The sequence below is a fragment of the Falseniella ignava genome (assembly GCF_002847645.1).
In the GTDB taxonomy this organism is placed as follows: domain Bacteria; phylum Bacillota; class Bacilli; order Lactobacillales; family Aerococcaceae; genus Falseniella; species Falseniella ignava.
The window spans coordinates 1-82,252 of record NZ_PKHE01000006.1; the positions used below are offsets into that span (position 1 = coordinate 1).

At 37.5% G+C, this 82,252-nt stretch carries 87 protein-coding genes, 1 tRNA gene and 1 rRNA gene; 71 read left to right on the forward strand and 18 right to left on the reverse strand.

The genetic code is table 11. From position 1 onward, the window contains the following. Window positions 1-189: 189 nt before the first annotated feature. The 20 genes from CYJ57_RS03235 to ald all read left to right on the forward strand — a co-directional run bounded on the left by CYJ57_RS03235 (window position 190) and on the right by ald (window position 17,361). A complete protein-coding gene (locus tag CYJ57_RS03235) occupies window positions 190-1,386 on the forward strand; it encodes a glycosyltransferase family 4 protein (protein WP_101954055.1) in 1,197 nt (398 codons plus the stop codon). Between the two features lie 99 nt (window positions 1,387-1,485). Continuing rightward, on the forward strand, window positions 1,486-1,716 hold the full coding sequence (locus CYJ57_RS03240) for a YkuJ family protein (protein ID WP_006702141.1): 231 nt from the start codon (window positions 1,486-1,488) through the stop codon (window positions 1,714-1,716). 122 nt (window positions 1,717-1,838) lie between these two features. Next, window positions 1,839-2,363 (forward strand): YqeG family HAD IIIA-type phosphatase, encoded by a 525-nt coding sequence (locus CYJ57_RS03245; RefSeq protein WP_101954056.1) that lies wholly within the window; start codon window positions 1,839-1,841, stop codon window positions 2,361-2,363. Then, window positions 2,356-3,465 carry a ribosome biogenesis GTPase YqeH gene (gene yqeH / locus CYJ57_RS03250; RefSeq protein ID WP_101954057.1) on the forward strand — a complete coding sequence of 370 codons (1,110 nt, stop codon included), beginning with the start codon at window positions 2,356-2,358 and terminating at the stop codon, window positions 3,463-3,465. Before CYJ57_RS03245 ends, yqeH begins: the two co-directional genes overlap by 8 nt. 10 nt (window positions 3,466-3,475) lie before the next feature. Beyond that, window positions 3,476-3,784, forward strand: a complete 309-nt coding sequence (gene yhbY / locus CYJ57_RS03255; protein WP_006702144.1) for a ribosome assembly RNA-binding protein YhbY — start codon at window positions 3,476-3,478, stop codon at window positions 3,782-3,784. A 13-nt stretch (window positions 3,785-3,797) separates the two neighbouring features. Beyond that, entirely contained in the window at window positions 3,798-4,478 is a 681-nt protein-coding gene (locus CYJ57_RS03260) for a nicotinate-nucleotide adenylyltransferase (RefSeq protein WP_006702145.1), read from the forward strand. 9 nt (window positions 4,479-4,487) lie between these two features. Next, complete coding sequence (gene yqeK, locus CYJ57_RS03265) at window positions 4,488-5,084, forward strand: bis(5'-nucleosyl)-tetraphosphatase (symmetrical) YqeK (protein WP_006702146.1); 597 nt, start codon at window positions 4,488-4,490, stop codon at window positions 5,082-5,084. Window positions 5,085-5,116: 32 nt separating this feature from the next. Further along, a complete protein-coding gene (gene rsfS, locus CYJ57_RS03270) occupies window positions 5,117-5,443 on the forward strand; it encodes a ribosome silencing factor (protein ID WP_269556271.1) in 327 nt (108 codons plus the stop codon). Between the two features lie 2 nt (window positions 5,444-5,445). Beyond that, window positions 5,446-6,210, forward strand: a complete 765-nt coding sequence (locus tag CYJ57_RS03275; protein ID WP_101954058.1) for a class I SAM-dependent DNA methyltransferase — start codon at window positions 5,446-5,448, stop codon at window positions 6,208-6,210. Between the two features lie 11 nt (window positions 6,211-6,221). Then, entirely contained in the window at window positions 6,222-7,370 is a 1,149-nt protein-coding gene (locus CYJ57_RS03280) for a nucleotidyltransferase family protein (protein WP_180764371.1), read from the forward strand. Between the two features lie 90 nt (window positions 7,371-7,460). Further along, the gene (locus CYJ57_RS03285) at window positions 7,461-8,015 is read left to right on the forward strand and encodes a YceD family protein (RefSeq protein WP_101954060.1); all 555 of its coding nucleotides are present in this window, start codon (window positions 7,461-7,463) and stop codon (window positions 8,013-8,015) included. 19 nt (window positions 8,016-8,034) lie between these two features. Continuing rightward, a complete protein-coding gene (rpmF, locus tag CYJ57_RS03290; RefSeq protein ID WP_006702151.1) occupies window positions 8,035-8,202 on the forward strand; it encodes a 50S ribosomal protein L32 in 168 nt (55 codons plus the stop codon). A 117-nt stretch (window positions 8,203-8,319) separates the two neighbouring features. Then, window positions 8,320-8,925, forward strand: coding sequence for an ATP-dependent Clp endopeptidase proteolytic subunit ClpP (gene clpP / locus CYJ57_RS03295; protein ID WP_006702152.1), 606 nt, complete (start codon window positions 8,320-8,322; stop codon window positions 8,923-8,925). 237 nt (window positions 8,926-9,162) lie between these two features. After that, complete coding sequence (locus CYJ57_RS03300) at window positions 9,163-10,203, forward strand: sugar-binding transcriptional regulator (RefSeq protein ID WP_101954061.1); 1,041 nt, start codon at window positions 9,163-9,165, stop codon at window positions 10,201-10,203. 27 nt (window positions 10,204-10,230) lie between these two features. Continuing rightward, the gene (gap, locus tag CYJ57_RS03305) at window positions 10,231-11,238 is read left to right on the forward strand and encodes a type I glyceraldehyde-3-phosphate dehydrogenase (protein ID WP_006702154.1); all 1,008 of its coding nucleotides are present in this window, start codon (window positions 10,231-10,233) and stop codon (window positions 11,236-11,238) included. Window positions 11,239-11,336: 98 nt separating this feature from the next. After that, window positions 11,337-12,527: a phosphoglycerate kinase gene (locus CYJ57_RS03310; protein ID WP_006702155.1), complete on the forward strand. Its 1,191-nt coding sequence runs from the start codon at window positions 11,337-11,339 to the stop codon at window positions 12,525-12,527. 15 nt (window positions 12,528-12,542) lie between these two features. After that, window positions 12,543-13,301 (forward strand): triose-phosphate isomerase, encoded by a 759-nt coding sequence (tpiA, locus tag CYJ57_RS03315; protein ID WP_101954062.1) that lies wholly within the window; start codon window positions 12,543-12,545, stop codon window positions 13,299-13,301. Further along, a complete protein-coding gene (gene gpmI, locus CYJ57_RS03320) occupies window positions 13,301-14,836 on the forward strand; it encodes a 2,3-bisphosphoglycerate-independent phosphoglycerate mutase (RefSeq protein ID WP_101954063.1) in 1,536 nt (511 codons plus the stop codon). The genes tpiA and gpmI overlap by 1 nt, the downstream gene beginning before the upstream one ends. 30 nt (window positions 14,837-14,866) lie before the next feature. Next, the gene (gene eno, locus CYJ57_RS03325; RefSeq protein ID WP_101954064.1) at window positions 14,867-16,162 is read left to right on the forward strand and encodes a phosphopyruvate hydratase; all 1,296 of its coding nucleotides are present in this window, start codon (window positions 14,867-14,869) and stop codon (window positions 16,160-16,162) included. Between the two features lie 77 nt (window positions 16,163-16,239). Further along, entirely contained in the window at window positions 16,240-17,361 is a 1,122-nt protein-coding gene (gene ald, locus CYJ57_RS03330; RefSeq protein WP_101954065.1) for an alanine dehydrogenase, read from the forward strand. A 44-nt stretch (window positions 17,362-17,405) separates the two neighbouring features. Here ald and CYJ57_RS03335 read toward each other — a convergent pair whose 3' ends face one another. From CYJ57_RS03335 to CYJ57_RS03345, 3 genes are read right to left on the reverse strand one after another with little or no spacing between them, the layout of a single operon-like run. Beyond that, the gene (locus CYJ57_RS03335) at window positions 17,406-18,401 is read right to left on the reverse strand and encodes a hypothetical protein (RefSeq protein ID WP_101954066.1); all 996 of its coding nucleotides are present in this window, start codon (window positions 18,399-18,401) and stop codon (window positions 17,406-17,408) included. A gap of 18 nt (window positions 18,402-18,419) precedes the next feature. Continuing rightward, window positions 18,420-19,889 (reverse strand): DUF1538 domain-containing protein, encoded by a 1,470-nt coding sequence (locus CYJ57_RS03340; protein WP_101954067.1) that lies wholly within the window; start codon window positions 19,887-19,889, stop codon window positions 18,420-18,422. Between the two features lie 33 nt (window positions 19,890-19,922). Beyond that, the gene (locus CYJ57_RS03345) at window positions 19,923-20,708 is read right to left on the reverse strand and encodes a M15 family metallopeptidase (protein WP_101954068.1); all 786 of its coding nucleotides are present in this window, start codon (window positions 20,706-20,708) and stop codon (window positions 19,923-19,925) included. 199 nt (window positions 20,709-20,907) lie between these two features. Here CYJ57_RS03345 and secG point away from each other — a divergent pair, with 199 nt between their 5' ends. From secG to smpB, 3 genes are all read left to right on the forward strand, one after another. Then, a complete protein-coding gene (gene secG, locus CYJ57_RS03350) occupies window positions 20,908-21,138 on the forward strand; it encodes a preprotein translocase subunit SecG (protein ID WP_101954069.1) in 231 nt (76 codons plus the stop codon). A 110-nt stretch (window positions 21,139-21,248) separates the two neighbouring features. Next, a complete protein-coding gene (rnr, locus tag CYJ57_RS03355) occupies window positions 21,249-23,561 on the forward strand; it encodes a ribonuclease R (protein ID WP_101954070.1) in 2,313 nt (770 codons plus the stop codon). A 29-nt stretch (window positions 23,562-23,590) separates the two neighbouring features. After that, on the forward strand, window positions 23,591-24,052 hold the full coding sequence (gene smpB, locus CYJ57_RS03360; RefSeq protein WP_006702165.1) for an SsrA-binding protein SmpB: 462 nt from the start codon (window positions 23,591-23,593) through the stop codon (window positions 24,050-24,052). A gap of 84 nt (window positions 24,053-24,136) precedes the next feature. On the opposite strand, the gene CYJ57_RS03365 is transcribed toward smpB, so the two are convergent. The 5 genes from CYJ57_RS03365 to CYJ57_RS03385 all read right to left on the reverse strand — a co-directional run bounded on the left by CYJ57_RS03365 (window position 24,137) and on the right by CYJ57_RS03385 (window position 29,124). Continuing rightward, complete coding sequence (locus CYJ57_RS03365) at window positions 24,137-24,790, reverse strand: PH domain-containing protein (RefSeq protein ID WP_101954071.1); 654 nt, start codon at window positions 24,788-24,790, stop codon at window positions 24,137-24,139. A 138-nt stretch (window positions 24,791-24,928) separates the two neighbouring features. Beyond that, a complete protein-coding gene (locus tag CYJ57_RS03370) occupies window positions 24,929-26,425 on the reverse strand; it encodes an amidase family protein (RefSeq protein WP_101954072.1) in 1,497 nt (498 codons plus the stop codon). Next, window positions 26,415-27,059, reverse strand: a complete 645-nt coding sequence (locus CYJ57_RS03375; protein ID WP_101954073.1) for a queuosine precursor transporter — start codon at window positions 27,057-27,059, stop codon at window positions 26,415-26,417. The genes CYJ57_RS03370 and CYJ57_RS03375 overlap by 11 nt, the downstream gene beginning before the upstream one ends. Before the next feature lie 134 nt (window positions 27,060-27,193). Further along, window positions 27,194-28,909, reverse strand: a complete 1,716-nt coding sequence (gene rnjA, locus CYJ57_RS03380) for a ribonuclease J1 (protein WP_101954074.1) — start codon at window positions 28,907-28,909, stop codon at window positions 27,194-27,196. Beyond that, window positions 28,909-29,124 (reverse strand): RNA polymerase epsilon subunit, encoded by a 216-nt coding sequence (locus CYJ57_RS03385; RefSeq protein WP_101954075.1) that lies wholly within the window; start codon window positions 29,122-29,124, stop codon window positions 28,909-28,911. The genes rnjA and CYJ57_RS03385 overlap by 1 nt, the downstream gene beginning before the upstream one ends. 180 nt (window positions 29,125-29,304) lie before the next feature. On the opposite strand from CYJ57_RS03385, the gene comGA reads away from it, so the two are divergent. The 22 genes from comGA (at window position 29,305) to CYJ57_RS03495 (ending at window position 47,585) form a co-directional block, all read left to right on the forward strand. Next, window positions 29,305-30,351 carry a competence type IV pilus ATPase ComGA gene (gene comGA / locus CYJ57_RS03390; RefSeq protein WP_483400879.1) on the forward strand — a complete coding sequence of 349 codons (1,047 nt, stop codon included), beginning with the start codon at window positions 29,305-29,307 and terminating at the stop codon, window positions 30,349-30,351. Further along, window positions 30,317-31,387: a competence type IV pilus assembly protein ComGB gene (gene comGB, locus CYJ57_RS03395; protein WP_101954077.1), complete on the forward strand. Its 1,071-nt coding sequence runs from the start codon at window positions 30,317-30,319 to the stop codon at window positions 31,385-31,387. Before comGA ends, comGB begins: the two co-directional genes overlap by 35 nt. 14 nt (window positions 31,388-31,401) lie before the next feature. Further along, window positions 31,402-31,755: a competence type IV pilus major pilin ComGC gene (gene comGC, locus CYJ57_RS03400; protein WP_101954078.1), complete on the forward strand. Its 354-nt coding sequence runs from the start codon at window positions 31,402-31,404 to the stop codon at window positions 31,753-31,755. Next, window positions 31,755-32,174: a competence type IV pilus minor pilin ComGD gene (gene comGD, locus CYJ57_RS03405; protein WP_101954079.1), complete on the forward strand. Its 420-nt coding sequence runs from the start codon at window positions 31,755-31,757 to the stop codon at window positions 32,172-32,174. Before comGC ends, comGD begins: the two co-directional genes overlap by 1 nt. Continuing rightward, a complete protein-coding gene (locus CYJ57_RS03410; RefSeq protein ID WP_101954080.1) occupies window positions 32,152-32,493 on the forward strand; it encodes a type II secretion system protein in 342 nt (113 codons plus the stop codon). The genes comGD and CYJ57_RS03410 overlap by 23 nt, the downstream gene beginning before the upstream one ends. Continuing rightward, window positions 32,477-32,908 (forward strand): competence type IV pilus minor pilin ComGF, encoded by a 432-nt coding sequence (gene comGF, locus CYJ57_RS03415; RefSeq protein WP_180764374.1) that lies wholly within the window; start codon window positions 32,477-32,479, stop codon window positions 32,906-32,908. Before CYJ57_RS03410 ends, comGF begins: the two co-directional genes overlap by 17 nt. Continuing rightward, on the forward strand, window positions 32,877-33,737 hold the full coding sequence (locus CYJ57_RS03420; protein ID WP_143826736.1) for a hypothetical protein: 861 nt from the start codon (window positions 32,877-32,879) through the stop codon (window positions 33,735-33,737). The genes comGF and CYJ57_RS03420 overlap by 32 nt, the downstream gene beginning before the upstream one ends. Before the next feature lie 95 nt (window positions 33,738-33,832). Beyond that, the gene (locus CYJ57_RS03425; protein WP_006702178.1) at window positions 33,833-34,894 is read left to right on the forward strand and encodes a M24 family metallopeptidase; all 1,062 of its coding nucleotides are present in this window, start codon (window positions 33,833-33,835) and stop codon (window positions 34,892-34,894) included. Window positions 34,895-34,938: 44 nt separating this feature from the next. Continuing rightward, window positions 34,939-35,361, forward strand: a complete 423-nt coding sequence (locus CYJ57_RS03430) for an Asp23/Gls24 family envelope stress response protein (protein ID WP_006702179.1) — start codon at window positions 34,939-34,941, stop codon at window positions 35,359-35,361. Between the two features lie 3 nt (window positions 35,362-35,364). Further along, a complete protein-coding gene (gene nusB / locus CYJ57_RS03435; protein ID WP_101954082.1) occupies window positions 35,365-35,823 on the forward strand; it encodes a transcription antitermination factor NusB in 459 nt (152 codons plus the stop codon). A gap of 120 nt (window positions 35,824-35,943) precedes the next feature. Next, entirely contained in the window at window positions 35,944-37,629 is a 1,686-nt protein-coding gene (locus tag CYJ57_RS03440; RefSeq protein WP_101954083.1) for a DUF1002 domain-containing protein, read from the forward strand. 125 nt (window positions 37,630-37,754) lie between these two features. Beyond that, complete coding sequence (locus tag CYJ57_RS03445; RefSeq protein ID WP_006702182.1) at window positions 37,755-38,636, forward strand: bifunctional 5,10-methylenetetrahydrofolate dehydrogenase/5,10-methenyltetrahydrofolate cyclohydrolase; 882 nt, start codon at window positions 37,755-37,757, stop codon at window positions 38,634-38,636. After that, on the forward strand, window positions 38,623-39,990 hold the full coding sequence (gene xseA, locus CYJ57_RS03450; RefSeq protein WP_101954084.1) for an exodeoxyribonuclease VII large subunit: 1,368 nt from the start codon (window positions 38,623-38,625) through the stop codon (window positions 39,988-39,990). Before CYJ57_RS03445 ends, xseA begins: the two co-directional genes overlap by 14 nt. A gap of 12 nt (window positions 39,991-40,002) precedes the next feature. Beyond that, complete coding sequence (xseB, locus tag CYJ57_RS03455; protein ID WP_006702184.1) at window positions 40,003-40,221, forward strand: exodeoxyribonuclease VII small subunit; 219 nt, start codon at window positions 40,003-40,005, stop codon at window positions 40,219-40,221. 13 nt (window positions 40,222-40,234) lie between these two features. Further along, window positions 40,235-41,122: a polyprenyl synthetase family protein gene (locus CYJ57_RS03460; RefSeq protein WP_101954085.1), complete on the forward strand. Its 888-nt coding sequence runs from the start codon at window positions 40,235-40,237 to the stop codon at window positions 41,120-41,122. Between the two features lie 8 nt (window positions 41,123-41,130). Further along, window positions 41,131-41,952: a TlyA family RNA methyltransferase gene (locus CYJ57_RS03465; protein WP_101954086.1), complete on the forward strand. Its 822-nt coding sequence runs from the start codon at window positions 41,131-41,133 to the stop codon at window positions 41,950-41,952. Window positions 41,953-41,969: 17 nt separating this feature from the next. Then, window positions 41,970-43,712: a DNA repair protein RecN gene (gene recN, locus CYJ57_RS03470; RefSeq protein ID WP_180764375.1), complete on the forward strand. Its 1,743-nt coding sequence runs from the start codon at window positions 41,970-41,972 to the stop codon at window positions 43,710-43,712. Beyond that, on the forward strand, window positions 43,709-44,653 hold the full coding sequence (gene miaA / locus CYJ57_RS03475) for a tRNA (adenosine(37)-N6)-dimethylallyltransferase MiaA (protein WP_101954088.1): 945 nt from the start codon (window positions 43,709-43,711) through the stop codon (window positions 44,651-44,653). Before recN ends, miaA begins: the two co-directional genes overlap by 4 nt. Before the next feature lie 10 nt (window positions 44,654-44,663). Beyond that, window positions 44,664-45,902: a GTPase HflX gene (gene hflX / locus CYJ57_RS03480; protein WP_180764376.1), complete on the forward strand. Its 1,239-nt coding sequence runs from the start codon at window positions 44,664-44,666 to the stop codon at window positions 45,900-45,902. Further along, complete coding sequence (gene def / locus CYJ57_RS03485; protein ID WP_101954090.1) at window positions 45,902-46,468, forward strand: peptide deformylase; 567 nt, start codon at window positions 45,902-45,904, stop codon at window positions 46,466-46,468. Before hflX ends, def begins: the two co-directional genes overlap by 1 nt. 13 nt (window positions 46,469-46,481) lie before the next feature. Beyond that, complete coding sequence (locus CYJ57_RS03490) at window positions 46,482-47,435, forward strand: thymidylate synthase (RefSeq protein WP_101954091.1); 954 nt, start codon at window positions 46,482-46,484, stop codon at window positions 47,433-47,435. Between the two features lie 76 nt (window positions 47,436-47,511). Beyond that, window positions 47,512-47,585, forward strand: a tRNA-Arg gene (locus CYJ57_RS03495). An 85-nt stretch (window positions 47,586-47,670) separates the two neighbouring features. Here CYJ57_RS03495 and CYJ57_RS03500 read toward each other — a convergent pair. The 5 genes from CYJ57_RS03500 to CYJ57_RS03520 are packed head-to-tail and all read right to left on the reverse strand — an operon-like array spanning window position 47,671 to window position 51,758. Next, window positions 47,671-48,684 carry an LLM class flavin-dependent oxidoreductase gene (locus tag CYJ57_RS03500; RefSeq protein WP_101954092.1) on the reverse strand — a complete coding sequence of 338 codons (1,014 nt, stop codon included), beginning with the start codon at window positions 48,682-48,684 and terminating at the stop codon, window positions 47,671-47,673. Further along, window positions 48,677-49,732, reverse strand: a complete 1,056-nt coding sequence (gene lplA / locus CYJ57_RS03505; RefSeq protein WP_101954093.1) for a lipoate--protein ligase — start codon at window positions 49,730-49,732, stop codon at window positions 48,677-48,679. Before lplA ends, CYJ57_RS03500 begins: the two co-directional genes overlap by 8 nt. Further along, complete coding sequence (locus tag CYJ57_RS03510) at window positions 49,732-50,616, reverse strand: SIR2 family NAD-dependent protein deacylase (RefSeq protein WP_101954094.1); 885 nt, start codon at window positions 50,614-50,616, stop codon at window positions 49,732-49,734. The genes lplA and CYJ57_RS03510 overlap by 1 nt, the downstream gene beginning before the upstream one ends. A gap of 15 nt (window positions 50,617-50,631) precedes the next feature. Next, window positions 50,632-51,426, reverse strand: a complete 795-nt coding sequence (locus CYJ57_RS03515; protein ID WP_101954095.1) for a protein-ADP-ribose hydrolase — start codon at window positions 51,424-51,426, stop codon at window positions 50,632-50,634. Beyond that, a complete protein-coding gene (locus CYJ57_RS03520; protein WP_006702196.1) occupies window positions 51,426-51,758 on the reverse strand; it encodes a glycine cleavage system H family protein in 333 nt (110 codons plus the stop codon). The genes CYJ57_RS03515 and CYJ57_RS03520 overlap by 1 nt, the downstream gene beginning before the upstream one ends. 143 nt (window positions 51,759-51,901) lie before the next feature. On the opposite strand from CYJ57_RS03520, the gene CYJ57_RS03525 reads away from it, so the two are divergent. Both CYJ57_RS03525 and CYJ57_RS03530 read left to right on the forward strand, forming a co-directional pair. Beyond that, on the forward strand, window positions 51,902-53,119 hold the full coding sequence (locus tag CYJ57_RS03525; RefSeq protein WP_101954096.1) for an NADH-dependent flavin oxidoreductase: 1,218 nt from the start codon (window positions 51,902-51,904) through the stop codon (window positions 53,117-53,119). Window positions 53,120-53,230: 111 nt separating this feature from the next. After that, a complete protein-coding gene (locus CYJ57_RS03530; RefSeq protein ID WP_101954097.1) occupies window positions 53,231-53,860 on the forward strand; it encodes a cyclodeaminase/cyclohydrolase family protein in 630 nt (209 codons plus the stop codon). A gap of 99 nt (window positions 53,861-53,959) precedes the next feature. On the opposite strand, the gene CYJ57_RS03535 is transcribed toward CYJ57_RS03530, so the two are convergent. Beyond that, complete coding sequence (locus tag CYJ57_RS03535) at window positions 53,960-55,309, reverse strand: MATE family efflux transporter (protein WP_101954098.1); 1,350 nt, start codon at window positions 55,307-55,309, stop codon at window positions 53,960-53,962. Window positions 55,310-55,451: 142 nt separating this feature from the next. On the opposite strand from CYJ57_RS03535, the gene nagA reads away from it, so the two are divergent. The 17 genes from nagA to CYJ57_RS03620 all read left to right on the forward strand — a co-directional run bounded on the left by nagA (window position 55,452) and on the right by CYJ57_RS03620 (window position 73,902). After that, window positions 55,452-56,615, forward strand: a complete 1,164-nt coding sequence (nagA, locus tag CYJ57_RS03540; protein WP_101954099.1) for an N-acetylglucosamine-6-phosphate deacetylase — start codon at window positions 55,452-55,454, stop codon at window positions 56,613-56,615. 274 nt (window positions 56,616-56,889) lie between these two features. Continuing rightward, the gene (gene pdhA / locus CYJ57_RS03545) at window positions 56,890-57,996 is read left to right on the forward strand and encodes a pyruvate dehydrogenase (acetyl-transferring) E1 component subunit alpha (RefSeq protein ID WP_101954100.1); all 1,107 of its coding nucleotides are present in this window, start codon (window positions 56,890-56,892) and stop codon (window positions 57,994-57,996) included. A 2-nt stretch (window positions 57,997-57,998) separates the two neighbouring features. Continuing rightward, window positions 57,999-58,976: an alpha-ketoacid dehydrogenase subunit beta gene (locus tag CYJ57_RS03550; protein WP_006702202.1), complete on the forward strand. Its 978-nt coding sequence runs from the start codon at window positions 57,999-58,001 to the stop codon at window positions 58,974-58,976. A gap of 50 nt (window positions 58,977-59,026) precedes the next feature. Next, the gene (locus CYJ57_RS03555; RefSeq protein ID WP_006702203.1) at window positions 59,027-60,679 is read left to right on the forward strand and encodes a dihydrolipoyllysine-residue acetyltransferase; all 1,653 of its coding nucleotides are present in this window, start codon (window positions 59,027-59,029) and stop codon (window positions 60,677-60,679) included. Window positions 60,680-60,687: 8 nt separating this feature from the next. Next, window positions 60,688-62,097, forward strand: a complete 1,410-nt coding sequence (gene lpdA / locus CYJ57_RS03560) for a dihydrolipoyl dehydrogenase (RefSeq protein ID WP_101954101.1) — start codon at window positions 60,688-60,690, stop codon at window positions 62,095-62,097. Window positions 62,098-62,213: 116 nt separating this feature from the next. Further along, entirely contained in the window at window positions 62,214-62,507 is a 294-nt protein-coding gene (locus CYJ57_RS03565) for a UPF0223 family protein (protein WP_006702205.1), read from the forward strand. A gap of 2 nt (window positions 62,508-62,509) precedes the next feature. After that, the gene (locus CYJ57_RS03570) at window positions 62,510-63,310 is read left to right on the forward strand and encodes an inositol monophosphatase family protein (RefSeq protein ID WP_219525557.1); all 801 of its coding nucleotides are present in this window, start codon (window positions 62,510-62,512) and stop codon (window positions 63,308-63,310) included. Next, the gene (typA, locus tag CYJ57_RS03575) at window positions 63,300-65,147 is read left to right on the forward strand and encodes a translational GTPase TypA (RefSeq protein ID WP_101954103.1); all 1,848 of its coding nucleotides are present in this window, start codon (window positions 63,300-63,302) and stop codon (window positions 65,145-65,147) included. The genes CYJ57_RS03570 and typA overlap by 11 nt, the downstream gene beginning before the upstream one ends. 76 nt (window positions 65,148-65,223) lie before the next feature. After that, window positions 65,224-65,829, forward strand: a complete 606-nt coding sequence (locus CYJ57_RS03580; protein WP_101954104.1) for a superoxide dismutase — start codon at window positions 65,224-65,226, stop codon at window positions 65,827-65,829. Between the two features lie 138 nt (window positions 65,830-65,967). After that, window positions 65,968-67,224, forward strand: coding sequence for an FtsW/RodA/SpoVE family cell cycle protein (locus tag CYJ57_RS03585; RefSeq protein ID WP_101954105.1), 1,257 nt, complete (start codon window positions 65,968-65,970; stop codon window positions 67,222-67,224). 5 nt (window positions 67,225-67,229) lie between these two features. Beyond that, complete coding sequence (locus CYJ57_RS03590) at window positions 67,230-67,619, forward strand: YlbG family protein (protein ID WP_101954106.1); 390 nt, start codon at window positions 67,230-67,232, stop codon at window positions 67,617-67,619. Then, a complete protein-coding gene (gene rsmD / locus CYJ57_RS03595; RefSeq protein WP_101954107.1) occupies window positions 67,610-68,173 on the forward strand; it encodes a 16S rRNA (guanine(966)-N(2))-methyltransferase RsmD in 564 nt (187 codons plus the stop codon). The genes CYJ57_RS03590 and rsmD overlap by 10 nt, the downstream gene beginning before the upstream one ends. Window positions 68,174-68,176: 3 nt before the next feature. Continuing rightward, the gene (coaD, locus tag CYJ57_RS03600) at window positions 68,177-68,668 is read left to right on the forward strand and encodes a pantetheine-phosphate adenylyltransferase (RefSeq protein ID WP_101954108.1); all 492 of its coding nucleotides are present in this window, start codon (window positions 68,177-68,179) and stop codon (window positions 68,666-68,668) included. A gap of 83 nt (window positions 68,669-68,751) precedes the next feature. Next, window positions 68,752-69,393 carry a helix-hairpin-helix domain-containing protein gene (locus tag CYJ57_RS03605; RefSeq protein WP_101954109.1) on the forward strand — a complete coding sequence of 214 codons (642 nt, stop codon included), beginning with the start codon at window positions 68,752-68,754 and terminating at the stop codon, window positions 69,391-69,393. A gap of 191 nt (window positions 69,394-69,584) precedes the next feature. Next, on the forward strand, window positions 69,585-71,714 hold the full coding sequence (locus tag CYJ57_RS03610) for a DNA internalization-related competence protein ComEC/Rec2 (RefSeq protein ID WP_219525559.1): 2,130 nt from the start codon (window positions 69,585-69,587) through the stop codon (window positions 71,712-71,714). Between the two features lie 127 nt (window positions 71,715-71,841). After that, window positions 71,842-72,750, forward strand: a complete 909-nt coding sequence (locus tag CYJ57_RS03615) for a polysaccharide deacetylase family protein (protein ID WP_244896576.1) — start codon at window positions 71,842-71,844, stop codon at window positions 72,748-72,750. Window positions 72,751-72,762: 12 nt separating this feature from the next. Further along, on the forward strand, window positions 72,763-73,902 hold the full coding sequence (locus CYJ57_RS03620; RefSeq protein WP_101954112.1) for an alpha/beta fold hydrolase: 1,140 nt from the start codon (window positions 72,763-72,765) through the stop codon (window positions 73,900-73,902). A gap of 123 nt (window positions 73,903-74,025) precedes the next feature. Here CYJ57_RS03620 and CYJ57_RS03625 read toward each other — a convergent pair whose 3' ends face one another. Beyond that, window positions 74,026-74,877 carry a DegV family protein gene (locus tag CYJ57_RS03625; protein WP_101954113.1) on the reverse strand — a complete coding sequence of 284 codons (852 nt, stop codon included), beginning with the start codon at window positions 74,875-74,877 and terminating at the stop codon, window positions 74,026-74,028. Between the two features lie 206 nt (window positions 74,878-75,083). Between CYJ57_RS03625 and CYJ57_RS03630 the strand changes: the two genes are divergently transcribed. The 3 genes from CYJ57_RS03630 (at window position 75,084) to CYJ57_RS03640 (ending at window position 77,123) form a co-directional block, all read left to right on the forward strand. Further along, complete coding sequence (locus CYJ57_RS03630; RefSeq protein WP_101954114.1) at window positions 75,084-75,701, forward strand: hypothetical protein; 618 nt, start codon at window positions 75,084-75,086, stop codon at window positions 75,699-75,701. Between the two features lie 122 nt (window positions 75,702-75,823). Next, window positions 75,824-76,477: a YutD family protein gene (locus CYJ57_RS03635; protein ID WP_180764378.1), complete on the forward strand. Its 654-nt coding sequence runs from the start codon at window positions 75,824-75,826 to the stop codon at window positions 76,475-76,477. A 16-nt stretch (window positions 76,478-76,493) separates the two neighbouring features. Continuing rightward, window positions 76,494-77,123 (forward strand): TIGR01906 family membrane protein, encoded by a 630-nt coding sequence (locus CYJ57_RS03640; protein ID WP_101954116.1) that lies wholly within the window; start codon window positions 76,494-76,496, stop codon window positions 77,121-77,123. Between the two features lie 91 nt (window positions 77,124-77,214). On the opposite strand, the gene CYJ57_RS03645 is transcribed toward CYJ57_RS03640, so the two are convergent. The 3 genes from CYJ57_RS03645 to CYJ57_RS03655 are packed head-to-tail and all read right to left on the reverse strand — an operon-like array spanning window position 77,215 to window position 79,320. Then, window positions 77,215-77,760, reverse strand: a complete 546-nt coding sequence (locus CYJ57_RS03645) for a phosphatidylglycerophosphatase A family protein (protein WP_101954117.1) — start codon at window positions 77,758-77,760, stop codon at window positions 77,215-77,217. Window positions 77,761-77,777: 17 nt separating this feature from the next. Further along, a complete protein-coding gene (locus CYJ57_RS03650) occupies window positions 77,778-78,764 on the reverse strand; it encodes an NAD(P)/FAD-dependent oxidoreductase (RefSeq protein ID WP_101954118.1) in 987 nt (328 codons plus the stop codon). A 25-nt stretch (window positions 78,765-78,789) separates the two neighbouring features. Further along, window positions 78,790-79,320, reverse strand: a complete 531-nt coding sequence (locus CYJ57_RS03655) for a divergent PAP2 family protein (protein ID WP_006702223.1) — start codon at window positions 79,318-79,320, stop codon at window positions 78,790-78,792. Window positions 79,321-79,462: 142 nt separating this feature from the next. Between CYJ57_RS03655 and CYJ57_RS03660 the strand changes: the two genes are divergently transcribed. The 4 genes from CYJ57_RS03660 to CYJ57_RS03675 all read left to right on the forward strand — a co-directional run. Continuing rightward, window positions 79,463-80,050 (forward strand): peptidylprolyl isomerase, encoded by a 588-nt coding sequence (locus CYJ57_RS03660; RefSeq protein WP_006702224.1) that lies wholly within the window; start codon window positions 79,463-79,465, stop codon window positions 80,048-80,050. Window positions 80,051-80,062: 12 nt separating this feature from the next. Next, window positions 80,063-80,440 (forward strand): CvfD/Ygs/GSP13 family RNA-binding post-transcriptional regulator, encoded by a 378-nt coding sequence (locus CYJ57_RS03665; RefSeq protein ID WP_101954119.1) that lies wholly within the window; start codon window positions 80,063-80,065, stop codon window positions 80,438-80,440. A 15-nt stretch (window positions 80,441-80,455) separates the two neighbouring features. After that, window positions 80,456-81,781, forward strand: coding sequence for a glucose-6-phosphate isomerase (locus CYJ57_RS03670; RefSeq protein WP_101954120.1), 1,326 nt, complete (start codon window positions 80,456-80,458; stop codon window positions 81,779-81,781). A 409-nt stretch (window positions 81,782-82,190) separates the two neighbouring features. Beyond that, window positions 82,191-82,252 (forward strand): 16S ribosomal RNA (locus CYJ57_RS03675); the annotation flags it as partial.

The window sequence follows — 82,252 nt, forward strand, 5'->3', positions numbered from 1 at the left end:
CCCAGTTGGCAGAGCAAGTGTACTTACATTATTGAACCGCCGTATACGAGAACCGTACGTACGGTGGTGTGAGAGGACGACTAATCAACTAATGATTAGTCTCCTACTCGATTATTGGAAAGCTGTTTTTATTGTGCTGCTTGCTGTGTTATAATAAAGCATATTATACGATGAGTCTGGAGGGATTATGTGCGAATTGGGATGTTTACAGATACATATTTTCCGCAAGTTAGCGGTGTATCGACTTCCATTGAGTTACTGAAGGATCAGTTGATTCAATTAGGGCATGAAGTTGTTATTTTTACAACAACCGATCCGAATGCACAAGAAACTCCTGGAATTGTTCGTTTACCGAGTATTCCATTTGCAAGTTTTGAAGATCGACGAATTGCGTATCGAGGATTTGATGATTGTCTAGCGATTGCGAAAGAATATAACTTAGATATTATCCATACTCATACGGAGTTTAGTTTAGGTTTGGCAGGTAAGTATGTTGCAAGTAAAATGAATATTCCTACGGTGCATACTTACCATACGATGTATGAGAATTATACGCATTATATATGGAATGGCATGTTGATCAAAAGACAACATGTAAAATGGTATTCAAAGCTATTTTGTAGTCAAACGCAAGGCGTCATTGCGCCAAGTCGGATGACTTATCAAACTTTGCTCGATTATGGCGTCAAAGTTCCGATTCAAATAATTCCAACGGGAGTTAAACTACCAAAATTTGATCCGAATATTCGTCATGAACTTCGACAACAAATGGGCTTGAGAGAGGATGACTTAGTGCTCCTCTCGTTGAGCCGTATTTCCAAGGAGAAGTCGATTGATGAAATTATTGAGGCATTTCCTAAAATTAAACAATCCTATTCAAATGCCCATTTGCTCATTGTCGGAGATGGTCCACAGCGGGCTTCGCTTGAAGCACTTGTACGTGGTTACGGATTAGAAGATGTGTATTTTATTGGTGAAATTGATCACAAAGAGGTATTTCGCTATTATCAGATGGCTGACATTTATGTTAATGCGAGTGAATCTGAATCACAAGGGTTAACTTATTTAGAAGCTTTAGCGAATCGATTGCCAATGATAGCGAAGCACAACGAGTATCTCGACATGTTAGTTAGCAAACCTAGCTATGGGCGACTCTATACTGCATCAGATCAACTAGCTAATACCGTGATTGCTTTCCTCAATCATCGAGGGCGTGGTATGATTCAAGAAATCAATCAAGAGGATTTAAAACAAATTTCGGTTGAGGTGTTTGCGGATCGTATATTAGCTTGCTATGAAGAGGCGCTACAAGGAAATTCAAAAGGGACGACAACGTTTTTTAAATATATTGCAGGCGCAGCTCGCAATCTCTTTAGCATTCGATAAATAGAATAAACGTTACTATTGCATTTATTTCTAACTTTGTTAACATAATTTAGATGTTGTACATAACAGAAGTTTTGAAGTGATGAAAGGAATAAAAATATGAAACCATCAGTACTCACAGGAATTATCCAACGACTAGAAGCTATGATCAAATCGCAACACGAAGAGAATGAAGTGCGTCGATTTGAAGTGGATGGAATCGAAAAGTGCCAAGTAACTTATCATAATGATAACGATACTTTTACGCTTTACGATAGCTTGAATAAAACTGAATATCAATTCGACAACCTAGATTTAGTAGCGATTGAAATTTATGAGCTTCTAAACTAATTTAGACTCCCGGAAAATGGTAAATAAGTGGTCGTGCTTATTTACTATCATCTGGGAATTTTTTATTTGTGTTAAAAATGGTACAATAGGAGTAATTTATAAGATAGTAGGAGTAGACATTGATGAGAAGATTAATTACGCCAACGTGGCATGTGAATTCGCTATATTCTTTAACAGCCAGTGATTTATCAAATCACCAGATTGAGGGAGTGATTTGTGATTTGGACAATACATTAATTGATTGGAACGAAGTTGATGCCACTGAGCGAATGATAAATTGGATTCATCAATTAGAAGGAGCTGGAATCCAGGTCTACTTGTTGAGTAATAATACGAATGAACGGCTTGAACAGGCAATTGGAGGCCATCCGTTCAGCTATCATGCAAATGCGATTAAACCACTCCCGCATGGGTATCACCGAGTTCTAAAAGAGATGAAAATTGATAAAGAAAAAGTCGTCGCAATAGGCGACCAAGTAATGACGGATATTATTGGTGCAAACCTTCAAGGAATACGCAGTATTTTAGTGAAGCCAACGGCGCCCAATGACAATATTTATACTTGGTTGAATCGACGGATTGAACGATTGGCTTTAAAATGGGTTGGAATTGAGCGAAATACAGATTGGGGGGATCAACTTGACTAATGAAGTATACCAATGCATTGGTTGTGGCGCGACAATACAAACTGAAGACCCTGAAGGGTTAGGTTATTTACCTGCCTCAGCATTAGCCAAAGGATTGGTCCAAGAATCTTTCTACTGCCAACGTTGTTATCGCTTGAGACACTATAATGAGCTAATTGATTTAGCATTAGATGAAGATCTATTTCTTCAACGATTATCAAGTATTGCTTCAGACGATGCTTTTGTGATATTAGTAGTTGATGTTTTTGACGTTGAAGGAAGTATTATAAGTGGGATTCAACGCATGATTGGCGAGCAACCATTTGCGGTTGCTGTAAATAAGTTTGATTTATTGCCTAAAGTAACGCGCCAGAGCAAAGTTAAAGAATGGGTTCGCCAAATTATGAATTCAAACCATCTGTATCCTGAGTCTGTTATTATTACAAATGGTATGAAGCGTTCTGGCATTGAAGCATTAGTTGAACTGATTGAACAATATATCCATTCTAAAAATATTTATATTGTAGGAATTACAAATGTTGGTAAATCAACACTAATTAATCAACTAATACAGCACTACGGCGGTGAACGTGAGATTATTACCACCTCAAATCATCCTGGAACAACACTTGATATGATTCAGATTCCTTTGACTGATGAGCATAGCCTCATTGATACACCGGGTATTATTAAGAAGTCACAATATGCGCATTATCTATCCCGTGATGAATTGAAGGAAGTTTTGCCAAGCAAACCGCTTAAACCTAAAACATATCAGCTGAAAAGTGAACAGACTTTATTTTTAGGGGGATTAGCTAGAATCGATGTTAAAACACAAGCAGACAAAGCGGCAGTTACTTTGTATGTAAATTCATCCCTATACATTCACCGTACAAAAACAGAAAAAGCTAGCGATTTTTACGAAAAGCATCTCGGAGAGTTGTTAAATCCTCCACATCAAAAAGAGGATTTTCCAGAGCTGAAAGCTCAGTCCTATCGTTTATCAGGGAAGGAAGACTTAAATATATCAGGTTTAGGATGGATAACATCTAATGCTCCGATTAATTTAACAGTTTGGGTACCAAGAGGTATTGCTGTCACTAAGCGACCATCAATTATTTAAGGAGGTAACAATGAATAAAAAACAATTGAAGTTTTTAAGAAGTGAATCACACCAAATTAAACCGCTTTTTCAATTAGGGAAGAACGGTCTGACGGAAGAATTCATTCATCAAATTGATTTAGCATTAGAAAAACGTGAGTTGATAAAGTTTCATATTTTACAAAATTCAGATGAGGAATTAAAGGATGTTACTTCGGAGATTGCGAATCAATTGGGAGCAGAAATTATTCAAGTTATCGGAAGTACAGCGATTCTCTATCGTCCTGCCAGACAAACAAAAAATCAAAAGTTGAGTTTGCGTGTTAACGCACTAAGATAACGAGGAGACGAGTATGAAAAAGGAGTCAACGCTTTACGAAGTAAATGTTGATATCGAAGATTTTTTGCGACCGGTCTACTTATCGAATACTCAGCTTGAAACTTCTGAATTTCGTCCTAAACGAATTGGTATTTTAGGTGGAACCTTTAACCCTCCGCACTTGGGGCACTTAATGATGGCAGAGCAAGCAGGAACTCAACTTGAGTTAGATCAAGTATGGCTGATGCCAACAGCGAAGCCACCACATGCTCCAGGAAAGCAAACGATTGCGGCATCACACCGTTTAGAGATGGTACGATTGGCGATTCAATCTAATCCTTTATTAGAGGTACAGCCATATGAGGTTCATCGTGGAGGTAAAAATTACACGGTGGATACGATGGAATATTTTAAAGAGGCCTACCCAGATTATGAGTTTTATTTTATTATGGGAAGCGATAGTGCTAACGACTTACCATTATGGCGTAATGTGGATCGGTTAGTTGAATTGGTTCAATTTGTTGGCATCCGCCGGCCAGGACAGCCCGCTTATACGGGGAAATATCCCATTATATGGATCGATTCTCCAATGATTGATTTGAGCTCAACCGAAGTGCGTTTGAGAGTGTTTCTTGAACAGTCGATACGTTATCAAGTGCCAAATGAAGTGATGGACTATATATATAAACATCAATTATATTGTGATCAAGCATAGGAGGGTATAATGAGAGCGTGGGATACCTTTATTTCTATTTCACGAGATGAATTGATTGATTTGTTAAAAGACCAATTGTCAGCTCAACGCTTTGAACATGTATTAAGTGTCGAAAGCACAGCGCTCAACTTAGCTAAACAAATCGGTTTCGAAGAATATAATCAGGTGAGTATCTGTGCTTTATTACATGATCTATGTAAAGAAATGCCAGAACAGGAAATGTATCAATTAGCAATTCAATACCAACCGGCGCTAGCAGATTACGATGGAAATGGTGCCATTTGGCATGGAGCGGCTGCTGCTCAATATGCTAAAAACCATCTTGGCGTTAAAGATCAAGAGATTTTGCAGGCCGTCTCGGACCATACAATTGGGTCTGTTGAAATGTCATGTTTAAGTCAGCTGCTATTTGTAGCAGATTATATTGAACCGGGAAGAACATTTGAAGAGGCAAAAAAGGCTAGGGAAGTAGCGAATCATTCATTAAAAATGGCTACCCGTCAAATTATGCAACAGACGCTACTTCATCTTGTTAAGTTAGAAAAAAATGTTTATCCTCCAAGTGTTGTAATCTACAATCATTGGATGGAAGAAAGGAATGACTAAAAATCGAAGAAACAATAAACAAAATTAAATTAATCGTACAACATGCACATGACCGCTTGGCGCAAGAAATTACGGTACTTGATGTGCGTGAGTTAACACCTGTAACAGATTACTTTATTATTATGCACGGTCGGAACGGACGACAAGTTAAAGCGATTGTTGATGAGATTGTCGAATGTGTTCATCAAGCGGGTTATGAATTGTTGAGTGTTGAAGGGAAACAAGATGGGCAATGGACGTTGATTGACTTAAATGACGTCGTCGTGCATGTTTTCTTAAATACCGAGCGAGAATTATATGGTTTAGAACGAATTTGGATAGATGCTCCTGAACTAAATATTGAAGAATGGATTGATTAACCATGGGCTTTTCAAAATTAGCCCAAGTATACTCACGTTTTAATGATGAATCAGCTTACTTTGACTGGATTACTTTTGTCGAGCAGTCTTTGGATAAACGTCCATATACACTTCTTGATTTAGCTTGTGGCACAGGCGTTTTAACGGAAATGATGGGGGCATTAGCGGATGAAATTATTGGGATTGATTTGAGTCCCGAAATGATCTTCCAAGCTCAGGAGACATTGGTTCACCCCTACTCTAATGTGTCCTTTAGAGTAGCGGATATGACGCAATCGAGTGCTTATCAATGGGTAGAGGGATACGATGTCATTACTTGTTTCTTAGATTCCCTTTGTTTTTTAGAGGATGAGACACAGTTAAGTCAGACGTTTCATCAAGTCTATCAACATTTAAGTGAGAGAGGACAATTTTTGTTTGATGTTTGGACACCGTATCATATCCGCTATGGTTTCAATGGCTTTGAATATTTTGACTATGATGAATCTACCGCACTACTTTGGGAGAGTTATCCAACAGAAGCCCTAGAAGAAATTGTAGTGGAACATGATTTAACACTTTTTATCCAAAAGAACGGTAATCTATATGAACGAACGAATATCACGCTCGTCGAGCGTAGTTACCCGTTAGAAGTATATATGCATCATCTTACAGAAGCAGGTTTTGCGCAGGATGATATTCAAGTCTATGTAAATCATGGACGAGAAATATATGATCCAAGTCGACATCACGAGACACCCCGTTGGTTTTTCCGTTGTTATAAATAATGAGGTATGCCATGAAAAAAGTGGGAATTCTTGCAGAGTATAATCCATTTCACCGAGGTCATCAGTATCAATTACAAGTCATTCGTCAACAATTCCCGGAAGCGACAATCATTGTTGCAATGTCAGGAAATCAATCGCAGCGTGGAGAATTTACATTGATGGATAAATGGACTCGAAGTCGATATGCGATTGAAGCTGGAGCTGATATCGTCGTGGAGTTGCCAGTCATTGCTTCGCTCCAATCGGCGGATTATTTTGCGGATTGGGGAATGCGAATTTTATCAGGCATGGGAATCGATACTTTAGCATTTGGGGTAGAAACCTTGGATCTTAATTCTTTAATTAAGATTGTTGAAGAGATTGAGACCAATCAATCGATGATTGATTTGACGCTACAGAAAGAAATGAGCTCAGGCGTCAGCTATCCGGAAGCTTATTCGAGAAGTATTGAAGCTCATCTTGGAGAAGTGGCGGCTGAACATTTTAATGCACCTAACCATATGTTAGCAGTAAGATATATCCAATCGATGAAACGATGGAACAAAGAGGTAAACTTTATGGCAATCCCTCGAAGTCAAACAACATTTGACGGGGAGACAATACTGTCTGGAACGCAAATTCGTGAGCACTATTTAACAACAGGTGAAATAATCGCAGTTCCCTATCCAATTCAAGTTGATCAAGGGGTGGTGCTAGAGGATTATTATCCTTATTTGAAATATCGGATTATGAGTGATCAACCAGGTGGTTTGGAACAAATATTTGATGTTAAGAACGGTTTAGGTCAGTATATATATGAAACAAATCAAAAAGCGAATTCTTACGATAAATTAGTAGAATTGTTAACAAGTCGGCGATTTACACGATCGTCAATCCAGCGTAAATTGTTACGGATTATGTTGAATTTTACTGATGAGAAATGGCAGCAATCGATTGATCTCCAACAAGAGATGCCAACAGTGCGTCTATTAGGAATTTCATCACGAGGTAGGGTACATCTTCGAATGGAATCATTGAAAACAACCATTTTTACGCGGTTAAATCGTGAGGTCAGCCCTTATTATCAACTTAATTTGACGCTAGACCAAATCTATCAAAATAATCTGAAGCGCATGATTAATGAACAAAATATCGAAAAAATTCCGTTTTTAGGTAAATAGGCTGGAATTATGCCGAAAAAACTTGTTCTGTATCTTGACTTTAAGGCTTGAATTCCATATAATAAAGCTTGTTGCTTTAGAGGTGATATTATGAAGTACACAATTCGTGAAATAAGAAATAGTTCCGAAGCGATTGTTGAAGTGGATCAAATTATTTCGATTCAAGATGAGTTAATCGACCGTCAAATTAATCTCGAAATTCAAAAAGAGCCACGTTTAAAAGGATATTTTACCTATGACAATCACGAAGTTACCTTGCATGGGCAAATTGATGTCACATTAATTCTCCCATCAAGTCTATCTTTGAAACCTGTCGTGTATGACTTAACGATTCCAGTGAGTGAACGGTATGTTGAAGCTCAGTATGATGGGAATATTGAAGACTATGCAGAAACAACGGTTGTGATTACAGATGATACAATTGATTTAGTTGATTTAGTTACGGATTTAATATTGATTAATATACCTACCAAAGTCTATGGTCCAGACGAAGATGAAGCACATCTTCCCCATGGAAAAGATTGGGAAGTTATAACAGAGGCCAACTATATTGAGCAGCAAAGTGAACGTCGCCTACAATCTGAGGATTCGCCGTTTGCCGCTTTGCAACAATTATTAAATGACCAAGAAAGAAGCGATTCTTAAATTGTAGGAGGTGGATAAAATGGCAGTACCTAAGCGTAAAACTTCAAAAGCTAGCAAGAGAAAACGTCGTACACACTTTAAACTTCAAGTTCCAGGGATGAACGTTTGTCCTGAATGTGGTGAATTAAAAATGAGTCACCGTGTATGCGCGAATTGTGGCTACTATGACGGTAAAGAAGTAATTTAATGTAATTTCACGGCTAAGTCGAAAGATTTAGTCGTTTTATTTTTAAAACAAAAAATTTGTCTTTCTTTGACCATTAAGGTAAAATAATAATTGTTGACAAAGATAGGAGGTTTTTATATGAATTTAATTCCAACAGTAATCGAACAAACTTCACGGGGAGAACGTGCGTATGATATTTATTCACGCTTATTAAAAGACCGTATTATTATGTTAAGCGGAGGAATTGATGATCAATTAGCAAACTCCGTTATCGCTCAATTATTATTTTTAGATGCCCAAGATCCTGAGAAAGATATCTATTTATATATAAATTCACCTGGGGGTAGTGTAACAGCTGGTATGGCTATTTATGACACAATGCGCTTTATTAATGCCGATGTACAAACGATTGTGATTGGGATGGCGGCATCCATGGCCTCAGTATTGCTGGCAGCAGGGGAGAAAGGGAAGCGTTGGGCTTTACCAAACTCCGAAGTAATGATTCATCAACCGCTGGGCGGCGCTCAAGGTCAAGCAACAGAAATTGAAATTGCAGCACGCCATATTTTAAAAACGAAAGAACGTTTAAATCAAATTTTAAGTGACTTAACAGGTCAACCTTTAGAAGTTATTGAACAAGATACTGATCGTGATAATTTTAAAGATGCGGATGAGGCTCTTGAGTACGGTCTGATCGATGGTATTATGAAAAATAGTAAAGAATTGAATAAATCAAAGAAATAAACAATAGACTCCTTTGATTCCAAAATTGGATGAAAGGAGTCTTTTTTTGTACACATTCCCTCATTGGACAGTTAATGTCCAGTATATTATAAAACGATTCACCTTTTCACTTGTCTTTAATCAGAATCAATGGTACTATGTTACTGTAACCGTGAGAAATGAATGTTTGTGGCTATGTTAATTTGTGATTACGCATTGGACTTAATTTGACCAACTGCTTATAGGGAGTGAAGGTCGATGAATGATTATAAAGAAATTCAAGCACTTGCTCCAGAGATTGCCTCATTAGTTGATATGCGTTTAAGTATATTGCAAGTGATTGATCGAGAACAGCTTATCGGACGTAAATCTTTAGCTCAAAAAATTAATTTGAGCGAGCGTGTGACGCGTTCTCAAGTCGAAGTTTTACGAAATCAACACCTAGTTAATGTTAGCCCGTCGGGTATTGAACTTACCGATGAAGGACGAAGGATTTACCAAATACTAAATCCTTTACTAAGTATTACATACAATTCTCAATGTTATCAGCTACAAGAACAACTTAAAGCTAAACTCGGAATTGCTCATTGTGTCGTTGTTCCGGGAGATGCTGGAGAAAATCCGGCGATATTTGATGAGCTGGGGAAGGCTGTTGTCCAAGTACTTGGAGATTATTTGCCAGTAGGTGATAATACAATTGCTGTAACAGGTGGCACAACTTTGTCGAAAGTAGCTCATCAGTTTGATCTATCTTTAGCTAAAAATCGTCAGTTAACATTTGTTCCTTCACGAGGAGGGTTAGGTCAAGAAATTGACATTCAATCGAACTCAGTTGGAAATGTGATGGCACAGCGGACTTCGGGAAGTTATATTCCACTATTTATTCCTGAAAATATCACGCTTGAAACATCAAAGATATTAATGAACGATGAAGAAGTTGCTTCAATTGTCGCTAAAAGTAAAAATGCAGATTGTTTGATTCTCAGTGTCGGAACAGCTAAAGTTATGGCTGAGAGAAGAAAAATTAATTCCGATAAGCTAAATCAAATTAATGATTATCATGCGGTTGGTGAAGCGTTTGGTGCCTTCTACAATCGCCAAGGAGAAATTGTCGCTAGTTACCCTCGAATAGGCCTAAAGTTTAAAGATTTAGAGCAAATTCCTTTAGTGATTACCGTCGTAGCTGGTGAAGAAAAAGCTGACGCAGTGGAGGGATTCTTCCATTTGGCACCACGTCACAGTTGGTTAATTTGTGACGAAGCGATTGCATTAAAGATTTTAAACGGGGAAACCCTTTGAAATAAATATCCTTAAGGAGGAAATGGAATGACAGTAAAATTAGCAATTAATGGTTTTGGACGTATTGGACGTTTAGCATTAAGACGTATTTATGAGGTAGGTGCAGATGTTGAGATTGTTGCAATCAACGACTTAACTGATAACGATAACTTAGCTTATCTTTTAAAATATGATACAGCACTTGGACGTTTACCTTACGACGTTGAAGTAAAAGGTGATTCAATTGTTGTTGACGGTCATGAAATTAAAGCATTTGAAGAAAAAGATGCAAGTAAATTACCTTGGGGTGAATTAGGAGTAGATATTGTCCTTGAATGTACAGGTCACTACAACTCAAAAGAAAAAGCACAAGCACATATTGATGCTGGGGCAAAACGTGTATTAATTTCAGCACCCGCAAAAGATAAAGAAACAAAAATGGTTGTATTCGGTGTTAACGAAGACATTCTTGAACCAACGGATACAATTATCTCAGCTGCGTCATGTACAACAAACTCACTTGCACCTGTCGTTAAAGTATTAAACGATAAATTCGGATTGAAAACAGGTAACATGGTGACAGTTCACGCTTATACAGCAACTCAAGCATTACAAGACTCACCAAACGCTAAGAGCGCTCGTTCTGGACGTGCAGGAGCTCAAAACATTATCCCTGCATCAACCGGTGCTGCGAAAGCGATTGGTCGCGTAATTCCAGAAGTTAATGGATTACTTGATGGATCTGCATTACGTGTCCCAACGATTACAGGTTCACACACAATCCTTTACTCATTATTAGGTAAAAATACAACGGTAGAAGAAATTAACGCAGCGATGAAAGAAGCAGAAACAGACTCATTCGCATACAACGAAGATGAAATTGTTTCAGCCGATACCATTGGATACCCAGCAGGAGCAATTTTTGATGCTACTTTAACTTCTATTCAAGAAGCTGAAGATGGATCTCAATTAGTTAAAACAGTATCTTGGTACGATAACGAATCTGGATTTACAGGTAATATGATTCGCTTACTTGAATATTTCGCTAAATTGTAGTCCTTAGAATTTTACAATTCTAGACGTCAAACCAAACGGCGGGGAGGCGTAATGCTTTCCTGCCCTTTTTAGATATTCGCTATATTAGGAGGAATAGAATGGCTAAAAAAACGATTAAAGATTTACAACTCGATGGCAAAACGGTCTTAGTCCGGGTTGATTATAATGTTCCGATGAAAGACGGTCAGATTACAGATGATAACCGAATCGTTGCCTCACTTGAAACATTAAACTACTTATTGAAACATGATTGTAAAATTGTACTATTTTCTCACTTAGGTAAAGTAAAAGAAGAGGCAGATAAAGCCAAAAATAATTTAGCTCCCGTTGCGAAACGCTTAGGCGAGTTATTAAACCAAGAAGTACAGTTTGTTCCAGTTACTCGCGGTGAAGAGCTTGAACAAGCAGTTGCTAATTTACAATCTGGTCAAGTTCTATTGGTTCAAAACACACGTTATGAAGATTTAGATGGTAAGAAAGAATCTAAAAATGATCCAGAACTTGGAAAATATTGGGCATCATTAGGAGATGTATTTATTAATGATGCGTTTGGTACAGCACACCGTGCTCATGCCTCAAACGTTGGTATTGCTTCACATTTACCAAATGGTATTGGCTATTTAGTAGCGAAAGAGGTTAAATATTTAGGTGAAGCCGTTGACCATCCGGTGCGCCCATTTGTAGCCATTTTAGGCGGTGCCAAAGTTGAGGACAAGATTAAAGTCATCGAGTCTTTACTGACTAAAGCAGATAAAGTGATTATTGGTGGAGGGATGGCTTACACTTTCTTGAAAGCTCAAGGAAAAGAAATCGGAAAATCTTTATTAGATGAAACCAGCTTGGATTTTGCTAAAGATATGTTAGCAAAAGCGGGTGATAAGTTAGTCTTACCGGTTGATATTGTGGTAGCAGATGAGTTTTCTAACGATGCTAACCATCAAGTCGTTAGTGCTGACGAAATTCCAGCAGACTGGGAAGGGTTAGATATTGGACCGAAATCGGTTGAATTATTCAAAGATATCCTTTCAGAAGCGAAAACCGTTGTTTGGAATGGACCGATGGGCGTCTTTGAATTTGAACAATTTGCGCATGGTACCAAAGCGATTGCTGAAACATTAGCAAACTTAGATGGAGCTAATACGATTATCGGTGGCGGAGATTCTGCTGCAGCGGTAATTCAAATGGGATTTGAAGATAAATTATCACACATCTCAACGGGTGGCGGAGCTTCATTAACTTATTTAGAAGGTTCTGAATTACCTGGAATTGCTTCGATCGACGACAAATAATAAAGGAGAGATGATATGTCACGCAAACCGATTATTGCCGGAAATTGGAAGATGAATAAATCATTGGAGGAAGCCGTTGAATTTGTTAAAGAAGTTCAAGACAAATTACCGGATGCTTCAGTAGTAGAATCTGTTATCGGAGCCCCTGCATTATTTCTGCCAACAATGATTCAAACACGTACGAATGATCAACTAGTGATTGCAGCCCAAAATTGCTATACTGAAGATGCTGGTGCTTTTACGGGTGAAATAAGCCCTAAATCATTAGCGGAAGTGGGTGTTCAATATGTAATCATTGGACATTCTGAACGCCGGGAATATTTTAATGAAAGCAACCAATTTATTAATGAAAAAGCGAAAGCCATTTTCCGAAATGGAATGCTTCCGATTATCTGCTGTGGTGAATCACTTGAACAACGTGAATCGGGTGAGACAGAACCATGGATTAAAGAGCAGATTACTGAAGCGTTGGCTGGACTTAATGCAGATCAGGTCAAACAATTAGTGATTGCGTACGAACCTATTTGGGCAATTGGTACAGGGAAATCTTCTTCTGCGGAACTTGCGAATGAAACTTGTGGTTTTATCCGTTCAGTGGTTGAAGAGTTGTATTCTCAAGACGTTGCCAATGCAGTTCGTATTCAATATGGCGGTTCTGTTAAGCTCGATAATATTGCACAATATTTATCCGAAGAACATATTGATGGCGCATTAGTGGGTGGAGCAAGTCTAGAACCAACTTCATTCATTCAATTATTGGAGGCGACTTGTTAATGGAACATAAGCCAGTTGCTTTAATTATCTTGGATGGATTTGGATTACGGGATGAAGTTATTGGGAACGCCGTAAAAGCGGCAAATAAGCCGAATTTCGACCGATACTGGAATCAATATCCACATAATCAACTCAAAGCTTGTGGCAATGATGTTGGTTTACCCGAGGGTCAAATGGGGAACTCTGAAGTAGGGCACTTAAATATCGGAGCTGGGCGCATTGTTTATCAATCATTAACGCGGATTGATCGTTCGATTGAAGAAGGAGATTTTTTTGAGCGTGAAGCGCTAGTTGAGGCGATGACCCATGCAAAAGAGAATGATAAAGCATTGCATTTGCTCGGATTATTATCCGATGGGGGCGTGCATTCGCATATCAATCATCTTTATGCATTGCTTAAAATGGCTAAACAATTTGGTCTGGAACGTGTCTACGTTCATGGTTTTTTAGATGGTCGTGACGTGGCACCTGACACTGGATTGAAATTTGTCCAAGAGACTGAAGAGAAGTTCAAAGAGATTGGTGTGGGACAATTTGCTTCAATTTCAGGTCGTTATTATGCAATGGACCGTGATAAGCGTTGGGAACGAGAAGAACTTGCATATCGCGCCATGGTAGATGGCGTTGGCCCATCTTACCCAAGTGCAGCAGCGGGAATCGAAGCTTCTTATCAAAGTGAAGTCTTTGATGAATTTGTCGTTCCGTTTTATATTTCATCAAAAGATCACCCGGTAGCAACAATTAATGATGAAGACTCAGTCGTATTCTTTAACTTTAGACCGGATCGTGCGATTCAAATGTCTACAATCTTAACCAATCCTGGATTTGATAAATTCGACCTAGGAGAACATGCACCTAAAAATATTCAGTTTGTTTCATTTACAGAATATAGTGCAGAGGTGTTAGGTTCAATTGTTTTTGAACCGTTAGATTTAAAAAATACGATTGGTGAAGTATTACAAGATGCTGGTAAAACACAGCTTCGTATCGCAGAAACCGAAAAATACCCTCACGTAACTTTCTTTATGAGCGGCGGTCGCCATAAAGAATTTACTGGAGAGAAACGCATTTTAATTCCGTCACCAAAAGTGGCAACGTATGACTTAAAACCAGAAATGTCTGCATATGAAGTGAAAGATGCTTTAATTAATGCGATTAATCAAGATAATCTTGATGCAATTATATTAAACTTTGCTAATCCAGATATGGTAGGACACAGTGGAATGTTAGAACCAACGGTTAAAGCGATTGAAGCCGTCGATGAGTGTCTAGGTGAGATTGTTGATCTAATCTTATCAAAAGGTGGTTATGCGATTATTACTGCAGACCATGGTAATTCGGATGAAGTTGTGACCCTTGAGGGCGAGCCAATGACGGCACATACGACCAATCCCGTTCCGGTGATTGTCACAAAAGAGGGAATTGAACTTCGATCTGGAGGACGCTTGGCCGATTTAGCGCCAACCCTACTTGATCTACTTGATGTTGAAAAACCTGCCGAAATGACAGGTGAATCATTAATTGTTAATAAATAATTTTAAGAAATTTAAAAGGAGAAAATAACTATGTCATATATTACAGATGTCTATGCTCGTGAAGTTCTAGATTCTCGTGGTAATCCAACAATTGAAGTTGAGGTTTATACTGAAAGTGGTGCTTTTGGTCGTGGAATGGTTCCTTCGGGAGCTTCTACAGGTGAGCATGAAGCCGTTGAGTTACGTGATGGTGATAAGAGCCGTTATTTAGGTAAAGGTGTTACAAAAGCTGTGGATAATGTGCATGAAATTATTGCACCAGCTTTGTTAGGTTTTGATGTTCTTGAACAACAAGCGATTGACCAATTCATGATTGAATTAGATGGTACGCCAAATAAAGGTAAATTAGGCGCTAACGCAATTCTTGGTGTTTCAATTGCCGTAGCACGTGCTGCTGCAGACTACTTAGGAATTCCGTTATATCATTATCTAGGTGGATTTAATACGAAATTATTACCAACACCGATGATGAATATCGTCAATGGTGGTTCTCACTCTGATGCACCGATTGCTTTCCAAGAGTTTATGATTATTCCAACAGGTGCACCTACTTTCTCAGAAGCATTACGTTGGGGTACTGAAGTTTTCCATGCATTAAAAGATATCCTTAAATCTCGTGGATTAGAAACTTCTGTAGGTGATGAAGGTGGATTTGCACCACGCTTTGAAAATACTGAAGATGGTGTTGAAACAATTATCGAAGCTATTAAAAAAGCAGGTCTTAAACCAGGTGAAGATGTCTTCTTAGGTTTCGACTGTGCTGCTTCAGAATTCTTTGAGAATGGTGTTTATGATTATGCTAAATTCGAAGGAGAAGGTGGCGCAAAACGTTTGATTGAAGAACAAGTTGACTACCTTGAAGAATTAGTTAATAAATACCCAATCATTTCCATTGAAGATGGTATGGATGAAAATGACTGGGAAGGTTGGAAGCTATTAACAGATCGCATTGGAGATCGTGTTCAATTAGTAGGTGATGATTTATTTGTAACAAACACTGAAATTCTTGAACGTGGTATTCGTGAAGGAGTAAGTAATTCAATCCTAATTAAAGTTAACCAAATCGGTACATTAACGGAAACATTTGATGCTATCGAAATGGCTAAAAAAGCAGGATTTACGGCTGTAGTATCTCACCGTTCAGGTGAAACTGAAGATTCAACAATCGCTGATATTGCAGTAGCAACGAATGCAGGTCAAATTAAAACAGGTTCATTATCTCGTACTGACCGTATTGCAAAATACAATCAATTATTACGCATCGAAGACCAACTGGGTGATGTTGCGCGTTACGATGGTGAGAAAGTATTTTACAATATTAAGTAATTAAAGAGTGAATAAAAGTTGGAGTTTGGCTTCAGACTCCAACTTTTTGTATCAAAAGGCATATAAGGAGTGATTTTATGATTATTGGAGTTCCTAAAGAACGAAAAACGAGAGAAAATCGAGTTGGATTGACCCCTGATAATGTTCGAGAAATTATAGATTCAGGCCATGAAGTTTGGATAGAGACGAAAGCAGGAGCACAATCGCGCTTTGAAGATCAAGATTATGTAAACGCAGGTGCGAAAGTAGTACCAACTGCAGAAGAGGTTTGGCAAGCTGATATGGTGGTTAAAGTTAAAGAGCCTCAGCCATCTGAATACCAATATTTTAGAGAAGGACAAATTCTTTTCTGCTATCTACATTTAGCAAGTGAAAAAGAGCTTGCGGAAGCGTTGGTAGAGAAAAAGGTGACGGGGATTGCTTATGAAACTATGACACGTAATGGTCGTAAAACCCCATTATTGATGCCGATGAGTGAAGTAGCAGGTCGGATGGCTGTTCAAACAGCAGCACATCTTCTCGAGCAATCACAAGGTGGACGTGGTATTCTACTTGGAGGTATTCCAGGTGTAGGTAAGGCGAATGTTACCATTATTGGTGGCGGTGTCGTTGGAGAGAATGCGGCTAAAATTGCGCAAGGTATGGGAGCATCCGTAACGATTATTGATATTAACCCGAATCGATTAGCAGAGCTTGAAAATACGTTGGGCCAAGGATTGCATACACTAATGAGTAATGAACAAAATATTCATGATGCAGTGATTCAATCGGATGTTGTCATTGGATCGGTTCTAATTCCAGGTCGAGAAGCGCCAGTCCTTGTTAAAGAAGAGACTGTGAAGCAAATGAAACCAGGGGCTGTCATGATTGATATCGCAGTCGATCAAGGCGGAAACTTTGAGACTACAACGCATTCAACAACTTTTGAAGATCCAACTTACATTGTTCATGATGTCGTTCATTATGCGGTTGCGAACGTCCCTGGAGCCGTTCCAAGAACGTCTACTATCGGATTAACAAACGTTAGTTTACCATACGTAAAATGGATTGCAAGCGCAGGACTCATTGAAGCAGTCAAACAAGACATTATGGTTGAAACAGGAATTAATACTTATCAAGGTCATATTACGCATTATGAAGTTGCAACGTCACTGGATATGCATCATGAACCTTTAAGCAACTTAATTCCAGCTAAATAATATTCACGCAAAAAGCCAGACGGAGTCTGGCTTTTTTAGATGGTTTAATTACTTTTGTAAAGACCTTTTGCGCCTAAGATTGGCATGGTGAAGTACACACCTTGGTGAGGAGCCATCATAACAGGATGATCTAGTAAGTGACGGTATGCTTCATTGATTTTATTCGTCTTATCGATTGTAAAGATGATTTCTTTGCGAGGTGACATTGGAATTGAGAAATATTGTTCAATAATTTCGGAACTCAACGTACCAAAAGCACTAATACTAGTTCCGCCATTCATATTCAATTCTCTCATGATATCAACATAAGTTTCTTTCAAATCATCATTGACAATTGAGAATAAAGCAGAAAACTCTGCTTTTGAAGGCTCAATTTTTAGTGGATCCGCAGCTTGACTAAAGGCGTCGACTGCCATGGATAATAATTTTAGCCCTTTGGTTTTCTCAATTTGATATCGATTTTCTAAGTGATCGAAGACATCTTTTATACGTTCTTTTGATACAACACTTAGCATCGTCTCTCTTTGAGGAGCAACCTTGAGGCCTAAGAAAGATTTCTTTTCGCTAATAAATTCACCACGACCTGTGAAAAAAGTAGCGCCAGTTAGGCCAGACTCACGAATATTATTCATCATTTCTTTGTGCATTCCGTGTTTAAATGACAACCAAATTAATTGTTGTAAATGGTCTAATTTACTGAAATCATTTTCTGAGTAGTCATAAAAACGAGAAATTGCATTCTTAACTTCCATGTAGAACATAATTCCATGATTTGGCAAATGCATTTGATAGCATTGAGCAAGTTTCTCAATAGCAGGCAGCATAATACTTTCACGGTCAAACAATACTACGACATCTTTCTTTTGTGAGCGAATGGATAATAAATTTAAAATTTCTGAATTGATTAACCCACTTCCAGGACTGATGAATCCACCTCTTAAATCATATTCAATCGCATGATTTACAAAAGGTAAACCTTTCCCATCTTCTAAGATAGCGATCGCTAATATTAGTGGGTCATGTTTCATTGGATTAGGCATGTTAAAAAATGCTCCTTTCTAATCTTCTAGGCGCTTCGTCGCCATGTGGTAGATAAATCCTAAAATTTCGATAAATAGAATGGGTGTCATTGCAACGACAGCAATCATTCCAAAGCCATCCACGATAACATCGGCATGGGGGTTGCTAAGCGCGATTCCTTGTACAAAGGCAAAGATAAAGGTTCCCGTCATCGGACCACTTGCGACACCACCGGAGTCAAAAGCTAAGCCGACAAATAATTTTGGAATCACCCATGATAATGCAATCGAAATTAAAAATCCAGGCAGTAAAATATGCCATAATCGTAGACCCGGAATCATAATCCGAACGATGGTTAAGGCAATTGCTAATCCCACGCCGAGACAGATAGTAATCAGCACCATTTTTTTACTGATTGTCCCACCTGTAATTTCTTCGACTTGATCAATTAGAACATAAATAGCAGGTTCTGCTAAGATAGCTAAAATACCAAGAATAAACCCAATAGCAATAGGCCAAAATGCGGAATAGTTCTCGTAAAGGTTTGCGCCTAAAGTTTGAGTTACGGGCATAAATCCAGAAGAAACACCAGTTAGAAACATGGTGAGACCGATTAGAATGTAAACTAAACCAACATTAATATCTTGGATTGTTTGTCTAGATTGTCGTTCAATAAAAAAGTTAAATAATATGAAAATTATTAATACAGGTAAAATACCTAGGATAACTTCGAAAAAACTGCGCGAAGCGTCTTGAAGGATAATTTGGGAAATTCCGCCTGACACTACTTCTTGCACAACTTCAAATTCACCTTGAGTCAAATCTGCATCAAAAAATAATCCCATCACCATCATTGCAACGATTGGACCGACTGAAGCAATCCCAACCATCCCGAAGTTAAATTGATCGTCATCACCTGAACCGAGCGCTGCCATACCGGCACTCATTGCAAGAATAAAAGGAACCGTGATGGCACCTGTTGTTGCACCACTCGAATCGAAAGCAAATGTAAAGAATGCTTCTTCAGCAATAAAACTTAGTAAAAAGACGATGCCGTAACATATCGTCATTACGAGGGCTATATCCCAACGAAATGCAATCCGTAACATCCCAATACTTAGGAAAAATCCGACCCCCAATGATACTACGATAACAACGAGTGTTCCGTTGAGTAGACCATTTGACATTTGATCAATTTGACTTCCTAGGATGGTTAAAGCAGGTTCAGCTACTGAAACGGTAAAACCAATAATGGCTCCACCTGCTAAAAGCAAGGCTAGGTTATTTTTCTTTGTAATCCCTTGGCCTAATATTTGTCCCATTTTATTAATTGAGACATCGACACCTAATAGGAAAACAGCGAGTCCTACAAGAACTAGAACAGCTCCTGTAAAGAATAATACTAATTCATGATTTGAGAGTGGGACAAAAAAGAAATGCAAAATTAAAACAATGATAGACAGCGGGATGACTGCTGTGGATACTTCTTTAAGTTTACTTAATAACATTCGCTTCCTCCCTTTAAAAAATAGATTTTTATTTTACGGTTCAGTGGTTGTTGTAGTCATTGCAGTGTTTACTTCATCACGATAAGCAATCCATGCTAAATACTCTTCTAAAACCAAATTATACTTTTCCATATATGTGGCGTGTTCTAAGCCTACATAACGAAAATGCCAAGGTTCAAATTCGATTTGAGTGATTTCTTGCTTGGAGTCAGGGTATCGTAGTACAAAGCCAAACTCCGAGGCATTATCAGCCATCCATATTGCAGAAGCATCATATTGATAATTTTGATGGAGTCCTTGCCCGGTATTTAACCAATCTGTTGATAATAAATCAACTGCAAGACCGGTCAAATGTTCTGAAGCCTCTGGTAATGCATAGAACAAGTTCACTAAATATAAAGCATCGGCTTCGCTATATCCTTCTGCTAAATATTCATTCAGCGCGTTTGCTCGGTTATTTTGTTGGTATTCAATGGTACGGAAACCTGATATTACTTTGAGATAATAACCTTGATTTGCGGCTGCAGCAATAAAGTCACTTAAAGGTTGATAGATATCAACACTAAAGTATTTATCACCATCGAATGTTGTCAGTTCAGGTTGGGGTTGTTGTTCGACTTGATTATCGATATTAACGAGTTGCAACAAAGGATTGTCTAAGTTAGCAGACGGCGGCATTGAATTCAACCGTTCTTCAATCTCAGTTGGATTAAGTGCGTCAATCATCGGTTGAATATCCGGTAATTGATAGGTAGCAGCTTGTGCTGTAATGGGTAGTATATGAAGGATAATCAAAAAACTTAATAATATTTTTCGCATCAGGTTGCTCCTTTGCTAAATCTATTGTCTGTAAAAATTCTAATAACTCCATTGTAACGAATTTAAAAAATAAAAGACAGTAAAGGAAGTAAAAAATATCGAAGGAATGTAGTACATTTGAGTTGAAGATTGAATTTATCTATTTATTCCATTATAATAGAGAGCGTTGATAACATTTAGATTTAAAGGAGGTAAATGAATGTATAATTTTTTATTAACAGCATTCATTGTTGTATGTGTGCTTTTAATTATTATGGTCGTAATGCAACCCTCTAAAAGCAATGCGGCAAGTATGTTAAGTGGAAGTGACGATGGTCAACCGAAAGCAAAAGCAAGAGGTTTCGAAGCGTTTCTAATTAAAGCTACAACCGTTTTAGGAATTCTATTCTTTGTATTAGCGCTAGCGTTAGCGTATTTATCAGCAAGATAATAGTGATTACGACAATGTCTCTTCGGTGTACATTGTCTTTTTCTTTATTATCGTGGCACACTACGGTATACTTTGACAGTGTAAGGATGGTAGAGTAAAGGAGGGATAGTATGAGTTTAACTAAAAAAGAACAGCGGATTTTAAAATTTTTACAAGATCATAAAGAACATAGTTATTCAGTTCAAGAACTCGCGGGAATTTTTAATTATCAAGGGAATAAAACCTATAAAAAACTTGTTAAAGCTCTCGCATATTTAGAGCGAATTGGGGAGATTGAATTTCTTGCCAATGGCCGTGTCCGTGCCTTTGGTCAACTTCAAACAACACTGACAGGTACTTATCGAGCGAATGATAAAGGGTATGGCTTTGTTGATTACGAAGGAGACAGTGATTTATTTATACCACCTGGCTATGCATTGAATGCAATGGATCAAGATAAGGTTGAGGTCACGGTTTTAAAACAAGTCAATCCAATGACTGGAAAGGGTTCGGAAGCCCGGGTAGAGCGAATCATTGAACGGCACTATCAGCAACTGGTAGGTGAGTTTTATGCTTATTCGAATGAAGAACAAGTTGAGACAGGCTATCTGGGTTATGTGATTCCCCAAGGGACAAGTGGCCAAGCATATACAGTATTTATCTTGCCCGAAGGAATTGAACCAGTTGACCATTCCATTGTGATTGTAAAAATCCGTGATTATCCAACAAACGAAAATCCAAGTACATTAACCGGCTATGTGGCCAAGGAAATTGGGCATCGTGATGAGCCTGGTGTGGATATCTTAGCGATTCTTTACCAGTTGAATATTCCCCATGAATTTCCACAAAATGTATTGGAAGAAGCTGAGAAGTTTGGGTTAGAGATTAATCCGGAGAATGTCAACGGCCGAGTTGATCATCGAAACCAATTGGTGATGACTATCGATGGTGCTGATGCAAAAGATTTAGACGATGCGATTGCCTTAGACCAATTAGCCAATGGAAATTACCGGTTATACGTTCATATTGCAGATGTATCGCATTATGTGAGAGAAGGCTCACCAATTGATCGTGAGGCATTTGAACGCGGGACATCGGTCTATCTTACAGATCGAGTGGTTCCGATGTTACCTCAGCGACTATCGAATGGGATTTGTTCGTTACATCCAGGAGTGGATCGGTTAACCTTAACTTGCGCGATGGAAATTGATGCGCAAGGCAGTGTTGTGGATTATCAAATCTATCCCGCGGTCATTAATTCATCTTATCGTATGACTTATGAAGCGATAAACGCGATCTATAACGGAGACAAAGCATTGATTGAAGAATATGATCCAATTATATCGACACTCTATTCAATGCGAGATTTACATCACATTTTAGAAGCAAAACGTCATCGTCGAGGAGCAATCAATTTTGATACTACAGAGGCTATCATAGAAGTAGACGATCAAGGTCATCCAATTTCGATTAAGGCCCGTGAACGGGGCGTAGGCGAGCGTTTAATTGAAAGTTTTATGTTAGTAGCGAATGAGACGGTAGCCCAATCGTATCATGAGAAAGAGTTACCGATGATTTATCGTGTGCATGAACAACCGGATGCAGATCGAATGTTAAAATTTGCTGAATTATTAACCGGATTTGGAATTATATTACAAGGGCATGTTGAAAGTATTCAACCGAAACAACTGCAACGCGTGATGCAAAAGTTAAAAGATTCCCCATACGAAGAAGTCGTCTCAATGATGCTACTTCGGAGCATGCAACAAGCGCATTATAGCGAAGAATCATTAGGACACTATGGGCTTGCTGCTAAATATTATACTCATTTTACTTCGCCGATTCGACGTTATCCAGATTTGATCGTTCATCGATTAGTACACCAATATTTAATTAAACGGCCAAATCAAGCAGAAATAGATCGTTTAGAACAGCGTCTGCCAGAAATCGCAGTGCAATCCTCGAAAAGAGAGCGACGCTCTGTTGAAGCTGAACGTGAGACGGATGCTTTGAAAAAAGCAGAGTATATGCAAGACAAAATTGGTGAAGAATTTGAAGGGATGATTAGTTCGATTACTTCTTTTGGTATCTTTGTCCAATTGCCTAATACCGTTGAAGGACTTGTTCATTTGAACAAGTTAAATGATGATTATTATCAATATTACCCAGAGCAATGGGTACTGATCGGTAAAGAACGAGGTAAAGTCTATCGAATTGGACAATCCGTACGCATAGTGGTCGATCAAGTTAATATTGAAGAGCGAGAGATTGATTTTAATATTATCGATGCAGAAAATGCGGAGACAGATGATTTGTCGCACTTGATTAAACGAGAGTCATCTTCAAAAAAGAAACGTAAATCACGTAACCAATCCCATCCCGTTCGACAACGCAAGAATACGAAAGCAAAAAAACATTCACCTAAGAGAAGACGCCGTAAGTAAGGTGATTGTGAAATAGATTGAGGTGCATTATGGCCAAACAACATGATAAACCACTGGCTCAAAATCGCAAGGCAAGACATGATTATGATATTTTAGAGACGCTGGAAGCTGGACTTGTTTTAAAAGGAACGGAAATAAAATCCATTCGTGCAGGCAAAATAAGTCTAGTGGACAGTTATGTTTCATTTCGTAATGGAGAAGCCTGGTTAAAAAATTGTCATATTAGTCATTATGAACAAGGAAATATCTTTAATCATGATCCCCTAAGAGATCGAAAATTACTCTTACATCGAAGAGAAATTTTTCAATGGGAAACTCGTGTCAAACAAGAGCAATTAACGGTCATCCCATTAAAAGTTTATTTAGTACGTGGAAGAGCGAAAGTATTGATTGGCTTAGCACGTGGTAAGCGTAATTATGATAAACGTCATGCCTTAAAAGAGCAACAAATGAAACGTGAAATTGATCGTGTTATGAAAGAAAGATATTAGTTAGTGGATTAATTATTATGGAATAAGCTAAAGCGCCCCCTAAATATAAAATTGGGGGGCGCTTTATATTGTATAAATATATTTTTAATTATCTAACTTAGTATGATAGCCAGTATTATTATCAGGACGATAAGCGTTAGGATATTGCTGGTCAGTTGTAACATCTAGCGCATTTTTCTTAATCATATTATATATTTCATAAGGATTTTCAATACCAATTAATTTAATACCACTTATGGTATAGCTGCCATCACCATCTGAATAACTGCGATCAGGAGTTAAAGATACAGTTCCTCTATGGAGTAATTTACCTAACAAGTTGACATTAACATTTAATTTACTGATTTCTTTATATTCTAAACTTTGAATATCCGTTCCAATAATTCCTGACTCGATATAAACGCGTAAATCTGTTACATAATATTTGACCTTAAAAGATTCAATGATACGTTTAATCGGAAAAATAACGAAAATGGTGAAAATTATAAAAAAGAAAATTAAGGGAACCAGCGAAAAGATAGAGAATGGTGTTTTAAAGAAATTATCGACAGGAAAAACCAACTTTCTAAATTCATTCGAGATTGAAAAAAAATGACCTCCGATGGTGATTACAATGGAAGACCAAACAATTAAGAATAAAAAAACAAAGAGATTAAAACCATTAAATAAATACATTAATTTACTTGGTTTACTTTGCCAAAGGATCTTTTCATGTTCATCTAAAAAATATGGTTTCATAATGCCTCCTCAGTTTGTTTATTTGTGTTGCTTATCTTTATCATACACCAATTTAATAAAAGCTAATAATTTATTGCTTTTAGATTTGTTCAAAATAAAAACGCTAGGACTTGAAGTCCTAGCGTTTTTTGTGAAAAATTAAATGGTAACGGAACAGATATCGGTATGAAGAAGGCCTACTTTTTCAAGCGAGTTTGCTATTTGTAAGAGACGATACTCCTCTCCAATCGCAGCGGCAAAATGAACGCCCATTGCTAGACCTTTATCTGTTTCATGGACAGGCAAGGAGATTCCTGGTTGTCCTGTAATATTTAGCAGTGGACAATAAGACGTGCGTAAATAGGTAAAATCAAAAGCTTTCTTCGTAACATCCCACTGTGCCTCATAGTTTAGCTGATCCATTTGATGAATTTCGCTTAAAAGTTCCTCAGGATAGACTAAGTCTGTATTATTAACTGCTGGACTTGAGCAAGTTGGGGTCAAATATAGATCATATGTTTGATGCAAAGTTTGCATTGTTTCAACCCAAAGATCTTGTTGGGCTGAAAACTTTATATAAGCACTAGCAGGGGCATTCGGTGCAAATTGGTACGTTACCCAAGTGAGAGGATCGAGTTGATCAAATTCAATGGTTGTTTGATTTTGTTCAATTTGCCGAACGAGTTGGCCCGTTTCCGTAGCCATTATCGTATAATAAGCTTCCATCACCGCTTCGTAATCCACTGGCAAGTCAATTTCGATGACTTCATGACCGAGATTCTTAAGTGTATTCAGTGTCTTCTTCATGGCAATAATTGCTTCTGGATCCGTATCTAAGCCACGAGGGTGTTGATAAGAATAGGCAATCTTTAATGGCTTTTCAAGCGATTCAAGGGTGGGAGCCTCAATTAAAGGTAGATGATGAATGGCTGTTTTTTGATTTGCTTGGAAAGTTTTCAAAGAATGAAATACATCACGTACTGAACGAGATACGACGAGGCTTGTAGCTAAACCATTGACTGGACGGTAACGATTTGGTCCTTGGGCAATTCGTCCACGACTCGGTTTTAATCCAATCAATCCAGTGTCAGAAGCAGGGACCCGAATCGATCCTCCAGCATCAGATGCTGCAGCAATTGGAGCAATCCCTGCTTTGACAGCAGCAGCTGCTCCTCCTGAGGATCCACCGGGATTATAAGATAAGTTCATCGGATTATTTACTTTGCCAAAGTATTTTGAGTCCGATACGGTTTTTAGACCAAATTCAGGGACATTGGATCTCCCCCAGTAGATTAACCCCGCATCCAGTCCTTGTTGCAATGAACGGTCGGTATGTTGTGAGATAGACTTAAGTAATAAGCTAGAGCCTGCGGTAGTAGGATGGCCTTGATAAAATTGGCCTAAATCTTTTAAAAGATAAGGAACCCCATAAAAAGGGGAGAGTGTTTGACGGGTTTTTGCGTCCATTTGAGCTAAGCATTGATCCATTTTTTTTGCTTGTTGAAGTGCTGAGTCAGGATAAGTTTCCGTAATGGCATTTAGCTTAGAGTTAAAATGTTTGGTATTCTCTAAAACGGCCTCGACTAAATCCGTGCAACGATAATCGCCATTTTTAATGGCTTGGCCATAGTAACTAGCATCTTGGTTAAAAATCATAAAGTTCATCTCCTAAATAGTTTTGTCCAGTATGAATAAGAAAGCGCGTTAACGGATACAAGATAATTTCATAACATGTCTCAAAGAGTGTGCCGCCGATTACCATTGAAAGCAATGCGCTATTAGGTAACACACCCCAAAATGCTAATGTTGCAAACACAAGGTTATCAAGTAACTGACCAAAAATCGTCGATGTAATCGCTCTGAAAAAGAGAGAGTCAGGATATTTGGCTTTAAGCTGCGCCATCACTTTGGCATTCACGAGTGAACCTACTAAATAGGCAGTTAATGAAGCTACTGTAATCCGGAAGGTTGTTTTAAGGATGGTGACAAATGCTTCTTGATGGGGCCAAAAAGTCGATGGTGTAATCATCATTGCGAGCTGATAGATCAATGTGGCAACCGCTAAAATAGTAAAGCCAGTGTAGATCATTCGCTTCGATTCTCGGTAACCAAATAATTCAGTTGTGACATCTTGAATAATAAACGCAATCGGGGAAATTAAAATTCCTGTAGTAACGGTAATAATCCATAAATCAAATTGTTTTGTGGCTAGTAGATTCATTGCCAGTAGTGAACTAGCATACGCTGCATAGAGAATAGGTAATAAGTTCAATGTTTTATTTTTTTTCATCGCTAATATGTCCTTTATAGGTTTATTTCACCATATAAAAAAGCCTCTAAAGACTAGAGGCTTTCCCTAGTTTTGTTTATAGACAGGATGGTGCTAATGAACTGTCTGTTGTTCTATTTGTGAGTAAATATTGATTAGTTATTCACTTTTTGTCGTGGACGAACGCCTTTGTTGATATCTAAAAGTACTGGAAGAATCATCGGTGAACGTTGCGTCCGGTCGTATAGTAAAGGCTTAATGGTTTCAAAAATAATATCTCGAATTAATTTTTCATTAATATGATTTCCATTCTCATTCAGCCCTCGATTGATCGCGGCTTTCAATTCAACTTGCATCTCGTGGATTAGATCACCTGATTCTTTCATATAAATGAAACCACGAGACATAATATCAGGTCCACTGACGAGTTGTTTACGTTCATAATCAATGGTTGCAGTAATGATAACTAAACCATCTTCAGATAGCATTTTTCGGTCACGCAATACAATATTTCCGACGTCCCCGATTCCGCTACCATCGACGTAAACATCATCTGCTTCGAATTGTCCAGCTCGGCGGGCACTATTACGTGTTAATGCAAGCATTTCGCCGTTACGCATGATGAAACAATTTTCCTTAGCAATGCCAACTTCTTGGGCTAATTGACTTTGGATACTTAACATTCGATACTCGCCGTGTACTGGCATAAAGAATTTTGGTTTTAATAAGCGCATCATTAACAGTTGTTCAATTTGTGATCCGTGCCCTGAAGTATGGATATTATTAACTTTACCGTGGATAACATGAGCGCCTGTCTCGAGTAGTTGATTAATTACTCGGTTAACACTGGTTGTATTTCCCGGAATGGGGCTACTTGAAAAGATTACCGTATCGTGCGGTTGAATTGAGATTTGATTATGGGTTCCATTAGCAATTCGACTCAAAGCGGCCATCGGTTCACCTTGCGAACCGGTACATAAAATAATGAGCGATTCAGGATTGTATTGGGCTAAGTTGCGATTATCAACAAATATATCCAATCCGTAGTCTTCAATATAGCCTAGCTCCAATCCATTCGTAATGGAATTTTCCATACTGCGACCAAACACTGCAATCTTTCGATTTGTTTGGATGGCAGCTTCCACAACTTGTTGAAGTCGTGAAACGTTGGAAGCGAATGTTGCAAAGATAACCCGACCTTTAACACTTTGAATAATATTGTGAATCGATTGACCGACAATTTTTTCTGACATCGTAAAGACAGGGACCTCTGCATTGGTACTCTCGCCCATCATCAGCAATACTCCATCGTGGCCAAGCTTTGCCATTCGGTAGAGGTCAGCAGGTTCACCAACTGGGGTGAAGTCAAATTTATAGTCTCCAGTAAAAATAATATTCCCTTCAGGGGAGTGAACTACAATTCCGTGAGCTTCAGGAATAGAGTGGGTGACTCTAAAGAAGCTAACTGATAATTTTCGGAAGTTAATCACCGTGTCATCATTATATTCATGGATTACAGCGTCACGTAATAAACCACGTTCTTGTAGTTTATTCCGGATTAATGACGCTGCTAATGGATCGGCATAGATTGGGAGATTAATTTGTTGAAGTAAGTAAGGTAACCCACCAATATGGTCTTCATGTCCATGGCTAATAACAACGGCCTTGACTTTATCTCGGTTTTGTAAAATATAACTGTAATCGTTAATAACGTAGTCGATTCCAAGTAGCTCATCTTCTGGGAAGAGGACGCCACAGTCTAAAATAATAATCTCATCTTGAAATTGGACGCCATACATATTTTTGCCAATTTCATTCAGTCCTCCAATGGCGAAGACACCAACTTCATTATTTTTTAAATTTACTGACATTATATTTTCTCAATCTTGAACTCAGGATGGTGTTCTTTTTCATATTCTAAGTGCTCCTGAGAAATTTCAATAACACTTTCAATCATGTATGGCGTATTTTCGGCTAAATAATGAATCACTTCACGACGTGAAGACGCATCAATAAATAATGACTGTGTCGTTTCACGACGCGGTGCTTTGACCGCATTATCTTGGTATAAAACTTTATATATCATTTAAATTCTCCTTTTTTTATTTACTGAAATATAACTACCTTATTTTAACATAGATATGCTCGGCTGTCATGCAGCCGCCTTTTAATTATTAAGAAATTATTAAGATTGATGCTTCATGCAAGATTTTCTCAATTTTTTCGTATCTATTATTAGGCTAGGACAAAAGGAGGTGAGGGAATAATTGAAACAATTGCTCAGACCGTTTTAAATCAAGCGGTTCGCTTTGGGACATCAGATATTCATTTTTTACCCAATAAAGATGACTATCATATCTTTTTTCGGATGAATGGTCAGCTTGAATTTATTCAAAGTCTGTCCATTGATGAGGGGAAGCGTTTAATTAGTTATTTCAAATACTTAGCCAATATGGATACAGGGGAGAAGCGTAAGCCTCAATCTGGAGCTAGTGATTATATATTAAGAGATGGTCAACGGATTGAGTTGAGGTTTTCAACCTTACCGAGCGTATTATTATTAGAATCGCTCGTAATTCGTATTCTTAAACAACAGTTTAAAGAAAATCAAACACTCGCTACTTATTTTCCGAATATGGTGGCCGTGTTACGCCATCTTGTGGGGAGAAAAAGCGGTTTATTATTATTTTCGGGTCCGGTTGGCTCAGGCAAGACGACAACGATATATCAATTGTTGCGAGAAAGATTGCACGATGAATCGCTCCAAATTATTACAATGGAAGATCCGGTTGAAATGTATGAGTCGAAATTTCTACAAGTTGAAGTGAATGAACGTGCGGGTATTGGATATGACACGATCATTCGCGCTTCACTCCGACATCATCCCGATGTATTGATGATTGGAGAGATTCGCGATGAAGATACAGCACGAATGGCAATTCGGGGTGCGCTAACGGGGCATTTAATGATTGCGACCATTCACGCAAAAAATACACTCGGAGTTGTTGGGCGATTGCAAGAATTACAAATTACTGACGAACAACTTAGACAAACGTTAATTGGAATTAGCACCCAAAGGTTAATTCCACGTTATTGTCCACGTTGTAATGGGGCATGTCATTTTGATTGTCAATATTATGCAGGACATCAGAAGCGAATGGCCCTGTTTGAAATTTTGACAGGAAAGGAGTTAAAAGCAGTACTGGATGGCAATATGTTGACGAATATGAAGACGCTCAATCATCACCTTAGAAAGGCTTATGCTTTAGGATATATTGATGAAAAAACATACGATAAATTTGAAATGGTTTAAAGGGAAGACTATCCCTCAATCTGTAGCAAAAAAAGATCAGAGTTATCTAATGAAAGTGTTGGGGGAACTTCTACAGGAAGGCTTTTCCATGAATCAGTCGATTCAATTTACAGTAATTTTATTACCTAAGTATCAAAGCATTTTCAACCAATTTGATCAACTACTTGAGCGTGGTGAATCCATTGAACGCGGCTTAAGAATGCTAGGTTTTTCTTTACCAATTTGTGCCCAACTCTTTTATGCTCAGCGGCAAGGGCGGTTTATTGAATCATTGATGGAAGTGAGTGAACAACTCGCCCAAGAAGCAACGTATCGGGAAAAATTAATTAAAATCCTTGTCTATCCATGTTTTTTAATGATTTTCCTAGGCGGGATGTTATTTGGAATGCGGAATTCTGTACTACCTCATATTTTAAGTTTTATTTCAATGGAAACCTATGAAAATCAGTATCTTATTAAAATATTAGTCAATTTCTTTGGTTATCTGCCTCAAATTACATTGACCTTGTTAGGGGTTATCATATTAATTTATGGGTTAGTCGATTATTTTTTCTTAAAAAAGAATGCTATTGAACGATATCTTTTCTTGAATCGTTGGCCGCTAATTGGGCGATGGTCAAGGCAATATGCAACTTACAAACTTACGCATCAATTAGGCCATTTTATGAGAGGGGGTTACTCAATTCAACAAATTATCCAATTGATTCAAGATTACCCGATTGATCCATTTTTAACTGAAGTAGCTATGATGATACGTCAAGGAATGTATGAAGGGCGAGAGTTAACAGAGATACTCGATCGGATGAATTTGTTTACCGAAGAATTAGGTTTAGTCATTTATCAGGGCGAACTAACGAGTCAAACAGCTCAAAAGTGCAAATTATATTCACAAAAAGTTTATCAAGATTTATTGAATGATATTGAGAAAAAGATGGCATTTGTACAACCCATCTTGTTTATTTTTGTTGCGTTATTAGTCTTAAGTATGTATTTAATGATGATGCTACCAATGCTTATGATGAATGAATTTAATTAGAAGGAGTGGAAAATATGAAGAAAATTATCAGAAAACTATATTCAAAGAAACATAAAAAAGGTTTTACATTAATTGAAATGTTGATTGTATTAGTCGTAGTTGGATTATTAATGGCAATTATTATTCCGAATGTATCTGGTCAGCGTAAACGAATTAACCAACAAGCTGCTGAAAATATCGCGGAAATTTTGACAACGCAATATAATACTTATGTCATAGCGGAAAGTCCACAGGGTTCAGTTACACTAGCGGAATTAGAAACTAAAGGTTATATTACTTCAAAACAAAAAGATCAAGCTGTGAAGTTATTAAATATTGAAGAGACCTCAGAAATAAAACCTCCGATTGTGGTACCTGAAGTAGATTAATGAATCGAGGCGGTTACACTTTAGTTGAAAGTCTACTTGTCTTGGCTATATTGAGTCTATTGCTCATTTTATGGCCCCGATCGGATCAAAGTGTTGCTAATCAAATAGAAGAAAGATTATTCTTTTCAACCTTAAGTAGTTCAATACAATATTGTCAGCAACTTGCTTTGACGAGTCAATATCAAACAAAAGTAAGGTTTGATGCTCAAGAACAACAAATTTTATTCTATTTATATGGGAATTACTGTTATGAAATATTAACTTTGCCGGAGGATTTGTTTTTATTAAATCAACTGCAAATTCAATTTAATCAATACGGTCATGTGTCTTATTTTGGGACGGTCCGTTTCCAAAATAATCAAAATCGACGTTATAATTTATTTTTTCAATTAGGGAATGGTCAATTTGAAATACGATAAATTACATCAAAATGGGTTTACAATTGTAGAATCTATTGCAGCATTACTGTTATTTAGCGTGATGTTAATGTTATACTTGCCTGCCTTTATGACCGAAATGCATCGTCAACAAGCCCTGTCACATCAGACAGCAAATTACCGAATCTTTTATGAATTAGCAGCGATGTACTATGCGCAACCAATTTCGCATATAGAAACTGGAGTTGAATATCATAACTTTTCGATGCATTCAAGGTCAATTGCAACTTTTAGAGCTTCAAAAGAAGGATGTCAAATTGAATTTATGGATGGAGAGTATATTGATGTCTCACAACAATAAATATCTACGGGGCTTCACTTTTATTGAGTTAATCGTCTCAATGTTTGTGATGAGTCTCATACTTTATAGTTTGTCAGCTGTCTATCAAAATTATCAACGAATTGATCATAAAATTGATGGAGACAGTCAAATTCATTTTTTACATTTTATCACCATGCTTGAGAATGAATTGGTCTATTATCGATATCAGTCGATTCAACAAAATCAGTTATGGTTGCAGCGACGAGATGATGCTTCTCAAAAACAAATTATCGCAATAGATCGCCTACGAATCGTAAAACGACCGGGAACTCAAATTATGCTTTATAACGTAAGGGCATGGCAAATTGAAGAAATAGGTCAAAAAATTTTCATCAAGGTGACATTTAATAATGGGCAAGTTTATGAAGCGATTATTCCAATTTTTAAGCTCTAGGTATCGTAACCATCAGTCGGGCTTTGCATTAAATATTGTGATAATATTTATGTTACTATCACAATTGTTATATTGGTCTTTAATCGTAAAAAATCAATATGCAACTCGGCAATATAAGCAATATCAACGACACTATTTGAATCAAATTCAACTTTTAGTCAGTGAGAAGTTATTTGAAGGCGTGATTTTAGATCAACTTGGTGACTTTCAATCGGAGGTGGAGCGAAAACTTTCAGAACGCATCCGTAATTTTTTAACGGAACCCATTGACGAGTGGCTCATCCAAACCCCTCAAATGGGTTTAGCAAAACTAAAGATGAATATCGAGGATACGTTACTATGTCTCTATTATTTTGAAATTGATTGTGATGAATTGTTACGCGAATATATGCTGTCTCATCCACCACAATCTTGGCAGGTGAACCAGTGGCTTGTAGTAGAGCGAAATCAAAATATTGAATCTCGACTACAAGAAGACATGCGAGGGGTTGAGGAAGTAACACAAAATTCTTCTGAGATAGAATATCAAGCAATGATTCAAACGCTCACTCAAATGGGATATACACCGGCCAAATTACCCGTACAACGAGAATATTTGTATCAATATCAATTCAGCTCTTTACCGAATCAGTGGAATTATGATGATGGTCTAGTTCAATTAAAGACGGATACATCAACAGGTCAGACTTTGTATTATTTAGTTTCTCAACGCATTCAAGATGAAAGTGGTCGAATATCTCAATTGATCTTTCGTGATCCGTATTATCGCATTAAAATGGAGCTACAGTGGTTTATTAAAACGTCATCTGTTGATTTCGAAAATACCTAATTATATGATTAAACCAGCGTCCGCTAAATACATATTTAAGCGGACGTTGAATTTTGTTATAATAAAATAAAAGAATTCAAGAAAGAAGGGGCAGCATGTCTAGAGTTGAAAAGCTAAGAAATTGTATGAAAGAATTGGAAGTTGATGGTTATTTTGTCACGACCCTTCAAAATGTCCGATATTTAACAGGATTTACAGGAACAACGGGAGTAGCATTTGTTACGGCAAACGAGCAATTTTTCATTACAGATTTTCGCTATCGTGAGCAAGCGACAGAACAATGTAAAAATTTTGATGTGATTATTCATCAAGCAGGCGTCTTCCAAGAATTAGCTTGTATTATTGATGATCTCGGCTTGCAACGTATAGCTATAGAAGCGGATGAAATGAATGTTGCAACTTATCAACAATTGCAATCGATTCTAAATATCGAAATAGTTCCAACTTCAGGAGTGATTGAAAAGATTCGAGAAGTTAAAGATGCATCAGAAATTAAGATCATCCGCCAAGCAATTGAGATTGCTGATCAAGCTTTTGAGCATATTTTAACATTTATAAAGCCAGGTATAACTGAAATCCAAGTTGCGAATGAACTAGATTTCTATATGCGCAGTTTAGGAGCAAGTGGTGTTTCATTTGATACGATTGTTGCCAGTGGGGTTCGTTCTTCGATGCCACATGGTGTCGCTAGCCAAAAAGTGATTGAATCGGGCGATTTGATTACACTCGATTTTGGTTGTTATTACGAAGGCTATGTATCCGATATGACTCGCACTATTGCTTTAGGCACCATTGATCCAAAGTTAAAAGAAATCTATGAAATAGTACTTCGAGCCAATGAAATTGTTAATGAAAATACAAAAGCTGGGATAACCGGTAAACAAATGGATGCCCTAGCTCGAGATTACATTACACAAAAAGGATACGGAGATGATTTTGGTCATTCTACAGGACATGGTATTGGTTTAGATATTCATGAAGGACCATCGATTTCGTTTCGTAATGAAGAACCACTCGTAGTTAACAATATTGTAACGAATGAACCGGGTATTTATCTTGCTGGGTTAGGTGGTGTCCGAATTGAAGATGATCTGTTAATTCAAGAGGGCGGCGTAGAAATTTTAAATCACAGTCCAAAAGAATTAATTATTTTATAAATATGGTATACTAATGGAGACAAAGATGTATAGGAGGAATTAGCATGTCGAAACCAACCGAAGTACCCTTCCAATCTGAACCTAATCATTTAGGAGAAATTAAAGTTACGACGGCAGCGTTAGAATCAATCGCAGTCAAAGCAGCGAGTGAAGTGCCAGGTGTTGTCGTCTATCAAGAAAGTACTCAACGTCAAATTGGCAATTTATTAGGAATCTACAATGACGTTCTAGAAGCGAAAGTTAAATATGAAGCACCGCATATTAATATTGCTGTGAAAATTGGTGTTCAATTTGGGTATTCTGTACCCGAAGTAGCTTTCCAAGTGCAAGAACGAGTTAAAGAGCAAATTTTATTTATGACGGATATCTCAATTTATCAAGTGGATGTTCACGTAGTTTCAGTTGAAACAGAGCCTGCTTATGATGAAGCGCCGTATGAATATGAATACGAAGACGGTGAGGCTTAGCCAGTGAAAGGGATTAAGCGACGTCAAGCAGCAAGAAGAGTAGCGGTTCAAGCATTATATCTTCTTAACGAAACAGATCAAGTCACAGTCGATCAAGCGATTGAGTTTGCGCTAGAGTCAGGAAATTTTCCTGAAGAAGGATATGGTCAGCTAGAAGAACCTTATTTGCATGAATTGGTTCAAGGTGTTCAAAATCATACGGAGGATCTCGATTCAAAAATTACGCCGTATTTAATTAATTGGACGCTCGATCGGATTGCTAAAATCGATTTAATTATTTTACGTATAGCTTTTTATGAGATATTCTACCAAAGCGATGAGATAGTTCCTCCAGCAGTCGCAGTGAATGAGGCCATTGAGTTAACGAAAGTATTTAGCGATGATCGTTCACGACAGTTTGTAAGTGGGGTACTGGCTCAAGCAATGGATGCTTTAAAAGACGAAAAAAACAATGACGAATGATTTTTTAAATCATTCGTTTTTTTGTGAAAAATGTATGAAGAAAATATGTAAAAGTAGCTATTAGACCATCAATAATTTTCATTATGGTATAATTAACTTAATGAATGGAGGTAGTTATCAATGAAAAAAAGAATGATATTTACAGCATTAGCAGCTGCCATTGTGATAAATCCAATCGCTTTAAATCCAATGCCACTTAATCAGGTGATGGCGGTTCAACAAAATGAACAACAAGAACTGGTTGCTTTAGGAGCATCTCTTGACCCAGCCAGTGCTCAACAAACCTTAGCCTTATTAGGCGCACAACAAGTTCCTCAAAGTAATATTTTATATGTGAATGGCGATATGATTAACCGTTATTTACAAGATGGATCGAATGAATCGACACAAGTATTATCAAGTGCATATATCCAACAAATGCCAGAAGGTTATGGAGTTCAAGTTCAAATTGTTACCCCGCAAAATATCACAGTCGTTCGACCTTTAACCTATCAAAATGCGGCAATTACAGCAGGAGCTCGTAACGTAAATATTCGTATTGCTACGGTAGCTCCAGTAACGGGTGAAGGCGCATTAACAGGTGTCTATGCGTTACTTGAGCAACAAGGTCAAGCGGTCAATACGCATGACGTTCAGGTTGCTCAAAGTGAAATTAATTTAGTTAATCAAATCGAACAAGAAGCGACGGTAAGTAATGAAGTAGCTAATAACGCGGTTGCAGATATTAAAACGCAAATTGTTCAAGCGACACAAGAACAACAAATGTCTGGGAACCAAATTAATGCGGAAGGTGACGTGACACTTACGCAAGAACAAATTACAAACATTGTTAATAATATTATTAATGAATATCAAATTACGAACCAAGTGGTTATCGAACAACTAAATGTCTATGCACAAGATTTTTCTAAGACAGAAGCAGCTCAAAATGCTGACACCATCCAACAACTTGAAATGAGTATGACCGAAGATTGGAAGGATATTTTGCCAAATCTAAACAAAGGATTGACTGCGGATGAAATTTTATCTGAGGAACGTTTAGACTTTAACGATGAAACGCAATATCATCCAATACTTCAAAAATTTGCCGAAGCATTTTACGATAGAGTGGGTCAAGGTGAATTGATTAATGATATTTATAGTGACACCTTTATCTACGAGTTGATTGTTGATGCAGTTCCTACACAAGAGAAAGAAGCGCTTAACCAATTGAGAACCAAGATGTATCAATATCAAGCGGGACAACTCGATGAAGTTATGGCAGAAAATGAAATGACTACCGGATATGGTTCGGTAAAAGAAGCTTGGGAAGCACAACTGCAAACGGTTGAAGATTTAAATATGATGGATCCAGTGCAATCTGAAATTATCCGCCGTTTAGCGATTGCAACAGGTAGAGCACCACAAGTCTATGATTTTATGAATCCAACACAGTCTGATTCCGTTATTACTTATGAAAGTAGCCAGTCCGTAACGGGTGAATTCAACGCTGATTTTACGATGCTTACTTATGATTTGATGAGCGGTGAGATTACACAACTCAATGCTGTTTCAGGTGTATTTGAAGCTGTGACACCGAATTATTTAGCTGAAAAATATCAAGTAGCAATGAATGAAACTTATCAACCACACATTGATATTCCGCAAGATTATTTAATTCCAGGATATATGCCAGTGACGGAAGAATCTAATGAAATGACTGAACAAGAAATTGTGGACGAAAAACCAGATGCAGCTACTGAATCGGCAGAACAGAGCGAAGCAGAAATGTCAGAAGAATCACAAGCTGATGAAGATATTGAATAAGCCAATTACGCCCAGTAAAATATACTGGGCTTTTTTGAATACGTTTTTTATTGAGACATTACGCGCTTTCATGTATACTTATTATGTAACAAAAAAATATGTTGATTAGGAAAGGATGTTTTTGATTGGTAGCACAAATTATCGATGGAAGATCTTATTCTAAGGAGCTTACGGCACAGTATGCAGATGCCGTTGAGAAATTAAAGGCAAAAGGGATTACCCCTAAGTTGGTTGTCGTTACGGTAGGGAACGATGAAGCCAGCATTATTTATGACGAGCAAAAGAGAAAACGTTGTAACAAGATCGGGATGGATTTTGAAGCGTTCTACTTAGATAAAGATATTACCCAAGAAGAGCTAAACGCAAAAATTCGTGAGTTAAACGAGGATGACTCTGTATCAGGTATTTTCGTTTCTGCTCCACTTCCTGGCGACTTAAGCCACCAAGAAGTAAGTCGTGTTATCGATCCTGATAAAGATGTGGATGGATTCTCACCTGTTAACCTAGGTAAAATCGTAGCAGGATCAGGACAATTATTCCCATGTACTCCACGTGGTGTAATGAAGTTATTGAAACACTATAATGTTGAACTCAAAGGTAAAGATATTGCGGTAATCGGTAAGAGTCCAGTAGTTGGATTACCTTTATCTATCTTATTGATGAACGAAGATGCAACCGTGACACCATGTCATTTATCAACAAAAGACACCAATTCATATGTTCGTAATGCAGATATTGTAATTTCTGCTGCGGGTGTGCCAGACTTAGTTCATGGCGACAACCTTAAAGAAGGTGTTGTGGTAGTTGACGTAGGTATTAATCGTCTTGAAGATGGTTCAATTGTTGGAGACGTTAACTATGATTCTGCTGCAGAGAAAGCATCATTAATTACACCGGTTCCTGGTGGAGTAGGCCCAATGACGGTTGCAATGTTATTAGAGCAAACGATCGAGTGTGCATGTATTCATAATGGTCTTAAATTAGAGGACGTTCTTGAAGACGCATAATCCAAATGCTCACGCGCAACCTTATTTAACACCAGGTGCGCTAACTGAATATATCAAACGCAAGTTTGACAATGATCCCCATCTACAGCAAGTGCATGTAGTTGGGGAAATTTCAAATTATAGACCTCGAGCTACCCATCAATACTTTTCTTTAAAAGATGAACGAGCTGTTATTAATGTTGTAATGTTTAAGTCGGCGTTTTCTAAAGTTAAGTTTAAGCTTGAAGATGGCATGAAAGTGCGAGCCATTGGTCGCGTGAGTGTTTTTGAAAAAAGTGGACAATATCAACTGTATATCGATCATTTAGAACCAGATGGCATTGGCTCTTTATACCTAGCTTTTGAGCAAATTAAAGAAAAATTTCTTAAAGCAGGTTTATTTGATTTACCTAAAAAGCCCATTCCTAAATATCCTCAAAATATTGCCGTAATTACGAGTGAAAGTGGTTCAGTAATTCATGATATTCGAACGACTCTATATCGGCGCAATCCATTGGTTCAGTATCATTTATTCCCTACAAAAGTTCAAGGCGATGATGCGCCAGATCTAATTATTGAACAATTTAAGAATATTGAAAAGCAAACCGAACGTTATGACTTAGTCATCTTAGCGAGAGGAGGCGGCTCAATTGAAGATTTGTGGGCTTTTAATAATGAGGCCTTGGCCATGGAAATTATCAATTGTTCCTTGCCAGTCATTACTTCGATTGGACATGAAACCGATACGACGCTAGCGGACTTAGTTTCGGATTGTCGTGCAGCGACACCGACTGCTGCGGCTGAAATAGCGACAACGCCTTTAAACGATATCCTGCTACAATTAAGCAATGCAGCGTATCATTTAACATCAACTTTAAATCATCAAATTAGTCAGTATAATCAAAAACTTCAACATATCCAGCAACACCCATTATTTACTCAACGCGATCAGCTGCTTGCACCCTATTTACAGCGTCTTGATATGGCGAATGAGCGGTTATCCATTTCAAGCCAACTGCGGTATCAAAATGAAGTCGCTAAATTAGAGCAATATCGTTATCGTCTCCAAAGTCAAAGTGTGCAACAAATGATGCAACAGAGTGGAATACGACTCAAACAATATTGCCAGTTGATGGATACGACCTTCAATAATATTATCAAGTTAAAGACTCAGAAAATGACTGGTTTAAAACAAATTATTACAGCGTATGATCCAAATCAATATTTGCAAAGAGGCTATGCGATGGTGTTATCTGAAGGACAGGTTGTTACCAGCATTCAGCAAGTAGCTCAAGAACAACGTCTAAATATCCAACTAAAAGATGGTTATTTAGATGTAGAAGTAAAATCGATTTTAAGTCAAGATGAAAAATAAAAGGAGAATCGTATGAGTGAATTAGAAAAAACTCCCGCATCATTTGAGGAAGCAATGCAAGAATTAGAACAAATTGTACAAGCCATGCAAAGTGGGAATTTACCGCTCGAAGCAGCCATTGATTATTATGAACGCGGTATGAAATTACAAAAATATTGTGAAAATCAGTTAGAAGAAGTCAAAAAACGGATGGATAAATTACAAGAAGAACAGACACAGGTAGAAGAATAAGGGATAATGTAGTATGACGGAGTTAACTTTAGTTAAATATAAATCAATTTTCGAACAAGCATTAAGCCAGTGGTTTACTCAACAGACCACTCCTAATTTAATATTTGAGCCAATGCGCTATTCGTTAAATAACGGTGGTAAAAGATTACGACCGGTCATGCTTCTCGCAGCGTTAGAACTCGGTGGACATGATGAATTGGAAGATGGGTTTAAAACGGCTATTGCGTTGGAATATATTCATACTTACTCTTTGATTCACGATGATCTTCCAGCGATGGATAATGATGTATTGCGACGAGGCCAACCAACGAATCATGTTAAATTTGGAGAGGCTCCTGCTATTTTAGCTGGAGATGGGTTATTAACCGATGCCTTTGGCTTAATTGCGGATGATATATGTTTAACAGCGTCTCAAAAAGTAGCTTTAATTGCCTCCTTAAGCAAATCAGCAGGAGCTTCAGGAATGGTCTATGGTCAAATGCTTGATATGCAAGCAGAGGATTATCCCGTAACCATTGAACAACTTAAGACAATTCATGAACATAAAACAGGTCGACTCTTTTTGTTTGCGTTGGAAGCAGCGGGAATTATTGGAGATTTTAGTCCGAAACTAAAACAACTGTTGAAACAATTCGGGACCCATTTTGGCATTGCCTACCAGATCCACAATGATTTGATTGATACGCAAAATGATGCGTTGAATCCAGATGCTGGGCAAGCAAGTGATGCTAAAAATCATAAAATGACCTATCCGGTTTTGTTAGGATATAACGAAGCGATTGATGCGTTAAATCTTGAAAAACAATTAGCTAAAGAAACACTCCAAACCATCACAGAATATACAAAGCGGGATACCCAGCCATTTAATGAGCTAATCGATGTGATACATTTTGAAAAATAGGGGGACGTATGGCCAAAGAAAGAATTGATAAATTAGTCGTACAGCAAGGTTTGACAGAAAGTCGTGAACAAGCGAAACGCTTAATTATGGCGGGACAGGTATATGATGAGAATAATCAACGTTATGATAAACCTGGAGAAAAAGTAAGTACTACTAAGTCGTTACATATCAAAGGGAAAACCATGCCATATGTGAGTCGCGGTGGTTTGAAACTTGAGAAAGCTATTGAATCATTTGGTATTGATTTAACTGACCAATGTCTGCTTGATATTGGTGCATCAACCGGCGGCTTTACAGACTGCGCCCTACAAAATGGCGCGAAGCAATCGTATGCATTAGATGTTGGATATAATCAGTTGGATTATCGACTCCGCCAAGATCCACGAGTTGTGGTGATGGAGCGTCAAAACTTTAGATACTCTAAGCCAGAAGATTTCAAAGACGGGCAACCTACTATAGCAAGTATCGATGTCTCATTTATATCTTTGCAATTAATATTGCCGCCATTAGTTCCGATTTTAGAAATCAATGGATCTGTCCTTGCCTTGATAAAACCCCAATTTGAAGCAGGAAAAGAACGAGTAGGTAAAAAAGGAATTGTAAAAGATCCACAAGTACACCGAGATGTGTTAAAAGAAACACTTACTTTTGCACAACAACTGGGGTATCAAGTGAAAGGATTAACCTTTTCGCCCATTACGGGCGGTGAAGGTAATATTGAGTTTTTAGTGCACCTAATCAATGTCAATGCACCATCGCAACCGATAAAAGACTGGGATGACATGATTGATGAAGTGGTACAGCAGGCTCATTCTCAATTTAATTCGTAGCCAAGGAGTGAAAGATTGTGTTAACAAATCTATCCATTAAAAATTTTGCGATTATTGACCAAATTGAGTTAGATTTCTCATCCGGGATGACTGTTTTGTCTGGTGAGACGGGTGCTGGAAAATCCATTATTATTGATGCGCTCGGCATTTTATGTGGTGGTAGGGGCTCAACGGATTATATTCGCCAAGGCACAGAACGACTTGCGATTGAAGGGCAATTTATCATTCAACCTGAGCATCATACATTGTTAACCGTGCTTCATGAATATGGGATTGAACTTGATTCGGAAGATTTATCACTCATTATCCGACGTGAGATTTCTCAAAGCGGAAATAATACCATCCGATTGAATGGTCAACTAGCCAATGTTTCAACTTTAAAGAAAATTGGGACTTACTTAGTTGATATTCATGGACAGTATGAGCATCAGACATTATTAGACCAAAATCGTCATGGCGATTTGCTAGATGTCTATGGTCAACATGAACTTCAACAATGTTTAGATGATTATAACCACGCATATTCAACTTATCGAAGTCATTATCAACAGTGGGTTGAAGTCTATAATCAGACAGCGCAGCAAGATCAGCGTATTGAATTTCTACAGTTTCAATTGGAAGAAATTGAGCGTTATCATTTAGTGCCTGGAGAATATGAAGAATTAGAGCAAATGAGTCAGCAACTTCAAAATAGTCAACGATTTTATGAAGTGCATCAATTACTCATTCATTATTTGAGTGAAGGTGAACACAATATGATCGATTTAATGAATAAAGTCGAAGTCTCGCTGCAAGAAATTACCGAAGTCTATCCTAAAAATCGAGAGTTACTCTCATTAGCTTCTGGAATTACTTATGACTTAGAAGAGTTAATCCACCGAATTAATCAGCTACAATTTGATCAAGCGGATAATCAATCGATCGACGATATCGAGAATCGTTTGGGTGAGTTGAGTGCTTTGAAAAGAAAATATAAGATGGATATTCCAGATTTGATTAATTATTATCAACAAATTAGTGAAGAAGTCTATCAATTGACGCATCGCGAACGATTTTTAGAAGAATTGGCTCAAAAAGTTCAAGACGCCTATGAACATGCGCTACAACTGGCAGAAGACATACACTTTATTCGTCAACAAATCGCTGAAAGATTGGAGCAAGCGATACATCATGAATTAGCCGATCTCCATATGAAATCAACGCGTTTTAAAGTTCGGCTACAAGGCGTTGAACGGATTCAACCTCCAAGTCAATTATTTGACCAATCGATCTATCGACTAAATTCACGAGGAATGGATCAAATATCTTTTGATGTCTCAACGAATATTGGAGAAGATTTTAAACCTTTGATTGTGATCGCAAGTGGAGGGGAGTTATCGAGATTAATGCTAGCGCTCAAGAGTGTGTTAGCAAAGACACAACCTGCAATGACCATGATATTTGATGAGATAGATACTGGTGTTTCTGGGGAAGTAACCTATGCAATCGCACAGAAAATGTACCAAATAGCACAGGCGCATCAAGTCATATGCATTACACATCACCCACAAGTCGCTGCGATCGCTGATCATCAAGTCTTTATTCGGAAAGTCATCCAGCAGGAACGTACTTCGACAGTCGTTCAAACCTTAACAATGGAAGAACGGATTGATCATATTGCGTCGATGATATCTGGCGAAAATATTACCAAAGCTTCACTCACGATGGCTAAAGAGTTGATGAAGCAATTGAGTGAATATAAAGGAGAGTTACATTCATGACAAAACTTCATCCAACCCTTCCAGTTGTAGTCATCGGAGGTCCCACTGGCGTGGGGAAGACGGCGTTAAGTATCGAAATCGCACATTTATTTAATGGAGAAGTAGTTAATGCGGATAGTATGCAAATGTATGAACACCTTGATATTGGAACGGGTAAAATTACTTCAAAAGAAAAGGAAGGTATTCCGCACCACTTACTGAGCGTATTAACGGTGGATCGTCCCTATTCGGTGGATCAATTTAAGCAAGATGCAACGCAAGCTATCTTAGATATTGCAGACCGTGGGAAGCTTCCAATTATTGTTGGCGGCTCTGGGCTATATTTAGAGGGGTTGTTATATAATTTAGAATTTGGGTATGCTAATAGTCATGATGCTTCTCTTCGTCTGTCACTCCAAGAAAAAGCGGATGCGATTGGAAATTATGCGCTTTGGTGTGAATTAAAACAACTAGATCCCGTCGCCGCCGAAAAGATTCCTTATCAAAATGTTCGCCGAACCATTCGCGCTTTAGAAATGATTCAATTGACGGGAGAATTATTCTCTAATCAAATGAATCATCAATCCAAACCTTCTGTATTTAATGAACGACTTTTTATTTTGAATCGCGAACGTTCAAAATTATACGACCGTATTAATCAACGTGTACATATGATGGATGAAATGGGACTAGAAGCAGAAGCAAGTTGGCTCTATGAACAAGCAAAAGGTCAGGATTGGCAGAGTCTTAAGGGTATTGGTTATAAAGAATGGATTCCTTATTTTGAAGATCAAATAACAAAGGCTGAAGTGATTGAACAAATTCAACAAAATTCTAGACGCTACGCGAAACGACAACTCACGTGGTTTAGAAATCGGATGAAAGCACCTTATTGGATTGATCTTGATAAACCGGATGCCACAGAATATGTTATATCGGAAATTAGACAACTCCGATCATAGAAAGGGTATTATGATTGAAAATCAAATTCGCCCAGAGCGAGTCTTAATTGTGGGGATTCAGACAGAAGAGATGTCTGACCAAAAGTTTCAAATGAACTTCGATGAAATGTTAGATTTAACAAGAACAGCCCAAGGTAATCCAGTTGCACAAATTACGCAAAAATTAGATCGATTGCATCCTAAATCAGCGGTCGGGCAAGGAAAACTTGAAGAAATTAAGGCGTTAATTGAAGTCGAAGAGATTGATTTAGTGATTTTCTTAAATCGATTGAGTCCTTCAATCAATCAATATTTAGAAAAAGAATTACAAATCAAAGTCATAGATCGGGTTCAATTAATTTTAGATATCTTTGCGCAACGCGCTCGTACCCAAGCTGGGCAACTGCAAGTAAAGTTAGCCCAATACGAATATTTACTCCCTCGTATTGTTGGACAAGGATTGAGCCTCTCGAGATTAGGGGCTGGCATTGGAACGCGAGGACCGGGGGAAACGAAATTAGAAACTGACCGGCGTGTTATTCGTAAACAAATTAGCCAAATCAAAGCGCAATTAAAGGACTTAGCGAATCATCGAGAACGAGCACGGGAGCGCAGGCTCAATAGTCACGCCTTTAATATTGGTTTAGTAGGGTATACTAATGCTGGGAAATCAACGCTATTGAATCAATTAACAAAAAGCGGTGCTTATGTACAAGATCAATTGTTTGCCACACTCGACCCGCTCACTCGTCAATTTAGTATCAATAGTCATGATTTATTTACAATTACCGATACGGTTGGATTTATTGATGAGTTACCTACCGAACTAATTTATGCATTTAGATCTACCCTAGAAGAAATTCGTGATGTTGATTTGTTGATTCATGTGGTGGACAGTTCGAGTGAATCGCGATTAATGCATGAAGATACCGTAGATTCGTTACTAAAGACTTTAGATATGAGAAATATCCCCATGTTAACTGTCTATAATAAAGGGGATTTATTAAAAACACCTGATCAGCTTGTTTCATATCGCCAACCGAGCCTTATCATGTCAGCTTACCGGAGTCAAGATATTGAGAAGTTAAAGCAAATGATTTGGCAAGAAGCGATTGAACAATTTGAGCGATATGAAGAAATTGTTGAAAGCAGCGATGGCCAAAAACTTGCTAAACTAAGACGGACAACGCTCGTTGAATCCATCGATTTCGATGAAAAAAGACAACACTATATTGTCACAGGTTATGAAAGACAAGGAGATAATGAATAATGATTACGATGAAAGACTTTGTCCCAGAAAAGGATCCTATCTTACGAGAACACGCTCAAGAAGTTAGCTTTCCTTTATCAAAAGAGGACTATGAACTTGCAACCAAGATGCGTGAATTTTTAATCAATAGTCAAGACGAAGCAATGGCAGAAAAGTACCAACTCCGACCCGGAGTGGGTGTTGCTGCACCGCAAATTGGTCAAAGTAAACAAATTTTTGCAATTTATATTATGGACTATGACGAAGAAGGAAATCCAACCGAACCTAAGGTTGACCAAATTGTTATTAATCCCAAATTAATTAGTCATTCCATCGAAGAAGTAGCTTTAAAAGATGGTGAGGGATGTTTATCTGTCCGTCGCGCCGTTCCAGGCTATGTACCTAGACCGAAACGCGCGAAAATTAAATTTTACGATTTAGAAGGCAAGGAGCATGTTGTTAAATTACGTAATTATGAAGCGATTGTCTTCCAACATGAACTTGACCATCTGAAAGGGATTATGTTTTATGATCATATTAACCTAGATGCTCCATGGACGCATGCAGAAAATGTTACGATTATATAGGAGTTGATACGAGATGAAACAATATCAACAATGTCTACAACATATTATCGACCACGGTCAAATTGTCGACGACCGAACTGGCGTTGGGACGTTAAGCACCTTTGGTTATCAAATGCGTTATGACTTAACTGAAGGTTTCCCTATTGTTACAACGAAACGTGTTCCGATGCGGTTGGTCGTTTCAGAATTGTTATGGTTTTTAAAAGGCGATACGAATATTCGCTATTTGCTGGAACACGATAATCATATTTGGGATGAATGGGCATTTGAGCGATATGTCAACTCAAGTGAATACGAAGGACCGGATATGAAAGATTTTGGATTAAGAGCTTTAGAAGATGGCGCGTTTCACGAAGTGTACCAAGCTGAAATGAATAAGTTCCAACAATTAATCTTAAATGAAGATGCATTTGCTCAAAAATGGGGAGGTCTTGGGCCGGTTTATGGAAAGCAGTGGCGAGCATTTGAAGGAATTGATGCGCAAGGGCATCGCAGTGTAGTTGATCAAATCGAACAATTATTGATTCGACTTAGAAAGCAACCTCATTCCAGACGACATATTATTAGCGCATGGAATCCAAATCAAGTTGATTCAATGGCTTTACCTCCATGTCATACACTCTTTCAGTTTTATGTTTGCGACAACACATTAAGTTGTCAATTGTACCAGCGAAGTGTGGACTCTTTCCTTGGTTTACCATTTAATATTGCGAGTTATGCTTTACTGACTCACTTGATTGCGCGTGAAGTGGGGTTAGAAGTAGGTGAATTTATACATACATCAGGAGATTTGCACTTATATCGTAATCATTTAGAACAAGCTCAACAATTATTAGAACGAGAGCCGCGTTCACTTCCAACATTAGAAATCAAGGGTAACCGAACAATATTTGAGCTGGAACCTGAAGATATCCAATTGATAGGGTATGACCCGCATCCAACGATTAAAGCACCGATTGCTGTTTGATAGATATTTGTTAAACATAAAGATATTGGTCTTGACAATTTCTGAATTCATAGTATGATAAAGTAGTTGTCAGATTGGTCCAGTAGCTCAGCTGGATAGAGCACTCGCCTTCTAAGCGAGCGGTCGCAGGTTCGAATCCTGCCTGGATCGTAAAAGATTAGATGAGTATATTAATTAATCTAACATGCAAAAAGACGCCATGAACAGTTAGTCGTTCATGGCGTCTTTTGATGTATTAAATGTTATCAAATGCTTGAGCTAAAGATTTTAATCCGGCTTTTCGGTTTTCAATGCCTGGCATTAGTGGAATAACTAAAACTTCATCAGCATGCACCTGTTGCGCTTGCTCAAGTAACTGATCGCGTACTTGTTCAGCTGTGCCTACCACCATTCTTGATCGATTATTTTCGATACGCTGTTTTTCTTCATCGGAATAGGGGTACTGATTAGCCGTATCAATACTTGGATACGTTAGATGCTCGCTAAAATTATTCGTCCCTAATAACCATAAATCTAGTGCACGGCCAAACGCTTCTGCTTCTTCAGGAGTGTCGCCAATACAGGCAAAGACAGCAATGCTTATTTGAGCTTGCTCCATAAAACCAGATGGCTTGAAATTTGAGCGGTATACCTGACTGGCTTCTTGTGCTGTTTTAAGAGCATCTCGGTTTGCATAAGGGAAAAAACCATAACAATAGCCGATACCTAATTCTGCTGCCATGTTAGCAGAATCCACCGAGGTTGATAAAACCCACATGGTAGGAAGTTGATCAATTGCAGGATTGGCTTTAACTTCATGATGTCGGTGTTCTTCTGGAAAGTCATCAGCAATAAATCCTTGTAAATCTTGAATAGCCTCCTTATAATCTAAAAATCGTTTTTTAGTTTCATTAAGAGCATGATTTACAATACGTGTCCCTTTAGTATTGCCAATCCCTAGATCAACGCGTCCTGGGAATAAGCGCGAGAGAATTTTAAAATTCTCAGCAACTTTTAAAGGGGCATAATGGGGGAGCATGACACCCCCTGAACCAATGGAGATTGTTGAAGTGTGATTTAATAAATGCATCATAAGGACCTCAGGTGAGGAAGATAAAAAAGCTGGAACATTATGATGCTCTGCAACCCAAAAACGATGATAGCCTAGTTGTTCTGCGCATTGCGCCAAGGATACGGTATTATTGAGTGCTTGGGTTGGCGTTTCGTGTTCATCGATTTGAGCATAATCAAGTACACTTAATTTAATCACAGTTTTCCTCCTTTGGAATGTTGAGCAATAGATTGATAAAAGTCTCATTATCTATGCGGCTAATATAACTTGATAAGTCGATGTTCTCTAACACAGCTAGAAGATCTGATTGCTTCAGGCGCGTATCTCTAAGCAGTTCTTCAAGCTCTTGAATCGATTTGATTGAGAAGAAATCTCCGCTTATCTGAATATCATAGATTTTTGCATTTTGAATAGAAAGACCAATATGTAGTGTACCGACACCTTCAATTCTTTCATTAACTTGATAGTCAAAGTTTTTAAATCGGCCATAATTCCAGTCCCAATTATTATAGGTTTTTGCTGCAATTTCATCGATGGCTTTCCAGTCTTTTTCACTTAGAACATAGCGTTTAGCTTGTTCTAAATTATCTACTTGCAATAATTCCCTTAACAAGTAGTCCGTAAGCTCCCAAACGTCGATATTTTGATCTTCCTCGCGTAAGGCTTGTCGAAGTGACCCAACCCGAGCTCGAACGGACTTTATACCGTGAGATGATATTTTTTTGTAATTTGGTGTGAGCACGGCTTCCATTGTCTCAAAGTCAGGGTCTAGTAGTAAAGAGTATCCAGCGTAAATTCGACCGTGGACAATGGTCATCGCTGCACCTGAAATCTTTTGACCATTTAAAGTTAGGTCATTTCGGCCTTTTTGTTCAATATTTTTGACACCGAGTTTCTCTAGCGCTCGAATAACTGGCTCATAGAGTTTGGCATAATTACCAAAAACATCGGAGTGGTTTTCACTATCAAGTAAAAAACAAAAACTCATATTTTTATCATCGAGGTAGATCGCGCCACCACCCGTCTCACGTCTTACTAAATCCATTTTATGTTCTTCTAGATAAGGAAGGTTAACTTCTTCATAAGCGTTTTGAAACAGTCCAATTTGGACAGAGGGTTTAGGCATATATGGAAATACAATATCGTCATCTAAAAATAAATGATCACGTGCGTATGATTGGATCGCCATCAATAAACCTTGATTATAGATCCATTCGCCGTTTCGAATAGGTTCAATTAAATACATTACGCTCTCCGTTCTTTAGCTATTTGATTAAATAAAGTGTAAATATCTTCGGTAATGCGGACAGATTGAGGTAGAACCTCAGGTGGGATACGATAACGTTTTTGATTCATGGTAACATATAGCGCATTTGGATTATTCGCGGTCATCTCTTGGAACGGTTCGCGAATAAACTGAGGTGTGGTATGCCCGACCCCTATTTCTAAAAATAGAATCTTTTTACCATCGTGTTGTTGCAAGAAATCTGTATAAGCTGCTTCTTGCTCATGCCAATAATCGTCTTCTACCATTCCTCGAATCGCATCACGTTTATTAACTTCTAACGGTGCGTGACAGTGAGGGCAATAAGGAATTAATTCTGTCGGTATTTTCATATTTTGTTGTTCTTCAACCATCCTGCGAATAAGCGCTTCATCTTGATAGGTGATTTGTTGACAAAAATCGGAGCATTGCCACAAACCATACTCTCCTTGAATATAAAAAACTTTATCTCGATCATAATTTGCAGCATAGAAGGCATTGTCTGCATTGGTCGTAATAATATGATACGTTTTTCCTTCGAGAATATCTTTTAAATCAACGTATGATTGGCCGACAGGTTGATCAAAATAATTGAGCAGGGCGAAACGAGATTGAAAGGCCCAATATTCTTCCCAATCTTCAAAATCTGCTAAAAAAGCTTGTAACATATCAAAGAAATTATACTTTTCAATGAAGTCAGGGAACGCTTCTTCAAAGCGAGGTCCAACGTAGGTAAAGCCTGTAGCAGCAGACATTCCAGCACCAATTCCCGGTACAACAACTTCCGCTTCTTCAATCAATCCTTTAAGTAAATCTTTTTGTGATAAATCTTTATTAAGGTGTTTCCAAGTTGAGGGGTGTGTCATAATCTCTCCTCCCTTTTATGACTCTGTGAGTATTGTTTGATATAAATTATGATCGATATCTAAATAAGTATTAAAAATAACTTTAATTGCCGATTGGCTTTCTTTTAAATAATCCTTAACAGTCTGATAAGCAATCCGAGCTGCAGGTTCATTAGGGAAATTAAATTCTCCAGTCGAAATACAGCAAAATGCGATTGATTGTAAATGATATGCATCTGCAAGTTTTAAACAATTGAGATAACTTGATTTTAATAACTCTTCCTTCATTGGAGTCAGCGCTTGGCCTGGAACAATAAAAGGGCCAACGGTATGAATCACGTATTGGCTTGGCAGATTATAAGCTGACGTGATTTTTGCTTTTCCAATGGGCTCGCGTCTCCCTTGTTCATCCATAATTTGTTGACAAGCGAATCGCAATTGAACACCTGATCGAGTGTGAATGGTATTATCAATACAATTATGATTTGCTTGAGTACATCCTAAAAGATCCGAGTTCGCGGCATTGACAATGGCATCCACTTCAAGCGTAGTAATATCACCTTGCCATTCGTAAAGCTGAGGTTGGATTGGGGTTAAATCATCTATCGAGGTAATACCATCTTGGACAATCAAAGCTTTAAGTACTTCATCTTGCAATTGAAGAAATTCCTCAGAAGCTTTCATAGCAGGGCGTAGATTAACATATCCACGATAAATTTCATATTTATCGTGGATAGTTTCGTTTGGATAATCTTTGAAAAGCTCGCTTAAATAAGGCTGTTCCTCAGATAAATAAGCAATCAAAGTGTCTAATTTATCGATTAAATTCATTAGGCATCAGCTAAACTATCAAAATCTTCTGAAGATACGTCCGTTAATTTAACTAACCAATTTTCTGCTGTGTCAGCAGAGTTTAGCATTTTCGGATTATCAATCGCAGCCTCGTTGATTTCAACGACAGTCCCAGTGACAGGGCTAATAATTTCTAAAACTGTTTTTGAAGCTTCGATATGCGCTATAGCATCTTCTTTTTTAAGTTGTTTCTCTTCTGTAAATTCAACAAAGCCAACAGTTCCAATGTCATCTTGAAGTTCTGGTGTCATCGAAATTGTTACGATGTTGTCACCTTTTTCTAAAAATAAATAATTTCCAGTTTTAAGCATAAAATCGCCTCTTTCAAAATATTCTAAGCCAATTTTATCATAGGGGTGTGGAAATTTAAAGCATATTATGAGATTATATGATTATACTTACGTTTTAGGTAAAAGTAGGTAATTGTTCAAAAAAATATACGAGGTGATAATAGGTGACTCAGTCTGAATTATACGCACCACTATTTACTCCCATTACATTACCAAATGGTATTGTATTGGCGAATCGATTTTCATTAAATCCAATTACGACTAACGCGTCGAGTTTGGAAGGATTTGTAACGGAGGAAGAAGTAGCTTATGCAATCCGCCGTGCTTCGTCAGCACCACTCCAAGTGACCACTGCAGCTTACATTGAAGACTATGCTCAGTTATTTGAGTATGGTCCATCCATCCGAGATGATCGCTTTATTTATGGCTTAAGCAAATTAGCGGCAGCGATGAAGTCTCAAGGAGCTAAAGCGATTATTCAATTAACACATGCAGGGAGATTTGCTAAAGTTAGTTTGAAAGATTATGGGGTGGTTTATGGACCATCGCCAATGCATTTGATGACACCGATTGAACACGATGTAATTGAGATGTCTCCTCGAAAAATTCAACATGTCATCGAACAATATGCGCAAGCTACACGTCGTGCCATTCAAGCTGGTTTTGATGGTGTTGAAATTTCGAACGCTCAAAGGTTGTTACCCCAACAGTTTTTTTCGCCTTTTTCAAACCAACGAACGGATCAATACGGACCTCAATCTGTAGAAAATCGTTCACGATTTGGTGTGGAGATTATGGCCGCAGTGCAGAAAGTTATTGATGAAGAAGGGCCGGATGATTTTATTTTAGGTTTTCGTGGAACGCCTGAAGAAACGCGCGGAGAGCAAGTAGGTTATACCGTCGACGAATTCAATGAATATTTTGACCGAATGATGGAGGTATCGAATATTCATTATTATGCTATCGCATCTTGGGGACATGATATCTATTTAGATCGTGCTCGAGCAGGTTCTCGTCCTGGAGATTATGTGAATGAGATTGTTCGGGATCACTTAAAAGGACGTGTCCCAATTATTGCAACAGGGGGTATTAATTCGCCAGAAAAAGCACTTGAAGCACTGAGATATGCAGATATGGTAGGAATGTCTTCTGTATTTGTAACAGAACCAGATTTTGTAGCTAAGTTAGAAACAGGTAGACAGGATGAGATTGATTTAAGTATTCGTCCAGAAGAGATCGAAGATTTAGCCATTCCTCACCGAGCTTTTAAAGATTTGGTTGAATTTATGGATTTTGGTGGTTCTCTACCTGAGGAAACGCGTGAAGCATTTAGACAGATGAGTGAACAAAGTGCAGTTTCTTATTTCAAAGAGTATAAATAAGAGAAGGATAGTGTAGGGGGAGATTGGATATTAGATAATTAAAGCGTTTTATTCATTTCTTGCCTTAAACATGTTATACTTGAGAAAGAGTACATTATAGGAGGTTATACAATGACGTATTACGATTTATCGGTTAAAGAATTCGTTGAGAAATTAGGATCTGGAGACCCAACACCTGGTGGCGGAGGTTCTTCGGCATTAAATGCAGCTTTAGGGATCGCTTTAACTAAAATGGTTACGGAATTTACCGTTGGTAAAAAACGTTATGCGGAACATAATGAGTTAAACGAACGTGTTCTAAAAGAAGCTGAGGATTTAATGAATAAATTCTTGCAAGGGATTGAAGATGACCGACAAGCCTTTGATGAGGTTGGGAAAGTCTATGCAATGCCACGCGGTACTGAAGAAGAAAAAGAAGCACGCCGTGTTGCAATGCAAGAAGCGACGCTCGTGGCTTTAAAACCTCCATTTGATTTAATGGAACTATGTGTAGAAGCTTTAAAAGTCACTGAAGAAATCGTTGGGAAATCCAATCCGAATGTTGCTAGTGACGTAGGTGTTGCGGCTGTTCAACTTAAAGGAGCTCTTCAAAGTAGCTGGGTAAGTGTCGTTGTTAACCTAGGTATTTTAAAAGATGAAGACTTGAAAGCTCAATACCAAGAACGTGGAGAAGCACTATTAGCTGAAGGTTCAGAAATTGCTGAACGTGTCTACGAAGCGATTATTGAACAAGTAAAATAATAAAAATAATAACCCCAAGCCATTTTGAGGCAGTCTACTATGTCCTATATTCAGGATTATAGCAGTTTCTGTCATTTCGAAATGACTGGGGTTATTTTATTAATCCATAGTTAAGTTACGAACCCATTTTCCGGATTGGATTCGAATAATCCCAAGTAGTACTTTACAGATGTTTTCAGCACAGGCTAGACCTACAACTAAATGTATAGGCAATTTAAGAATGGCGGCACCAAAGAATGATAAGGGAACTCCAACAACCCATAGTGAAAATAATTCAGCTTTCATGGAGAAGCCGGTATCTCCACCTCCACGCAATATTCCAACGATTATAATATTGGATAGAGCAATAAATACAATCATAATTCCGATCATATTGAGTGACTTATGTGCTAAGATGTAAACATTTTGAGAGATGGACTTGAATAGCATTAGGGTATACGGTGCTGAAATAATAATTAAAGCTCCCATTAAAACACCTGTGATAATTGAAATTAACAAGAAGCGTTTGGCGTAGAGTTGCGCTTCTTCAAATTTATCTTGTCCAACTTTTTCACCCACCATCACAGAGCAACTGCTAGATAACCCGCGCACGATAACGAGTGCTAAGTTTTGAACCGCAATCACAATCTGAACAGCAGCAGTGGCTTCAGTTCCAATCAATGCGTATGCCACGCTATACATAATTTGACCTAAAGACCAAAAAGTTTCATTAATCATCACCGGTAAAATGGTTGGCGAGTAACGTTTAATTTTATGCCATTGTGGATGGATCAATTCTTTGAGTGAATAATTTAAAGGCCCATTATAACTACGAGAAATAAAGTAGAGAGTAGATAATTCGGCAAAGCGCGCGATGATTGTCCCAATCGCGGCCCCTGCAATACCTAGACGCGGGAAACCCCACACTCCAAAGATAAATACATAGTTAAAGAATACGTTGAAAAAGACACTGACAATGGTTGCAAATAGTGGTGTCTTAGGGTTTCCCGTTGTACGGAATGTCATAGAGTAAACAAAGCTAATCGCGCTTGGAATGTATGATAGTGATACGACCCGTAAGTAGATCGCACCTTCTTCAATGACATTAGGGTCTTGAATAATTAATCCAATAATTTGTTTTGGGAAAATGAGTGCAATGATTGTAAAGAGGATTCCAATTATCGTCGCAATGACAACTGTTAGTTGTGTAATCGTTCGAACCTCTTCCCAATTTCGTCGTCCCCAATATTGAGCAATAAGAATGGCTGCTCCCGTAACTAAACCGAAACAAATCATAAAATAAAAAAAGAAGAACTGGTTAGCAATACCAACACCCGCAACCGCTACATCCCCTAAGGAAGAAATCATCAGCGTATCAATTGTATTAATTGAAGATGTAATCAGATTTTGTAGCGCAACGGGAATCGCAATGGCTAACATTGTTTTATAAAAAAGTTTTTTATTTTCCATTATTATCACCTCATTCATTATCATTGCTATTGTATCTTAAAGGGTTAGTGAAGTCATCATTAAAATAGTAAGTTATTAATGATTGTTAAATAATAAAGAAAGAGTATGATAGAATCAAGCAAATCATTGAGGAGATGATAAAATGAAAACCATTTATAAGGCGGATTATATTCTATACGAAGATGAGATGAAAGAGGGAGGTTATTTAATTTGTGAAGATCAACGTGTTGTTGATTATGTTGATCATCTCCCAGTAACAAATGAAGTAACGATGATTGATTACAGCGGTTATATCATTGCACCTGGGTTGGTCGATACGCATATTCATGGTTATGGTGGATATGATGTGATGGATTGCAGCCCTGAGGGAATGGAACAAATTTCTAAAGGGTTGTTAGAGTGTGGCGTGACCAGCTGGCTAGCAACGACCTTAACAGATTCACCAGAGCATTTGATGGAAGCTTGCCAAGTTGTTGGAGAGAGTGCAAGCCAAGTAACAGGGGCACGAATTCAAGGGATTTTTCTAGAGGGCCCATTTTTTACCGAAAAGTATAAAGGGGCTCAAAATGCAAAATATATGCATGATCCATCGATTGATTTACTTAATCAATGGAATCATGCTTCGGATGGAATGGTTCGAAAAATTGCGATTGCACCAGAACGAAAAGGTGTACAAGATTTTATTAAAAAAGCAGTTGAACAGGGGATTTATGTTGCTTTAGGACACTCTGATGCAACTTATGATCAAGCCTATGAAGCGGTTGAAGCGGGTGCGAATATTTTTGTCCATCTTTACAATGGAATGCGCGGATTGCATCATCGTGAGCCAGGGATGGTTGGAGCAGGATTAGCGCTTGATGAAGCTTATGCAGAGATTATTGCTGACGGGCATCACGTTCATCCAAAAGCGATTCAAGTTGTAACCCAAGCAAAACCACAGGATAAAGTCATCTTAATATCTGATTGTATGCGCGCGGGGGGGTTAGATGAAGGTGAGTCTAGACTAGGAGAGTTTGAAGTAATTGTTAAAGATGGTCAAGCGCGTCTGAAAGATAGTGGTAATTTGGCCGGATCAGTTCTAAAACTAATTCAGGCTGTACATAACTTGGTGGATTGGGATATCGTCAATTTGACGACAGCTTTAAAAATGGGTTCACTTTATCCAGCTCAATCGGTTGGTCTTGATAAGCATTGTGGAAGACTGAGTGCAAATTATCCAGCGGATTTTATTGTAATCGAACCGCAAGGAAAACTTTATGCAACCTATTTAGCAAATCAACGTGTATATTGTCGCCAAGACGCATAAACTAATATAAAATTAACAATAAGAATGCCAATTATTTTATCCTTGTTATACAACAGTATAACCTTGATGTAACACATAATAAATTAAAAATATAACAGAAAGGAGTACGAGATTTACATAAGTAGTGCATTAATTCACAAAGTAAAACGTTGCTATTAAAGGGAAAATAGCGACTAAATGCTTGCTAAAAGTCGTTTTGAATGATAAATTATTAATAACGTACTGGTACAGTTTGTACCTGGTGTTAAAAATATTGGAGAGGAATGTAAAATACATGGCTACAAAGAAAAAACAAACTTTTGAACAATTGTTAGACCCTCAAAATTTTGACTTTAGTACAGTTCAAATTTTGGATGAGAAAGGCAAAATCGTTAATGAAGATTTAATGCCAGAATTATCAGATGAAGAACTTGTTAAATTTATGGAGGATATGGTCTTCTACCGTGAATGGTATGCAAGAACTAAAGCGTTTAGTCGTCAAGGACGTCTAGGTTTCGTGGCACCCACTACAGGTCAAGAAGCTTCACAGTTGGGTACAATAGCTGCGACAACTGCAGATGATATTATCTTCCCAGGATATCGTGATATTCCACAATTAATTCAACATGGTTTGCCACATTACAAAGCTTACCTATGGTCTAAAGGTCATGTTTTAGGAAATGAATACCCAGAAGATTTCCGTGCATATCCACCGCAAATTATTATCGGTGCACAATACGTTCAAGCAGCAGGTGCAGCTTTAGGTATTAAGAAAAATGGTCGTAAAGCAATCGCTATGACTTGGACAGGAGACGGTGGTTCTTCTCAAGGTGATATGTATGAAGGAATCAACTTTGCTGGAGCATATAAAGCCCCTGCAGTTTTTGTAATTCAAAATAACGGCTGGGCAATTTCCACACCGCGCGAACTACAAACTGCAGCACCTACTTTAGCTCAAAAAGCTGTTGCAGCAGGAATTCCGGGAATTCAAGTAGATGGAATGGATATTTTAGCGGTGTATGCTGTAACAAAAGCAGCTCGTGAATATGCGATTGCAGGTAATGGTCCAGTTCTAATTGAAACATTATGCTACCGTTACGAACCTCACTCATTATCAGGAGATGATCCTAAACGTTACCAACCTGAAGGTGTTCAAGAACACTGGCAAGGTCTAGACCCATTAAACCGTTACCGTACATTCTTAACTGAAAAAGGACTTTGGTCTGAAGAGAAAGAACAAGAAGTTATCGAACGTACAAAAGAAGTAGCTCGTGAAGCAATTAAACAAGCAGAAGAAGTTCCACAACAAAAAATTTCTGATTTCTTGAAGAATATGTTCGAAACACCAGATCAAATTACGCAAGAGCAAATTGCATATTACGAAGCAAAGGAGACTAAATAATCATGGCGAATTTAACACTCATTGAAGCAATTAGAGATGCATTAGATATTGCCCTTACTCAAGACAAGAAAACGTTAATCTTTGGTGAGGACGTTGGTAAAAACGGTGGTGTTTTCCGTGCGACAGAAGGATTATTTGATAAGCATGGTGAAGAACGCATCTTCAACACACCACTTGCTGAATCCGGTATTGGTGGTTTAGCTATTGGTCTTGCACTTGAAGGATTCCGTCCAATTATGGAAATTCAATTCTTCGGATTTGTTTTCGAAGTCATGGACTCTGTTGTAGGCCAAGCAGCGCGTACACGTTACCGTTTAGGAAATACACGTAATCTACCCATTACAATTCGTTCACCATTTGGTGGTGGTGTAGCAACCCCTGAACTTCACGCAGACTCACTTGAAGGATTAATGGCACAATCACCAGGTGTTAAAGTGGTTATCCCATCAAATCCATATGATGCAAAAGGTCTATTATTAGCTTCAATTGAAGATAATGACCCAGTTGTATTTTTAGAACATATGAAACTTTACCGTTCATTCCGTGAAGAAGTTCCTGAAGGTCACTATACTGTGCCATTAGGTGAAGCTAATGTTGTTCAAGAAGGAACGGATGCAACGATTATTGCCTATGGTGCGATGGTTCGTGAAGCTATTGCTGCAGCAGAAGAATTGAAAAAAGAAAATATTTCTGTTGAAATTGTAGACTTAAGAACTGTCTATCCACTTGATATTAAGACTATTACAGCATCAGTGGAAAAAACTGGAAAAGTCGTTATGGTTCAAGAAGCACAACGTCAAGCAGGTGTAGGTGAGAAAGTTATTTCTGAAATTTCTCAACGTTCAATTCTATCACTTGAAGCGCCAATTAAATTTGTGGCTGCGCCAAACACAGTTTATACTTTTGGTATGGCTGAAAAAGATTGGCTTCCAAATGCTGCTGATATCGTTGCCGCAGTGAAAGAATTACAAGAATTCTAATTGATTCCACGTCTATAAGTTAGCAAAACATAAAAAAGGAGTGTCACTGAATGGCAGTATTTAAATTTAAATTACCTGAACTAGGTGAAGGTATTCATGAAGGTGAAGTTGTTAATTGGCTCGTTCAAGAAGGCGACACCATTGAAGAAGATCAAATTATCGTTGAAATTCAAAATGATAAAGCAGTTGAAGAACTTCCAACACCATACGCTGGAACGGTTAAATCAATCAATGCGACAGTAGGTACAGTCGCAAAAGTTGGCGACGTACTCGTTGAAATCGATGCCCCGGACTATGAAGGTGGAGAAGAAGCTGCTGAGGAACCTGCAGCAGAGGCAGCGCCTGTTGAAGCTGCACCCACAGCTCAAAGTGGATCTAACAGTTTTATTTTCCGTCTTCCAGAGCTAGGTGAAGGAATTCATGAAGGTGAGATTGTTGCATGGGACGTAAAAGAAGGCGACCAAGTCACTGAAGACCAAATTTTAGTAGAAATTCAAAATGATAAAGCGGTTGAAGAGTTACCAAGCCCATATGCAGGTAAGATTATTAAAATCCATGCAGAAGTTGGAACGGTAGCAACTGTTGGTCAAGCATTAGTTGAAATTGATGCGCCTGACTATGATGGTCCAGCGGATGAAGTGGTATCAACCCCTGCATCTCCAACAGGAGCCGTTGGCGAAGACCCAGCGCAAGCAGAAGTTCCGGCAGAAACAGCTGCCCCAGCACAACCTGCAGCGGTAAGTACCGCAAACCCAGCGCAACGCGTACTAGCAATGCCATCGGTTCGTAAATTAGCTCGTGAATTAGGTGTAGATATTACACTCGTTCCAGCTACAGGACGCGGTGGACGTGTAACAGCAGATGATGTTCGTAACTTTACTCCTGGACAAGCAACTGCAGCACCAGAAGTTGAAACAGAACAAACAGCAGCATCCGCACAAGATAACGCTGCTCAAGCTGAAACAACAACTGCTAAGCCAGCTTATGTTCCAGTTTCAGGTGAACGTGAAGTACGTGAATCAATGTCTAAGACACGTCGCTTAATCGCTGAAGCAATGGTAAATTCAAAACATACAGCACCACACGTAACTCATTTTGATGAAGTTGAAGTGACTGCTTTATGGAATCACCGTAAGAAATTCAAAGATATCGCTGCAGAACAAGATATTAAATTAACATTCTTACCATATGTTGTTCGCGCATTAATTGCTGCAGTTAAGAAATATCCAATTCTCAATGCTTCTGTTGACGATGCAACACAAGAAATTGTGTACAAAAACTACTACAACATTGGTATTGCAACCGATACAGATCGTGGATTATTAGTTCCTGTTATCCATGATGCTAACATGAAGAGCATGTTTGAAGTAGCGGATGAAATTTCTCAATTAGCTCAAAAAGCACATGCAGGTAAATTATCATTAGATGAAATGTCAGGTGGATCGATTACGATTTCTAATATTGGTTCAGCAGGTGGATTATGGTTTACTCCTGTTATTAACCATCCTGAAGTAGCAATCTTAGGATTTGGTTCAATTGTTGAACAACCTGTTATTAAAGATGGTCAAGTTGTTCCAGGTCGTGTTGTGAAGTTATCATTAAGCTATGATCACCGTGTCATTGATGGTGTAACTGCACAATCTGCGATGAATGAAATCAAGAAATATTTAAGTAATCCAGAATTATTATTAATGGAAGGATAGTGAAATAAATGGTAGTTGGAGATTTTGCAATCGAACTCGATACAGTGGTTATCGGTTCTGGTCCTGGTGGCTATGTTGCTGCTATCCGTGCAGCTCAACTCGGACAAAAAGTAGCAGTCATTGAACGCGAATTTATTGGCGGCGTATGTCTGAATGTGGGCTGTATTCCATCAAAAGCTTTAATTAATGCAGGACATATTTATCGTAACGCTTTAAATAGCGAAGATATGGGAATCGAATCCGAAGTTAAATTAGACTTTACTAAAACACAAGATTGGAAAGATAACAAAGTTGTTAAACAGTTAACTTCTGGTGTTGAAATGCTACTTAAAAAGAACAAAGTAGAAATTATTCGTGGTGATGCTTATATCGTTGACCATGAAACACTTCGAGTGACGAATGATGCTGAAGATACTTCCCAAACTTATAGCTATAAAAATTTAATCGTTGCTACAGGATCTCGACCAATTGAAATTCCTGGATTCAAATTTGGTGAACGTATTGTGGATTCAACCGGTGCATTGAACTTTAAAGAAGTACCAAAACGTCTTGTTGTTATTGGTGCGGGCATTGTCGGATCAGAATTAGGAACTGCTTATGCTAACCTAGGTTCGGAAGTGACTTTAATTGATGCTGCAGACCATATTTTACCTTCATTTGAAAAAGATATGGTTAAAGTTGTTGAGAAAGCAATGAAAAAACGCAAAATTAAAATTCATGCAAAAGCGAAAGCTAAAGAAGCAATCGTGAACGAAGATTCAGTTACTGTGAAGTTCGAAGTTAAAGGTAAAGAAAAAGAAATTGAAGCAGACTACGTATTAGTATCAGTAGGTCGTCGTCCAAATACGGATGATATTGGTCTTGAGCATGCAGGCGTTAAAATTTTAGACAATGGTCTAATTGAAGTTGATGCACAAGGTCGCACCTCAGTACCAAATATTTATGCGATCGGTGATATCGTCCCAGGACTCGCACTAGCTCATAAAGCATCTTTTGAAGGTAAAGTTGCAGCTGCTGCAATTTCAGGTGGAAAAGATGAAGTGGACTACCATTCAATGCCTTCTATAGCCTATACAGATCCTGAACTTGCATCAACTGGATTAACCGAAGCTGAAGCCAAAGAACAAGGCCTAGAAGTTAAAGCATCTAAATTCCCATTCGGTGGTAATGGCCGTGCACTATCTTTAAATGATACCGATGGTTTCGTACGTTTAGTTACAACCAAAGAAGATAATATTATTGTTGGAGCGCAAGTCGTTGGACCGAACGCCTCAGAAGTTATTACTGAGTTAGGTTTAGCGATTGAATCAGGTATGAATGCTGAAGATATTACGCTGACCGTTCATGCTCATCCAACATTAAGTGAAGCAGTAATGGATGCCGCAGAATTAGCTTTAGATCAACCGATTCATATGTAATTTAAACGATTATTCGTTGATTAAGAGAGGCGATGATTGCCTCTCTTTTTCATTATAAATTTATCTCTTTAAATCAGTGTGTTATAATTTTTACGGTATCTTAGCGAGGTGATAAAATGAACTACAGTTATCCGATTCAACCTGATTGGAGTACTGAGGAGATTATAATGGTTGTAAATTTTTTAGATAAAGTAGAGCGTGTTTATCAAGAGGGTGTCAATTGTCAGGAACTAATGGATAGTTATCAGCAATATAAACAAATAGTTCAAAGTAAAATGGAAGAAAAACAAATTGATAAAGAATTTGAAAAAATAACTGGATACTCAACCTATCAAGCAGTAAAATTAGCTAGGACATTGAGACAAGAAGGGAAGCAACGATCGAAGGTGCAAATAAGAAAGGGTTCATGACCATGGATAAACAAATGCATCAACGTGCGATTGATTGGTTAAATCAAGCAGCGGATTTACTTAGAGCGACATTAGATTCGCCGCTTCAAGTTAAACAAAAGCAAAATGCACATGACTTAGTTACCGAAATGGATTGTCGCATCGAAGACTATTTAATACAACAAATCCGTCATTACTATCCAAATCATCAGATTCTTTCTGAGGAAGGGCAAGGAGATGTATTCCTTAACACAGAAGGTTATTTATGGATTATTGATCCGATTGATGGGACTTTAAATTATGTTAAAGAAAAGAATCATTTTGCGATTTTATTAGGGATTTATTATAATGGAAATCCTATTGCCGGATATATTGTGGATGTAATGAATGAGCAACTCTATTACGGGATTGTCGGGGACGGTGTTTATTTAAATCACCAACCGCTATTACCCATCCAGATTGCTTCGTTGGAAACGTCCTTAATTCACGGTAATGTGCATTTGTTTATTCATAATCGATATCAAGCCAGAGAAATTTTAAATCATAGTTTAGGAATGAGGCATTACGGTGCAGCCGGTCTAGATATGATTAGTGTGATTCGGGGTGAGGCGGCACTTTATTTATCACCGCGACTGCAACCTTGGGATTTTGCAGCCGGTCTGGCCATTTTCACAGCGATGAACTACAAAATGACGACCCCTACTGGACAACCACTCGACCTTCTTAAACAACAAGCAGTGTTGGCTTGTCACCCTGCAGTCCATTCACAAGTATTAGATATTATTCAATCTACAGATAGCGAGGCAAACTATAATGACAATTAGAGAAAATATTCGAAATATCGCAATTATTGCGCACGTTGACCATGGCAAAACGACCTTGGTGAATGAATTATTGAAACAATCTGACACATTGGATGCGAGGGCGCAACTCGATGATCGTGCGATGGACAGTAATGATATTGAACGCGAACGAGGCATTACAATTTTAGCTAAAAATACTGCGATTAATTATCACGGTGTTCATATTAATATTCTTGATACTCCTGGGCATGCGGACTTTGGTGGAGAAGTGGAACGTATTATGAAAATGGTTGATGGGGTTATCCTTGTTGTAGATGCAGCTGAAGGAACGATGCCCCAGACACGATTTGTTTTAAAGAAAGCATTGGAAGAAGGCTTGAGTCCAGTCGTTGTGTTGAATAAAATTGATAAATCAGGTGCCCGTCCTGTGGAAGTGATTGATGAAGTACTTGAATTATTTATTGAGTTAGGTGCTAATGACGATCAATTAGAGTTCCCAGTTGCGTACGCATCTGCCGTAAATGGCACTTCCAGCACTTCAGACCAAATTGAAGATCAAATGCCAACCATGGATCCAATCTTGGATATGGTACTAAAGCATGTTCCTGCACCAGTTGATAATCGCGATGAATCTCTACAATATCAAGTGTCAATGTTAGATTACAATGATTATGTAGGGCGTATTGGGATCGGACGCGTGTTTCGCGGTACCATTCGGATTGGTGATACTGTCACATTAATAAAACGGGATGGTCAACATAAAAATTTCCGTGTTACAAAAATGCTTGGATTTTTAGGGTTAAATCGAATTGAAATTACCGAAGCTTATGGAGGAGATATCATCGCTCTGTCTGGAATGGATGATATCGATGTCGGGGAGTCGGTAGTGGATCCAAATCATCTTGAACCACTTCCAGCGATGCATATTGATGCTCCTACTTTACAGATGACCTTCTTAACCAATACATCACCATTTGCAGGAAAAGAAGGTAAGTATGTAACTTCTAGCAAATTATCGGAACGGTTACAGCGAGAATTACAAGTGGATGTGTCGCTCAATGTCGAACCCACAGAAACACCCGATGCTTTTCTAGTGTCAGGACGCGGAGAGCTTCATTTATCAATTCTGATTGAAAACATGCGTCGAGAAGGTTATGAATTTCAAGTATCACGACCTAAAGTGATTATTCGTGAAATCGATGGTGTTAAGTGCGAGCCGTTTGAAAGTGTTCAAATCGACACACCCGAAGCGTATATGGGCGCTGTAATTGAAGCGCTTGGAAAACGTAAAGCGGAAATGGCGGATATGATTAACACAGGAACCGGACAAGTCCGTATGGTCTTTTCAATTCCATCACGTGCATTAATTGGCTTTTCAACCGAGTTTATGTCAATTACAAGTGGTTATGGCATTTTAAATCATAGTTTTGATGAATATCGTCCTGTTGTGTCAGGGGTGATTGGAGGACGTCGTAACGGTGCATTGGTAGCAGCGGAATCAGGAAGTGCAACGGCTTATAGCATTCAAAACATTGAAGAGCGTGGAACAGTATTTGTTGAACCAGGTACGGAAGTTTACGAAGGAATGATTGTCGGAGAAAATCATCGAGAAAATGACTTAACGGTTAATATTGTTAAAGGTAAACAACTCACGAACGTACGCTCTGCAACCAAAGATCAAACGAGTGTACTAAAACAACCGCGTATAATGACGTTGGAAGAATCTTTACAATATATGAATGATGATGAGTATTGCGAGATTACACCAGCTAGTATCCGCTTGCGTAAGAAGATTTTGAATAAAGCAGATCGTGAACGCACTACAAAACGCGAAAAGAAAGCTCAAAATAAAGGGTAATACTGAGCATATCAATTGTGATTACCGACAGACATGTTATGATATACATAACAAATTTAAGGAGGTAGATTTGATTATGGCTTTTGAATTACCTAAATTACCCTATGAATATGATGCATTAGAACCAGTGATTGACAAACAAACAATGGAAATTCATCATACAAAGCACCATCAAGCTTACGTTACAAATTTAAACAAAGCGATTGAAGGAACAGAGTATGAGTCATTGGAGCTTGAAGAATTAGTAAAGAAAATTGACACATTACCAGAATCAATTCAAACGGCGGTCAGAAATAATGGGGGAGGTCATTTGAACCACTCTCTATTCTGGAATTTATTACAATCACCTAATGAAGAGACAACAATTCCATCCGAATTATCTGATAAACTGATTGAAGATTTTGGATCGATTGAATCATTTAAAGAAAAATTTGAAGCCAGCGCAAAAGGACGTTTTGGTTCTGGTTGGGCATGGTTAGTTGATAATCAAGGCACACTCGAAGTGATTGATTTACCAAATCAAGATAATCCTTTAATGATCGGTAAAACACCACTTTTTGGGTTAGATGTTTGGGAACATGCTTATTACTTGAACTATCAAAACCGTCGTCCAGAATACGTATCAAACTTCTGGAAGGTTGTTAACTGGGAACAAGTTAACAAGTTATGGAAAGAAATCTAATTAATTGAAGTTAAAACCGTGAATATATTTCACGGCTTTTTTATTTTGGATGGCTGGTAATGGATACATGACTCGATTGTTTAGCTCTCCTAAGCTTTGTGGTATAATGGACCTTGAATTACTATAAGGAGGTGCAGTATGAATGAAAATAATTTTTCAGATCATACAAGCCAATCCACGCTTAAGAGTACAACGATATTAATGAGAATGAAGCAAAATTTAGCGCAAACTTTCTCGCGACTCGATTGGAAAATTATCAGTTTAACAAGCATTTTAATAATTATCGGATTAGTCTCAGTATTTAGCGTAACGATGCCGAATGATCCTGTTGGAACGTTACGTACCCAAATTTTTGCCATTACTTTAGGGGTGATTGCAGGGTTGGTTATTTTATCTGTTCCCTCAAAATGGCTAACAGATTACCGTCTAATTTTTCTAAGTAATTTTGTTATTTTAGCTTTAATGTTTGTTACGCTTTTGATTGGGAAAATTGGAGGTGGAGCTCGAAGCTGGCTGATGATTGTCAATCGCTCGTTCCAGCCAAGCGAGTTCTTTAAATTAACTTCCGTATGGTTAATAGCTTGGGCGATTAACTACTCAGATCGTGAAGAGATTCTTTCCCAGAAAAAAATCCGCATGTCGGTAGATAAGCTAGCGTTACTTACGATTTTAGGAGGTTGTTTTTTAATTATTTTACAGCCAGACATGGGAATGTTGATGATTATCGCAATCAGCTTATTTATGGTTAAACTTTATATTGATGGAAGTACCAAATGGGTTTCGAGATTCTATGGTGGCATGATTGCAGTATATATCGGTCTGCATCTCGTTTCTAATCTTTTTGATGAAGCGTTAGTAAGTTATCAAGGGATGATGGAACATTTTTTTGAACGGGTCGCTGTTTTTACCAACCCTTTTAAATACCCATTAGCAGGAGGATACCAATTAATTGAGGGATATAAAGCTCTTGCGGATGGTGGATTACTTGGAGTCGGCCTCTTTAATGGTCAAGCTAAACAAGGACGTTTACCAGAAATACATACTGACTTTATTTTCGCTAATATTGGAGAAGAATTAGGATTGGTAGGATGTTTAGTGATTATTATTTTATACACCATATTATTTTTGATTTTATATCAACGCGCTGCTCGCTCAAGGGATGTTTTTCGTCGTTCAATGATTGTAGGGATTGCTAATATGTTGGCCGTTCAGACCTTTACAAATATAGCCGGCTTGGCAAGTTTAATTCCATTAACTGGCGTAACATTACCATTTATTAGTGTGGGCGGAACGAGTCTGTTGGTTTCCATTATAATGATAGCAATGGTACTACGGATGATTGTTGAAGAAGAAAATAGTAAAAAGTTAAGATTGATTTCGAATAAGAAAGGGTGACCAACTTGGAATTTATACAGCGACAATCGATTATTGTTTGGTTATATTCGACAAAAAATATTCGACAACTTAGGAAGTATGGCTTTGTTCATTATGTAAGCCAACGTATGAAGTATGCAATATTATATGTTAATAAAGAAGAGACCGCTAAAATCCTTCAGGAATTGCAAGGCTTGTTTTTTGTTAGAGAAGTAGAATTGTCTCATCGTGATGAAATTGATATGACTTTTGAAGGTGCGATTGAACCATTCGATATTAATATGGTTCAGGACGATTTTATAATCGAGGAAACGGATGAATCATTCTTCGAGATGATGCGCCAATCATTCAAAATAGAAGATTCAAAGAAAAGTGCAGCATCGGATCGGTCGGAGGAAGAGTCATCATGCGAGTGATTGCAGGGGAGTATGGCAGTCGAAAGCTCCAAGCAGTACCTGGTAATAATACTCGACCCACCACAGATAAAATTAAAGAAAATATTTTTAATATGTTAGGCGGTTTTTTTGACGGAGGGGTTGTATTAGATTTCTATGGTGGTAGCGGTGCTTTAGCGATTGAAGCGGTCTCGAGAGGGTTTAATAAAGCCATTATATGCGAACGCTATCGTCCAGCCATTCAGACAATTGAAAAGAATATTGAGGTGACCCGATCACCTGAAAAATTCAAAATTCTTTCGGGTGAAAATCGAAAGGGACTCTTAAAATACACTGATACCTTATCGACGGGCTTGAAATTTAATTTAGTATTTATTGACCCTCCCTATGCTAAAGAACGAATTGTTGAAGATATTGAATGGTTGGTCGCACATGAGTTGCTAGATACAAACTGTCAAATTGTTTGTGAATATGACGCAACACATTCATTGCCCGATTCAATCCTTCATTATCGTGAGAATAAGACCAAACGGTATGGTCAATCGATGATTCGAATTTATGAAGAAATGAGGTAAACAATGGACCATCAACCTAAAATAGCTTTATTTCCCGGGACATTTGACCCATTAACCCTAGGTCATTTAAACATAATTGATCGTGTAAGTCGGTTGTTTGATGAAGTGATTGTACTTGTAGCAGTCAATACGTCGAAGCAACATTTATTCAATGTGGATGAGCGAATCCGTCTCATTTATGAAAATATCAGCGAATATAATAATGTTCGTATTGATACATTAACAGATGGGCTTGTTGCGACTTATTATCAACAACATCACGCAAGTACCATTGTAAGAGGTGTACGCAACTCAACGGATTTTGACTATGAATTTACCATTGCATCTGGGAATGCTCGACAAGGTAAGGATATTGAGACGATGATTCTATACGCAGCCGATGAATATCGCTTCCTAAGTTCATCATTAATTAAAGAGATTGCGTATTTTAAGGGAGATATTCACGATATGGTACCTGAAAATGTTCGAATCGCCATGGAAGCGAAATTCAAATAAATATTACAAATACGTTAAAGAGACAAATCTGATAAAGATTTGTCTCTTTTTTGCGTATTTATTAATAGAAAGGAGGAAATATCGTGCAATACCAAAATTATCTTAGAAAATATTGGTTATGGATCGCGGGAGGGATTTTATTTATTATCATCTCACTGGGGGTTCAATATCATAAAGTTACACAAAGTCAACTTTATTTTATCGAAGAGACTTCAGAAGAATATCTGACTTCGGTAGATATACCTCAATCCGAAGAGTCAATAATCTATATTGATATAAAAGGGGCGGTAAATCGTCCTGGATTATATCAATTGAGTGAGGGGAGCCGAATGGTTGATGCGATTGAAGCAGCGGGTGGCTTAACCACCGAGGCAGATGATCGAACGATTAACTTAGCAGAAAAGTTATTAGACCAGCAAAAAATAATAGTTTACACGGAAAGTGAAATGGCAGAAAAATTAATACAAGAAGATAGGGATAATTTGCTAGAGCGAGATGTTTATCCGTCAAATCCATCCGACGCTACTCAAAAAATTAATATTAATATAGCGACTATCGATGAGCTTCAAGCATTGCCGAATATCGGACCGAAAAAAGCACAAGCGATTATTGAATATCGTCAAACGAATGGTTCATTCCAGACAATCGATCAAATCAAAGAAATTAAAGGGATTGGTGAGAAAACCTATGAGGAACTCGCTCACCTAATTTCGGTAAGTCCATGAGTAAGTTAAAATATCATTGGTTTTTTATTTTTTGTGCGATATTCGCGTTTATATATTCTTGGCTTCAACATAGCTATTTATCAATAGGGATATGTATTTTAATTTTTATTCGTTTAATTACGTTAAAGAACAAACTTCTTTTAGTAATGAGTTTGGTCATTAGTTTACTCATTGTAGGGCGGGTGCGTATAATGGATTATGAAATGAAGGAACATTTACAAATCAATTATCAATCCGTTGAACAAACACAAGTAAAGGTGGATCCTTATCAATTAGAATTTCGAGATGGCTATGCTAGAGGTTATGGCTATCTCTTTGATCCGCAACAAGAGCGTTGGTTCAAAGTATATTTAACGTTCAAAAATCCAGAAGGAACGCTGTATCACCAATTCGAAGGCACTCCTTCGATCGTTCAAGTTAAAGGTGTTTTAAAAAGACCTGCTTCGAATCGTAATTTTTATTTATTTAATTTTCAAAAATATTTAAAAACAAAACAGATTATTTGGCATTACGATGTTTTGCATGTTGAAGCGATTCGTTCAAACCCATCGATAGCATCCCGCTTCTATAAATTGCGTAATCAAATTGTCGGACAATATAATCGGTATCAAACTCATCCTTGGTTTGCATTATTTCATAAACTGTTATTAAATAAATCTACTGAATTTTACCGAGACCAACGTGATACTTTTCAAATTATGGGCGTAATGCATTTATTTGCAATTTCTGGTTTTCATATTGTGATGCTGCATTCTTACTTTAGTTATTTTCTAAAAAGAATGAGTATCTTAAATGATTATGCATATTATATCGTGTTTGCTATTTTAATTTGTTATGCGAGTCTGATTGATTGGCCGATTGGCGTAACGCGTTCGATGTTTATGTTATATGTCACCCCCCATATCATGCGTCGAACTCAATGCGTGTCACGAGTTGATTTATTATCAATTCTTAGTATCACTTTGTTAATCATTAATCCTTATGAAGTTTGGTCCATAGGATATATCCTAAGTTTTTTAATATCCTATGTTTTAATCTTTAGCCCGAATTCATCGGTGATGCTATCATTACGAGATACCTTTAAAGTGAGTATGGCTATCATCCTATTTACTTGGCCGATTATGCTTCAGAGCCAATATATGTTGCATCTCGCTCAAATTATTACGATGACTTTGATAGGGATTTTATTTGAGAAAATTATTTTGCCTTTTATGTTGCTGTCGGGATGGATCATTTTTCTTCCTGAACCCTTTCATCGTATTTTCATCCGCGGGTTCGATGCGATTGCAGAAATAATGATTAACTTTTTTGAGATTTTATCATCAATCTCTCCATCGATTATTCTAGGTTATTTGCCGCATGGACTGTTTATCTGCTTAATGATCGTAGCATTGTATCAATTATATTCAAAAGAAAAGAAACGTCGATTGCTCGTTGTTACGATTACCTATCTCTTATTAATATGCGTTTATCCTTATTGTAATTTTACAACGAAAATAACGATCATTGATGTTGGTCAAGGGATGGCAGTGTTGTACCAGTTGCCATTTAATCAAGGGACTTGGTTGATTGATACCGGAGGTAAATACGCCTACGATACAAAACAAATCGATCGTCGATATGCTCATTACAATATCATTCCTGCTATGAAAGCACTCGGTGTCCAGTCATTGTCTGGGATTATTTTAACTCATTTAGATTTAGATCATGTTGGAAATTTACCAGCAATTTTAGAAACTTTTCCAGTAGAATCAGTATTGTTGTTGGATAACCTAATGGCTGATGATTTTATTGTTGAACAAAAAAATACATTTCAAAATGTAAGTTTTCAAGGCATTCCAGAAGGTCATCTGTATAAAGTTTGGAATGAATCAATCCAGTTAGCTAGTTTAACTTCCGATGAACTGACAATGAGCACCAGTCTTAGTAACGATCATAGTATTGGGGTACGATTAAAAATAGGCAACCTTTCATTTCTAACTTTAGGCGATATGTCAACTCCTTTCGAAGAACGTTTTATACAACAATTTCCAAGTTTTTCACCGGATATTCTACTTTTAAGTCACCATGGAAGTCGACATAGTTCGTCGGAGACTTTTCTGTCAATTATTGAGGCAAAACTTTTATTAAATTCAGCTGGTGAAAATAATCACTATCACCACCCACATTCAGAGGTAATTGAACGGGTAGAAGCATTAGGTAAGCCATATTTTTCAACTCATTCTGGTGGTGCGATACAATTAATCTACTTTCCTTATATTGGACTCCAAGTACGTCAAGTTTTTTCTGAAAAACCATCCTTTACTAGTAAAGATTATTAATTAATGTATAATGAATTTTACAGTAGAAGACATTCTATGAAAGAATCTAATCTAATTTTATACATTAAATACAATAACTGAAAAGGAGCATAAAACGATGCAAGCTTTGAAAATATGTAGCCTAACTATGCTAACGTTAAGTGTTTTAGCAGGTTGCGTCAATAGTCAAGCCAATCAATATTCATCACAACAGGAAGAAATAACATCCCAAGAAGTTGAAACGGCAGAAGAAATGGCTGATTCTGTTGAGACAATAGAGGAATCGAGTGCAACGACTGAAGGCACTGCTGTAACACACCGTGTATGGACAGATTATCAACATTATGCAACACCAAATGAGTCTGGATATGCTTACACCATCTACGATGACCCGGATATTTCGTCGGAGATTTTTCCAATGGATGAGCGAAGTTCTGAAAATGTGTTACTCTTTACCTTTGACGATGGTCCGGCAGAGCCTGATAGCTATATGCTTGAGATGGCGAAATTGATGAAATCAAAAAATGTTAATGCGATTTTCTTAGTAAACGGCATGTTTTTAGAGGGTGAACGTGGGCGCTTGATTCTTAAAGAAGTCTATGATATGGGATTTGAGATTGGGAACCATACAACTTACCATCAAAACTTAAAAGAGTTGACTTATGAAGAACAATATGAAGAAATCGCCCGTACAAGTGAGTTGATTGAAGAAATTACCGGCGAACCTGCCCGTTGGTTCAGACCTCCTTTTGGATTATATAACTTAGATACTTTGAAGGTTTGTAATGAATTAGGTATGCAATTATTTACCTGGAACTTTGGTTATGACTGGCAAGATGAATATTTAGATGGTGATGCGCTGGCGGAAATTTCCTTAACAACGGATTACTTACGCAAAGGAGCTAATATATTAATGCATGACCGTAAGTGGACCTATGAAGCATTAGAGCGAATGATTGATGGGTATAGAGAAATGGGATATGAAATTGTTGATCCACTTCTAATTCAATCACGGCCTAATAATTTAGAAGTGGGTACAAATAGTCAACAAGAATAGGAGTGTTAATTGATGGGTCAAATAGATAAATGGGGACAGCGACTGACCTATGGGGTAGGAGGATACTTAGCCTATAAGTTGTTTTATGATTTAAAAAACCAAAAAGATAATCAGCCCTCACATACGTTCAAACTTGACGAGTCTCAAGATGGTTTCCCAAATGATTTTGATTGGGTAAGTGAGAAAAATTATCAAACAAAGATGGATCAGCAAGTATTGCCATATGTGCAAAACTATTTAATTTCGAACCAAATTCCTATCTCAAATTTCAATTTACATTATGATTTCTATTTAAAAAAAGAGGAATTCCCAACGATTATTTTTACGCATGGTTTTATTGAAAATAAAGAAAAGTACTTTGAAATTATTTATTACTTACTTCGACTTAATTGCAATGTATTGCTTTATGATGTACGCGGTCATGGAGATTCAAAAGTTAATGCGAAAGATACACGCGTTTATATTGATTTCTTTGATCAGTTTGTTAATGATCTTTATCGTCTTATCGATCATGCAAAACAAACATATCATTTTTCTGGACCATGTTATTTAATGGGACACTCAATGGGTGGCATGATTTCGATGCGCTATGCTAAGCAATATCCTGAGACGATACAAGGTGTTATCTTATCTTCACCTATGCTCGCAATTAACACGCGACCTTTTTCGGCGGCATTTGCTTCATTATTAAGTAAGACACTTAAGCTTTCAGGGCAAGGGCATCGAGCCATTCCATTTCAAGATATGATTGTACCGGCTGTGTTTTCAAAAGATCAAAGTGATGAATTAACATTGATGCCTAAAATGTCATACAGTCAAGCACGTATAAATTACATGCAGAAGATATCACGTAAGTTTGAAGTCAATCCAACTGTTGGAGGAACATTATCTTGGTTGGCATCTTCGATGGCAGCAAGTGAGCAGATGCTTCAATTAAATTATTATGATTCAATCCATATTCCTGTTTTAATTTTTATGAGTCAAGGTGATGACTTAGTCGATATTCGCGCTATAGATCATGCCTTAAATCACTTATACCTTGGATACGGATATGAGTACGAACACACAGGTCACAACTTGCTCCATGAAAAAGATGCTGTAATTCAAGATATAATTCGAAAAGTTAATTGTTTTATTGATTCTCACTCGTAATTAAAGACAAATTAAAAAAACCACTTAACGTATTTTTAAAACACCCTCAGTGGAGTAGGCATATAAATAATGAGTCTACTTTACAGAGTGTAATAATATTCGTCAAAGTGGTTTTTTTATCTATTATATTGTTTCATAGCCGATAATAATGCCGTTAGTTTCAGCGTAAAATGAGCATAAAGCGCTCCCGCAGTTGATATGAATATCGGCTTCAGGAAATAGTTTAGTTATTTCATCAGATACTTCTTGGGCTAAAGATTCACACAGTATATGGTTCAGATAAATTCTTCCGCCTCGGTAGCCGTTCTTAACCATATCATCAACCATCGCACGGATACCTCGTGCTTGACCTCGAACTTTGTGATTCAACTCAATGGTTCCCTCGTTAGTACGTGTTCCAATTAAACGAATGCCCATCATTCCTATAACAGCGCTAATTAACTTTGATACACGACCGTTATTGGCTAAGTTTTTAACAGATTCAAGCATAATTGCTACATGAGTGTTTTCATGATAGGCTTGAATCTTTTGCGCAAGTTCTTCAATAGATTGATTTGGATTTTCCTCAATCAATTCTACCGCTTTATGAATTAATAAATCCATTTCACCTCCAGCAGAGCGACTATCATGGATATAAATGTCCAAAGAATTATTTTTTTCCTGGGCGAGGGTGGCACCGATTCTCGCACTATTAAAACTACCAGAAAGCTGACCTGTAATAGTAAAACAAATAATTTTATTGGCCCCTTCAAAATGTTGGGCATAAACATCCGGTGATGGACAGGCGCTCGATGACTTCTCTTTTGCTTCATGCATTGTTTGAACAAAATTTTCTAAGTCTAACTGAGCATCATCAACAAATTCTTGTTGTCCGAGTCGAATCGTTAATGGAGCAACATCGAATTTTATATTTTTATTCGTAGGTAACGTTCGGATGGCAGAACCTGAGTCTGTCACGATTTTCCATTCAGTCATTATAAATCTCCTTTCAGGTGAATAATGATAACATCATTATACCTTGAATTCTTTTCGAACGTCAAACAATTGCTAAGTTGTCATAGGTTTGTAGTTTATGGGTAAGATTTTGAATAGGGAAAATGGGGATTTTATCCATTGTAATAATTGCCTTAACCATGTAAAATAATAGATAAGAATAATTGATAGAAGGAGGTTGGAAACAAATGTTTCATTTATTAAATCAAAAAAATGCATTTTCATTATTTAGTTTATTTTTTGGAACGGTAGGAATCGGCTTTGCATTAATTGCTCAGTCACACTACGTTTTGATTTCGTTAATGATTGCATCGGTTGCGTTTGTTTTGTCACAATGGTTCATTCAAGACGAAACGTCGACAAATCCAGTGTTTGACCAACAAATATTAGCACTTTCCTATGTAGTCGTTTATGGAGTACTTCCAGTTGTTCTTTTGAATAGTATTTCCTATGGATCAATCATTGCAGTGATTGTTGGAGCAATATTTTTATTAGCTGTAGTATTGAGGATAGCATATTATGGTGTTGAATCACCTATTATTTTTTCGCATTCTTCAACTGGTTTGCCATTAGAAGCGATTGCAATCTTAATACCTTTAATTTGTTTATTGGCTTATATTATTCCAAGTACAGTGTTTTATGTTATTTTATGCGTTGTTATGGCGATATTAGCAGTCGGTTTTGTGCTTGAAATAAAAATACCGATGATTCCACGCGAGTGGTTGCTCTATGTATTAGGCTATATGGTACTCATGGTTATTGCGTATATCTTTTTGGGAAGTTTTACTCCTGTTATAGCCGCTTAGTAGCTTTAAAAGATTCATTGTTTAACTTCCAAATAATGCCTAAATTATTTGGAAGTTTTTATTTTTGATTTAAAGGTATAAAATTAAGAGATAGGTAAAATTTAAAAGAAAGGGGGATGAGAATGAGTCATAAAGAAACAAGTTTAACTGATCAAATTGGTGAGATTTTGGTAGATGTACTACACCAAGAGTTAGAAGAAGTTTCAATTACGATGTTAGATGAAGGAATCTATCAAATTAACGATACTACTTATAAGTTAGCCATGGATTTTCGAGAAGGATTTGATATTGAAGCCCTAAAGAAGCTCTACGATCCTTTTTTTGAAAAATATGATTTTATTGTAGGAGACTGGGGCCATGAAAAACTTCGTTTGAGAGGATTTTATCAACTAAATACTCCGAAAGTTCCTAAAGATCAGCAAATAGATTTTTTAGACGACTATTTAAAAGAATATTGTAATTTTGGTTGTGCTTATTTTGTATTGGCGAAAGAATCCGCTGAGTTGGAATACAATAAATTGAAAGAAAATTATTCAACCATCCATAAGGGGAGACCTAAAAAAGGAAAGTCACAAAAACATCAAGTATCAACACGAAATAAAAATGAACAATGTAAGAAAAAGGATAGTCAATTTAAAAAGACAGCGCAGGAAAAACCTTTTAAACGCCGAAGGAAGAATAAGCAATTTGAGAAAAAAACGTCTAAAAATAAAGTGACTTCGAATAAAACATTAAGCAACAGTAAAGATTTTGTGATTAAACAGCGTAAGGTCTAATAAGAGGTATATACGTATGGATGTTTTCAAACGTTATGGATTGGTAATATATGATGTAACTTTTATTTTTTGCCTAGCTATTTTAGGCGCGACATTACTGACGATTCCGATTTATCGCGTATTGCTCTGGCTATTTCCTCTGGGAGAGGTCGTGCATTTGACTACGGCTGAAACGATGACAACATATTTAGAACTTGTCCGCTTTATTTTAATTCCTTTTTATCCTTTTAAAATGACATTTCTTTCAAGTAGTTCGGCTGCTGTAAGTCATTTCTATGAAGTGAAAATTATCTTCCAAATTGTATTAGGTCTCTTTATTTTATTGCTCGCGAGTTATCCTAAAATTAGAAAAAAATCCAATGCATGGGAAGATTTAATGGGAAGCATTCGTTTGCTCACCTATTTGAAGTATGGTTTGATTATGGTCGTGGGGTTAGTTGGATTGTTTTTTGATCAATTTTTTATTCTTTTTCATCAAATATTATTCCGCAATGATAACTGGCTATTCAACCCACAAACAGACCCAGTAATTTATATCTTACCCCCAGAATTATTTCTGATTGCGTTTTTGATAGGTTTTGCGCTATTGTTACTTGTACTACAATATCGAATTTCAATGTATCGATGTGAATTATCCAATGAATAACATGCAAATTAAAAAGGCTATTGCCTTTCCAACTACACACTTCCAGTAGAAGTTGAGTTAGTGAAAGGTAATAGCCTTATTTTTTATATTTTTAGGATTGTGGGTGACGGCCAAGTTTTTCTTGGACTTTCATTTCGAATTGAGAAGGTTGAGAGTGAGCAATACGGCTCGCAGCAGCAGCGGCTAATGCGCCTACAATATCATCGATGAATGTGTTGCATGAAGTGCGTTTTTCACTATTTAATACCCCAATAATTCCTGGTTTGAGTTTATCAACGTAACCAAAGTTTGTTAAGCCAATTGAACCGTAGACATTTACGATAGACAAAACTAATATTTCATCGATACCGTACAACCCTTCATCGTTAAGAAGCATTTGAGTTAAAATAGGTGAGAATTGCTCATTTTCTGCGGCAATGTCGATTTCAATCCCTGTGATAACTGCATTTTGGACTTCTCGCTTACGCATCACAGCAATTACATTCTCTAAACATTGATCCATCGTTAAATCATCGACATATTCTTTTTGTAAATCATATACAATGGAAGCAATATATTCTAATTTAACGCCACGCTGCTCTAATAAATTATGGGCATGTTGTTCAAGTTGATTGTTCGTTACAAAATTATTATTCATTAAAATTCCTCCATTATTTATTGATGTGTAATATGGATTGAATGACTTTGATCGTTTGGATACAGTTGAGTGACAATGTGATTTATCGCTTTAATTCCTTCACTAAAGCTAATGGCAATTAACTTAATTTTTTCGGAATAAGTTGCAATATCTCCTACAGCATAAATTCCAGGTAAATTAGTTTCAAGGAAAGAGCTAACTTCAATAGCATTACGTTTAAAATCAAATCCCCATTTTTTAATTGGGCCTAAATTCATTGAATAACCGTAAGCAACTACAATTTCATCAATCGGTAATGTCAGTACTTCTTTAGATTGAATATGATCAAGTGTGAGTGATTCAATTCTCTCTGTTCCTTGAATAGATTTGAGTTGACTAGATGTGTGGATTTGAACGCCTCGTTTTTCCATTGCATTTACATTGCTTTCAAGAGCTCGAAACTGATCTCTTCGATGAACAATTGCAACGGACTTTGCGACTTTGCTAAGTTCAAGCGCCCAATCAACTGCTGAGTCGCCACCACCGAATATCGTAACATTCTTTCCGGAGAAGTGTTGTAAATCTTTTATAAAATAATGGATATGGGATTCAAACTCAGGGGTTAATGATTGGGTTGTAAGTTTTCTGGGTGTAAATGCACCATTTCCAGCAGCGACAATGACAGTTCGAGAATAGTAAGTATTTTTTTGTGTTTCGATCTCGTAATAAGATAGTTGGTTATCTTGCAAGATAGGGGTCACAGTTAATACTTGTTCGCCAAGTGTAATTTTGGGCTGATAGCGTTGCATTTGTTCTGTCAGTTGATTAATCAATTCAGATCCTTTAATTGCCGGGTGTCCCGGAATATCATAAATATTTTTTTCTGGATAGAGATGATTTGGCTGTCCGCCTAATTCATCTAAACTTTCTATGAGATGAACATCTAATGAACGCAAACCTGCGTAAAAAGTTGTAAAAAGACCTGCCGGACCAGCGCCGACAATTGTAACTTCGTGAATATGCATAATAACCTCGTTTCTTATGTAACTTTTAACCGATAAAAATCCATAATATGATTGCGACCATTGCGCCAGTGAACGTTCCGACAATCACTTCGCTCGGTTTGTGGCCGAGGTAGCGTCGAATAATCATAGATTCGTACTCTTCGATATTTGAAAGTTTGTATTCTAGAGTAAATGGATTGAAATCATCTTTGCTTTCGTCATAATCTTGAGTTGGATGGTGAAACTTCTCAGATTCTAATTCTTTCATATATTTTCGTGCTAAAATATCTAAAATAATACCTTGTTCACCACTTTGTCGTCGGACCCCCATTGAATCAAACATCACAATGACTCCGAATACCGAAGCAATTGCTACCAATGGAGAGCTAAAACCATTTTGCAAAATTAAAGCAGTCGTTAAACTGGCTACAGCAGCAGAGTGTGAACTTGGCATCCCACCAGTTGATGTCATGATACTTAAGGTAGGACTAGATTTTTTTGCGAGTAATGCAATTGGATATTTAATAAATTGGGCAAATAAAATTGCTGAAAAAGCAGCTATTAATGGATAGTTCATTGTCTCATTCCCTTGAATAATTATTATGATGTAGGTCTATCATATCAAATATTCTAAATGATAACTATAAAATGTTTGTAGAATAAGGTAAAGTGATTTAAGATAAAAGAGATGAATAATTTAGGAAGGATGAATTTTTAAAATGTCAGAGTATCCACAAACACAACCAGAAAAATTATCAACGGATGTTACCATCCATACCAACATGGGAGATATTGAAATAGCGTTGTTCGAAGACGCAGCGCCCAAAGCGGTAAACAATTTTAAATCTTTAGCTAAAGAAGGTTACTATGACGGCGTCATTTTTCACCGTATTATTAAGGACTTTATGATACAAGGAGGAGACCCAACAGGGACAGGCGCAGGTGGAGAAAGTATTTATGGTAATAAATTTGAAGATGAGTTTTCAGAAAATTATTATCACCTACGTGGAGCTTTATCAATGGCTAATGCTGGACCAAATACGAATGGCAGTCAATTCTTTATTGTAACAGCATCTCAAGTGCCATTGTCTATGTTAGGGCAATTAGAAGCATTAAACCTACCACAAGTGGTGGTTGAGGCATACGGAGAAGTCGGAGGTACACCGTGGCTAGATTCTCGCCATACTGTATTTGGTCATGTGACAAAAGGAATGGATATTGTTGAAAAAATTGAATCTGTGCCAACAAATCCTGCAGACCGCCCAATTGAAGATGTGATAATTGAGTCAATTGATATTCTTGAATAGGAAGGTGTCTAGATGACACGAGAATATAAAATCGGGGATGTCATCGAGGGAGTAGTTTCAGGTATTCAAAACTACGGTGTCTTTGTCAAACTCGATGATCAAACTCAAGGGCTCGTCCATATCTCAGAATGCCATCACGGTTATATTGAAGATTTGAGTAGTTTTGTCAAAATAGGCCAACAAGTTCGAGTGATTATTATTGATATTGATGAATATTCACATAAAATCAGTTTATCAATGCGTGCACTAGAAAAGACGAATGTCCCGACATATCCTGCACGGAATAAGAAAATTCCAAGACGTCATACTCCTAAAATTGGTTTTAAAACACTAAAACAACAAATGCCTAGTATTATTGAAGAGGCATTAAAGAATATCCAAAATAAATAAGAAAGAAGTGTAAATATGAGTCAACTAAAATTCAGTCATGCCATCGACAAAACTTATTTGAGAGCGCATGAGATTGATCAAATCCAACCATTTGTCGAACTTGCTTATGATACGTTATTAAATAAAACCGGTGCAGGTAGCGAATATACGGATTGGGTCAACTGGCCAGATCATATGGATGTTCAAGAATTTGAACGGATCCAAAAAGCAGCTGAGAAAATCAATGAAACATCCGATGTCCTTATTGTGATTGGTATAGGGGGATCCTATTTAGGAGCTCGGGCTGCGATTGAATTTTTAAATGGAACATTTTACAATCTTACGTTCCAAAAAGAAAAGAAAACACAAGTGTTTTTTGCAGGAAATAACATCAGTGCGACTTATCATCAAGAATTACTTCATTTAATAGAAGGAAAAGATTTTTCGATTAATGTTATCTCTAAATCAGGAACAACTACAGAACCTTCGATTGCCTTTAGATTATTTAAAGAAAAGTTAATCGAAAAATATGGTCATGGAGAGGCAAATCGCCGTATTTACGCGACAACTGACGCAGAAAAAGGTGCTTTGAAGTCTGTAGCGGACCAAGAAGGCCATGAAACATTTGTAATCCCAGATGGAATTGGAGGTCGATTTACAGTATTAACAGCAGTAGGTTTATTACCGATTGCAGTTGCAGGTGGAGATATCAAACAATTGATGGTAAGTGCTAAAGAAGCATTCGATGAATATATCAATGCAGATTACGCTCAAAATGATATGCTACAATATGTAGCTATTCGTAATGTTTTACATCGTAAAGGTAAAAATATTGAGATTCTTGCTAATTATGAACCTTCTTTACAATATTTTGCAGAATGGTGGAAACAATTGTTTGGTGAATCAGAAGGTAAGGATATGAAAGGTATCTTCCCGATGAGTGCCAATTTTTCAACAGATCTACACTCAATTGGCCAAATCATCCAAGATGGAATTCGCAATATTTTCGAGACTGTGATTACAATTGCTAACCCAACAGTAAAATTAACAATTCCAGCCGAAGAGGATGATTTGGACCAGTTAGGTTATATTGAAGGAAAAGACATAAATGAGATTAATCACAAAGCTTTCTTAGGAACACAGATGGCACACGCACAAGGTGGCGTACCTAATTTACATATCGAGTTAGAAGATATGACTGAGGCATCCTTAGCTTATCTAATTGTCTTCTTTGAACTCGCAGTGGGTGTGAGTGGGTACTTAACAGGTATCAACCCATTCAATCAACCAGGTGTAGAAGATTATAAGCGGAATATGTTTGCTTTGCTTGAAAAACCAGGTTATGAAGATGTTTTAAAATAAAAGTAAAAAATAGATTGACAACCAAGACGAAGACATGGTATATTATCTCTTGTCGTCACGAAGACGAACGTCAATGTTAAAAAGATTAAATTCTTGTAAAAAACAGTTGACGAATAACTTCAAAGATGATAATATAATTCATGTCTTCTTCGTTTGAAACGAACGAAGAAAAATAATAATAAAATAATTTGAAAAAAGTATTGACTTCTCAAATTAACCTTGTTATTATATAGAAGTTGCTTCTTGGAGGCGACACAAGCTCATTGAAAACTGAACAAAGACAAACACACCAAATGTGAAAGGGTCCAACGCAAGTTGGAACAACGATAAATTCGAAACGTAGTTGGAGGCAACCAATTAAAAAAACAAAAGCTAGTAAAAAGTTTAGAGTCAATCGAGACTCATGATCTTTCATGAGAGTTTGATCCTGGCTCAGGATGAACGCTGGCGGCGTGCCTAATACATGCAAGT

Coding starts and splice junctions, on each gene's coding strand:
- typA (WP_101954103.1), top strand. CDS start 63,300: ATGACAATTAGAGAAAATATTCGAAATATCGCAATTATTGCGCACGTT.
- yqeK (WP_006702146.1), top strand. CDS start 4,488: ATGAGAGCGTGGGATACCTTTATTTCTATTTCACGAGATGAATTGATT.
- CYJ57_RS03550 (WP_006702202.1), top strand. CDS start 57,999: ATGGCGAATTTAACACTCATTGAAGCAATTAGAGATGCATTAGATATT.
- CYJ57_RS03660 (WP_006702224.1), top strand. CDS start 79,463: ATGTCAGAGTATCCACAAACACAACCAGAAAAATTATCAACGGATGTT.
- CYJ57_RS03665 (WP_101954119.1), top strand. CDS start 80,063: ATGACACGAGAATATAAAATCGGGGATGTCATCGAGGGAGTAGTTTCA.
- CYJ57_RS03580 (WP_101954104.1), top strand. CDS start 65,224: ATGGCTTTTGAATTACCTAAATTACCCTATGAATATGATGCATTAGAA.
- rpmF (WP_006702151.1), top strand. CDS start 8,035: ATGGCAGTACCTAAGCGTAAAACTTCAAAAGCTAGCAAGAGAAAACGT.
- CYJ57_RS03285 (WP_101954060.1), top strand. CDS start 7,461: ATGAAGTACACAATTCGTGAAATAAGAAATAGTTCCGAAGCGATTGTT.
- CYJ57_RS03510 (WP_101954094.1), bottom strand. CDS start 50,616: ATGACACACCCCTCAACTTGGAAACACCTTAATAAAGATTTATCACAA.
- CYJ57_RS03420 (WP_143826736.1), top strand. CDS start 32,877: ATGAAGCGATTATTCCAATTTTTAAGCTCTAGGTATCGTAACCATCAG.
- CYJ57_RS03490 (WP_101954091.1), top strand. CDS start 46,482: ATGAAACAATATCAACAATGTCTACAACATATTATCGACCACGGTCAA.
- CYJ57_RS03385 (WP_101954075.1), bottom strand. CDS start 29,124: ATGATATATAAAGTTTTATACCAAGATAATGCGGTCAAAGCACCGCGT.
- nagA (WP_101954099.1), top strand. CDS start 55,452: ATGAAAACCATTTATAAGGCGGATTATATTCTATACGAAGATGAGATG.
- CYJ57_RS03530 (WP_101954097.1), top strand. CDS start 53,231: ATGACGTATTACGATTTATCGGTTAAAGAATTCGTTGAGAAATTAGGA.
- CYJ57_RS03610 (WP_219525559.1), top strand. CDS start 69,585: ATGGATTATGAAATGAAGGAACATTTACAAATCAATTATCAATCCGTT.
- miaA (WP_101954088.1), top strand. CDS start 43,709: ATGACAAAACTTCATCCAACCCTTCCAGTTGTAGTCATCGGAGGTCCC.
- ald (WP_101954065.1), top strand. CDS start 16,240: ATGATTATTGGAGTTCCTAAAGAACGAAAAACGAGAGAAAATCGAGTT.
- CYJ57_RS03555 (WP_006702203.1), top strand. CDS start 59,027: ATGGCAGTATTTAAATTTAAATTACCTGAACTAGGTGAAGGTATTCAT.
- pdhA (WP_101954100.1), top strand. CDS start 56,890: ATGGCTACAAAGAAAAAACAAACTTTTGAACAATTGTTAGACCCTCAA.
- CYJ57_RS03410 (WP_101954080.1), top strand. CDS start 32,152: ATGGTCAATTTGAAATACGATAAATTACATCAAAATGGGTTTACAATT.
- CYJ57_RS03520 (WP_006702196.1), bottom strand. CDS start 51,758: ATGCTTAAAACTGGAAATTATTTATTTTTAGAAAAAGGTGACAACATC.
- CYJ57_RS03635 (WP_180764378.1), top strand. CDS start 75,824: ATGAGTCATAAAGAAACAAGTTTAACTGATCAAATTGGTGAGATTTTG.
- eno (WP_101954064.1), top strand. CDS start 14,867: ATGTCATATATTACAGATGTCTATGCTCGTGAAGTTCTAGATTCTCGT.
- CYJ57_RS03340 (WP_101954067.1), bottom strand. CDS start 19,889: ATGTTATTAAGTAAACTTAAAGAAGTATCCACAGCAGTCATCCCGCTG.
- tpiA (WP_101954062.1), top strand. CDS start 12,543: ATGTCACGCAAACCGATTATTGCCGGAAATTGGAAGATGAATAAATCA.
- CYJ57_RS03460 (WP_101954085.1), top strand. CDS start 40,235: ATGACGGAGTTAACTTTAGTTAAATATAAATCAATTTTCGAACAAGCA.
- secG (WP_101954069.1), top strand. CDS start 20,908: ATGTATAATTTTTTATTAACAGCATTCATTGTTGTATGTGTGCTTTTA.
- CYJ57_RS03565 (WP_006702205.1), top strand. CDS start 62,214: ATGAACTACAGTTATCCGATTCAACCTGATTGGAGTACTGAGGAGATT.
- yhbY (WP_006702144.1), top strand. CDS start 3,476: ATGAATAAAAAACAATTGAAGTTTTTAAGAAGTGAATCACACCAAATT.
- CYJ57_RS03630 (WP_101954114.1), top strand. CDS start 75,084: ATGTTTCATTTATTAAATCAAAAAAATGCATTTTCATTATTTAGTTTA.
- CYJ57_RS03640 (WP_101954116.1), top strand. CDS start 76,494: ATGGATGTTTTCAAACGTTATGGATTGGTAATATATGATGTAACTTTT.
- CYJ57_RS03365 (WP_101954071.1), bottom strand. CDS start 24,790: ATGAAACCATATTTTTTAGATGAACATGAAAAGATCCTTTGGCAAAGT.
- comGC (WP_101954078.1), top strand. CDS start 31,402: ATGAAGAAAATTATCAGAAAACTATATTCAAAGAAACATAAAAAAGGT.
- xseB (WP_006702184.1), top strand. CDS start 40,003: ATGAGTGAATTAGAAAAAACTCCCGCATCATTTGAGGAAGCAATGCAA.
- CYJ57_RS03375 (WP_101954073.1), bottom strand. CDS start 27,059: ATGAAAAAAAATAAAACATTGAACTTATTACCTATTCTCTATGCAGCG.
- CYJ57_RS03645 (WP_101954117.1), bottom strand. CDS start 77,760: ATGAATAATAATTTTGTAACGAACAATCAACTTGAACAACATGCCCAT.
- CYJ57_RS03585 (WP_101954105.1), top strand. CDS start 65,968: ATGAATGAAAATAATTTTTCAGATCATACAAGCCAATCCACGCTTAAG.
- comGD (WP_101954079.1), top strand. CDS start 31,755: ATGAATCGAGGCGGTTACACTTTAGTTGAAAGTCTACTTGTCTTGGCT.
- CYJ57_RS03625 (WP_101954113.1), bottom strand. CDS start 74,877: ATGACTGAATGGAAAATCGTGACAGACTCAGGTTCTGCCATCCGAACG.
- CYJ57_RS03300 (WP_101954061.1), top strand. CDS start 9,163: ATGAATGATTATAAAGAAATTCAAGCACTTGCTCCAGAGATTGCCTCA.
- rnjA (WP_101954074.1), bottom strand. CDS start 28,909: ATGTCAGTAAATTTAAAAAATAATGAAGTTGGTGTCTTCGCCATTGGA.
- CYJ57_RS03310 (WP_006702155.1), top strand. CDS start 11,337: ATGGCTAAAAAAACGATTAAAGATTTACAACTCGATGGCAAAACGGTC.
- CYJ57_RS03655 (WP_006702223.1), bottom strand. CDS start 79,320: ATGAACTATCCATTAATAGCTGCTTTTTCAGCAATTTTATTTGCCCAA.
- rsmD (WP_101954107.1), top strand. CDS start 67,610: ATGCGAGTGATTGCAGGGGAGTATGGCAGTCGAAAGCTCCAAGCAGTA.
- lplA (WP_101954093.1), bottom strand. CDS start 49,732: ATGTATTTAATTGAACCTATTCGAAACGGCGAATGGATCTATAATCAA.
- coaD (WP_101954108.1), top strand. CDS start 68,177: ATGGACCATCAACCTAAAATAGCTTTATTTCCCGGGACATTTGACCCA.
- CYJ57_RS03425 (WP_006702178.1), top strand. CDS start 33,833: ATGTCTAGAGTTGAAAAGCTAAGAAATTGTATGAAAGAATTGGAAGTT.
- gpmI (WP_101954063.1), top strand. CDS start 13,301: ATGGAACATAAGCCAGTTGCTTTAATTATCTTGGATGGATTTGGATTA.
- CYJ57_RS03245 (WP_101954056.1), top strand. CDS start 1,839: ATGAGAAGATTAATTACGCCAACGTGGCATGTGAATTCGCTATATTCT.
- lpdA (WP_101954101.1), top strand. CDS start 60,688: ATGGTAGTTGGAGATTTTGCAATCGAACTCGATACAGTGGTTATCGGT.
- CYJ57_RS03670 (WP_101954120.1), top strand. CDS start 80,456: ATGAGTCAACTAAAATTCAGTCATGCCATCGACAAAACTTATTTGAGA.
- CYJ57_RS03345 (WP_101954068.1), bottom strand. CDS start 20,708: ATGCGAAAAATATTATTAAGTTTTTTGATTATCCTTCATATACTACCC.
- CYJ57_RS03650 (WP_101954118.1), bottom strand. CDS start 78,764: ATGCATATTCACGAAGTTACAATTGTCGGCGCTGGTCCGGCAGGTCTT.
- CYJ57_RS03370 (WP_101954072.1), bottom strand. CDS start 26,425: ATGATTTTTAACCAAGATGCTAGTTACTATGGCCAAGCCATTAAAAAT.
- CYJ57_RS03615 (WP_244896576.1), top strand. CDS start 71,842: ATGCTAACGTTAAGTGTTTTAGCAGGTTGCGTCAATAGTCAAGCCAAT.
- comGF (WP_180764374.1), top strand. CDS start 32,477: ATGTCTCACAACAATAAATATCTACGGGGCTTCACTTTTATTGAGTTA.
- def (WP_101954090.1), top strand. CDS start 45,902: ATGATTACGATGAAAGACTTTGTCCCAGAAAAGGATCCTATCTTACGA.
- CYJ57_RS03430 (WP_006702179.1), top strand. CDS start 34,939: ATGTCGAAACCAACCGAAGTACCCTTCCAATCTGAACCTAATCATTTA.
- smpB (WP_006702165.1), top strand. CDS start 23,591: ATGGCCAAACAACATGATAAACCACTGGCTCAAAATCGCAAGGCAAGA.
- CYJ57_RS03280 (WP_180764371.1), top strand. CDS start 6,222: ATGAAAAAAGTGGGAATTCTTGCAGAGTATAATCCATTTCACCGAGGT.
- CYJ57_RS03260 (WP_006702145.1), top strand. CDS start 3,798: ATGAAAAAGGAGTCAACGCTTTACGAAGTAAATGTTGATATCGAAGAT.
- CYJ57_RS03275 (WP_101954058.1), top strand. CDS start 5,446: ATGGGCTTTTCAAAATTAGCCCAAGTATACTCACGTTTTAATGATGAA.
- rnr (WP_101954070.1), top strand. CDS start 21,249: ATGAGTTTAACTAAAAAAGAACAGCGGATTTTAAAATTTTTACAAGAT.
- comGB (WP_101954077.1), top strand. CDS start 30,317: ATGAAAAAACATACGATAAATTTGAAATGGTTTAAAGGGAAGACTATC.
- gap (WP_006702154.1), top strand. CDS start 10,231: ATGACAGTAAAATTAGCAATTAATGGTTTTGGACGTATTGGACGTTTA.
- CYJ57_RS03535 (WP_101954098.1), bottom strand. CDS start 55,309: ATGGAAAATAAAAAACTTTTTTATAAAACAATGTTAGCCATTGCGATT.
- clpP (WP_006702152.1), top strand. CDS start 8,320: ATGAATTTAATTCCAACAGTAATCGAACAAACTTCACGGGGAGAACGT.
- CYJ57_RS03570 (WP_219525557.1), top strand. CDS start 62,510: ATGGATAAACAAATGCATCAACGTGCGATTGATTGGTTAAATCAAGCA.
- CYJ57_RS03515 (WP_101954095.1), bottom strand. CDS start 51,426: ATGAATTTAATCGATAAATTAGACACTTTGATTGCTTATTTATCTGAG.
- hflX (WP_180764376.1), top strand. CDS start 44,664: ATGATTGAAAATCAAATTCGCCCAGAGCGAGTCTTAATTGTGGGGATT.
- CYJ57_RS03335 (WP_101954066.1), bottom strand. CDS start 18,401: ATGCCTAATCCAATGAAACATGACCCACTAATATTAGCGATCGCTATC.
- CYJ57_RS03620 (WP_101954112.1), top strand. CDS start 72,763: ATGGGTCAAATAGATAAATGGGGACAGCGACTGACCTATGGGGTAGGA.
- CYJ57_RS03240 (WP_006702141.1), top strand. CDS start 1,486: ATGAAACCATCAGTACTCACAGGAATTATCCAACGACTAGAAGCTATG.
- CYJ57_RS03465 (WP_101954086.1), top strand. CDS start 41,131: ATGGCCAAAGAAAGAATTGATAAATTAGTCGTACAGCAAGGTTTGACA.
- CYJ57_RS03440 (WP_101954083.1), top strand. CDS start 35,944: ATGAAAAAAAGAATGATATTTACAGCATTAGCAGCTGCCATTGTGATA.